The organism is Saccharothrix luteola (genome assembly GCF_020859565.1).
Taxonomy (GTDB): domain Bacteria; phylum Actinomycetota; class Actinomycetes; order Mycobacteriales; family Pseudonocardiaceae; genus Actinosynnema; species Actinosynnema luteola.
Map to the genome: position 1 here is coordinate 1 of NZ_JAJHUO010000034.1, position 115,343 is coordinate 115,343.

Genomic DNA, 115,343 nt, shown 5'->3' on the forward strand with positions numbered 1-115,343 from the left:
CGGTCCGGTGCCGTGGTGGTCGCTACTCCAGCGCGTACGCCCTGGTGATCGTCTGGCGCTGGCTGTTGCCCTCGGTATCGGTGATGCTCGACCGCAGTGACACGAACCCCGCGCCCGCCGGGTGGTCGACGGTCGCCTTCCAGCCGCCGTGATCACGCCGCACCGCCGCCGGTCGCCACGTCGCGCCGTCGTCGTAGGACACCTCGACGACCGGCGTCGAGACCCCGCCGACCGAGCTGCTCCCGTTGCGCTGGACGTACACCGGGATCGTGAACCGCTTCCCGGCCGGTGCGGCGTTGCGGTGGTCGAGGTCGGGCGCGAACCGCACGGCCGACAACGGTAGCGCGACCGCCTCCCCGCCGCCGCGCTCGGAGGTGAACGTCCACTCCGCGCTGATCGCGGTGGACAACCGGTCCGACGGCCGGGTCGTGGTGGTGCGCAGGGTGTAGGTCGCCCGCTCCGGCACGGCGTCGAACCAGCCGAGGCCGTCGTACGGGTGCTCGCCGATCACCCGGCCGTCGCGCAGGAGCGTCGTGGTTCCCGCGACGTCGAGGCTGAAGTTCATCCGGCCCCGGCCCTGGTCGGTGGCCGTCGGCAGCGCGAAGCTGAAGCGGTCGCCGACCCGGGCGGCGAAGTCGGCCGGGCCGTGCAGCCCCCTCGGCAGCGACGGCCCGAACACGCCGGCGTTCCAGCGTTCCGCGGTCGTGCGGCCGAGCGGGAAGCTCCTCGGCTCGACCTGGTACACGCTCGACACCGCCTGACCGGAGTCGGAGAGCTCGGTGAACTCGCCGTCCCACGGCACGCCCGGCGTGTAGTACTCGGTCAGCGTGCCGGGCAGCGGGAGCGGGAGGAACGACTCCCGCAGACCGGTCCTGCCGGACGTGGCCACCGCGTGCTCCGAACGCACCTTCGCGAACTGCCGGTCCCGATAACGCCACCGCAGCGCCTGCGGCACGGTGCCCTTCTCCACGTGCCGGACGTGGTAGAGCGACGAGCCGGTGAACGACTCGCCGTCCCGCTCGGCCAGGCGCTGCTCCACGGTGAACGTGAACGCGTCGCTCCTGGTGGTGGCCGGCTTCACCGCGCCCAACTCGGGGCCGCCGACGCGCATCAGGTACTGCGTCACCTTGATGCCGCCCCACGCGGTCTCGCGCTGGAACACGACCTTGCCGTTGCCGGGCTTCGCGTTCGGGTTGTCGAGGTCGAAGCCGACCGGCTCGGCCTCGCGCGCGTCCAGGACCAGCTCGACGTCCCGGGTCAGGTCCAGCGCGGGCTCCACGAACTCGGCCGTGCGGAAGTCGCGCAGCTCCGGGATCGGCAACGCGATCGTGGCGTCGAAGTAGTACTCGCCCTTCGGCAGCCGCATCCTGGCGGTGCCGGAGGAGTCGTAGAGCGGGATCTCCCTCGGGTTGGCGACGTCGATGAGCCGCGCCGTGTAGAGGTCGGTCGGAGCGCCGTCGAAGCCGACGAACTTCACCGTCACGTCGTAGCTCTCCGCTTCGCGGTTCACCGAGATCGGCGTGCGGACCGACCGCCCGTTGCCGGTGGCGACGATCAGTCCACTGTGGACTTCCTCGTCCGTGCCGCTCCTGGTGTCCGTGGTGACGGTCGCACCGGCTCGACCACCGGCCGGCACGGTCAGCCGAGCGGGCTCGACCGTGAACGGCGCTCCGCTGGTGGTGAGGTCGAGCGTGACCGGCTCGGTCGCGGTGTTGGTGTAGGTCAGGGTGGTCTTGATCGGCTGGTCGTCGTCGTGCGGCCACTGGGCGATGCCGTTGGTGATGCTCGCGGGCGACGCGGACACCGCGGCCGTGGTGGCGGCGGCCACGTCGACCCGGCCGGCGCCCTGTTCGGCGACGGTCGACGCGTCGTTCGGCCTGGCGCTGCCGACCAGTCCGGCCTTGAGCTGCTCCGCCCGCCAGTCGGGGTGCCGGCCCGCGAGGACGGCGGCGGCGCCCGCGACGTGCGGGGTGGCCATCGACGTGCCGGACAGGGCGACGTAACCGTCACCGGCGGGGGCGCCGATGCGGCCGTTCTTCGCCTTGGCCGCGACGATGCCCACGCCCGGCGCGGTGATCTCGGGTTTCACCGCGCCGTCCCGCGGGCGGGGCCCGCGACCGGAGAAGTCGGCGAGCCGGTCGTCCCGGTCGACCGCGCCGACGGTCAGCGCGGCGTCGGCCGCGCCGGGGCTGCCGATCGTCCCGGCGGTGGGGCCGTCGTTGCCGGCGGCGACCACGAACAGCACGCCCGTCTCGGCCGTGATCCGGTCGAGGGCCCGGGACATCGGGTCGGTGCCGTCGCTCGGCGAGTTGCTGCCGAGGCTCAGGTTGACCACGTCGGCGCCGCTGGTCGCGGCCCACTCCATGCCCGCGATGATCCAGGACTCCAGGCCGTTGCCGTAGTCGTCGAGGACCTTGCCGTTGAGCAGCTCGGCGTCCGGCGCCACGCCCCGGTGCCTCGCGCCGTTGCCGGTGATGGTCGAGGCGACGTGCGTGCCGTGGCCGTGCCGGTCGTCGGCGGTGTCGCTGTCGGTGAAGTTCCGCTCACCGACGACCGCGTCCGACAGGTCCGGGTGGGTGGCGTCGATGCCGGTGTCCAGCACGGCGACCGTCGTGCCCCGCCCGGTGTGGCCGGCGGCCCACGCGTCCGGCGCGCCGATCTGCGGCGCCGAGTGCTCGACGCTCGCGCGGACCGGCCCGTCGAGCCAGACCCGCTCGGCCTGCTGCGCGGTGGCCCAGTAGGCGGTCGACCGCTCGACCGAGACGGCGGCGGCGCCCATGGCCGGCAGTTCGCGGCTGACCAGGGCGCCCGCCGCACGAGGGGTGGCGCCCGGGTGGTCCACGATCAGCGGCAGCCGGTCCCGGGACGCGTCGTCGTAGCCGGTGCGGGCCAGTTCGGTGACGTCGAACAACCGCGGGTCGAGCTTCCCGCGCGCCAGCGCCGACGCCGCGTCCTGCGGGATCACATGGGTGTCGCCTTCCACGTCCGTGCGGATGTGGAAGGTGAGGTGCTCGCGGCCCTCGGCCGGACGCACCTTCGCACCGTCCGGGCCACCGAGCGTGACCTCGTCGCCGGTCAGCAGCGTCACGGTCGGCCCCGTCGGCGTGAACGGCGTGCCGGGCGCCGCGACGGCACCCGGCGCGTCCACGGTGGCCGGCGCCACCACGCCGGCGGCGACGGCCGCGGCGAGCAGAGCCCGTCTGTAGATCATCAGCCCTCCAGGGTGAACCGACGACACGTCGCCGGTCGACACTTGCGGTCGATGCCCCAACGCGGCAGGCCCCCGTTCTGCTGCACGCCTGCCCGAACCGGTGCGGCGGCACGTCACCCCGTCGCCCCGGGATCCCACCCGGCGCGCCCGGGTCGTCGGCCTTCACCGGGTACCGGTCCGTTCGTCGAGACCGCCGGATATTCCCGGCGGACCCGGCCACGTGGTTGCTACAGTTCGCCGGCCGGCCGCGGGACTCCGGTGCGACTTCCGGAACCCGCCTGTGAAGCGATGATTCGCTGCTCGCGCCCCCATTCCCCGGCCGGCCCCGACACCACTCCCGGAGCAGACGCATGGACGCCCTCACCGCCGACGACATGATGATGTTCATCAACGCGGCGACGACGTCCACGTCCCAACGCGAGTTCCACGGCGGCGCCGACGACCAGCGGCTGTCGCTGGACTTCCTGCACGACTACGTGATCGGCAACTACCGCGACCTGTACGCCGCGGCGCTCGCGCTGGACATCAACGACCACAACGCCGCGCTGATCGTCCGCAAGCTGCTGGAGACCACCGGCGACGCGACCGACGGCCAGCGGCGGGTCGAGGGCCGGCTGATCGCCCGGCGGCTGCGCGCCCTGCCGCCGCAGCGCGTGTACGACCTGTTCCGCGCGTTGCGCCGGGCGCGGGTGAACAACCGGCGCACCCGCGCGATCATCCGCGAGTGGGTCGCGGCCAGGTCCGACCCGGCGTTCGACGCCGTCAAGTACCGCACCGCCCTGAAGGGGGCCCTGCGGCACGCGCACGTCGCGCCGGACGGCGAACTGGGCCCGTTCCTGTTCACCTCCGGCCACCACCGCCGGTACGACACCCCGTTGCTGGAGACGTGGCGGCGCGCGCACTACGAGCAGGCGTCGGTGTACGAGCTGCCGTACACGGTGGCCGAGGGGTTCGCCGCGAAGCACCGGATCGACCGGGCGACGTTCCTCAAGCGCATCGAGCCCCGGATGACCAGGCTGGAGCGGTTCCGGTTGCAGGAGTCCGCGCGGCGGGGCAAGGCCGCGGTGGCGGTCGACCTCGGGTCGATGCCGTTGACTCGCCTGGCCTCCTACGTCCTGTCCCTGCCGGTGCCGCAGCGGGTCGACCGGCGCGGTGAGCTGACCGGCGCGCTGCGCGCGGCGGCGGTCCGGGCCGCCGGGCGGGCCGCGGGCGGCTGGGGTCGGGTCGCGGCCGTGCTGGACGACAGCTTCTCGGCGTTCGGCTCCGCGCAGAAGCGCCGTCGGCCGTTGGCGGTCGCGCTGGCGTGCCACTACCTGCTGGCGGAGTTGGCGGCGGAGTACGTGCCGCTGTGGACGTCGGGGCGCACCGACGCCCTGCTGGCCCGCCCGCACGGCATGACGCCGCTGGGCGAGCGGGTGCTCGACGCGCTGGAGCACGCGCCGGACCGGCTGCTGATCGTGTCCGACGGCTGGGACAACGCGCCGTACGGGCTCGCGTCGGAGGTGTTGAGGGTGTGGCGGGCGAAGCTCGACCCGGAGCGCCGGGTGGTCGCGGTGCACCTCAACCCGGTGTACGACGCGGACGAGTTCGACGTGAAGCGGCTCGCCCGGTCGGTGCCGACCGTCGGCGTGCGCGACGCGGAGGACGTGCCCGCCCTGGTCGAGTTCGCCCGGTTCACCGAAGGCCGGACCGGGTTCGCCGACCTGCGGGCTCACTTCGACGCCCGGGTGGCCCAGTTCCTGGAGGAGGGGTGACGTGGAGCTCGACCTGACCGGGCTGACCACGCGTGCGGCGCAGGTGTGGGGCGGTGTCCGGCTCGTGCCGCTGACGCGGGACGAGCCGATCACCGGGCTGCGGCTGCACGACCGCGTCTACGGGGACGACCCGGCCCTGGTCGACGTGGGCCCGCGGACGTACTACGCGTCCTACATCCCGCACGGTTTCGTGGCGACGTGGACCGACGACGACACCCCGGTCGCGACGTACGGCACGCAGCTGGAGCGGGGCGCCGAGCCGCCGGCGCACGGCATGCGGCTGCGCTTCCACCGCCGGATGGCGCGCCGGGTCGAGCGCAACCGCTTGCGGTTCCTGCCCCTGCACGTGGCCGTCGAGGGGTACCTGGCGCTGCACTTCGGCGGCCCGGAGGTCGTGTGGGAGGAGTGGTCGCAGCGCGCCGTCCGCCGCGGCCTGTCGCCGCGCGTGGAGGAGGCGTACGCGGGCGCCGAGGTCGAGGGCCTGGCCGACGCGCTGAAGCACTTCGAGATCCACCCGGGCCAGTGCGGCGTGCTGGTGTACGTCGCCGACGCGTTGGCGGCGGCGTTCGTGGTCCCGCACCCGGACGACTACCGTGCGCTGCACACCACCCTCGTGCAGGACATGTACGGCGAGCTGATCCACTACTACGCGACCCTGACGACGCCCGCGCCCCGGTTCGACGTGCGGCTGCCGGACGACGTGGCGTCGTTGGCCGACCTGCGTGCGGCGGCGGTCCGGGAGCAGGCGGAGTGGGCCCGGTTCCACGACCTGACGATGGCCGCCGGGCTGCTGGGCGAGAGCTACGCGACGAGCCGCGTGTACCGGATGGGCGACTACACGCTGTCCCGGTTCCTGCCGAAGTTCGGCCTGAAGGAGGAGAACCACATCGGCGAACTGATCACCGCCCGCGACGGCCGCACGGCGTACCTGAAGACCTTTCGCCTCTCGGAGGCCCAGATCCGCCGTGGCCACCTGCTGACCATCCTGGCGGCCCACGACTGGCACCTCGCGACCGCCGCGACCGCGTTGCGCCTCACCGAGTCGCAACTGGGCCTACGCCTGCAAACAGCCGGTTTCGGCGCGCTGCTCCGCGAGGACGTCCTCGCCCGCTACCGCGCGGGCTGACCGCCGGGGTCAGCGCCAGCCCAGCTCCGGGGCGACGTGGGTGAGGACGTTGTCGAGCAGGTGCGCGTTGTAGTCGACGCCGAGCTGGTTGGGCACGGTCAGCAGCAGCGTGTCGGCCTCGGCGATGGCCTCGTCCCCGGCCAGCTGCTCCACCAGCGCGTCGGGTTCGGCGGCGTAGGTGCGGCCGAAGACGGCCCTGGTGTCGGCGTCGAGGTAGCCGATCTTGTCGGTGCTACCGCCGTCGTCGCCGAAGTAGGCGCGGTCGAGGTCGGTGGTGAGGGCGAAGATGCTGCGCGAGACCGAGACGCGTGGCTCGCGCGACCACCCGGCCTCCGACCAGGCCTTGCGGAACGCCCGGATCTGCTCGGCCTGCTGGACGTGGAACGGCGCGCCGCCCTCGTCGTTCTTCAGGGTCGAGCTCATCAGGTTCATGCCCTGCTCCGCCGCCCAGACCGCGGTGCCGTTGGAGCCGGCGCCCCACCAGATCCGCTCCCGCAGGCCGGGCGAGTGCGGTTCGACGCGCAGCAGCCCCGGCGGGTTGGGGAACATCGGGCGCGGGTTGGGCTGGGCGAAGCCCTCGCCCTCCAGGACGGTCAGCAGCACCTCGGCGTGCTTGCGGGCCATGTCGGCCTCCGTGTCGCCCTCCGCGGGGCGGTAGCCGAAGTAGCGCCACCCGTCGATCACCTGCTCGGGCGACCCCCGGGAGATGCCGAGCTGGAGCCTGCCGCCCGCGAGGAGGTCCGCGGCACCGGCGTCCTCGGCCATGTACATCGGGTTCTCGTAGCGCATGTCGATCACGCCGGTGCCGATCTCGATGCGTTCGGTCCTGGCGCCGATCGCGGCCAGCAGCGGGAACGGCGAGGCCAGCTGCCTGGCGAAGTGGTGCACCCGGAAGTAGGCGCCGTCCGCGCCGAGCTCCTCGGCGGCCACGGCGAGGTCGACGGCCTGCAAGAGCGCGTCCGACGCCGACCGGGTGCGCGAGTGCGGCCCGTCGGACCAGTGCCCGAAGGACAGGAATCCGATTTTCTTCACGCCCGTGGAAACGCGTTGTCGAGCTGGTTGATTCCTCAACTACTCGTGGCGACGGATCCGACACGAGGGGCAGCGGAGCAATCGCTTCACATCGGTGGCGCGCCCGGTCGGTCAAACAGGTCGGGCGGTGGCCAGCTCGGGTACGAGGAAGTCGAGGACGTAGCAGCCGAGCGCGCCGTCCTCGTTGCGGCCGAGCCACACGGGGTTCGCGCCGTCGCTCCAACCCTTCACGACGACCAGGTCGGTGCCCTCGGCGGACAGGGTGGTGAACGGCTCGTCGCCGCTCATGGCCGCCTCGATCTCGGCCTCCTGGTAAGCCGTCACGCCGGTCTGGTCGACCAGCGAGAGGGTGGCCGTGTCGACCGGGTTGCCGAAGAACTCGCCGTCGCCCAGCGCCAGTTCGTGGTCTCCGTCGAGCAGCGCCAGGTGCCACGAGGTGACGGGCGCGTCCGTGATCCGCACCCGGCACGCGACGGTCGTGGCTGTGTGCGCCGCCCCGTCCTCCACCACCTGGAACACGTCCACGGGGTACTCGCCGGGCGGCGCCGTCGTGGCCAGCGGCGTGGCACCGTCGTCGAGCCCGCCGGGGTCCGCGACGACCACCCTGCCGCTGGGCAACCGGATCGCGCCCACCGGGATCCGCCGGACGGTCAGGACACGGCCGTCCTGGGTGTGGAACCGCGCACCGTCGGTGACGGTCTCCGTGACGTGACGCGGCTGAAGCGGTCGCGGCGGTCGCCACGGGAAGTGGGTGGGCACGACCGCGGGCCCGGAGCGGGCGGTCGCGGGGCCGGTCAGCCCGGCGAACCCCGGCCAGCCGTCGACCGCGGGCACGGTGACGTTCTCCGGCGGCTGCGCCGACTCGGGCCAGTCCGACCAGTCGCGCGAGGTCTGGAGCGTGCTGCCGTCGGATTGCACGGCGGTGATCCCGACCGTCCCGATCGTCGCGGTCGCGTCGCGCCGGACCCGGGCCCGGAACGTCGGCTGATCGCCGTCGAACTCCGGTGCGCCCGACCCGGCGTAGTCCCAGCTGCGGACCTCGAACAGCCGCAACCGCCCGTCCGGCCAACGCCGGTACGCGACGCCCCGGTACCGGCGACCGTCGGCGTCGACGTGCCACAGCTCGGCGTGGTGCTCCGCCCAGCACACCTCCACCACCGCCCGCGCCGTCCCACCGACGAGCAGGACCACGGCGTACTGGCCGCCGGCGGCGTCCTGGGCGCGTGCGACCGACTCGGACATGGGCGACACCGGGGCACGCGCGCCGGAGTCCCACCCGGCGCAGTACACGACCTCCACCGGCTCGTCCGTCGGCGCGGGCACGTCCGCCACGGGCAGGTTCTCCAGGTCGGGCCGCGGCCGGGCGGGTGGCCTGCGGACGTTCGACAGCGCCAGGAACCCGCCTGCCGTCAGGGCGACGAGGCCGCCGGCCAGGAGCACCGTTCGCCGCGAGAGGCGCGTGCCCGTCTCGTCCCCGTGCGTCGGCGGGTTCACGGATCGCGACCTTACTGGACACCACCGGCAACGGTGACGCATTCCGGTGCGGGCGCGCGCATTCGGTCAGCATTCCGCGTCCATTCCGCGCCGTCGACCGAGGAGTTCCGAAGTTTGTTGCCGCGCACCAGTACGGGTGCTTATCCTGCGCGGGACACGGGGATTCCTGTTGTCGCAGCCACTGTGACCTGGGGGATGGTTTGCGCACTTTCCGTGGCGCTGGAGCCTGCGCCGCCGCGCTTCTTGTCGCGACGACACTGGTGGCCGGTGCACCCGCCGCCGCGGCCGCGGAGCCGCCCGCCGCGCCGTACACGGCCCTCTCGGTGCACTTCGAGGGCTGGGGTTACATCGACGGGAGCTACTCTTACGAGAGATCCCGGAGCACGGTGAACGTGTTCCAGCAGAACGCCAACGGGTACGCGTTGTCGATGATGGCGTCCGGCAACGGCCACCACCACGACTTCAACCTGTCGCCGCCGAACGGGACGCGGTTCGAGGCGGGCCGGTCGTACCCGGCGAGGACCGGCTTCTACACGTCGGACTCGATCACGGTGTTCAACATCGGCGGCGACGGGCAGGGCTGCGAGGGAGCCGCGGCGACCTCGGGCACGATCAACGTCCACGAAGCCGTCTACGACGAGAGCAACGGTCAGTTCACCGCGTTCGCGGCCGACTACTCGATGAACTGCAACGGCACGAGCCAGACCGCCAGGGGCGAGATCCGGTTCCAGGCCGACGTGGGCTACCGGGCCACCGACAGCCGGGACTACCGCCTGCAGTTCGGGCGGCAGCCGTGGGGTGAGCCGGGCACGTCGATGCAGGTGCCGGTCGAGGTGAACGGCACCCTGCCGACGACCTTCGGCGCGGCGTCGCTGTCGGGCCCGAACCCCACCGCCTTCCAGATCACCGCGAACACCTGCTCGGGCAACACCCTCTCCTACGGCCAGAAGTGCGCGTTGACCGTCACGCCGACGGCCACCGCGGTCGGTGCCCAGACGGCGACGCTGACCCTCCTGGAGAACTCCGTCGGGGGCAACGTCAGGCGCCTGCTGTCGCTGGAGGGCTACGACGCGCGCGGCGACCGGGGCACCTACTACCCGCTCACGCCCTCCCGCGTGCTCGACACCCGCGCCGGCAAGGGTGCGCCGCGGGCCACGGTCGACTCGGGCCAGACGGTGCGCCTGCAGCTGACCGGCCAGGGCGGGGTGCCGGCCGAGGCGTCGACCGTCGTGCTCAACGTGACCGTCACCGAGCCCTCCGGCCCGGGCTACGTCTCCCTGTACCCGACCGGTGTGACCCGCCCGACCGCCTCCTCGCTGAACTACACGGCGGGGTGGACCGGGGCCAACTCGGTCACGGTGAAGGTGGGCGCGGACGGCGCGGTCAACCTCTACAACCACGGCGCGCCCGTCCACCTCATCGCCGACGTCAACGGGTACTACTCCAAGGGCCGCCCCTGTTGCAGCACGGCCGTGGGCGGGCAGTACCACCCGCTGGCCAGTCCGGTGCGCCTGGCCGACACCCGCGAGTGGGGCATCGGCCGGCTCCCGGCGGACCACTACTTCAACGTGTCCGCGTCGTGGGACGCCGAGACCAACCCGAGGATCCGCGCCTTCGCGGTCAACATCACCGCCACCGAGACGCACGCACCCGGCTTCCTCACCGCGTGGAGCGGCTACGGCCCCAGCCTGCCGGACACGTCCACGTTGAACTACGGGGCCAACAGCACCGTGACGAACTTCGCGGTCGTGCTCAGCATCCCGTGCGGCGACTGCGGCAGCGGTAACGGCACGCCGTCCATCGGCGTGTACACCAGCCAGGACACCCACGTCATCGTGGACATCGTCGGCTTCTACGACGACAGCTCGCTGTCGGGCGGGCTGCGCTTCGAGCCCGCCGTGCCCAGCCGGATCGCCGACACCCGCGCGGGTCAGGGCTGGCCGTCCGCCCTCGGCACCGCCACCACCGCGACGATCGTCGCGCCCGACTCCCTGGCGGGTCCGGACGTCTGGGCGCTGGCCACCAACGTCACCGCCGTCCAGCCGACCGCGCCCACCTTCCTGACGGTGTGGCCGGCGGGCTACGACGGGCTGGGCCGACCCAACACGTCCAACCTCAACCCGGCCGTCGGTGCGATCGTGCCCAACGCCGTGCAGACCATGATCGGCCCCGAGTACGGGTTCCACGTCTACAACAACTACGGCTCGACCCACGTCCTGGTGGACGTCGTGGGCACCTTCTACTACGACCCGCCGCCGTCGTCGACCGCTTCGGCGTCGACCCGCGGACAGGCCACGCGTGAGCAGGTGACGGCACCGAAGGCGGTGCCCCTGAACCGCCCGCACCGCGCGTAGGCGGAACCTCCGCCGAAAGCCGACCGTCCGGTGTGGATGATCCTGTCCACACCGGACAGTCGTCTTCTCGGCGGTGCGGCAGGCCCTACTGACGCCCTGTGGCTGACCGGATGGGCGTCGGGCGCGGGGTTGTGAATCCTGGCGTCATGAAGAGAACCCTCGGCACGATGACGTTGGTGGTGGTGGCCGGGCTCGTGACGCCGGTGGCGGCGGCGAGCGAGCCCGCCGTGGCGTGGCAGGCCTGCCCCGCCTCGGTGGGACCGGTGGACGCCCGGCAGGAGTGCGCGACCGTGCGGGTGCCGCTGGACTACCGGCAACCCGGCGGCGAGCGGATCCCGGTCGCCGTGTCGCGCATCCGCACCGCGAGGCCGGAGTTACGCCGCGGGGTGCTGCTGTTGGTCCCGGGCGGCCCCGGCAACGCCGGCCTGGCCCGACCGACCACGCACGGCCTGCGGCTGCCGCGAGAGGTGCTCGACCGGTACGACCTGGTCGGGTTCGACCCGCGCGGGGTCGGGCACAGCGCACCGGTCTCGTGCGGCCTGGAGCCGCGTGACCTCGAGCCGACCGCGTTCCTGCCGTGGCCGGGACCCGGTGGCGACACCTCCGCCGCCACCGGGCGCGCCGAGCGGATCGCGCGGGCGTGCGCCCGCAACGGCGGCGCGGTGCTCCGGAGCATCTCCACCCGCAACGAAGCCAGGGACGTCGACCGGATCCGCCGTGCGCTCGGCGAGTCGCGGCTGTCCGTCTGGGGCACCTCGTACGGGACCTACGTGGGCGCGGTGTACGCGACGATGTTCCCCCGCCGCACCGACCGGGTCGTGCTCGACAGCAACGGCGATCCCGATCCGCGCCGGGTGGCCCGCGGCTGGCTGGCCAACTTCGCCGCCGGGGCGGAGGACCGCTTCCCCGACTTCGCCGCGTGGGCCGCCGCCCGTGACGCGAGCTACGGCCTCGGCTCGACGCCCGCGGCCGTGCGCGCCACCTACCTGCGCCTGGCCGGTGAGCTCGACCGGGACCCGCGGCCCGACGTCACCGGCGCCACGCTGCGCGCCGTCGTGTTCAACTCGCTCTACGCGGACGCCTCGTTCCCGCAGGCGGCCGCGTTCCTGCGGGCGGCGCTGACCGGGGGACCGGTGCCGCCCATCCCGGCGCCGCCGGCCGACCAGTTCCAGAACCTGGTCTCCGCCCAGGTCGCCACCGCGTGCAACGACGTGGCGTGGCCGGGCGCCGAGCACGACTACGCGGGCGACGTCGCGCGTGACCGGGCGGCCCACCCGCTGACCGACGGCATGCCGGCGAACGTCCAGCCCTGCGCCTTCTGGCCCCGCCGGCCGACCGAGCGCCCGACCCTGGTGACCGCCGACGGCCCGGGCGACATCCTGCTGGTCCAGAACCGCCGTGACCCGGCCACGCCGCTCACCGGCGCCCTGCGCATGCGCGAAGCCCTCGGCGACCGCGCGCGGATGGTCGTCGTCGAGTCCGGCGGCCACGGCGCCTACGTGGCCAACGGCAACGCCTGCGGCGATCGGGTCGTCACCGACTTCCTGACCGGCGCCACCAGGCCGGGGCGGGACGTCACCTGTCCCTGATCGGTGCGAGAACCCGGTGTTCACGCCGTGGTCCGGACGAGCACGGGTGTCCCGCCGGCGGGACGGTGTCCCGCCGGCGGAACCGGGCTGAACCCGGTGACCGCGAGCCGGGTGATCGCCCGCGGGTGGGTCCAGGCCCACCGTCGGTCCTGGTGCAGCCTCCATTGCCGCACACCCGGGCCACGCCACAGGCTTGATCCGTGCGAATCAAGCCATGGGGATTCCGCCAAGCCGCGGTGGTCGTCGCCGTGGTCGCGTCGGCGCCGCGTCGTCCGCACCGGCCACCGCCGAGCGTGCTCCGATCACCGATGTCGCGGCCATCAGGGCCCAGCTCGACCTGATGACCGGCGCCGACCGCGTTCCCGGTGCGCCGGCCGAGGTGCGCGACCGGCGTGGCGGGTCGGTCACGGTCACGTCCGGCACGGCCGAGTCGGGCACCGGCCGGCCGATGGTCGACGGCCGCGGCCGGTTCCGGATCGCCGGCGCGACCAAGACGTTCACCGCGGTCGCCGTGCTGCGGTTGGTCGCCCGGCACCAGGTCCGGCTCGACGCGCCGATCGAGACGTACCTGCCCGGAGTGGTTCGCGGCACCGGGCAGGGGAGCGGGATCGACGGCCGCCACATCACGGTGCGCCAACTGCTGCAGAGCACCAGCGGGCTGCCGGATTGCGTTTCCCTCGTGGACCCCGGCGGGTCGGAGGAGCCGGTCGAGGCGGCCGAGCGTCATCGGCATGATGGTGGAGCGGCTGACGCACAGGGACATCGGCACGGCCGTGACCGAGCTGGTGATCCGGCCCGCCCGCCTGTCGGACACGTACTGGCCGCCCGCCGGTGAGCGGCACATCCGCGGCACGCACGCCCACAACTACACCGTGGACGAGGCCGATCCGACCGGGCCGCTCGTCGACGTCACCGCGTTCGAGCCGTCGTGGGCGGGCGCGTCCGGCGCGATGGTGTCCACCCCGTCGGATCTCGACCGGTTCTGGCAGGAGCTGCTCGGTGGCCGGCTGCTGCCGGGCTGGGCACTGGCCGAGATGCGCACTGCCGTCCCGGCTCCGGATCTGGGACCGGACGTGGAGTACGGCCTCGGGCCGGCCCGATTGCCGCTCACGTGCGGGGGCTACGGCTGGGCGCACGGGGGCGACCTGGCCGGCGGCGGCGGTGCGAACGTCAGCGGTCGGGACGGCTCGGGCCGTGCGGCAACGGTTTACATCACCGCGCTGACCGGTGGCGCGGCCATGACGCGTCTGCTGCACGCGTTCGACCTCGCCTTCTGCGCGCAGCCCGGATCAGGCCACGGCCACCGTGATCGCGGCGGTGTGCACGGCGCCGCCGTGGGCGAACTCCAGGAACAGCCGGTACTCGCCGCGGTCGGCGAACGTCGCCTGGAAGGTCAGCTCGCCGTCGACCAGCGGCACGCCCAAGGGCTGGACCGGGTGCAGGTGGGTGGCTGACAGCAGCATCGTGTGGAAGCCGGTCATGTGCCCGTACGAGCCGAGGTGCGGTTCGAGCGTGCGGACCGGGGAGCCGTCGGGGGCGCGGATGGCGAAGCGCAACTCCTGGGGCCGCATCGGAGTGGGCTGGGCCGGCTCGTCCACCCGCGTCACGGTGAACCCGGTGGCGGTCGCCGCGACGGCTGCGGGCGCGGGCACCGGGACCAGGGTGGTGTCACCCGGCACGCTGAACGGGACGCCGAGCACCACCGGGTGCCGGGGGTCCAGGGTGTCGAGCGGGACGAACTCGGCGAACATGCGGTACGCGCCGCCGTCGTCCAGCCGGACGTCGACGTGCCACGTGTCACCGACCAGGGTCGGGTGCAGGTGCTGGAAGACGTGCATGTCGTCGCGGATGACGAAGAAGTGCAGCTGCTTGGTCTGGTCGTCCAGGAAGCGCGTCTGCGCCCGGCCGTCCGGCCCGAGGATCCGGAACGCGACCGGCACGGCCGGGCCGCGCGTCGACGGCACGGTGACCCGCTCGAACCGGTAGCCGCTCTCGGCTTCCGACAGGCCGTCGCTGTGCGCGGCGGGGACCAGGTCCGCTGTTCGCTGGTGCGCCGAGTGCGCGGGGCCGGGCGAGGTCCGGACCAGCGCCAGCGCCCCGGCCACCACGATCGCCGCGGCCAGGACGACGAACACCCAGTCGGTGAGGCGCAGGTTGCGCATCGTCACTCCTCACGTCCGGCGGGACGGCGGCCCCGTGCGCGACCGGCGGCCGCGCACGGGGTAGGGCACGTCGGGACTGGCGGCGTCGAGCCGGTCGCCGTCAGCCGAGGTTGGGCTTGACCACGACCAAGCCCTGCTCGATGCCGTTGACCAGGACGATGCCGCTGGCGAAGTAGGGGTAGTTGCTCCACGCCCCGTTGAACCGCGCCGCGTCGCCGGCCGGGTAGATGTCGAAGTACGCGACCTCGGTCAGCCGGGCCGAGGCGACCTGGCCGACGTCCAGGATGCGCAGGCCCGCCTGGTAGTTGGCCTGGTAGGAGTACCTGCCCTTGATGTACTGGTTGTGGTCGATCGCGGTGGCCGGCGAGCTGTACGTGCCGGTGTGCACGGGCGAGGAAAGCCTTGCCAGGTCCCAGATGTAGGTCTTGGTGCGCTTGTCGGTGCTGCGCGACTCGTCCAGCTCGTCGTCGAGCAGGAAGTACCGCTGGTCCTCGGTCAGCCAGCCCTGGTGCGAGTACTGCGCGCCGGAGTAGGCGGCGCGGGCGAGCTGAACCGGCGCCGACTTCGTGGTCACGTCGACGATGGTCAGCGTGTCCTCGTTGGAGTTGAAGCAGATCTCCCGGCCGCGGTGGGCCTGGTCCGGGCCGCGGTAGACGACGCACTGGGTGTCGTGGGTGTAGCCGTCCTGGGACACGCACCCGGCCTGGGTCGGTGACTTCGGCGTCCGGATGTCGACGATGTGCGGCCCGCCGCGGCACGTGTTGGAACCGATCGCGTAGGCGTAGCCGGTCTCCTCGTTGACGGCGATGTTGTGCGCCGGGCCGAAGCCCTTGTACAACGCGTCCGCGGCGAACGTCTGCGGCGTGGTGACGGCCCGGAGCCTGGTCAGGTCGAAGACCTGCATCCCGTGGCCGCTGATGGCGTCGGCCACGATGAACGCGTGGTCGCGGTACACCTTCATGTCGCGCCAACTGCTGCTGCCGCCGTTGGACGGCAGGTTGCCCAGGTACCTCGGCGAGGTGGGCGTGCTCACGTCGACGAACGCGGTGCCGTTCGTGCGGCCGACGATCGCGTACTCCTTGCCGGAGGACGGGTCGGTCCAGCCCCAGATGTCGTTGCCGTTGCCGCCGCCGATGGAGGCGAGCGGCAGCACGCTGAGCAGGTCCACGTTCTTGCAGGGGTAGATGTCGGCCTTGCCGTTCACGCACGGCACGCCGGCGGCGGCGCCGACCACGGCGTGCCGGTCGGCGGGGAGGTGGTCGGTGAGGAAGGCGCGGACCGCGGCCTGTCCTTCAGGGGTGTCGGGGTCGTGCGCGGAGGCCGCCGTCATGGACATCGCGACCATGGAGGCGATCAGCACCGCCAGCCCCGTCGTGCGCAGGATCTTCATCGGAGTCGCACTCCTCTCGGAAATCCCGGACCGCTGGCACGCGGCCGGGAGCAGGGTTTTCCGATCGCCTCCGACGTTAGGAGGTTCGGCGCACCCGGGAAAACCTCCGATCGTCTGCACTCCGGCCCGGCACGCGGTATCCCATGCCGGCGGGATTGGGAAGCTCTTGCCCGGTGTGACGCTCGTCTTAGCCGTGCGACGTGCAAAGCCTTGCCGACAACGGGGTTTCGAGCAGACACTTCCCCTGCTTCAGCGGCGCGTGTCGGTGGTGACCGCGTTGGTTGCTCATGAGGGGGCCCTCCGTGGTGCGTCGCTTTGCGGCGCGGCGTGCTTTTTTGCGCGCCGCGCCCCTGCTGCTTGCCGGTTTGACGATCGTGTCGTTGACCGTGCCCGTGACCGCCGGGGTCGCCCACGCCGCGCCGGCCGGCCCGCCGCCCGCCGCGCCGGTGACCGAGGCCGCGACCGAAGCCGAGGCCGTCGAGGCGGCGCGCGCCCAGGGCAGCCGGGTCGAGATCACCGGTCAGCGCACCGAGACGAGCACGGTGTTCGTCGAGCCGAACGGGGTGCACACCGCCGAGTTCAGCCCCGGACCCGTCCGGGTGTGGAACGGCGCGGCGTGGGCGCCCGTGGACACCACCCTGGAGGTCCGGTCGGACGGCTCGATCGCCGCCAGGTCGACGACGGCCGGCGTGACGCTGTCCGCCGGCGGGCGGGGGCCGCTGGCCCGGTTGTCCCGCGGCGGCCGGGCGATGGACTGGTCGTGGCCCGGTGAGCTGCCGGAACCGGTGCTCGAAGGCAGCCTGGCGACCTACCGCGAGGTGCTGCCCGGCGTCGACCTGCGGATGCGGGCCACCGCGGACGGCTTCACCCAGCACCTCGTGATCAAGAACCGCGACGCCGCGAAGAACCCCGCGCTGGCGGGGATCCGCATGGACGCCAAGGCGGACGGGCTCGACCTGCGCGTGCACGGTGACGGCGCGGTCGAGCTGGTCGACGGCGCCGGTGCTCCGGTGTTCGCCGCGCAGCGGTCGCTGATGTGGGACAGCCCGCAGGTTCCCCTGCCGCCCAAGGACCGGCCGCAGCCGCGGGCGGCGGACCGCGCCGACCCGGCCAACCACCGCCGCGAGGCCGCCGTCGCCGTGCGGAAGGACGGCTCGGGCCTGGTGCTGGTCCCGGACCAGGCGCTCCTGGCCGATCCGCTGACCAGCTACCCGGTGGTCGTCGACCCGGGCTGGTACACGCCCGGCCCGGCCCGGTGGGCGGTCGGCTACGAGCGGACCGGTCAGGTCTACGTTGGCAACGCCAACGACGAGGAGACGATGTCCGACGGCAGCTGGACCGGCCGTCCGGCGAAGGTCGGGCACACCGACGACGGCAACTGGAACACGCGGTCGTACTTCCAGTTCGACACCGCTCCGCTGGCCGGCGCGGACATCATCAGCGCGACGCTGAAGGCGCCGACGGTGTGGAGCTACGCCGGCTGCGGCGGCGCGACCACCACGCACGAGATGTGGGCGATGGACCAGTCCTTCGACGCCCTGACCTTCGACCCGCCGAAGGGCTACCTGGTGTCGAACGACGGCATCCCCGCCGTGCACCGCGGTTGCACGTACTCCGAGGCGTGGTTCAACACCACCACGGTCAACACCACCGGCCCGTCGCAGTACCTGCTCAAGGCGGCCGACAAGGTGTTGGGCGGCAACGGTTCCTGGCGCAAGTACGACTCGGCAGGCGTGAAGCTCTCGGTGAACTACAACCGCAAACCGGACGCGCCGGCGGAGCTGCGGACCGACCCGCCGCTGCCGGCGCCGTGCCGGTGGTGCGGCGGGATCCCGTACCTGGCCACGGACAGCGTGACCCTCCAGGCGCGGTTGACCGACCGGGACGGCGACTCGCTCAGGCCGGTGTGGCGCGTCAGCGGCGAGGCGAACGACCGCGTGGGCGGCTACCTGGGGTCGAACAACTGGTTCAACGAGGGTGTCAGCCTGGTCGGGCGCGACGGGCAGCAGGTCTCCTGGACGGTGCGCGGCAACGACGGCACGGCCGACGGGCCGACCGCCAACGGGCCGGGCCCGTTCGGCGTGGAACGGGTCAAGCCGCTCACGCCGCTGGTCCGGGGAGCGCTGTACCGCGACGACAACCAGTGGCACGGCGGAGTCGGCGTGCTCGGTGACTTCACCTTCAGCATCCCCTCCGGCGGCATCATCACGCCCGCGACCAAGGCGGTCGACCACTACCTCTACGGCTGGCAGTACCCGCCGACGAAGAAGGTGGACGCGCAGTCGCTCGGCGGCCCGGCGACCGTGCGGTTGGCCCCGGAGCACGACGGTCCGCAGACGCTGTACGTGCAGGCGGTGAACCGCGGTGGCAAGCCGAGCGACACGGAGGAGTACCGGGTCTACGTCCGGGCGGGCAACGGTCCGCGCGCGCACTACTCGTTCGAGGGCAACGCGGAGGACGACGCCTACCTGGGCGACCGCCACGGCACGGCCGTCGGCGAGCCGACCTACGTGCCCGGCGCGGTCGGTTCGGCGATCCAGCTCAACGGCACGACCCGCACCGTGACCGCGGCGTCGTCGGTCGACACCGACAAGAGCTTCTCGGTGTCGGCGTGGGCGAGGCTGGACCAGCTCGGCGCCGACGGGACCGTGGTGGCCGAGGACGGCGCGCACACCAGCGGCTTCCGCCTGGGCGTGCTGGCGGACGGCCGGTGGTCGTTCTCCATGACCACGTCGGACACCGCGACCGCCACTCCGACCGCGGCCCTCTCCGCGCAGCCCGCGCAGGAGGACGCGTGGACGCACCTGGCGGGCGTGTACGACAGCGCCACGCGCCGCGCGTACCTGTACGTCAACGGAGAGCAGGCCGGGACCCACGTCCGCCCACCGGCGTTCAACGCCACGGCGGGGCTGCGGATCGGCAGCGCCAAGGCCGGGGACGAGGTCACCGGGTACTTCCCCGGTGCGATCGACGACGTCGGCCTGTACGACCGGGTGCTCGACCACGCCACGATCCGCAGCCAGGTCTCCCACGCGGACGTGCGGGCGGGGCACTGGACGTTCGACGAGGGCACCGGGTCGACGGCGGGCAACTCGGCGGGCGGCCAGGCGCTGGTGCTCAGCGCCGGCAACGCGTTCACCTCGGACGGCGCGATCGGCGGCGGCGTCCACTTCGACGGCGGCGGCGTGCACGCGTTCAGCAGCGGTCCGGTGGTGCGCACCGACACGGCTCTGTCGGTGGCGGCGTGGGTGAAGATCGACAAGGACGGCAAGGACGCCGTGCGCACGGTCGTCGGCCAGGACGGCTCCGCCACTTCCGGGTTCACCCTGCGGTACCAGCCGGCCGACGGCGGCCGGTGGGAGTTCGCAATGCCCAGGACGGACGCCGCGGCCGAGACCGGCGACCGGGTCCTGTCGACGGTCACCGCGCAGATCGACGAGTGGACGCACGTCGCGGGGGTCTTCGACACCGCGACCGGGCAACTGCGGCTCTACGTCGAAGGTCGGCCCGCCGGCACGGCCACGCACGCGGCCGGGTCGTGGAACGCCGCCGGACCGCTCCAGGTGGGGTGCGCGAAGTGGGCGGGACAGGAGTGCGCGAACGCGTTCCACGGCAACGTCGACGAGCTGCGGGTGTACAGCAGGGCGTTGTCCGAGACCGAGGTGCAGGCCATCGTCGCGCAGTCGAACGTGACCGAGGGCTGGTGGAAGCTGCACGGCAACACGATGGACAGCTCGGGTCGCGGTCGCAACGCGACGCCCTCCGGCACCCCCGGCTACACCGCGGGCGGCTACTCGGCCAACCCCGACCCGAAGAACCTCGCGCTCAGCCTCAACGGCCGGACCGACTTCGTGTCGGCGCCCCGCACGGTGAAGACGGACGAGAGCTTCTCGGTCGCCGCGTGGGTGAAGCTCGACCGGGTGGGTGAGACCAGCACGGCCGTGTCGCAGGACGGCGGCCACGTCTCCGCCTTCTTCCTCCAGACCACGCCCGACGGGCGCTGGTCGTTCGCGGCGATGCCCGCCGACGTGGCCGGCCAACCGACGCCGGACCGGGTCGCCTCGCCGGGGTCCGCGCAGAAGGACCAGTGGACGCACCTGGTCGGCGTCTACGACGCGCGGGCCGGGCAGATCGAGTTGTACGTCAACGGGGTGTCGGCGGGTTCCGCGGCGCACAAGGCGGCGTTCGACGCCGCCGGCGGGCTGCAGATCGGCCGGGGCAGGTGGAACGACGAGTCCGCGCACTACTTCCCCGGCGCGATCGGCGACGTGCGGGTGTACAGCCGGTCGATCTTCGCCGGTGAAGCTGCCCAGCTCGCCGGCCGCGACCTGTCGTTGGTGCACAACTGGCGCTTCGACGACAACGCGGGCGACGCGGTCGGCGGCCGGGCGGGCACACCGGTCGGCGGGACGTCGTTCGGCCCCGGTCGGACGGGCAGCGCCGCGGTGTTCAACGGGGTGTCCGGCGCGGTGTCGACCACCGGCGTCGACCTGCGCGTCGACACCAGCTTCACCGTGTCGTCGTGGGTGTGGCTCAACGACAAGGGGCCGTACGGGTCGATCCGGACCGCGGTCGGCCTGGACGGCGAGCGGAACGGGAAGTTCCAGCTCGGGCACGAGTACGACCCCGACACGCGCACCCACGGCCACTGGTTCTTCAGCATGCCGGAGTCGGAGGCCAGTAGTGGTGTGGTGGCCACGGCCGCCGTGTCGACGCTGCCGACGGAGATCAACGCCTGGGTGCACCTGACCGGCGTGTACGACGCCTCGATCGGCAAGCTGTGGCTCTACGTCAACGGGGCGCGGGTCGGCGACGGCACCCTGAACACGCCGTGGAACTCCGCCGGCGGCCTGCAAGTCGGCCGCGGCGCCGTCGACGGCTCCCACCAGCGGTACTGGCCGGGCAAGGTGGACGACGTCCGGGTCTACACCGGGACGCTGGACCCGGCTCGGGTCACCGCGCTGGTCGCCTCCTACCCCGCGCAGGACCCGCCGGCGGAGGTGCCCGTCCCGGCCGGCCGGTGGGCGTTCGACGAGAACACCGGTTCGGTGGCCGGGGACTCGGTGGGGGACAACCACATGACCCTCACCGGCACCAGGTGGCACGGCGGCCGGGGCACGATCGGCGTGTGGCTGGACAGCGCGACGGCGGCCCACGCCCAGACCGCGCGGCCACCGGTGCACACCGATCAGAGCTTCTCGGTGACCGGGTGGGCCTACCGCAGCGGGGTGGCCGCGCAGCGCCGGACGTTCCTGGCCCAGGACGGTGATCAGGCCAGCGCGTTCCAGCTGTACTTCGACGTCGGCGGCGTGGACCGGTGGGTGGTGGCGGCGCCCGGCGCCGACAGCTCCACCGTCACCACGCTCACCTCGTCGGTGGCGACCCCGCGCGACAGCTGGGCGCACCTGGGCCTGGTCTACGACGCGACGGCGCACCTGCTGAAGCTGTACGTCAACGGCCAGGTGGTCGGCGCCAGGTCCGGTGTCACGCTCAACGCCGCCGACGGGCCGCTGAGCGTCGGCCGGGCCAAGCGCGGCGGGCAGAACGTCGACTTCTTCCACGGCGCGGTGGACGACGTCCGCACGTTCGGCGGGGTGCTGACGGACGCGGAGGTGCGCGCGGTGCACGACGACGTGCCGCCCGCGGGCGTCGGGTACTGGCCGATGGACGACGCGACCGGCACAACCGCCAAGGACGTGTCCTACCGGAAGAACGACTTCAAGCTGACCGGCGGGACGACCTGGGCGAAGGGTCCGATCGGCGGTGCGCTGAAGTTCAACGGCGTGGACGGCGCCGGCGTCGCGGCCGACGGCGCGGGCAACCACCTCGACAGCCGGACGGTGTCGGCGTGGGTCAGGCTGGACGGCAAGACCAAGACCGGCACGGCGTTCGCCCAGGACGGGCAGCGGATGAGCGGTTTCGTGCTCCAGTACCGCGCCGAGCTCGACCGCTGGGTGTTCGCGATCCCCGAACGCGACGACGACGCGGCGGCCCCGGTGTCCGCGGTGTCCGACCAACCACCGGTGGTGGGCGCGTGGACGTACCTGGTCGGCGTGTACGACCACGGTGCACGTCAGCTGCGGCTCTACGTCGACGGCCGGCTCGCGGGGGTCCGCGACGGCGCGGTCGGCTGGCAGGCGGGCGTGCTGACCGTCGGCCGGGGCAAGCGGCAGGGCCAGGCCGCGGACTTCTTCGCGGGCGCCGTCAGCGACGTGCGGGTGGCCCTCGGCGTCACGCCGGCCGACGAGATCCAGCAGCGCTCGTCCTACCCGCTGCCGCTCGGCGGGCAGCTGGGCCGGTTCGTCAACGCCGCGGGCGACCGCTACACCGCCGGCGACGCCGGGAGCCACACCGCTCCCTTCGCGGAGGTCCCGGCGGGCTATCGGTTCCAAACGCCCCTCGGCCTGCAACCGACGGGTTCGGTGTCGGGCACCAGGACGTTGTACGCGTGCCTGTTCCTCGGCGTCGACGAGTTCACGTCGCTCCAGGAGGACTGCGAGGGGCAGGTGAAGCTCGGTGTGGCGGGCACGGTGTACGACCTCACGCCCCCGTCCGGGGTGCCGACGTTGCCGGTGCACCGGTGCCGCGCCGGCCGCGACCACTTCGAGTCCAACGACGCGGCGTGCGACGGCGTGCCGGGCGTGGTGAACGAGGGGTTGATCGGGCACACCATCGCCTACGCGCCGCTGAGGCGGTACTTCGACCCGTACACCGGCCACCACCAGTTGACCGTGCACGGCGGTTATCCGGGTTACCGGGCCGAGAGCACGCGTGGTCTGGTCGCGATGACGCAGCAGCCGGGGACCCAGCCGCTGTTCAGCTGCTTGCGCGGGCGTGACGAGTTCAGTTCGCTCGACGCGGCGTGCGAAGGGGCGCAGTTGGTGGCGCGCCTGGGTTACGTGTGGACCGAGGCGCCGGCCGGCCAGTCCAGCCACGCGCTGTACCGGTGCCTGCTGCCCTACGGCGGCCACATGACCACCCGCAGCGACAACTGCGAAGGCGCGGGCGTCCTGCCGGAGAAGCAGCTCGGCTACGTGCTGTCCAGCCTCTGACCCCGTCGGATCCCGTTCCCGGCGCACGGGAACGGGATCCGCCCCCGCTTCGGACACCCTTGTGGTTCCGCACGTTCTGGAGGACGTCGTGCGACACGGCAGATCGGCTCGTCCCGCCCTGCGACGGACAGCCGTCGCGATTTCCGCTCTGATGCTCGTGACCGCGGCGCAGGCGGTCGTGCCGTCCGCCGCGAACGCCGCCGGCGGCCCGTCGGTGCCGCTGCCGGACACCCCGTCGACGTCGGTGACCAAGGAGACGCAGGAGCCGCGCCCACCGGACCAGGCGACGACCAGCGCCCTGCGGGGCGACCAACCCACCGGGCAGGGCAGCTCGCTGCCGGGTGCGGGCAACACGCAGGCCACGTCGTTGTCGGCGTCGGCGTCGTGGTCGGTGTCCGCCTACACGGGCACCTTCAGCTGGTCCTACCCGTTCCGCGTGCCGCCGGTGCCGGGCGGGCTGGAGCCCAAGCTGGCCCTGTCGTACTCGTCCTCCGCCGTGGACGGGCGCACCAGCAGCACCAACAACCAGGCGTCGTGGGTCGGTGACGGCTGGGACCTCACGCCGGGCTTCGTGGAGCGGACCTACGGCAGCTGCGCGGACGACGCCAACCACAGCGGGAAGAAGACCGGCGACCTGTGCTGGCGCAGCGACAACGCCAACGCCTCCTACAACGGATCGGCCGGGCCGCTGATCCGGGACGACGCGAGCGGGGCGTGGCGGCCCAAGGGCGACGACGGCTCGCGGGTGGAGAAGCTGCCCGGCGCGGACAACGGCGCGCAGGGCGGTGAGCACTGGAAGATCACCACGGTCGACGGCACGCAGTACTTCTTCGGCTCGCAGCAGGACTCGCGGTCCACGTGGACGGTGCCCGTGTTCGGCGCCAACGCCGGCGAGCCGTGCCACGGCGCCGACTTCGACAGCTCCTCGTGCACCCAGGCGTGGCGGTGGAACCTGGACAAGGTCGTCGACCGGCACGGCAACGTGGTCCGCTACTACTACACGCCCGAGACCGACAACTACGGGTTCAACCTGAAGGACACCCCGGTGTCCTACGTCCGCGGCGGCACCCTGGAGCGCATCGACTACGGCCTGCGCGAGGGCGTCGCCGGCGAGGCGGTCGGCCGGGTCGTGTTCGACGTCGCCGACCGCTGCGTCCCCGGCGCCACCGCCTGCGACCGGGCGCACCCGGAGAACTGGCCGGACGTGCCGTGGGACTCCACCTGCGAATCGGCGCCGTGCACTAAGAAGTACTCGCCCTCGTTCTTCTCCACCAAGCGGCTCGACACCGTGCGGACCCAGGTGCGCCGGGCGAGCGGCCTGGCCGACGTCGACTCCTGGAAGCTGGACCACCAGTTCCCCGACCCGGGTGACGGCGGCAAGGCGTCGTTGTGGCTCAAGGGTGTGACGCACACCGGTCTGGTGGGCGGCAGCATCACGCTGCCCCAGGTGACCTTCGAGGGCCGGGCGATGGCCAACCGGGTCAAGGGACCCACGGCCGACGGCTACGCCCCGCTGCTGCGCTACCGGGTCACCGGCATCGTGTCGGAGTCCGGCGGCGTGGTCGACGTGCACTACGCGGACCCGGACTGCGTGTGGGGCTCGTCGATGCCCGACGAGGCGCACCCGGAGCACAACGCCTCGCGCTGCTTCCCGGTGCGCTGGGTGCCCGGCACCGGTTACGACCCGCGGGTCGACTACTTCCACAAGTACGTGGTCGACACCGTCACCCAGCTCGACCGCTACGGCAGTTCGGTCGGCGACGTGACCGCCTACGAGTACCTCGACGGCGCGGCCTGGCACTACGACACCTCGGAGTTCACCCCGCCGGACAAGAAGACCTGGAACGAGTTCCGCGGCTTCGGCCGCGTCCGGGTCCGCCGCGGCGACGGCAAGGACGGCCCGAAGACGTTGTCCGAGCAGCGCTTCCACCGCGGCATGCACGCGGACACCCTGCCCGACAACGGGTCGCGCCCCGTGACGCTGACCGACTCCGAGGGCAACGCCCGCGTGGACGAGGACTGGTTGGCGGGCTACCCGTTCGAGCAGACGTCGTTCGACGGCGACGGCGGCGACCCGATCGGCAAGACCCTGTCGTGGCCCTCCTGGCGCGGTCCGACGGCCACCAGGGCAGGGCTCAAGGCGTACTGGACCGGCACGACCACCACCAAGTCCTACACCGCGCTGGACGGCGGCCGGGGTTGGCGGGTGAGCAAGACCGACAACGAGTTCGACGACGTCGGCCTGCCCACGAAGGTCAACCGGGTCGCCGACCTGGCCAAGCCCGAGGACGCCAAGTGCAGCACCACCACCTACGTCCGCAACACCGGCGCCTGGGTGCTGGCGCTGCCGTCGCGGGTGCAGACCGTCGGCGCCGCCTGCGACAAGACGCCGGTGTTCCCCGACCACGCCATCTCCGACCTGCGGACGTCCTACGACGGCCAGGACTTCGGCGTCGCGCCGACCAAGGGTGACATCACCAGGACCGAGCAGCTCGCCGAGCACCCGGCGTCGGGTCCGGTCTACGTCACCACCAGCACCGCCACCTACGACGGCTACGGCCGCCCCCTGACCGTGACCGATCCGCTGAACCGGACGACGAAGACGGCCTACACGCCGACCACCGGCGGTCCGGTGACCAAGGTGGTCCTGACCAACCCCGCCGGGTTCGAGACGGCCACCGAGTTCGAGCCCGCGTGGGGCGTGCCGACCAAGGCGACCGACGCCAACCTGCGGGTCGACGAGAGCGCCTACGACGCGCTGGGGCGGTTGACCGACAGCTGGCTGCCCAACCGGCCGCGGGCGGGCAACACCCCGAACACCAGCTTCACCTACCTGGTGCGCAACGACGCTCCCACCGCCGTCACGACGAAGACCATCGGCCCCAACGGCAGGTACACCAGCTCGGTCGTGCTCCACGACGGCCTGCTGCGCCCGCGGCAGTCCCAGGCGCCGGCCGTCGGCGGTGGCCGACTGCTGGCCGACACCCGCTACGACTCGCACGGCAGGCCGTGGAAGTCGACGCGGCCGTACTACAACTCGGGTGCGGTGGACACCGACCTCTGGTCGGCCGCCGACAGCGCCGTCCCGGGCATGACCACCACCGAGTACGACGGCGCGGGCCGCACGACCGCGTCGGTGTTCCGCGTGACCGGTGACGAGAAGTGGCGTGCCACCACCGGTTACGGCGGTGACCGGGTGTACCGCACGCCGCCGCCCGGCGGCACCGCGACCACGGTCGTCAACGACGCCCACGGCCGCACCGCGGAGCTGTGGCAGCACAAGGGCGCCACGCCCACCGGCGAGCACGACACGACGAAGTACACCTACACGGTGGGCGGTCAGCTCGCGACGACCGTCGACCCGGCGGGCAACACCTGGTCGTGGACCTACGACCAGCGCGGCCGGATGATCCACGCCAAGGACCCGGACAAGGGCGACGGCTACTCCACCTACGACGCCGCCGGCCAGCTCCTGTCCACAACGGACTCGACGGGCCAGAAGCTGGTGCACGGCTACGACGTGCTCGGCCGCCGGACCACGCTGCACCGCGACAGCACGACCGGCAGGCTGCTGGCCAAGTGGGACTACGACACCGCCTACAAGGGCAAGGGCATGCTCGCGGCGGCCACCCGGTACGACGGCGACGGCAACGCCTACGCCACCAAGGTCCCCAACTACAACCCGCTCTACCAGCCGGGCGCCGTCGACGTGGTCATCCCCGCCTCCGAGGCTGGGCTGGCCGACACCTACACCACCGTGTTCGGCTACAACCCCGACGGCAGCCTCGCCGCGGAGGGCCTGCCCAAGGCGGGCAACCTGGCCGCCGAGACCGTCATGCACACCTACGACGACCTCGGCCTGCCGGAGGAGACCTCCGGCGCCGACGGCAACTCCACGGTGTTCATCGCCTCCGGCACCGACTACACCCGCTACGGCGAGTTCGCGCAGGTCACCCTGGGAACCGCCGGTCGGCGGGCGTGGATCTCCAACTACTACGAGGACGGCAGCCGCAGGCTCAAGACCTCGATCGTGGACGCCGAGGTCCCGGCGCCGATGCAGGCCAAGGTCGACTACACCTACGACGCGGCCGGCAACATCACCGGGATCTCCGACGCACCGACCGGGGCGGTCCCCGACCACCAGTGCTTCGACTACGACCACCTCCTGCGGATGGTCGAGGCGTGGACGCCCGGCAACGGCGACTGCGGCACGGCGCCGAAGAAGGACGCCCTGGGCGGCGCGGCGCCGTACTGGCACACCTACACCTACGACGTCACCGGCAACCGGACCTCCGAGGTCCTGCACGGCGTCGGCACGGCCGCGGACGTGACCCGGACCTACCACTACCCGCGGCCCGGCCAGGCCCAGCCCCACGCGCTGAAGTCGGTCGACACGGTCGGCCTGAACGGCACGACCGAGGACACCTACACCTACGACGCGACGGGCAACACCAAGACCCGCGCCATCGCGGGCGAGCCGGCGGCGCACGAGCTGGACTGGGACGTCGAGGGCCGGCTCAAGTCCGACAAGGCGGGCACAGCGATCACGTCGTTCGTCTACGACGCGGACGGCGGACGGCTGCTCCGCAAGGACCCGACCAGCGTCACGCTGTACCTGGGGTCGCAGGAGATCAGGCTCGACAAGGCCACCAAGGCCAAGACCACCACCCGCTACTACAGCCACGGCGGCCGGGTCGTCGCCCAACGCACCGCGACCGGCGTGGGTGGGCTGACGTGGTTGGCCTCCGACCACCAGGGCACCGCGCAGATCGCCGTCCAGCCGGGCACGATGAAGGTGACCAAGCGCCGCGCGCTGCCGTTCGGCGGGGTGCGCGGCGCGGCCGTGGCGTGGGCCAACGACCGCGGGTTCGTCGGGGGCACGAACGACGCGAACGGCCTGACCCACCTGGGCGCCCGCGAGTACGACCCGTCGACCGGGCGGTTCATCTCGGTGGACCCGTTGCTGGTGCCGAGCGATCCGCAGCGGCTCAACGCCTACGCCTACGCCAACAACAGCCCGGCGACGTTCAGCGACCCGTCCGGCCTGATCTTCAACTGCGGACCGGACAACGTGGGCTGCGGTGGCATCCCGGGCGACCCGCCGCCGTCGGACGCCGCGAAGGACGCGTGGAACAACCGCGGTGGGCCCGGCGCGGGCGACTCGTCCGGCACCACGAGCGTGACGATCGAGAACGTCGTCTGCGGGCCGGTCAGGACCGTCTTCATCAACCCGGACAACAACGCGGACCTGTCGGGCTACCTGCTGACGATGACGACCGTGCAGTACACGGGGATCCTGCACACCCCGCCCTGCACCGCGGTCGGTTCCAACTTCTGCTTCGACAAGGGCGGCGACTCCCTGATCGGGTGGGAGGAGACCGTCGCGGTCACGGCGACCAAGTACCAGTGCAGCGAGCACGACCAGACACCGGGCTGCGGACCGTTCGTCTCCCAGGGTGGGCCGACGGCCGGTGAGGCGTTCGCGGAACTGGGCAAGCTGATCTTCGACCCGACCGCGTGCGTCGGATCGGGCGCCAGCGCCGGCGGCTGCACCGTCGAGATCGCCGGGATCCTGCCGGTGGGCAAGATCCTCAAGGGCGCCAAGATCGCCGGCGAGGCCCTGCAGTCGGCGGTGAAGGCGTGCCACAGCTTCGTCGGCGAGACGTCGGTGCTGATGGCGGACGGCTCCACCAAGCCGATCTCCGAGGTGCGGGTCGGCGACCGGGTGAAGGCCACCGACCCGGAGACGGGCGAGACCACCGACCGCGAGGTCACCGCGACGTTCGTGCACGGCGACGAAGGCGACGCCCTGGTCACCCTGACCGTCACCGCGCAGGACGGCTCGCAGGGCACCGTGGAGGGCACGTCCTGGCACCCGGTGTGGCTCGTCGAGGAACAGCGATTCGTCAACCTGGGCGACCTGAAGCCGGGCCAGCACCTGTCGGCCGCCGACGGCTCCTCACCGACCATCACCGCCGTCCAGTCCCACTCCCGCCAGGCAACCGTCTACGACCTGACCGTCGACACCGTCCACACGTACTATGTGCTGGCCGGCACCGAACCGGTCCTGGTGCACAACTGCTCCAGTGCTCGGTTTGCAGTCGACTCGGCTGGTGTCGCGACCGACTTGAAGCCGCTGGGTCGTGGTTCCACCGGGCGTACTGAGCCGAACAGCCTGAACGAGAAACTTGCCATGGAATCGGCGATGTCCAATCCTGGCGCCGGACAGGTCGTACCGCTGCGGAACGGTATGAACGATCCCCGGTGGCCGGGATCGGACGGGTGGGTTAAGATGACGCAGAATGTGAACGGGAACGAGATTCACTACGTGATGAATCGCATGACCGGTCAAATCGATGATTTCAAGTTCAAGGGTTGACGGATGCGAGTCGTGTGCGCCTTCAACAAAGGATCGGACCTCGCTCGGCAACGGTTCGATGCAGGTTACTCCCCGGCGACGGAGTTCCACCTCACGGTGGGTGGAGAGTACGACGTGCACGCCATGGCGTTGTGGGAGTCCGGTCTGGTCATCATGGTCGTCGATGACACAGGTCTGCCCCGATGGCAACCGGTCGAGTTGTTTTCGATCGTTGACCGACGAATCCCGGCCCAATGGGAGTTCGGCCTCGGGGATCCTGCGGATGTGGTCAAAGCGCTCTGGGGGTATCCGAGCCTCGTTCGAGATCCGGATCATCATGATTCGCTCTCCGAGTTGGTTCCGAACGCCCTGGAGGTGTTTCGGTCGGAGACTGGTCGGCGAACGGACGATTTATCTTGAGGTGGTCGCCCGACGGGGGTTTGTGCGCCGGAATTGAAGCGTTCTCCGGTCGAGATGTGAGAGGTCACGGCCGGCCGGATCGCGCCGGGCATCCGGGGACGCGATTCTGCCTACGTCGGTTCTGGGACCTGGGAGTGGTTCGGCGGGAGCACCCCGCTGACCACCACCTCAGGTCGCCGCCTTGGCGTAGCGGCGGGCCAGGTGGGCGAACGCGTCCTTCAGCTCGGGCGGCCCGACGACCTCGATGTCGGCGTCGAACCGGCCGATGGTGGCGGCCAGGGCGGGCCACGACCAGGAGCCCAGGGTGACGCGGCAGCGGTTCGGGGTGAGGGCCTCGACCACGCCGTCGTGGACGAACGGTGACACGTCGGCGGCGGGCAGGTCGAGGATCACCTCGCCGTGGCAGGGCCGGCCGCCCGAGCCGTCGGAGCCGGAGAACCTGGCGGCGACGAAGGCGGCCACGTTCTCGGCGGGCAGGTCACGCGGGGTGAAGCGGGGGCCGGTCGGGGTGCGCGGGGTGATCCGGTCGGCGCGGAAGGTGCGCCAGTCGTCGCGGTCGAGGTCCCAGGCGACCAGGTACCACCGACCGCCCCTGGTGACGAGGTGGTGCGGCTCGACCCGGCGCGGTGGGGCATCGGAAGTGGGTGCGGTGGTGTAGTCGAAGCGCAGCACCTCGCGGGCGTGGACGGCGCCGCTGATCGCCATCAGCACGTCGCTGTCGACCTGCGGCGCCGCGGCCCGCTCCACCGCCGTGACCTGGAGGGTGTCGATGCGGTGGCGCAGCCGTGCCGGCATGACCTGCCGGACGGTGTTCAGCGCCCGCGCCGCCGCCTCCTCGATGCCGACGCCCGTGGTGGTCGCGATCCGCAGCGCCACGGACAGCGCGACGGCCTGCTCGTCGTCGAACAGCAGTGGCGGCAGTTGCGAGCCGACACCGAGCCGGTAACCACCGTCCGGCCCTTTGGCCGTCACGATGGGGTAGCCGAGCTCGCGCAAGCGGTCGACGTCGCGGCGCACCGTGCGCGGGCTGACCCGCAACCGCTCCGCCAGCAGCGCACCCGGCCAGTCCCGACGCGCCTGCAACAGCGACAGCAGCGAGAGCAGTCGTGCTGAGGTCTTCGGCATGTCCCTCATTCTGCCCGGGAGAAGAGGACACGGCCTGGCCGCTACCCCTGCGACTGTTGCCCCGGATCAGGCATCAAGTCGAAATGGGGAACGACCTTGTCCGTCACGACCACCACCCACCTGAACTTCCGCGGTGACGCCCGTGCCGCCCTGGAGTTCTACCGATCCGTGTTCGGCGGTCAGCTCGCCGCCGTCACGTACGAGGACGCCGGCCACGTCCAAGAGGAGTCCGAGGCCGACCACGTGATGTGGGGCCAGGTGCTCGGCGAGAACGGCTTCCGCGTGATGGCCTACGACGTGCCCTCGCGGATGGGCTACGACCAGGGCGAGAACTCGTTCTTCGTCTCCGTGCGCGGCGAGACCGCCGAAGAGGTCACCGGCTACTGGGAACGGCTCTGCGACGGGGCGACCGTCGTGATCCCGCTGGGTCCGGCGGGCTGGGCCCCGGCCTACGGCATGCTGCGGGACCGGTTCGGCGTCGTCTGGGTCGTCGACGTCGTCAGCGAGCACAACGCCTGACCCGAACTCCGTCCACGGGGTGGGCGGGGGCACGCTCCCGCCCACCCCGTGACCGAACCCGACAGGACACCACCACGATGACGGTGCTGGACACCAAGGCGCTCAACCGCGCGACGCTCGCCCGCCAGCTGCTGCTCGATCGCGTCGATCTGCCGGTGTCCGACGCCGTGGCGCACCTGTGCGGCATGCAAGCTCAGGAACCGCAGGAGCCGTTCGTCGGCTTGTGGTCACGGTTGCGCGCCTTCGACCCCGCCGCGCTCGACGACCTGATGACCGGACGGCGCGTGGTGCGGACCCACCTCATGCGCCGCACCGTCCACCTCGTCACCGCCGACGACGCGCTGGCGTGGCGCGCCCGGCACAGCTCCATGCTGCGCCAACGGGTGCTCGGGGTCTACCGCCGCGAGTTCGAGGGCGTGGACCTGGAGGAGCTCACGACCGCGGCACGGGCCGTGCTGGCGGACGGTGAGCCGCGCACGATGCCCGAACTCGGCCGCGCGCTCGCCGCCCGGTGGCCGGCCGTCGGACCGCGGGCGTTGGGCGAGATGGGGATCGCCGCCCTCCTCCCGACGGTCCAGCTGCCACCGCGCGGCTTGTGGCGCAGGAAGGCGGGCGCGCGCACGGTGTTGCTCGAATCCTGGCTGGGACGCGGGATCGACCCACCCGCACCGGACGGCGCCGACCCGGTCGGTGAGGCGGTGGTGCTGCGCTACCTGGCCGCGTTCGGTCCCGCCGCGGTGGCCGACCTGCGCGCCTGGTCCGGCCTCGCCGGGCTCCCGGGCGCGGTGGCCGCCACCCGCGAGAAGCTGATCGCCTTCCGCGACGCGCACGGCCGGGAACTGCTGGACCTCCCGGACGCACCGCGCCCCGACCCCGGCACGCCCGCCCCGGTGCGGTTCCTGCCCGCGTTCGACAACGCGATCCTCGGCTACCACGACCGCGGCCGGATCGTCGACGACGCCCACCGCGGCCTGTCGGTCGCCGGCGCGCGCGTCGTCCTGGTCGACGGTCGGGTCACCGCCACGTGGGCGGTCGAGGCGGGCGCCGTGGTCGTGACCCCGCTGCGCCGCCTCTCACGGGCCGAGCACGACGCCGTCGTCGAAGAAGGGCGGGAACTGTCGTCGTTCCTCTCCGACTCGGACTCCGACTCCAACGGCGACGGCGACGGCGACGGCGACGGCGAGTGCACCGTCAGCGGCTGATCGAGATGGCGAAGGGCGTGAACCCGCTCGACCGGATCACGTGCGGCACGAACAGGACCGCGGCTTCGGCGGCCCGCGCGGTCTCGATGCCGCCGAGGTCCGTGATCCACTCCTCGTGCCGGCCGAGGTCCGCCAGGAGGCCGCGGGCCACCTGCTTGGCCTGTGGGTCCTGACCGGAGAGGAAGGCGGTCGGCGGCCGAGCCGGGGTGCACCAGCGCGGCGGGCAGCCCGTCCGGTCCGTCGACGGTGGCGTTGGAGACGTCGACGAGGACCTTGCCGCGCAACTGCTCGCGCAGATCGCCGTCCGGGAACAGGTGCACGAACTGCTGCACCAGGTGCGCGGCGTGCTGGCGCCGAGCAGGGAACTGGACCTCTCGACGCTCGACCGCGCCTTCACGCTCCGCCGGCACGATTCGCTCGTCGCCTTCGCGGGCCAGGCATTGCTCGCCGCCGTGCGCGAAAAGGCGCCGGGCGTGCGACTGCGCTTTCTCGCCGAATCCGGCACCGACACCCCCGAGCTGCGCCGTGGTGAGGTCGACCTCGAAGCGAACGCGAGCCGCCCGACCGCGCCGGACGTCCGCGCCGAGAAGGTCACCGTCTCGCGGCGCGGCAGGCTCGGCAACGCCCTCGACCAGGCTCTCGCACGGCTCGGGCTCACCCGGCGCGTGGTGGCGGCCGTGCCGACCGAGGCAGCCGCCTTCGCGTTCGCGCGGCACGGACCTCGTCGTCACGGTCCCCGGATCGACCGCGCGCTCAGCGGACCTGGTCCTGCTCCCACTGCCCCTCGACGTGCCGCCGGCGCCGGTGTTCCTGTCGTGGCACCAGCGTTACGACACCGACCCCGCGCACGTCTGGTTGCGCGATCTCGCCCGCACCGCGCCGGCCGGTCCGGGCGCGCCCTGAGCTACCCGGCTCAGGGCGCGTCGTCACCGAACAGGGCCGCCTCGGGTCAGAACAACGTCGAGCCCTGGCACGGCGAGGTCGTCTGCGGGATGTGCTTGTCCTTGTCCGCCACGCCCTTGAGGTGCTTGTCGAACTCGACCGCCCAGTGGTCGTTGATGAACTCGGTGATCGTCCGGTTCAACTCCTCGCACAGGCGGGGCCGGTCGTTCGGGATGCCGACGCCGTAGCTCTCCTGGCCGATCACGACGGTGCTCACGTCCTGCCACGGCGCCCGGGAGTCCTGCTTCCGGTCCTCGGCGAAGGCTTGGAGGATCGACACGTCCGTCGACACCGCGCGCCCGCTGTCCCGGTTCTCCAGGAACTGCCGCATGCACGCCACCAGCGACCGCTCCGACGTCGGCCGCCAACCCAGCTCGGTCAGCCGGGCGTTGCCGGTGGTGCCGCTCGCGGTGCAGACCTCGCCGGGCGGGATCTCCTCCAGGTTGGAGGCCTTCTGCCAGGTGAAGAAGCCCTGCTGGTCGTAGTAGTAGGGCCCCGCGAAGTCGACCTCCTTCTCACGTTCGGGCGTGATGGAGAAGTTGGCGATCACCAGGTGGACCGGCCCTCCCGGGAAGTCGTCGGTCAGCGCGCGGATCCGGTCGTCGCGCTCGGTCAGCTCGACGTACTCGATCCGCTCGACCCGGTACCGCTTCGCGATGAACTCCGTGAGCGCGACGTCGAACCCCTCGCGGGAGCCGTCGGTCCGCACGTTGTTCCAGCCGGGGTAGCTCTCCTTCAGCACGCCCACCCGCAGCACGCCGGACAGGTAGTCGTGCGGGTCCTCCTCGCGGCTGAACCAGTAGACGAGGCTCACCACCAGCAGCGCGGCGGAGGTGAACGCCAGCGCGATCTTCAGCCGCCGCATCCTGGCCCGGTTGTCGGGGTCGTTCCTGACCTCACGGGCGCCGTAGGTCATCATCAACGGCACCAGCACGGCCGCGACGTTGATCGGGATCACCACGATCGCCGCCACGTCGCCGCCCCACTGCGGGTTCGCCAGCAGCCACACGGTCAGCGACATCGTGGCCAGGGTGATCGGCAGGATCCAGTACAGCTGCCCCCGCAGCGAGAACGGGGCTAAGTGGGCCGTCCGTCCGCGGTCGTCGTCTTCACTCATCTCAGGCACCCCTCGCGTTCATCGCCGCGCCACCCCTGTGCTGATCACATGGTGTCAAATCGTCGCGGCGGGTGAGTGCAGTCCACCGGACCGTGATGTGACGATCCCTCCCGTTGTCGGCGGGCCCGGGTCAGTCGCGGTGTCAGGGTCGTGTCAGGGGTGTGACAGATCGGCTGCCGATAGTCGCCGACATGAGTTCAGCGATCGAAGTTTCGCCGACTGCGGAAGTCGTATGGGACGCGGTCGTCCTCAACGGCATCGATTTCGACGTCCGCGCCGGGACGATCTTCTCCCTGCTCGGGCCCAATGGCGCGGGCAAGACGACCACCGTGAACCTGCTGACCGCGTTGACGAAGGCCGACGGCGGGACGGCGCGGGTGGCCGGCCACGACATCGCGACCGAGGCCAAGGCGGTCCGCGCGAGGATCGGCGTCACCGGCCAGTTCGCGGCCGTGGACGAGCTGCTGACCGGGTACGAGAACCTCCAGCTGATGGTCGACCTGAAGCGCGGGGGAGCGGACCGGCGGGTCGTCGAGGACCTGCTGGAGCGGTTCGACCTGGTCGAGTCGGCGCGCAAGCCCGCGTCGACCTACTCCGGCGGCATGCGCCGCAAGCTCGACCTGGCGATGACGCTCGTCGGCGACCCCCGGATCATCTTCCTGGACGAGCCGACGACGGGCCTGGACCCGCGCAGCCGTCGCACGATGTGGTCGATCATCCGCGACCTGGTGGCCGACGGCGTGACCATCTTCCTCACCACCCAGTACCTCGAGGAAGCCGATCAGCTCGCCGACCGGGTCGCGGTGCTCGACCAGGGCCGCCTGGTCGCCCAGGGCACCCCGACGAGCTCAAGCGCCTGATCCCCGGCACCCACGTCCGGCTCCGGTTCGCCACCGCCGCCGAGCTCGACGCGAGCGCGCGGCTCTTCGCCGGCGCCACGCGGGACGACGAGGCACTGGCCCTGCGCGTGCCGGGCGACGCCGGGACCAGGTCCCTGCGGGCGCTGCTCGACCGGCTCATCGAGAACTCGCTCAGCGCCGAGGAGCTCTCCGTCCACACCCCTGACCTCGACGACGTCTTCCTCGCCCTGACGGGCCACACCGCGGAGGCCGCCAAGTGAGCGCCAAGTCCCGTTCCACCGTCATGCTGCGCCGCAACTTCAAGCACATCGACGTCGGTGAACTCGGACATGACCAAGGGCATCATCAACCGGTTCAAGGTCATGGACGTCTCCCGCGGCGCGGTGCCGACCGGTCACGTCGTCGCCGGCGTGCTGACCAACCTGGTCACCATCGCGGCCCTCGTCGGGGTCGCCTTCCTGCTCGGTTTCGCGGCCGGCTGGTTCACCGTGGCCCTCGGCCTGGCGGCGAAGTCGCCGGAGACGGCGGGGCCGGCGCCGTGCCGCTGATCATGCTGCCGTTCTTCAGCAGCGCGATCGTGCCCGCCGGGATGATGGGTCCGGGCATCCGCCAGTTCGCGCAGTACCAGCCCTTCACCCCGATCACCGAAGCCCTGCGCGGGTTCGTCAACGGCACGCCGGCCACCGGTGACGTGATCGCCGCCGCCGCCTGCTGCGCCGGGATCGCCCTGGTCGGGTACCTGTGGGCGTCCTCCACCTTCAAGAAGCGGGCATGACCCGGCCGGCCGAACGCCCCACCCACCGCGCAACCTGAGGAGAGCCGTCATGCCCACCTTCACCACCCCAGGACCCATCGCCGCCACCGTCGTCGTCGCCGGCGCCCTGGTGCGGGTCACCGCGAGCGACCGGACCGAGACCGCGGTGCTGGTCGCACCCGTCGACTCGGCGAGCAGAGCGGACGTCGAGGTGGCGGACAAGACCAAGGTCGACTTCGCCCGCGGCCGGCTGTCGGTCAAGACGACCGCCTCCGGGCGCGCGAGCGGCTCGGTCGCCATCACGATCGACCTGCCCGCGGGCTCCAGCCTGGTCACGTACCTGGCGCACTCGACCGTCCACGCCGACGGCCCGCTCGGCGAGTGCGAGCTGCACGCGGCGTCGAGCCGGGTCGAACTGGACCGCGTCGAGGCGCTGCGGGCGAACATCTCGGCGGGCGAGGTGGCGGTCGGCCACGTCGCCGGTCGCGTCGACGTCGACGGGAGCGTGGTCGCGGCGCGGATCGACGCGGTCGGGGGCGCGGTCAGGGTGTCGAGCTCGGGCGGCCGGACCTGGATCGGCCACGCCGCGTCCGACCTGGACCTGAGCAGCGGCAGCGGCGGGTTCGACGTCGACCGCGCCGACGGCGGCGTCACCGCGAGGACCGGCGGCGTCATCCGGATCGGCCGGCTGACCCGCGGTCAGGCGGAGCTGTCGAACCGCTCGGGCGACATCGAGGTCGGCATCGGCGAGGGCGCCGCGGCCCGGGTGGACGCCGGGAGCAAGCGCGGGTCGGTGCGCAACTCCCTTGCGCGGCAAGAAGACCCGGCCGCGTTCGACGACAAGGTCACGGTCCGCGCCCGCACGCGGCACGGCGACATCATCGTCCGGCGTGCGGCGGGCTGACCCCGACGCGATCGCCGCCCGGTGCGCCGGCATCGCGTTCGTCGGACAGCCGCGGTCAGACGGCCACGCTCACGAGTCGAGCGTGGCCGTCACCAGTTCCGACCAGCTCGTCCCCGCGCCCTCCCGAGCCGCCTCGGCCAACCTCGCGTCGCCCAGGTGGCTGCGCGCGCTCTGCTCGATCCGGTCCACGTCCGGGTGGGAGCGGTCCGGGAGCCCTCGAACGGCGGCGCTCGCCGCGAGCAGCCGGGCGGCCTGCTCGTGCCGTCCCTGGCGCAGGGCCAGGTCCGCGACACCGACGAGGACCTGCGCGACCATGGTCGGGTGCCCTGCCTCGGACACCGCCTGGCAGGCCGCCGCGCGGTGGGCGCGGGACTCGTCCAGGTCGTCGGCGAGGTAGCCGAGCAGGTCCTCGGTGATCGCGCGGATGTACGGTCGTTCCGCGTTGTCGCCCAACGCGGTCGTCGCGATGTCGAGCTGCCGCCGTGCTTCCCCGGCGTCGCCGGTGCACCGCGCGAGCTCCGCCTTCGCGAGCGCCAGCTCGGCCAGCGCGTCCGGCCAGGTGACCCGTGCCGCGGACCGCGCCGCCTCGGCGATGGCGGCCCCGCTGGAGTCCTTGTCCCCCATCAGCCAGTACAGCTGGGCCTGTCGCGACCGCATCCGGATGACGTCCTCGGTCGCGCCGATCTCGGTGACGACGGCCGCGGCCTGTTCGTAGTACTCGCACGCGGCGGCGAACTCGCCGCGCGTGGCGATGCGGTCCGCCAACGAGGTCAGGGCGAACGAGATCCCGAACCGCTCGCCGAGGGCCCGGAACTCGGCGAGCGCCGTCTCGAGGTACGCGTCCGCCTCGTGCCCGCCGTGGCCGAGGATGACCCGCATCTTGCCCAGGTGCAGCCGGGCCAGCGCGCGCACCCACGGGTCCTCGTTGTCCAGCAACGGTTCCCACGCGGGCAGGAACGAGCCCGGCTCCCGCACCATGCGTTCCAGCGGGACGACCAGGGCCAGGATCGGGTTGCCCCGCTCCAGCCGCCGGCTGACCTCGTACGCCTTGTGGATCCACTCGGCGGCCTGGTGCTCGTCGCCGAGGCCGGAGTTCAGGAACATCGTCATGAGGCTGTACACCATGGCCCGGACGTCGTCGGGCACCTCTCCGGGTGTGCCGGTGGCCGCGAGGATCAGCTCCATGCCCTCGGACTTGTGCCCGGCGAGCCACCAGTACCAGCCGGCGCCCGCCGCGAGCCGCATCGCACCGCGCGCGTCGCCGGCCGCGAGCGCGCCACGCATCGCGGCGCCGATGTTGTCGTGCTCGACCTTGAGCACGGCGAGCCACGTCAACTGCTCGGCGCGGCGGAGCTGCGGTTCCGCGGTCTCGGCGAGCTCGGTGAAGTAGGCGAGGTGCGCGCCGCGCGCCAGGTCCGCTTCCCCCGCCTCCGCGAGGCGTTGGGCGGCGTACTCCTTGATCGTGCCGAGCATCCGGTAGCGCGGCGTGCCGTCGCCCGCGGCGACCAGCAGCGACTTCTCGGCCAGCGTGGTGAGCAGTTCGAGCACCTCGTCCGGCTCGACCGCCTCGTCCACGCAGACGCGCTCGGCCGCCTCCAGGCTCGCGCCGCCCGAGAACACCGAGAGCCGGCGCAGCACGATCCGCTCCGCGTCGGTGAGCAGCTCCCAGCTCCAGTCGACCATCGCGCGCAACGTCCGGTGCCGCGGCAACGCGGTGCGGCTGCCGCCGGTCAGCAGGCGGAACCGGTCGTCGAGCCGGTTGGCGAACTGGTCCAGCGACATGGTGCGCAACCTGGCCGCGGCCAGCTCGATCGCCAGCGGCATGCCGTCCAGCGCCCGGCAGACGCGCGCCATCGTCGCCGACGTGTCGGCGTCGACCACGAGGTCCTTGCGCACCGCGCTCGCCCGGTCGCGCAGCAACCGGACGGCCGGTGACGCCTCGACCTCGTCGCCGTCGGCGCCCTCCTCCGGCAAGCCGAGGGGCTCGACCAGCCACAACGCCTCACCGGTGATGCCGAGCGGTTCCCGGCTCGTGGCCAGGATCCGCAGCCGTCGGCACTCGCCGAGCAGCCGGTGGGCGAACGCCGCCGCCGACTCGATCACGTGCTCGCAGTTGTCCAGGACCAGCAGCGCCTCGCGGTCGCGGAGCGCGGCGACGAGCCGCTCCGTCGGCTCCGCGTTCGAGGTGTCGCCGAGCAGGGCGTCCCGGAGGCCGAGCCCGGCCAGCGCCGCCTGCGCCACGTCGCCGTCGGCGCCGATCGCCGCGAGCTCCACCAGCCAGGCGCCGTCCGGCAGGTCGTCGAGCAGCGTGCGCGCGGTCTCCGTGGCCAACCTGGTCTTGCCCGAGCCGCCCGGCCCGATCAGGGTGGTGAGCCGCTGCTCGGCGATGAACCCGCGGACCACGGCGACGTCGGCCTCCTTGCCGACGAAGCTCGTCAGCTCGGCGCGCAGGTTGGTCTTCCGGTTCTCCTCCTCACGGCGGCCCACCTCGCCGCGCAGCAGCGCGACGTGCAGGGCGGACAGCTCCGGTGAGGGGTCGACGCCGAGCGCGTCGGCCAGGGCCTCCCGCGTGCGCTCGTAGACGAGCAGCGCCTCGGTGTCGCGGCCGGCCGCGACGAGGGCGCGCATCAGCGCGACGGCGAACCGCTCCCGCATCGGGTGCGCGGCGGCCACGTCGGTCAGCTCCGGGACCAGGTCCGCGCCGTGGCCGAGGTCGACGTCGGCGGTGAACCGGTCCTCCATGGCCGTCAGGCGCAGCCCTTCGAGCCGGGTGACGGCCGCGTCGAACGCCTCGCTGTCCGGCAGGCCGACGTCCTGCATGGCCGCGCCGCGCCACAGCGAGAGGGCCTCGCGCAGCAGCCGCACGCGCTGGGCGCCCTCCTCGTCGCGGGCCCGCGTGACGAGGCGTTCGAACCGGACGGCGTCGACGGCGTCGGGCGCCACGACCAACCGGTAGCCGTTCGGCTGCCCCTCCACCGACCCCTCCGGCAACACCTTCCGCAGCCGGGAAACCAGGCGCTGCAAGGCGTTCGCCGCGTCGGCAGGCGGGTTCTCGCCCCAGATCCAGTCGACGAGCGAGGACTTCGGGACCACGTGACCCGGTTCGAGCGCGAGGGCGATCAACAACCCGCGCAACCGCGCGCCCGGCACGTCGGCCAAGACGCCGTCGTCCGTGCGAACCTCGAATGGCCCCAGCGTCCCGATCTGCACGCGGCCGATTGTGTCACGGAGCGCCGGCAGGGCTCTGACGAGCACGAACCCGCCCGACCCGGAGTGCCGTGTCGGTGCGCGCCCGGTTCCGGCGGGGTTGGGTGAGCGGCTCGCCGACGTGGGTCGAGGACGAGCTGGGCCGCGCGGTACTCCGACGGCCGGCGTCCCGAAGCGTCCCTGCTGCGGGTCGGGGACCACCTCGCCCAACTCGCCGTGCACTGCGGCGACTCGTTCGGGTACCAGCAGTGGTACCTGTTCGACACCGCCTGGGCGGCGACCCATCCCGACCTGGCCCGATCCCTGCTGCGCCACGTCGAGCACTGGGACCCGCTCGGCGACTGGGCGTCGGCCGGACGGGGCGCGTCACCGCTCGTGACGCGCCCCGGTCCCGCGCTACTTCAGCCGCACGGGCAGGGAGCGGTGGCCGTTGGAGATGAAGGACTGGCCCGGCTCCAGCTCGTGCGGCGCCACCGCCAGTTCGATCCCCGGGAACCGGGCGAACAGGGCCGGCAGCGCGATCTCCGCCTCCATCCGCGCCAGGGGTGAGCCCAGGCAGTAGTGGACGCCGTGGCCGAACGCCAGGTGGGTCTTGTCGGCCCTGGTGATGTCGAACTGGTCGGCCGTCTCGCCGTGCACCGACCTGTCCCGACCCGCCGCCGCGTAGGCCGCCAGGATCGCCTCGCCCTTGCGGATCACGACACCGCCGCCGACCTCGACGTCCTCCACGGCGTACCGCAGGGGCAGGTTCGCGATCGGGGCCTGCCAGCGCAGGGTCTCCTCGATCACGTCCATCCAGCCGCTCGTGCCCGCGCGGACCGCGGCCAGCTGCTCCGGGTGGGTCAGCAGGGCGGTGATCGCCTGGTCGAGCAGGTTCACGGTGGTCTCGTAGCCCGCCGAGATCACCAGGATCAGGGTGTCGACGAGTTCGGCTTCCTCCAGCTTCGAGCCGTCGTCCTCGCGCACCGCGATCAGGCCGCTGGTCAGGTCGTCGCCGGGGTTCTCCCGCTTCGCCGCGACCAGCTCGTGCATGATCCCGTACAGCTGCACGGCGTTCGCCTGCGCCGCCTCGGCGGTGATCGTGGTGTCGAAGACGCCGTCGACCACCGTCCGCAGCTCCGACCGCGCCTCGGCGGGCACGCCGAACAGCTGGCAGATCACCTCGATCGGGATCGGGTAGGCGTACCGCTCCCGCAGGTCGACCGGCTGCTCCGCCGCGTCGAGCTCGTCCAGCAGCCGGTCGGTGATCTGCTCGATCCACGGCCGCATCGCCGCGACCCGCCGCGCCGTGAACGCCTTGGACACCAGCGAGCGGAGGCGGCGGTGGTCGCCCCCGTACGCGGTGAACATGTTCTGCACCGAGACCCACAGGTGCAGCGGCCAGTCCTCGGAGATCTCACCGGTCCCGAACGCGGGCCAGTGCTGTCGGGCGTCCTTCGACACGCGGGGGTCGCCGAGCAGGTCGCGTAAGGCCTGCTGGCTGGTCACCGACCACGCGCGAACCTGACCAGGGAGCTCCACCAGGGTCGCCGGCCCTCGCGCGGCGATGGCGGCGGACTCGGCGTGGACGTCACGGCCGGTGGGGTCGAGGACGATGGGGTCGGCTGCACGTTCCAACGGGTTTCTCCAGGTGACTCGTCGGGCCGGACGGGCACGGCTACCGGGGTGAAACGCACGGGGAGCGCGCTGAGCGCGCGGTGGAACGGACCCGGCCGCCAGACCAGTTCGTCGACGGGCACGGCCAGGCGCATGTCGGGCAGGGCGTCGAGGATCTTCTCCATCGCCACCGACGCGATCAGGCGGGCCGGCTGCTGCGCCGGGCAGGCGTGCACGCCCGCGCTCCAGGCGAGGTGCGCCCGGTTGCCGGAGCGCTGCTGGCCGGCCAGCGCGGGGTCGTTGTTGGCCGCCGCGAAGCTGATCACCACCGGCTCGGCGGCGGGCAGCCGGACACCCGCGAAGTCGGTGTCCTCGAGCGGGTAGCTCGCCGAGTAGTTCGCCATCGGCGGGTCGGTCCACAGCACCTCGTCGAGCGCCTCCTCGACCGGCAGGCTGCCGCCGGAGAGGTCGCCCGCGAACCGGTCGTCGGTCAGCAGCAGCCGGATGCCGTTGGAGATCAGGTTCTGCTCGGGCTCGGTGCCCGCACCCATGAGCAGCGCGAGCTGGTGGATCAGCTCCTCGTCGGTCAGCCGGGCCGGGTGGGCCATCATCCACGAGGGCATGTCGTGGTCGGGCCGCTGCCGCTTGAGCGCGACCAGTTCCACCAGGCACCGCGTCAGGTCGGCGTTGGCCTGCTCCGGGTCGACCATGTCGAAGATGGAGCTCATGGCGGCGACCAGCCGGTCACCCAGCTCCGGCGGGCAGCCGTAGAGGTGGTTGAACATCATCAGCGGCAGCAGCTTCGCGTACTCGCCGCGCAGGTCGGCCTCGCCCCTGCCGGCGAACCGCGCGATCAGCAGGTCCGCGGTCCGCTCGACCTGGCCGCGCAGCGCGTTCGGGTCGACCCGGCTCAGGCTGTCGGTGACCACGGCGCGCAGCCGCGCGTGCTGGGCGCCGTCGGTGAACAGGGCGTTCGGCCGGTACATCATCATCGGCAGCACGGGGGAGTCCGGCGGCATCTTCGCCTGCCAGCGGCGCGGGTCGCGCGGGAACGCGCTGGGGTTGCGCAGGACGTCCAGGGCCGCGGCGTAGCCGACGACGAGGTTGGCGGGCACACCGGGCGCCAGCTCGACCGGCGCGACGGGCCCGTGCTCGCGCAGGGCGCGGTAGGTGGCGGCCGGGTCGGCGGCGAATTCGGGGCCGTGCAGGGGCATCCGGCCGTGGTGTGCGGGACATGCCTGCCCGGGGGCGGCTTGCGAGGTCACGCGTTCTCCTGGTTGCGGGTTAACAGGTACTCGACGAGGGCGACGAGCGCCTGCGTGGACGAGGTCGCGTCGCGGGCGTCGCAGAACATCAGCGGTGTCCCGGGCAGCAGGTCCAAGGCGTCCCGGAGCTCCTCACCGGGGAACGCGGGCGCGCCGTCGAAGGCGTTGACGGCCACCGCGTACGGGATGCCCAGCTCCTCCAGCAGGCTCATGACCTCGAACGACTGCTCCAGCCGGCGGGTGTCGGTGAGCACGAGCGCACCGAGCGCGCCGTGGGCGATGTCCTTCCAGATCCGGGTGAACCGCTGCTGGCCCGGCGCGCCGAACAGGTAGAGCACCAACTCGTCGGTGAGCGTGAGCCGGCCGAAGTCCAGCGCGACCGTGGTGGTGCCCTTGCCGTCCACCCCGGCGAGGTCGTCGACGAGGGCGCCTGCCTGCGTCATCGTCTCCTCGGTGCGCAGCGGGCGGATCTCCGAGAGGGTGCCCACGAAGGTGGTCTTGCCGACCGCGAACGGGCCGACGACCAGCAGTTTCACCGCCGTGCGCACGGTGTCGCGCAGGTAGACGCCGTCAGCGGCCGGTCCGTCAGAGGCGAGCGCGGAGGCCATCGAGCACCTCCTTCAGCAGCTCCATGTCCGGTCGGGCGGCGTGCGAGACCGCGGCGTGCGTCGCGATGTGACCGCTGTCGACCAGGTCGGACAGCAGCACCTTGGTCACGCTCATCGGCAGCGAGAGGTGCGCGGCGATCTCGGCGACCGACAGCGCGCCGCCGCGGCAGAGCTCCATCAGCCGCTTCTTCTCCGGCGACAGCCCGGAGACCTGCTCGCGGGTGGCGATCACGACCGTGACCGCGTCGAGGGTGTTGCGGCTGGCGTGCGCCCGGCCGCCGGTCACGACGTACGGTCGCACCAGCCCCCGCAGGCGCTTTCCGCCGCTCTCGCCGCTCACGCCGGGCTGCCCTGCCGCGGCGGGCTCGTGGGTTCGGCCTGCCGCGGCGGGCTGGTGAGCTCCTTGCCCAGCCGTTGGACCAGCTCCTGGATCCGGAACGAGACCGCCTCCATGTCCACCCGCTCGCTCGCCGACACGGCCAGGTACGCGCCCGGACCGGCGGCGGCCAGGAACACGTAACCGCCGACGAACTCGCTGACCGTCTGCTGCCACTGCTCGCCGGTCTGGCCGCAGAACTCGGCGGTGGCGCGGGCCAGCGCCTGCAACGCGGACATCGCGGCGGCGTGCCGTTCCGCGTCGTCCCGGTCGATGCCGGCGGAGTGCGCCATCAGCAGCCCGTCGGCCGAGAGCAGGACGGCGTGCCGCGTCTCCGGCATCTTCAGGGCGTCGTCGAGCATCCAACCCAATGCGTTGTTCATGACTGGGTGTTCCCTTCAGCGACAGGCGGCGTGGTGGCCCGGCCGGAGTCGGTACCGCGCTTCCAGGCGGCCAGCCCGGTCGCGATCCGCTGCTCGGCCGGCGTCGTGACGGCGGGCGCCGACGGCGGCGCGGCCTGGTCGGCGGTCTGCGTCCGCCGCCGTCTGGGCAGGCCACCGGGGGTGCGTTCCGGCTCGGCGCGGTCGACGGTCGCGACCGGTTGCCGCTCGGGCGGCAGCGCGACGGCGTTGTCGGGCATGGCCGGCTTGCTGACCCGGGTGAGCAGCTCGGTCGGCAGGAACACGACCGCGCGGACACCGCCGTACGGCGAGCGCGTGTCCACCGAGACGCGGAAGCCGTAGCGCTTGGCCAGCACGCCGACGACCGCGAAGCCGACCTGCGGCGGGTCGCCGAGCCGGTTGATGTCGTTGCCGCCGTCGCCGGCCAGCAGCCGAGCCGCGCGCTGCAACTCCTCGACGGTCATGCCGACGCCGCCGTCGTCGATCATCACGGCCATGCCGTTGTGCGCCTGCTGGAAGTTGACCTCGACGCTGGTGTTGGGCGGCGAGTGCCGGGCGGCGTTGTCGAGCAGCTCGGCGACGGCCAGCACGACCGGCTCGACCGCGCGGCTGACCACCGCGACGTCGGACTCGGCCGGCACGTTGACCCGGAGGTAGTCGCGGATCCGCGAGGTGGCGCCGCGCGTCACGTCGGTCAGCGACGACGCCGACCGCTGCTGACCGGGCCACGAGCCGCAGAGCACCGCGGTGGCCTGCGCCCGGCGGTTCAGCTGGGAGTTCATGTGGTCGATCCGCATCAGGCCGGCCAGCACGTCCGGGTCGTCGTGCCGGTCCTGCATCGCGGAGATCGCGACCTGCTGCTCGTTGGACAGGCTCTGCACCGCGCGCATCATGGCCTTGAGCGTGGCGCGGGCCGACTGCTCGCCACGGGCGCTCGCCTGCCGGACCGAGTCCGTGAACAGCGCGAACACCGGCTCGTGCGCCTCGGCCACCCGCGGGTGCCTCGGGGCGGGCACCTCGACGGGCCGGTGGTTCAGCGACTCCGCCAGGGCGGGCAGCCGCGCGTCGACCAGGTGCCGCTCCTCCTCGGCGCGGATCCGCTCCCGGGCCTCGACCTCCTCGGCCCGGAGTCGTAACGCGCGGGTCGTCCGCCGTTGGCGTGCCAGCAGGAACACGACGATCAGCACGATGGCGAGCAGGAACCAGAACGCCACCGCGAGTGTTTGTTGGTCCATCAATTCCTCTGGTGCGGGCGAGCTGCCGGATACCAGTGCGTCAGCAGGGCCTGGAATCTTTATCACGGGACTTCATCGGACGCCAAGTGGTAGCCGCACTATCCCTCCGATGGGAGCAACTCGCGCGGAATACCGATAGCATATGTCCACTGTGGACGGTGAATGAGGTGGGCCGTCGAGTGCGGCGGGCGAGCCGCATAGTATTGCCCGGTGACCGAGGTCGCGATCTTGATCGGACTTCAGGCGTCGGGGAAGACGACCTTCTACCGCACCGTGCTCGCGAGCACGCACGTGCACGTCAGCAAGGACGCATTCCCGAATGCGCGGCGACGGCAGGCGCGGCAGTTGCGGCTGATCGGCGAGGCGCTCGACGCCGGGCTCGACGTCGCGGTCGACAACACCAATCCGTCGGCCGAGGAATGGGCGCCGCTCATCGCGGCCGGTCGGGCGCGCGGCGCGCGGATCGCCGGATACTGGTTCCCGCCGGACCTCACCGCTTCGACGGTCCGCAACGCCGCGCGTGACGACAAAACCAGGGTGCCCGACGTGGGGCTTTATGCCACGGTTAAGCGACTGCGGCGGCCACGGCCCGCGGACGGGTTCGACGAGTTGTCGATCGTCCGGTTCGACGGCCGCGGCGGGTTCGACGTTCAACCCCTGGAGGACTGACGATGCGGTGGGCCGACCTCGAATCCGGGCAGCGCGCCAGGGAGTGGTTCCACGGGTTGACGGCGCCGGCCGGGATGTGGATGGTCGTGCGGGTGGACGGGCGCGGGTTCTCCCGGTTCACCGAGGAGCGGTTCGACAAGCCGTTCGACGTGCGGTTCTCCCGGCTCATGGTGGAGGCGGCGCAGGCGCTGCTGACCGAGCTCGGCGCGCGCTACGCCTACACCGAGAGCGACGAGATCTCGGTCGTGCTCGACCCGCGCCACGACATGTTCGGGCGCAGCGTGGAGAAGATCGTGTCGATCTCCGCGGGGGTGGCCTCCGCCGCGTTCACGCACGCCGCCGGCGAGCCCGCGCACTTCGACAGCCGCATCTGGATCGGCGCGGGCACGGGTGACGTGGTCGACTACGCGTCCTGGCGGCAGGCCGACGCCACCCGCTGCGCGCTGAACGGCTGGTGCTACTGGACCCTGCGCAAGGCGGGCGCCTCCCGCCGGGAGGCCACCCGGCGCCTGGAGGGGACGAGCACCTCGGGGAAGAACGAGCTGCTGTTCGAGCACGGGATCAACTTCGACGGCCTGCCGGCGTGGCAGCGCCGCGGCATCGGCCTGTGGTGGGAGGACCACACCCGCCTCGGGCGCGACCCGGTGCGCGGGGTCGACGTCACCACCACCCGCCGCCGCGTCCACGTCGAACACGAGCTGCCGATGAAGGACGCCTACCGCGCCCTCGTCACCCGGCTGATCTCGCCCGGGGCCACACCTCAGGACGGCACCCCTCAGGACGGTGCTCCGTAGCGGGTCGCGATCGCGACGGCGCGGTCGCGCAGGGCGGTGCGCAACCACTGCGGCGTCAGGGCTTCCGCGTTCGTGGCGAGCCGCCACAACGCCCACTCGGCGTGCCAGGAGTCCTGGAAGGTCACCTCCATCCGCAGCCGGCCGTCCGCGTCCACGTCCTCGGCGAGGACGGCCAGCGCCGTGCCCACCAGCTCCTCCCGCCGCGCCGGGTTCAGCAGCACCTGCACGGTGACCTGGTCGCCGCCCGCCCGGAACCGCGTGCCGCGCTCCTGCCAGGCCCGGTCGAGGTCGACCCGGTCGGGCCGCTGCGCGGGTTCGGCGAGTTCCTCGGCGGCCTGGATCCGCGACAGCCGGTAGGTGCGGTCCTCGCCGGACCTCGTGGCCAGCAGGTAGCCCTGCTCGCGGACGGTGACCAGGCCGATCGGGTCCACCGTGCGCCACTTCGCGTCCTGGTTCACGGCCGCGTAGCGGATGCGCAGCTTGTGCCCCGCGAACACCGCGCGCCGGACCTCGGCGACCACCGCGTCGGGCACCTCCTCGGCGACCACCCGACGTGACAGCAGGTCGGTACCAGGGTCGATGAGCAACCGCTCGGCCGCCCCGGCCGCGGTGGCCCGGTAGCTCTCGGGCAGCGCGTCGACGACCTTGCGCATGGCCGACGCGAGCGCCGAGCCGAGGCCGAACGCCTGCGCGCCGCGCCGCGACCCGGCGACCAGCAGGGCGAGCGCCTCGTCGTGGTTGAGCCCGGTGAGCTCGGTCTGGAAACCGGGCAGCAGCGTGAAACCGCCGTGCCGGCCGCGTTCGGCGTAGACCGGGACGCCTGCGGCCGACAACGCCTCGACGTCCCGCAGCACGGTGCGGGTGGACACCTCCAGCTCGCGGGCCAGCGCCGTCGCGGACAGCCGACCGTGCCGGCGCAGCAGCAGCACCAGCGAAACCAACCGGTCGGCGCGCACGCGGGAACTTTACCGGAATACATGACACAGGTTGTCGTGTATTGGTTGGAGGCTTATCCCCATGACAAGCAAGAACGCGGCCGCCGAGCCGAACGACCTGGGCAAGCACTTCATCGAGCGGGGCAACGCGGGCGACGTCGACGGACTGGTGGCGCTGTACGAGCCGGACGCCGTGCTGGCGTTCCCGCCGGGCAACCTCGCGACCGGGCACGCGGAGATCCGCAAGGTGTACGAGCAGTTCGTCGCCGCCGCGCCGGTGCTCACGCCGGGGCGGCAGCACCCGGCGCTGGTGAGCGGCGACCTGGCGCTCACGATGTCCACGCTGACCACCGGTGAGATGACCGTCGAGGTCGCCCGTCGCCAGCCGGACGGGTCGTGGCTGTGGGTCCTCGACCAGCCGATGCTGGTGCCGTAGCAGGGGGGCGGCGGTGGGCCGGCGCGGCCGAGCCCACCGCCGTGCGGCGGCGGCCGAACGCGCAACTATGGTGGCCCCATGACGTCGGTCAAGCAGTTCCAGGTCACCTTCGACTGCGCGCGGCCGGAGCGCGTCGCCCGGTTCTGGTGCGAGGTGCTGGGGTACGTGGTGCCGCCGGCGCCGGCGGGTTTCGCCACTTGGGACGACTACGACCGTTCGCTGCCCACCGAGAGCCAGGGCGCCGCGTTCGCCTGCGTCGACCCCACGGGTGTCGGCCCACGACTGTTCTTCCAACGCGTTCCCGAGGGCAAGGTCGTCAAGAACCGGGTGCACCTCTGCGTGCGTGCGGGCACCGGGCTCGTGGGTGCGGAGCGCCTCGCCGCGCTGGAGGCCGAGTGCGCGCGGCTGACCGAGCTGGGCGCGTCACACGTGCGGACGATGCTCGCCGACGGTGTCGAGGAGTCGTGCATCGTGATGCAGGACGTCGAGGGCAACGAGTTCTGCCTCGACTGACGTCGTGCCGGCCTGGTCCCGGGCCACGTCTGACACGCGGGTGGCCGGCCGGCGCTGCGTTCGGGCACGCTGGCGGCATGGGGATCAAGCGTGCAGGGGTCGTGGTCGGGGTGGTGGCGGCGCTCGTCGCCGGGTCGGTGTCCGGCGCCAGGGCGAGCCGGGACTCGCCGGTGGGGGACGCGTTGGCGCAGGTGGTGGCGGCGGGCGTGCCCGGCTCGTACGCGGCCGTCGTGGACGGCGCGGTGGCCTGGCGCGGTTCGGCCGGCGTCGGCGACCTGCGGACGGGCCGGGCGCCCGACCCGCGCGGCCGGTTCCGGGTCGCGAGCGTGACCAAGTCGTTCGTGGCCGCGGTGGTGCTGCAGCTCGTCGGCGAGGGGCGGCTCGGGCTGGACGACCCGATCGCCGACCACCTGCCCGGCCTGCTGCCGTACGCCGAGCCGATCACCGTCCGCCAGCTGCTCGGGCACACCAGCGGCGTGCCGCGCGACATCGTGCACTGGCAGACGGCCGAGGAGATCGACACGAAGCGGTGGGAGAGCTTCGAGCCGAGGGAGCTGGTGCGGCTCGCGACCGACGGCGTGCCGCTGCTGTTCCCGCCCGGCACCGGCTTCTCGTACTCCAACACCGGCTACACGGTGCTCGGCCTGCTCGTCGAGCGGATCACGGGCCGTTCGCTGGCCGGTGAGCTGGAGCGGCGCGTCTTCCGGCCGCTGCACCTGCGGGACACGTCGTTCCCGAGCTACCAGCCGTTCCTGCCCTACCCGGCGGCGCACGGCTACGAGCGGCTCTACGGCGAGCAGGCGCCGCTGACCGACGTGACGACGTACGTGTGGTCGCGGCTGTGGGCGTCCGGGAACCTGGTCAGCTCCGCGGACGACCTGAACCGGTTCTTCGGCGCGCTGCTCGGCGGTCGCCTGCTGCCGGCCGACCTGCTGGCGCAGATGCGGGACGTGCGGCCGGAGGCGCTCGGGCCGTTCGGCTACGGCCTCGGCCTGATGCACCTGTCCAGCCCGTGCGGCGGTGTGGACTGGTGGGGCCACGGCGGTGACGTGCCGGGCTACCACACGTGGAGCCTGCACACCGCCGACCTGGTCGGCCAGGCGTCGGTCGGCATGAACCAGGACCTCAGCGCCCCGGTCGAGGCACGGCAGAACGTGCTGCTCACGGTGGCGACGGCGCTGTGCGACGAGGTGCCGGTGGCGGTGGCGTCCAGCACGGAGATCCCCTACCTGGGACCGACGTTGCCGTAGCGGCGAGCCCGCGGCGTGGGCGGAACGGCACGAACGGTTGAAGGTCGCGGCCGGCGATTGCCGCTCCGGCCGGGCCGGCCGAAGAATGCGGCACGACTCGCGCGCACTCCTGGGTCGCCCGGCTGGAGACGGCCGCCTCGCCGATCACGATCGGGTCGGTGCTGCTCGCGGCGTTCAGCTTGTTCGCCTGGGTCAGGTACGACGCGCACGTGCTGCCCGCGGTGCTCAGGGGCGTGGACTTCGCGGCCGTCGCGTTCAGCGTCCTGGTGGTCGTCGTCATCGCCCTCCCGCTCTACGTCGGCGTCGGCGTGGTCGTCCTGTGGACCGTCTACGTCGTGGGCCGGGTGGCCGGGGCCGTGCTGTGACGCGTTGTCCCTCCACGGTTGAAAACTGGTCGACGACGTGCCCGACATCCGGCACGGACGGCCGGACTGCTACGCGGGAGCGGCGTCGGGTGCGCACGTCACGCCGGCAGGCGCTCCCGCATCGCGCGGGCGCGGTCGATCAGCCGGCGGGCCTCGGTTCCCCGGTCCAGGCGGCCCAGGGCCAGGCCCAGCCTGGTCAACCTCGTGACCACGTCGTGGTGGTCGCCCTGGTGCCACGACTCGGTGATCTTCAGCGCCCGCTCCAGCAGCGGGATGGCCTCGTCGGGGTGGCCTTGGTCCTGCCAGGCGCCGGCGAGCCCGTCCAGGTGCTTGGCCACGTCGGGGTGGTCGGAGCCGTGGGCCGCCTCGGCGATCGCCAGCGCGCGTTCGTGCCGCGACTTCGCCTCGTCCGCCCGGCCGAGGTCGCTCAGGACCAGGCCCAGGTTGCCGAGGCGGACCGCGATGACCGGGTGGTCGCCGCCGAACACCGCTTCGCTGATCGCCAGCGAGCGCTCCAGCAGGGTCTCCGCCCTCACCAGCAGGGTGTCGTCGACCGGGCTGTGCAGCCGGCGCAGCACCATGGCCAGATCGCTCAACGTGCTCGCGACCTCGGGGTGGTCGAGGCCGTAGGCCGCCTCCTTGACGGCCAGCGCGCGTTCGAACAGCCGTCGCGCGTCGAGCGGGTGACCGCGGTCGACCAGCGCCGCGCCCAGGTTGTGCAGGGCCCGCGCCACGTCGGGGTGGTCGGGCCCGTACGCGGCTTCGGTGATGGCGAGGGCACGCCGGTGCAGGGCTTCGGCCTCCTGGCCGCGTTCGGGCGCCAGGTCGCGCAGGACCAGCCCCAGGTTGTCCAGCCTGAGGGCGACGATCGGCCGGTCCGGACCGTAGGCCGCCTCCGTGATCGCCAGGGCCCGCTGCATCAGCGGCAACGCCTCGCCGGGCCTGCGGAGGTCGTGCAGGGCGAGGCCGAGGTTGTTCAGCCGCACGGCCACGGCGGGGTGGTGCGGCCCGTAAGCGGCCTCGGTGAGGGCCAGCGCCCGGCGCAGGAACGGCTGCGCCTGCTCCGGCCGCCCCAGTTCGCTCAGCACGACGCCCAGGTTGCTGAGGTGGACGGCCGCACCGGGGTGGTCCGGCCCGAAAGCCGCCTCACCACCCTCCAACGCCCTGGTGAACAACACCCGCGCGTCGTTCAGCTGCCCCGTCTCGAACAGGTACGCCCCGGCGCGGCCGAGCAACCGGCCGCCCACCTTCGGGTCGACGTCGAAGCCGACGCAGGCCAGCACGTGGGGCAGCACCAAGCGCCAGCGCGGCCACGCCGACGGGGACCGGGGGTGCCGGTCGCGCAGGTCCGCCACGAGCAGGTTCGCGGCGACGGCCCGCGGGTGCTGATCGGCGGGACGCGATCGATCGCCGGCCACCCGGGCGCGTACGGCGAGCTGCACCATGCGGTGCACCAACAGGCCGTCGTCGACGCGGCGCAGCAGCGAGTAGTCGACGAGCACGCCGACGGTGTCCGCGAAGTCGCCCGACCGGTCCGCGACCGCCGATCCGAGCTCCGCCGGCAGCGCGGGGGCGTTGTGGGTGAACAGGTCCAGGGGGATCGCCTCGGACGAGAGGTAGGAGCAGATCTCCAGCAGCCGTGCGGACGCCGGGAACGACTCCTCGATCAGTCGCAGCGGCAGTTCCCACAGCGAGGCCAGCGTGTCGTGCTCCGGCGTGCGGTGCGCGTCGCGTCCCCGATCGGCGGTGGTGTCGGGACGGCGGCGTAATCGGTCGAGGTAGTCGGGCACCGGCGTCGACGTCTGCTGGAGGTAGGCGGCGGCCTGCTCCAGGGCGAGCGGCAGGTCCCCGAGCAGTTCCGCCAGCTCGTCGGCCTGCTCGGCGGACATCACCGGCACGCGACGCCTCAGCAGCGACACGGAGTCCGGTCGGCGGAACGTGTCGAGGTGCAGGACCGAGGCGATCGCCTCGAACCCCGCCCGACGGGTCGTCACCAGCACGTGCCCCGCGCCGGACGGGAGGTACCGGCGCACGGCGGCCACGGTCTCGGCGTTGTCGAAGACCAGCAGCCAGTCGCGTCGCCGGCGCAGTTCCGCGAGCACCACGCCGACGGACTCCTCGACGTTGGTGGGCAGCGCGAGCCCGAGCGCCCGGCCGAGCAGCGTCAACTGGCCCGGCACGAGGGCCGCGTCCTCGGCGGTGATCCACCACACCGCCCGGTACCGGCCGGCCCACCGGTGGCAGAACTCGATCACGACCTGGGTCTTGCCGACGCCGCCCATGCCGCGCATCGCGTGCACGGCGACGTTCCGGTCGCGCTTGAGCCGGTCCCGCAGCCACCGCCGCTCTTCCACGCGGCCGGTGAAGTTCGGGTTGCGCGGCGGAACGCTCCACACCGGCGGCAGACCCGGTTCGGCCTGCCGGCGCCGGAACGTGACCGCCAGCGTCACGCCGAGCACGACGACCAGCACCGGCCACACGACCCAGGAGACGGTCATCCACTTCGGCAGGTGCTCGCTCGCCGCGTTGATCACCAGTCCGGTCAGGAAGACCAGCGCCACCTCCGCGGTGACCAGCGCACCACCTCGACGTCCCATGCACGCTCCTGACCGCCGGGCAGCACCGCGCTCAACGGTATCCACCCACGCGGTCGCGTGGCGCCGGAACGGGCAGAGCCGTGATCGCGCCGGCGACGCGCCCGCTCCCGCCAGGCGTTGGCACGCCGGTGGGGCCGGGCGCACACCCGGCCCCACCAGCACACCTCCATCCCCGCGCTGATCCCGATCCCGTCGGCGCGCACCCGGCCCCCGCCAGGCGCGAAGCCTCCTAGACCGCGTCCCGCTTCCACTCCTGCGCCTGCCAGGCCGGGTCCAGCGGCGTGTGCGCGATGTGGTTGGTGTAGTTGGACAACGTCTTCATCCCGACGCCGAGGATCACGTCCAGCACCTGGCGCCGGGTGTGGCCCGCGGCCAGGAACTCCTCGATCTCCCGGTCGCCCACCCAGCCCCGGTCGGTGACCACCCGCTCGGTGAGCCCGCGGACGGCCTCCAGGGCGTTGTCCGACACCGGCTTGCCGGCGCGCAGGGCCTGCACGGTCTCCTCGTCCACACCGGACTTGAGCGCGATCGTCGAGTGCGCCGCCACGCAGTACTCGCAGCCGTTCAGGACGCTCGTGGTGATCCACACGACGTGCTTCGCGGGCCCGGACAGCGAGGACTTGCCGAACTGCTCGGCCAGCGCGTTGTAGCCGGCCAGGAGTTCCGGCGACTCCGCCATCACGCCGTTGAGCGTGCTCACGAAACCCAGGCGGCGCTTGCCCGCCTCCAAGGCGGGGCGGGCCTCCTCGGGCGCGGTGGTCTCGTCGTGAACGGTGAACTGCACCATGTCAGCGGTTCTCCTCGGGTCGGTTCGCCAGTGAGTCGAGCACGGCCGTGACGGTGTCGCCGAGCGCTTCCGGGGTCGCGCCCGCGCGGGAGCGGACGTTCACCCCGTAGGCCAGCAGCGCGAGCACGTCGGCCGACGTTTCGGGCACCACGCCGGGCCGCAGCGCGCCGGCGGCCCGCGCGCGTTCCAGCGCCGCGCACATCGCCGCCCGCAACCGGTCGTGGTGGTCGTGCAGGACCGCCTGGACGTCCGGGTCGTCCTGCTCCGCGCCGGCGTGCGCGTTGGTGACCATGCAGCCCCACCGGGCGTGCTCGCCGGAACAGCGGACCCCGATCAACCCGCGGAAGAAGTCCGCGATCGCCGGCAGCCCGCGCTCGTCCTCGGCGAGCCGCCGGAAGACCGGTCCCGAACGCCGGTCGGCGTAGCGGCGCAGCGCGGCGACGTAGAGCTCCCGCTTGCCGCCGAACGTCGCGTACAGGCTGGACCGGTTGACGCCGGTCGCCGACACGATGTCCTGCACGCCGGTCGTCGACACGCCCCGTCGCCAGAAGAGCTCCTCCACCGAGTCGAGCACCGACTCGGGGTCGAAGTGCTTCACGTCCGGCATGTCCGCCTCGCTATCTTGGAATGATCATTCCAAGATAGCTCCGGCCGGCGCGGGCCGCAACGGCTCGCTTCGGCATCACGACGGTGCCCGGCCCTTGTGGCGTCGGTAGTAGCGGGCAACGCGGGCGCGGTTGCCGCAGCGCGTCGGCGAGCACCAGCGCCGGCGGGGGTGCGCGGGCAGGAAGACCGCCACGCAGTCGTCGGCCTCGCACTTCCTGAGGGAGCCGATCGCCGGGTCGGTGAGCAGGTCGGCGGCGGCCTCGGCCAGGCGGGCGGCCAATCGGACGCCGAGTCGGCCGGTGCGCTTCGGCGTCGCGGTGACGGCGGCGCCGTCCCAGTCGAGTTCGCGCACGGCCGGCGCCGCGCGTTCCGCCTCGGTCAGGCCGCGCAGGGCGGCCTTCGGCGGCCGGTTCCCGTGCAGCAGCGCTTGGAGGGCGGCGTCGACGTGCTCCCGCACCGCGTGCACCGGGGCCAGGTCGGCCGCTGTCGGCGTCGCGTCTCCCGCTTCCGCCTGGAGCGCGGGTTCCAGGGCCAGCCACGCGGCCAGCCGCTGCGGGGTGTCGAGCAGGTCGGCGCGGCCGTCCTCGGTCGCCGGGCGGGTGTTGACGAGGTCGATGGCCAGGTGCTCGCCGGTGAGCGGGCCGGTGTCACTCATGTCGCTAATGCTACCAACCGCCCTTGACCCATTAGGTCAACCCCGGCTATACCTAACGCATCATCACGCCAAGGAGGCATGTGACATGCTCGCTCGGGTCGCTCATCGCCACGTCGACGTGAACGGGGTGGAGGTCTTCTACCGGGAGTCGCTGCCCGACCGCGCCGACGCGCCGGTCCTCTTGCTGCTGCACGGTTTCCCGTCCGCTTCCCACCAGTTCCGCCGGCTCATCGACGCCCTCGGCACGCGTTACCGGCTCATCGCGCCCGACTACCCCGGCTTCGGGCACACGCGGGCGCCCGACGGGTTCACCTACTCCTTCGACAGCCTCGCCGAAGTCGTCGAGGGCTTCGTCGACCGCCTGGGGCTGACCCGCTTCGCGCTGTACCTGTTCGACTTCGGCGCGCCGGTCGGCTTCCGGCTCGCGGTGCGCCGGCCGGACCGGATCGCCGGGCTGGTCGTGCAGAACGCCAACGCCTACGCCGAGGGTTTGTCGGGGCCGGCGCGCGACTTCATCGCCGTCACACCGGACTCGCCCGACGGCGAGCGGACGATCATGGACCTGCTCACGCTCGACGCGACCCGCGGCCAGTACGAGGGCGGCACGGCCGATCCCGCCCTGGTCGCGCCGGAGGGGTGGTTGCTCGACCAGCTGTTCCTGGACGTGCCCGGTCGCAAGCAGGCGCAGCTCGCGCTGGCCTACGACTACCACCGCAACGTCGCGGCCTACCCGGACTGGCAGGCGTGGCTGCGCGAGCACCGCCCGCCGACGTTGGTCGTGTGGGGCGTCAACGACCCGTTCTTCACCGAGGCGGGCGCGCGGGCGTACCTGCGCGACGTGCCGGACGCCGCGCTCCACCTGCTCGACACGGGCCACTTCGCCCTGGAGGACCGGCTGCCCGAGATCGCCCCGCTGATCACCGACTTCCTCGATCGCACGATGGCGTGAAACTCGCCGGATTCTCCGGGCGAGGGCGTCGAGACGGGGGCCTGCCCGTTCGTCGCAGGGGTATGACGAACACCATGACCGAGCCGACCTCGACCCACAACCTCGACCGCTACGGGTCCGCGGAGCTGCCGTGGAGCCGTCCGCGCGACGTCCTGGCCGCCGACACGCCGACGGCCGACCTGACGTTCTTCGTCGCCACCGTGCGGCCCGACGGACGCCCGCACACGGCGGGTGTCGGAGCCATCTGGGTGGACGACGCGCTGTACTTCGTCAGCGGACCGGGCACGCGCAAGTCGCGCAACCTGGCCGTGAACCCGGCGTGCAGCATCTCGGTGCGCCTGCGCGGCATCGACCTGGTGCTGGAGGGCGAGGCACATCGGGTCACGGACACCGAAGTGCTGGACCGGATCGCGGCCGTCTACCGCACAGGCGGCTGGCCGGCCACCGTGGCGGACGACGCGCTCACCGCTCCGTACAGCGCGCCGAGCGCCGGCCCCGCACCCTGGCACGTCTACCGCCTCACCCTGCACAGCGCCGTCGGCGTGGCCGGTGCGGAACCGCACGGCGCCACCCGCTGGACCTTCGCGCACTGAGCGTTCGCCGGCGTCGCCCGTTCGGGTGTAGCCACGCCGAACGCGCACGGCCGCGGTGAGGGGCACTCCAGACTGCGGGGCGTGAGCGGCAACGAGGTCTCCGGCACCGTGCACGGCCCGGTCGTCCAGGCCGGTGTCGTGCAGGGCGGCGTGCACCTGCACGGGAACGCCGGCCCGCGGCTGGAGCCGATCGCGCTGTACTACCCGTACATCCACATCCGCGACGACAGGTGGCTCAAGTACGCGGCGCTGTACTGGTGGAAGATGGCCAGGCTGAAGCCGATCGGGTACCCGGCCGGGGACTCGCCGGAGGCCGCGCCCCTGCTCGACGAGTGGCTGATCGACGTGGCGCCGGACCGGGCGGCGTCACCGGTGAGCGAGTCGTTCCTGCGACTGACGGTGGCCAACGCCGCGAGGCTGCGGCAGCGCTACGGGTTGACCGACGGCGATCGACGGTGGTTCTTCGCCCGGCCCGGCGCGCCGCGGAGGTTCCGCATGGACCCGCGGCTCGGCTACGTGCACGTCAGCAAGATGTCCTACCGCTTGGTGGACGCCATCGTCGACGCCGGCCTGGGGGACGTGGCGCACGACGTCGACGGCGAGTGGCTCGGTGTGCACGCCGAACTGGCGAGCGTCTACATGTGCGCGATGGCGGAGGAGGTCGCGGCCAAGGAGCACCTGCACCCCGTCACGGATCAGGTGCTCCCGTACGCGGCCTCGGCGGGGTGGTCCGTCGACCGGCTCGCCGAGGTGTTGCTGGGGGAGCGGCACACCGCGCCGCCCCGTGACCCCGTCGGCCGGTTCGTGATCGCGGCGTTCGAGGCGGTCGTGCCGGCGAACCTGGACGCGGTGCCGTTCGAGAAGATCATGGAGGTGCGGGAGCGGTACCGGCGTGAGCTCAACGCCTTCCGCCAGTACGTCACCGAGCAGGTCGAGGGGCTCACGCGGCTCGGGGACATCCGTGACGTCGACGTCTACCGCGCCCACCTCGAGCACGAGGTGGAGCGGACGGTGCGCGACCGGCTGGACGACCTGCGCGACCGGTTGCTGGAGCTGGGGTTGGAGCCCTCGACCGCGCTGGTGGCGGTGAAGGCGCCGATCGACGCAGTGGGTCCGACGTCTCGGTCGCACCCGACGGGGGCGCTCTCCGCACACGTGGTGGAGGCGCCGCGACAACGGCGGGACAGGGTGATCCGCGAGTCGCCCGTGGGCTACCTGTTCCACGTCGGCGAGGAGTTGTCCACGTCCGAGCTCGCCCACAGGGTGTACCGGGCGATGTCCTGACCCTGCCGGATCCGGGTCGTGAGGTTCGACGGCCCGACGCCGATCCCCCAGCGGGGCGGTTGACCGTCGCGCTGACGGGTTGCCCGCCGTCGCCGAACGGTGACGTAACCTGTGTCACTTTGACCACCGCGAGGTCGGACCGGCATCCTGGTGGCAGAGGGGAGTACCCACTCTGCCCGTGATCGTCATTACGGCCGCTCCGCAGCGGTCCGGTCACGGCGCCGCCGCGGTCGGCGGTCGGGGAGACCTCTGGTTCGGGATCTGAGCCGGAGGAGAACGCCATGCGCGCCACTGCCCGTCTAGCCGCCGCCGTCACCACGATCGCCGCCGTCACCGCGCTGACCGCCTGCGGCACGCTCCAGGAAGCCTCGCAGGCAGCCGGGGCCGTCGCCGACACCGCGTCCACGGTCCAGGTGTGCACGGAGGCGTTGGCGCAGGCCACCACCGCCTTCGACACCACCAGCCCGGAGCAGGCCGTCGAGCAGGCGCACTCCGCGGCGGACAACCTGAGCGCGTTGGCCGCGAACGCCGCCGACACGACGGTCAACGAGGCCATCACCGCCATGGCCACGACGCTGCGCGCGGTGACGCTGGACGACCTGATCCTCCAGCCGGCCGCGTGGCTGGAGGACAAGGCCACCAAGGTCGCCGACCTCACCGCCGCGTGCACGTGACCGCGCGGGAGCACGGGGGCGGGTCCGGGGGCCGGCAGTGGTGAGCTGCCGGTTCCGCGTCCTGGGTGACTCGCTGGCCGCCGGCGTCGGGTGCAGCCGGCCCGAGGAGACGTTGGGCGAGCGGTTGGCGGCGGTGCTCCGCTCGGCGGGGCACCGCGTCGACCTCGGCGTGCACGCGGTGTCCGGCGCGCGGTCCTCCGGGCTGGACGCGCAGGTGCGCGCGGCGGTGCGGACCGGGGTCGACGTCGCGCTGGTCGTGATCGGGGCGAACGACCTCACGTCGTTCACGCCCCCGGCGGTGGGCGCGGGGTTGCTGCACGACGCCGTGCTCGGCCTGCGCCGCGCGGGCGGGCAGGTGGTGGTGGCGACGGCGCCGGACCTCGGTGTCGTCTCGCACGTGCCGCCCGCCTACCGGGCTTTCGTGTCGCAGGCCAGCAGTCTGTACGCACGCGTGCAGGCCGACGCGGTGGTCCGCGCCGGCGGTGTGGTGGCGGCGGCCGGGCCCGACCTCTTCGACCGGTTCGCCACCGACCCGACCCTGTTCTCCGCGGACCGCTTCCACCCCTCGCCCGCCGGTTACGCGCTCATCGCCGACGCGCTCGCGCCGTCCGTGCTGGCGGCGGCGGGCAAGAAGTGAGGGAGATGTGAAGGATCCGATCCGATCGTTGACACTTCTTCGGGGGCGTGGATAGCGTCGTTTTCGCTGCCGAGGGGGCGGTGCGATGGGGCCGGTGACGTGATTCCGATTTGGTGCTCCTGCTGATTCCCTCAGTGTTCGGTGTGGTGCTGTCCGATATTTCGGGCAACCGATTTTCGAATGCTTTCCGGGGTCGGAAAAGGTGAAGTCGATCGGGTTGCCGGCGTCCGTCGTCCCGCCGGCGGGAGCGAAGTCGTGCCCGGACAGCGGGTGGCGGACCGAACGATCCCGGGGGAGACGGACGATGGCTGATCCGAAGGTGCTCGAAGCCCAACGCTGGGTGAACTCCACCTACGGCTCGGTGCCCGGCTACGAGCGCTGCGCGGAAACCGGCGTGACCGGCTGGGCGGTCATGTTCTCCCTGACCCGCGCGCTCCAGCACGAACTCGGCATCACGGCCCTTTCCGACGCGTTCGGCCCGACCACGTTGGCCAAACTCGCCGAGCGGGGCAACGTCGGCCCCGATTATCCCTATGCGAACATCGTGCGAATCGCGAAGTACGGTCTGTTCTGCAAGGGCTATTCGGCGGGCGACACGTCGAACGGCGTCTTCGACAACGACCTGTACGAGGCGGTGCGCGACCTCAAGAGCAACATCGGGTTCACCTCCGACGGCCACATCTCGCCGAAGATCTTCAAGGCGATCCTCAACATGGACGCCTACGTGCTGCTGTCCGGTGGTCGGGTCGCGGTGCGGGAGGTCCAGCGCTGGCTCAACGCCACCTACCTCACCAAGTCGACGTTCTTCGTCATCCCGTGCGACGGCCACTACACGCGGGACGTGCAGGTCGCCCTGATGCGGGCCATCCAGTACCAGATCGGCATCCCGGAGGACCAGGCCACCGGCCACTTCGGACCGGGCACCCAGAACGGCCTGCGCAACAACACCGCGCGGCCCGGTTCACCGGCGGCCTGGGTGCGGCTGTTCAGCGCCGCCTGCGTGTTCAACGGCGGTGTGGGCGGTGTGTTCGCCGCGTTCACCTCCGCCTGGGACGCGGCGCTGAGCGACTTCGTGACCAGGTTCCAGGACTTCTCCGTCCTCACCCGCACCGGTATCGGCGACTACGCCACGTGGGCGCAGCTGCTGGTGTCGACCGGCGACCCGGACCGGCCCGCCGCCGCGAGCGACACCCGGTTCCACATCAGCGTCGCCCGCGCGCGGGCGCTGAAGGCGGCGGGCTACGAGGTGGTCGGCCGCTACCTTGACGAAGACCCGTGGAGCACGCTGGACAAGGAGATCCAGCCCGGCGAGCTCGACGCCATCTTCGCCGGCGGCCTGCGCGTGTTCCCCATCTCGCAGTACGCCGCCGACACGGTCGACGACTTCACCTGGTCCAACGGCTACGACCACGCGCTGCGCGCGCACGACCGGGCCGTCGGCTACGGCTTCAACCGGGGCACGGTGATCTACTTCGCGGTCGACTACGACGCCACGGGCGAGCAGATCGCGAGCCACGTCATCCCCTACTTCCAGGGCATCCAGGCCGGTCTGGGCACGCGCGGCAAGCGGTACGTCGCCGGTGTCTACGGTTCGCGCAACGTGTGCGCGCAGGTCAGCGACCAGGCGTTCGCGCGGTACTCGTTCGTCTCCGGCATGTCGTGGGGCTTCTCCGGCAACCTGGGCTTCCCGCTGCCCGCGAACTGGTCGTTCAACCAGATCAAGGAGTTCGACTTCGACGCGGGCGGCGACGTCTTCGCGCTCGACCGCGACGTCCGCCGGGGCAACGACCCGGGCGTCGGCCGGGAGAACGTCGGCGGCAGCGATTCACCCGTGGACGCCTACCTGCGGTACATCGACGGCCTCTACGCGACCGCGGTGGCCTACGGCGGCGACGCGAACCGGCGCGTCATGGAGTACCTGCGCCACCCCACGTACAACGGCGCCTGGTCCGGCTGGCAGACCTTGATCGGCGACGTCGACCAGGCGTGGATCGACCACGCGCGGACGCACGCCCCGGCCCGGGTCGAGTCCTATGTAGACCCATCGCTCGGCATCACGGTCGATGTCGACCACTTCGGCGCCACCGCCAACGCGGTGTACCTCAAGGGGAACGGCGGGCGCGGCGACTTCGGCGGCTGGGCGGGCGACCTGGCCACGTTCTACGGCGAGTGGCGCTCGCACGGCGAGGAGTACGCCTCGGGGTACGCGTTCTGCGCCGACCGCCTCGCCAAGATCAACGTGCTGTCGTCGTTCCCGCTCAACGACCTCGTCGAGGACGTCGACGGCTACCTGATCGGCAGCGCGCTGCGCAACGGCGCCCGGATCGACCAGGCGATCCGGGCCCACCTGACCGACGGTCACCGGACCAGGTTCCGGCAGTTCTACGCCAACCGCCACGGGGGCACGGTGGCGGGCGTCCGCGACGCCGCCTGGAACGCGCTGGGCGGCAGCACGGCCGACGCGCAGCTCGCCGCGCTCACCGAAGCGGCGATCCGCCGGACCGGCGGCGTCTGCCTGCTGCCCGCGCAGCTGCCCGCGGCCAAGCTGGAGCCGTTCCTGCAAGGCTATGCGGAGGCGATCGAGAGGTTGTCGCGCAGCTGACGGCACGCCCCGCGCGGCGTGCGGGGAGGGATCCGTGGGAGTACCGGGAACGGCGCGGCGCTGGGCGGTCGCCGCGTCGTGCGCGCCGCTCGCGGCGTTCCTGGTGTACGCCTGGGGTGCGATCCACCTGTACACGCCGGACGTCCGGGAGACGTGCGACCTGGAGCACGGCGGGTGGGACCCGGCCCACGGGCAGGTGACCTACTTCCCGCTGTCCCGCAGGTGCAACGCCTACCAGGACCTGGTGCCCGCCTACGTCAACCCGACGGTGGTCGTGCTGCTCGTCGCGGCTGCGCTGTTCGCGTGCCTGGCCGTCGCCGCCCGCCGAAACCCCCGATCCCGCAGATTCCCCGAGGAGCAGTGAGCCACCATGAACGAACCCGACGTGAACCGGCTCGGGCGTCGCCGGTTCCTCGCCGTCACCGGCAGCCTCGCGGTCGCCGCTTCGGTCGGCCTGGCCGTGCCGCCCGCGGCCTCCGCCGCCCCGCCCGCCAACCCCTTTGCCCGCCCGGACGACCTCGCCACGTACCCGGTCGAGGGCTCCAACGCGTCCGTGACGCTGCTGTCCGGGCCGTCCGCCGTCGTGCTGCTGCACGTCGCCCGGCGGTTCCACTACGAGGTGGGCACGCTGGGGGCCGACGACATCACCGGCTACGCCGAACCGCCGGCCGGCACGCCGTTCGCCGCGGACTACCGCTCCGGGACCGCCATCGCCATCCGGCCCGCGAGCTACCCGGCAGGTGCGACCGGCGGCTTGTTCCCGCACGAGGTGGCGATCGTCCGGGACGTCCTCGCCGAGTGCGAGGGCGTGGTCCGCTGGGGCGGTGATTCGCGGAAGACCCCGAAGGAGGGCCACTTCCGGGTCGACGTGAAGCCCGACGACCCGGCGCTGGCCCGGGTCGCGGGGAAGATCGGCGGCTGGACGGCCGCACCCGACCGCGGCGCGCCCGCCGACCCCTTCACGCCGGGACGTCGTCAGGCGGCGGAGCGGTTGGCGGAACGGCAGATCGCCACGGGCTGACGGACCACCCACCCCGCGGACTCACCTCGACGCGACTGGTCGGCCGAGGCTGGGGCGTGACCAACCGTTCAGGCGGACGGGGGTTCCGGGATGGCCCCGGAACCCCCGTCGCGTCGGCTCAGAGCCGCGGGTGGGCGTTGGCGATCAGTTGGCGGAACTGGGCGGAGAACCAGTGGCCCGACAGCGGGGCGTTGGCGAGCGCGCCGGACATGTTGTTGCCGTTGCGGGCGTTGCCGGTGTACGTGGGGTCGCACATCCGGTCGAAGCCCTTGCCCTCGTTGTTCGGGATCTCCCGGCTCGCGCCGTCGGACTCGCCCGGCGGCTTGGCCCACACGTAGGCGTCGATGCCGGCGGCCGGGCTCGCCTTCGGCCGCTCGCCGATGCCCGCGCCGGACTGGTTGCACCAGTTGCCGAGGTGGATGCGCCGGTCGTACCGACCGCCGTTGACGTACGCGTCCACGCTCGTCGTCGGACCCTTCGCGGTCGGGCGCTGGGAACCGCCCCAGCCGTTGCGCGAGGTGTCGATCAGCATGCCGATGTTCGACGGGAATCCGGCGCTGATCAATTGCGTGCGGAACGCCTGGGCGAACGACAGTTCATCCACGTAGCGGTTCCAGTCCACCCACTTCGACTGGCGCACGGAAGTGCCGTTCACGGTGTCGTTGATCGTGAAGTGGTCTTCTTTCAGCACGCCGTAGTTGGCCGTGTTCGCGATGAAACCGGTCACGTTGTTCACCGTGCTGCCCGACGCGCGGGCGGCTTGGGCGAACAGCGTCGCGGAGGTGCCGAAGTTGTCGTCCCACCCGATCCAGCCGTGGTGGGCGGCGTCGATGTAGTTGTAGACGTTGCCGATCGCGCCGAGCTTCGCCAGCGCGTACCCGACGCCGTTGACGTAGTTGCCGTTCTGCAGCATCCGGTCGCACATGGCGGTGGCGGTCGGGCGGCTGCCGACGTTCGTCACCAGGTTGGGCAGCGAGTCGATCTCGATGATCGTCACGATGCGCAGGTTCGCGTACTTCGACTCGCCCATGATCGCGGCGATCGGGTCGATGTACTCGGACTTGTAGCGCGGCAGGTCGTCCGGACCCAGCTCGCCGTTGGACGCGAGCGCGGCGCAGTCGCGGCCGGGCAGGTTGTAGATGACGAACTGCACCACCATCGTGCGCCCGGCCGCCTGGCTCAGGGCGTTGTCCAGGTGGGCGCGCAGGCCGCGGGCGCCGGTGGTGCCGTTGATCGCGGCGATCCGGTCCATCCAGACGAACGTCGGCTGGTTGGCGATGGCCGACCCGCCGTCGGCCCGCGCCTTCGCGGACCAGTCCGGGTTCACGTACACCGACGCGCCGGCGTACGGGTTGTCCACGCGCGCCGCGGCGGTCACGTCGGCGGACGCCGGGCCCGTCCCGAGCGCCATGGCCGCGGCGAACGCGAACGCCGCCGCCGCCGCGAACCCGCGACGTGCCCGCCGCCTGCCGGTCAGGCCTGGTGATGACTTCAGTGGCATCTTCGGCTCCCTGGTCGGATGATCGCAAACAGGTGGCGGCGGGATTTATGGGAACGCTTCCAGAAATCGGACGCTAGCAGGGAAGTGACGTGCGGTGAAGAGCTTTAACGTTCAATGGATTTGTTTTCGGTTATTCCAGATCGCTCGGAAGTGTGAGCGGTGTGTGCGCCTTCTCCGCTATTCGACCGCATTCGACTTCGAATGGTTTCGAATGACGGGATCGTCGTGTTCCGGCGCAGTCGGTCGCGACCCGGCCCGGTCGCGCGCAGGACGCGCGAGCGACTGTGAGGTTGCCTCGACTTCCGGTCAACATTTCGCCGCGCCACCGGCGTTCAAGGGGTGTGGACAGAGCGCAGGGCGGGTTGGTGGCGTTGTGCGTCGGTGCGGTGGCGGCGATGGTCGTCACCGGTCTGGCCCAGGGCGAGGACGTCTCGCCGCGGGCCGGAGCCGAGGTGTTGTCGGTGGCGGTCACGGTCGGCGTGCCGGGCACGACCGTGACCTCGCCCGAGGTGACGGCGTGGGTCGAGCCGACCCCCGAGCCCACGCCGATCCCGGAGCCAGAGCCCATGCCGGAGCCGGAGCCGGAGCCGGTGAGCTTGGCCGAGCTCACGCCGTCGGTGCGTCGCGGTGTCCTGGTGCACGACCTGCGCACGGGCGCGGAGCTGTTCGCCGAACGCCCCGACCAGCCGTTCCCGACGGCGTCCGTGGTGAAGCTGCTGATCGCGCTCGACGCGCTGGACCGCGGCGCGGCGCCGGCCCGTGACGTGGCCCGGATGATCGCCACCAGCGACGACGACATCGCCAACCGCCTGTGGCGCACGTCGATCCCGCGCCGCTGGGCGGAGGAGATCGGGCTGCCGGGCCTGTCGCCGCCGGCCGACCCGAACCAGTGGGGCGACACCCGGATGACCGCGCGCGACGTCGTCGCCGTCTACCGGTACGTGCTGCGATCGCGGCACGCCGGGGTGATCGTGCCCGCGCTGGAGGGCGCGACGCCGACCGGTGCGGACGGTTTCGACCAGACCTTCGGCATCCCCGACGCGGTCGGCGCGCACCAGTGGGGCGTGAAGCAGGGCTGGGCGTGCTGCTACGACGGCCTGCGGGTGCTCAACACCACCGGTGTGGTCGACCGCCGTTACGTCGTCGCCGTGCTGACCGGGCACGACAGCGCCACCGGGTACCCGAGGGCCGCCGCGCTGGTCACCGACCTGGTCGCCGCCCTCACCCCGCTGTTCGCCACGTCCTGACCGCGCACGCGGGTCCCGCTACCGAGTCGGACCCGGCGCAGGCGTCGCGACCGTGGACAGGGCCACCGCGGTGACCCAGGGCAGGGCCAGCAGGAGGCTGCCGAGCACGTCGGTGGGGTAGTGGACGCCCGTGTAGAGGCGTTGCGCGGCGACCACCACCGGTATCGCCAGGGCCACCGCCACCACCGCCCACCGCCACCACTTCCGCGTGCCGCGCAGGACCAGGACGGCCACCGTCGTGCCGAGGACCAACGACGCGGCGACGTGACCGGACGGGAAGCTCGACGTGGGCGGCAGGTCGTCGGGGAGCTTGGCCGCCGGCCGGGCGCGGTCGACGATCGCGGTGGTGATCAGGAACAGCGTGACCTCGCCCAGCATCCCCAGCGAGACCAGCAGCACGGGCCGCCAGGAGCGCGTCCTGGCCAACGCGAGCACGCAGACGACCACCGCGGCCCCGATCACCGGCCACGTGCCGCTGAAGGTCTCGACGTCGTCCATCACCGCGTTCCAGCCGGGGACGCGGCGCTCGGCGATCCACTCGACGACGGCCCGGTCCCACGCGGTCGGCACGTCCGGCCCGGCGGCGGTCAGCCACGAGCCGAGGGCGGACAACGCGCCGAGCAGCAGGCCCCACGCGACCAGCAGCCGGGCCGCCACGAGCCGGACGTCGGGCGGCACCCGGACCCGGCGTCCGGAGACGGGCCGGAGGTCGTCCGCCGCTTCCGGCGCCAAACCACGGGCCAGCGGCACGTCCGGCAACCCTTCGTCACGCCGCCACCGGCGGAACACCTCGGTGGTCAGGGCCAGCCACACCAGGCCGAGCAGCCACCCGCCGAGCACGTCGGTGGCGAAGTGCACGCCGAGCGCGACCCTCGTGAAGCCGACCACCAGCACGACCGCGACCACCAGCGGGGCCAGCACGCGACGGGCCCGCCCGACGGACGCGAACACCAGCAGCAGCACGCCGTACGTCACGGTGGCGCCCAGCGTGTGACCGCTGGGGAAGCTCCAGCCCGGAGCGGTGGCCAGTTCGACGTCCACCAGCGGGCGCAGCCGCTCGACCAGGTCCTTCACCACCACCCCCAGCAACCCGCCACCGAGCGCCGTGACGACCACGTGCGCCGCCACCCACGGCCGTCGGCGCAGGAGCAGCCAAGCCGCCGCCAGCGCGGTGACCCCGGTGAGCGTCGCCGTGTCACCGAGCCGCGTGAGCCCGGCCATCGCCGCGACGAGACCTCCCGACCCGCCGACCCACCGCGTGAGCCCGTCCGAGATCGCCTGGTCGACCTCGCGCACGGGCGCCCACTCCGCCCACACGGACACCATGACCACCGCGAACGCGACACCGGCCGCGGCAGCCGCCACCCACGACGCCGCGCTCCGCACCGCGAACCGCTCGACGACCACCACCTGCCGCGCCTCACGTGTCGTCATCACCGAAGTGGTGTGCCCAAATGGATCAACGGGCAATCCTCGGAGCAAGGTGCCGGCCGCACGGGATCGTTCACGCAGAGAGGTGACGCCCGTTGCGGTCCACCCGTGCGTTCGATAGGGCTGAGGGGTTGCCCACCGCCGAAGGAGCGCCGAGTGAACCCGGACCTGCTGCGCAACTACCTCGCCGAGCACCGCTTCGGACGCCGTGACGTGCTCAAGCTGGCCGGTGCGGCCGGTGCCGCCGGCCTGGTGGGCGCTCCCGCCGCAGCCACTCCCGCCGAGACCGGCCGGCTCGACGACACGCCGTTCGACTACGCCGACCCGGCGAACCTGGCCGACTGGGCGCCGAGCCGGTACGGGCCCGACGACCAGCGCGGCACGTTCAACGAGGTCACCCCGGCCAAGACCGCCGCCGCGCTCGGCCTGCTGCGCGCGCACCGCGAGGTCACCACCTACAACCTCGGCGAGCTGCTGTGGAACGGCTTCCCGGCCTTCAGCACCGACCCGCGCCGCACGTACGAGCAGCGGCTCACGATCCGGGGTTACCCGCCGCCACCGGGTTTCGCCGAGCAGGGCGGTGTCCTCGTCCAGCTGGAACCGTTGGGCGGCAACAGGTTGAGCCTGCACGAGGAGCGGTTCGAGGCGGAGTTCTCGCCCCGGCACCCCAAACCGCTCGCCGCGACGTACCAGATCGGCAGCCAGCTCGACAACCTCAACCACATCGGCGCGTCCGACCTGTTCTACAACGGCCTGCGCGGGTCCGACATCGCCCGCGGCCACGGCACCGTGCGGCTCGGCGCCGAGCACATGGGCCCGGTGGTCACCCGGGGCGTGCTGCTGGACGTGCTCGGGGTGAAGCTCGCCCGCGACCGCGTCGAGGACCTGGCCGAACCCGCGAGCAACGGCCGGCCGCTGCTGCGCGAGAACTACCGGATCACCTTGGAGGACATCCGCGACGCCATGGAGTTCGGCGGCGTGCGCCACCTGGAGCCCGGTGACGTCGTGCTCTTCCGCACCGGCTGGAACCAGCTGCTGGCCCGCCGCGACCCGGCCGACATCGCGCGCTGGGAGGGCGCACGCGGGCTGCCCGGCATCTACCTGCGCGAGGCGCGTTGGCTGGCCCGCTCCCGGCCCGCGATCGTCGGCAGCGACACGTGGGCCCTGGAAGTGCTGGGCAACCCGGTCAACGACGACGGCACGGCGTTCCCCGTGCACCAGGAACTGCTGATGCGCCACGGCATCCGCATCGGCGAGTCCTACGTCCTGGACCGGCTCGCCGCCGACCGCGTGCACGAGTTCGTCTTCATCGTGACACCGCAGTACGCCGAGGGCGCCACGGCGGGCAACACACCACCCGCCGCGCTGGGGCACCCCCGGCGTCGGCTGTGATCGTCACCGGCCCGACGATCCGTGACGGCGTGCTGACTCAACGTGATTCGATAGGTACCGATTGACATTCGATAGGTAGCGCGCGAAACTCGATGCATGGTTACGACGCATCGAGCGGTAGTCGCGCTCCGGGTGTTCCTCGTGTTGATGTTCGGCGTCCTGGTGCTGTTCCAGGTCATGTCGCTGCCGGGCCAGTTCCGGAGCATGGCCGAGGAGTCGCCGGACCTGGCGTACCTGAGGTGGCCGCTGACCGCCGTGTCGGTGTTCTGGGTGCTGTGCGCCCAGGTGGTCATCGCGTCCATCTGGAAGTTGCTCACCCTGGTCCGGAAGGACCGCATCTTCAGCGAGGCGTCGTTGAAGTGGGTGGACGCGATCGTCTGGGCGATCGCCGCCGCGTGGGTCGTGTTCCAGTGCTTCTTCCTCTACGTCGGCTTCAACGCGGACGACCCCGGTGTGGTGATCCTGTTGTTCCTGGTGTCGATCGGCATCACCGTTATCGGGCTGCTGGTGGTGGTGATGCGCGCGTTGCTGCGGCAGGCCACCACGCTGCGGTCCGACATGGAACAGGTGATCTGATGGCGATCATCGTGCGCATCGACGTCGAGCTGGCCAAGCGCAAGATGAGCGTCGGGGAGTTCGCCGAGCGGATCGGGCTCACGCCGTCGAACGTGGCGGTGCTGAAGAACGGCCGGGCGAAGGCGGTGCGGTTCAGCACGCTGGAGGCCATGTGCCGGGTGCTGGAGTGCCAGCCGGGCGACCTGCTCGAGTGGGTCGACGACGACGAGGACGGCGTCATCGTCGCGCGGGCCGGGGACGAGGGCGACCGGTGATCGAGGTGCACGGCCGGCTCGGCTGAGCCGCGTCCGCGCGGGTGGAAAACCGGTCGGGAACCGCCGCCCGCCGCTGTTACGATCCGCCGCCCACCACCGTCGGAAGGTGAGTTCTCCATGCACGGCGACAAGACCAAGGCAAGCCTCCTGCGCGACCTGCACGCGGACGGCGTGCTGGTGCTCCCGAACGCCTGGGACGCGGGCAGCGCCGCCCTGATCGCGCGCGCGGGGGCAAAGGCGGTCGCCACCTCCAGCGGCGGGGTGTCGTGGGCGGCCGGCCGGCCCGACGGGCAAGGACTGTCCCGGGACGAGATGGTCGAGCGGGTGCGCCTGATCGCCGCCGCCGTGGACGTGCCCGTCACCGCGGACGTCGAGGGCGGCTACGGCCACGCGCCCGAGGACGTCGCGGCGACCGTGGAGGCGATCGTCGGCGCGGGCGCGGTCGGGGTGAACATCGAGGACTCCCGGGGTCGCGGCGTGCCGCTGTTCACCGCCGAGGAGCAGGCCGCCCGGTTGCGCGCGGCGCGGGAGGCGGCGGCCCGGGCCGGGTTGCCCGAGCTGGTGGTCAACGTCCGCACCGACGTGTACCTGTTCCAGGTCGGCGAGCCCGAGGGCAGGCTGGACGACGTGCTGGCCCGTGCGGCGGTGTACGCCGAGGCCGGCGCCGACTGCCTGTTCGTGCCCGGACTGGTCGACCTCGACGTGGTGGCGGCGGTGGTCGCGGCGTCGCCGTTGCCGGTCAACGTGATGGCGGGCCCCGGCGCGCCGACCGTGGCCGAGTTCGAGTCGGTCGGCGTGCGGCGCGTCAGCCTCGGCACGGCGGTCGCGCAGGCCGCGTACTCCCTCGCGCACCGCGCCACCGAGGAGGCGCTGACCAAGGGCACCTACACCGAACTCGACGGCGCGCTCGACTTCGGCGCGGTCGACGGTGTGTTCACGCGCTGACCGCGAGCGGCCTCCGGTTCGGCTGTCGGACAATGAGCCCCATGCCAACGCCAGTCACCGTGCACGCGGTGGTCGACAGCCCGGTCGGTGAGCTCACGCTGGTGGCGCGCGACGGCGTGCTCGCGGGCCTCTACCTGCCCGAACACCGCCACCGCCCGGCGCTGGAGACCTTCGGCGCACGTGACGCGTCGCCGTTCGGCGAGGTGGTCGCCCAGCTGGAGGAGTACTTCGCGGGCCGGCGGACGCGGTTCGACCTGCCGCTGTCGATGGCGGGCACCCCGTTCCAGCGGACCGTGTGGGATGCGCTGAAGGACATCCCGCACGGTGAGACGACGTCGTACGGCGAGCTGGCGGCCCGGATCGGCCGGCCGACCGCGTTCCGCGCGGTCGGGCTGGCCAACGGCAAGAACCCCGTCAGCATCATCGTGCCGTGCCACCGGGTGGTCGGCTCGACCGGCGGCCTGACCGGCTACGGCGGCGGCATCGAGCGCAAGCGCCTGCTGCTGGGCTTCGAACGCGGCGACGTCGTCTGGTGAAAGCGGGGAAACCCGCGGCGCCACTCGACTAGCATCCTCGAGTGCAGATCTCCGTCCACGTCCCGTACGACGAGCAGCGCCTGCGTCGCTCGCTCAAGTTCGTGGTGCGCCCGCAGACCAAGAAGTTGCGCGTCCTGGGCATGATCATGGTGCCGGCCGGTGGACTGATGTGGCTCACCGGCGGCGACTGGCCGTTCCCGGTGCTGTTGATCGTCCTGGGCCTGGCGTACGCCTTCTGGTTGGAGCCGTTCATGGTGCGGCAGAGCCTGCGCGCCCTGAACCCCTCCGCCCGGCAGGACTACGAGCTGACCCTGGACGAAGGCGGCTTCGCCATGAAGGCGGAGTCCTACGAGCAGCGGCTGGCGTGGTCGACGATCCAGCGCGTCGACGAACAGCCCGACGCGTGGTTCCTCGTGATCACCAAGCTCCAGGCCCTGCCGGTCTACAAGGACCTGATGACCGAGGAGCAGCGCGTGCTGTTCGCCGACATCCTCGCCCGACGCGTGGTCGCCTGAAGTCGAGCCGGGCCCCGTCGGGGTGGCCCGCCGCCGGCTGCGGCGGCCCACCCCGACCGGTGTCAGGACGTGGCGTTCTCCGACGTCAGGTAATCGGTGTCCGTGCGTGCGCCCGTCAGCAGGGCGTACGCGTGCGCCACCGACACCATCGTCATGTGGTGGTGCCAGCCCTGGTAGCTGCGGCCCTCGAAGTCGTGCAGGCCGTACGGGTCGCGCGCCGCGTTGGCGTCCGCCCGGTCCTTCCGGGCGATCAGGTCGAACAGCTCCGGCACCGGCCGCTCCACCAGGTTGGTGATCCAGTACCTCGTCGGCGCCGTGCTGCCGATCGGGCGCTCGGCGACCAGCCTCACCGGCGACCCCTGACGCCTCTCGGTGTCGGCCAGCCGCGCCGACGTCGCGCGGACCTGGACGCGGCCCGCGCCGTGCCCGGCCAACTGCGGCCAGACCCGGTGGGACGACGGGTGGTCCCGCCAGCCCCGCAGGAACTCCGACGGGCTCAGCGCCCGCCGGCCGACCCGCTGGTCCGCCTGCCTGGTCCCCGGCACCGCGCGCAGGTGCGGTTCGGCCAGCAGGCGCTCGTCGCCCTTGACGCCGATCACGTACCCCAGTCCGCGATCGGTCAGGTCGTCCAGCAATCGTGCCGCCGCGGGCATGTCCGCGGCGTCGAACACCACCGGCGCGGCGGGCACGCGCAAGGCGATCATCTCGTCGATCATCCCCAGCATGTGCCCGCGCGCGCAGATGCCGGCCTCGTGCTCCGGGATCCTCGTGCGACGACGCCGCTCCGCGTCCTCGGTCCACCGCCTCGACAGCAGCAACCGCCAGTTGACCGGCACGGCGGTCTCCTCGACGTCCAGTTGCAGGCTCAACCCCAGTTGGCAGTTGACCAGGCGACCCGCGTCACGCACGAACCGGCGCTCGACCCCCACCGAGTGGTCGCCGCGTTTGTGGATGACCGCGTACCCGATCAACCAAGCCCGCACCGGCAACCGCTCCACGAGGTACAGCGCCAGCGCCTCGCGCACCGGCTGCCAGTCCCACGGGCTCTGGTTGACGAACTGCTGCAGCGACTGGACGGCCGATCCGCCGCCCGCCAGCTCGGCGATCTTGCTGATGGACTTGCGCCCGACCGCGTTGACGAGGCCGGACAGGTAGATCTCAGCCCAACGGCGCTGGTCAGCACGCGGCATGGACTGGAACATCCGGTGCGCGAACGCACGCGCACCGCCAGCTAAATGCGTCTGCAACTCCACCAGAAACTCCCCCAAGTGGTTCTGTCTTGACCCTTCGTCGCACCGGCGCCGTGCTGCCACGGCGCTCCGGGCGATGACTAGCTCGCCAGAGTCGCGGTACCTCCCAACCCGCCCAGCGCCAACGCGGCCATCACCGGCGGACGCGCGCCGACGACGATGACCTCGGCGCCCGCCGGCAGCCGTTGCTGGGCGTAGACCAGGGCGCGGACGGCGCCCGGCGTCAGGCCGGTCACCTCGCGCATCTCGATCACGAGGCGGCGCACCTGCCCGCCGCCGAGTTCGTCGAGCAGGTCCCGCAGACGGGGCAGCGCCTCGTCGTCCACTTCGCCTGCCAGGTGGATCGTGGTGGACCGGCCGTTCGACCCCGAGTAGACCGACGTGCTCATCAGTAACCCTCCTCGTTGGACGGTGCGTGCGCCCACAGCACGGCCGTGGACCGCGCGGGCAGGCGCAGGACGTGGCCGTCGCGCAGCGTCGTCGCGGCGTCGAGCGGCCGGACGAATCCGGTGTTGGCGAAGACGCGCCACGTGCTGTCGACGGGTGGCTGGGGGAGAGCCACTTCCTTGTCCTCTGTACCGGCGTTCGCGGCCACGACCACAGTATCCAAGCGCCCCGACAATCCGGCGCCCCCCGGATTCGGATCGTGGATCATGGCGATCACCAGGTGCGAGTCAGCCGACCAATCGGGTTGCCAAGCGCGCTCGCCGTGCCAACTGACCGGCGGGTAGCCGCCGTCCGGTGTGGAGTCGCCGTGCGGGTGCTCGGCCCGTCGCAGCACCGGGTGCGCCCGCCGGAACTCCAGGCAGGCCCTGGTGAACTCGACCAGGTCCCGGTTCCGGTCGACCAGCGACCAGTCGACCCAGGTCGACGGACCGTCGTGCGGGTAGGCGTTGTTGTTGCCGCCCTGCGTGCGGCCGAACTCGTCGCCGGCCAGCAGCATCGGCACACCCCGGCTGGTGAGCAGCAACAACAGCGCGTTGCGCACCTGCCGCGCCCTGGTGCCGAGCACCTCCGGGTCGTCGGTAGGCCCCTCGACTCCGCCGTTCCAGCTGGTGTTGTGGTTCTCGCCGTCGCGGCCGTCCTCGCCGTTGAGGTGGTTGTGCTTGTGGTCGTAGGACGCCCAGTCGGCGAGCGTGAACCCGTCGTGGCAGGTCACGAAGTTGACCGACGCGGTGGCGCCGCGCCCGCTGTAGAGGTCGGGCGATCCGACGAGTCGGGTGGCGACGTGACCGGCGGTTCCCCCGCGTCCCACCAGGAACGCCCGCAGCGCGTCGCGGTACCGCCCGTTCCACTCCATCCATCGGCCGTAGTGCGGGAAGGCCCCGACCTGGTAGAGGCCGCCCGCGTCCCACGCCTCCGCGATCAGCCGCGTGCCCGCCAGCACGGGGTCCGCGGCCAGCGCCGCCACGAGCGGCGGGTCGGCCAGCGGCGCGCCGTCGCGCCCGCGCGTGAGCACCGAGGCGAGGTCGAAGCGGAAGCCGTCCACGTGGTACTCGTGCACCCAGTGGCGCAGGCTGCGCACGACCCACTCCCGCACGAGCGGGTGGTTGGCGTTGAGGGTGTTGCCCGCGCCGCTGAAGTTGCGGTGCCTGCCCGCCTCGTCGAGCAGGTAGTAGGACGACTCGTCCAGGCCGCGCAGCGACAGCGTGGGTCCGCGGTGGTCCCCTTCGGACGTGTGGTTGAAGACCACGTCCAGGATCACCTCGATGCCCGCCGCGTGCAGCCGCTTCACCAGGTCCTTCAGCTCCACGTCCGGGCGTTCGCCGGAGGCGTAGTTCGCCTTGGGCGCGAACACGCCGACCGGGCTGTAACCCCACGTGTTGAGCAGCGGCACGCCCGTCTCCGGGTGCACGTGGACGTTGTCGGTCTCGTCGAACTCGAAGACCGGCATCAGCTCCACGCAGTTCACCCCGAGCCACCGCAGGTACGGGATCTTCTCGGCCAGGCCCGCGAACGTGCCGGGAGCGGCCACACCGGACGTTTCGGACCGGGTGAAGCCGCGCACGTGCAGCTCGTAGACCACCAGGTCCTCGGTGGGCACGCGCGGCGGCCGGTCGTCGCCCCAGTCGAAGTCCGGGGTGGCGATGCGCGACCGGTAGGCCGGCCGCCGTCCCCACTCGCCGGAACCGGCCAGCAGCCGGGCGTCCGGGTCGAGCAGCACGGGACCGCGCTCGCCGTCGCGCTCGACCCGGAACCCGTAGTCCGCGTCCCCCGGCGCCAAACCGACCACGTGCGCGGTGAACACCTCGCCGACCCGGTGCTCCGGCGGGAGCTCCAGCTCGGTGAGGACCGAGCCGTCGTCGCGGTCCATCAGCACCAGCCACATGCGGTCCGCGCGCGCCGCGGCGACCGCGAAGTTCACGCCGTCCGCCGTCGGGGTCGCCCCGAACGGGGTGGGGCTGCCCGGTGCGAGCCGCAGCCCGGCCAGGCGGCCCGTCGCCGTCACGGTCACCGTTCGTCCTCCCCCAGGGGCCGCAGGCGCACCTGGACCGTCCGCCTGGCCGTGCCCTCCGGCAGCTTCACCGTCATCCGCTCCGCGTCGAAGTCCCGGTACGGGCTGCCGTCCACGAGCACCCGGTCCAGCACCACCCGGCCGCGCGGCAGCGCGTCCGGGGCCACCCGCAGCAGGCCGCCCGGGTACGTCGCGTCGGCGTCCGGCGAGAACCACAGGTCGAGCGGCTCGCCGTGCCACAGCAGTCTGTTGTAGACGGTCGCGAGGTAGCACAGCTCCGCGGAGTGGTACATGCTCATGGAGTGGTTGCCCTTGAGGCGCTCCAGGCCCGCGAGGTACGGCGCGCCGGCGGCCTGCACCGAGAAGTACACCGCGCCGTCGTCGTGGTCGAGGAAGAACGCGTTGTAGAACGCCTCCGCCTCGGCCGCGTGCTTGAGGTACTCCGCGTCGCCGGTCGAGCCCGCCAGGACCAGGTAGGCCAGGATCGCCTGCTCCTGCTGCCACCACGCCTTGCGGTCGTGCCAGACGAACGCGTGCCGCCCGTCGCGGGCCTGCCGCTCCAGCACGTCGTACCAGCCGCCGCGCCGCGGGTCGCGGCCGACGCCCGGCATGGTGGCGGCCAGCCGCGCGGCGGTGCGCGTGTACTCGTTCTTGGGCCGCAACGCGTTCATCCGGGTGAGGTTCCACGCGATCTTCAGGTTGTGGCCCACCACCGCGCGGTCCTGCTGCCAGCCCCACGTCTTGTCCGGCGTCCAGTCCGCGTGGAACCGCTCGCGCACGAACGGGCTCGCGTCCGGGCCCCGGTCGGGGAAGTGGGTCACGATCATGTCGAACGTGTGCTCCAGCATCCGCAGGTAGCGCTGCTCGCCGGTGGCCAGGTACAGGTTGAACAGGTAGGCCGGGGCGTGGTCGCCGACGGAGTTCCAGTTCTTGCGGGACCTGTTGCGCCCCAACGACTCCGCGTGCGGGCTGAGCGTCAACGGGTCGACGTGCGAGAAGTAGCCGCCCAGGCGCGGGTCGGCGTAGTGCCGCTCGAACAGCCGGATCGTCGCCTCGATGTCGTCGCGCAGCCAGGGCGTGCCGGTGAGCCGGTAGGTCTGCACGAGGCCTGCCAGCGCGTAGATCTGCTCGTAGGCCGGGATGGTCAGCTCGTCGTCGCTGAACTCGGAGGCGAACAGCTTGCGCTGCCTGCCGCCGTCGACCTCCAGGCCGTGGTACCAGTACACCAGGCGGCCGACGTCGGTCTCGTCGACGAAGCGCAGGTTGTCCCGCAGGTACTCCGAACCGCGCTCGGCGACCTCCAGGTGCGCCTCGTCGCCGGTCAGCATGTACGCGGTGGCCATGCCGTAGACCAGGCGGGAGATCGTGTCGGTCTCCTGCACGTGCGAGTCGGTCTTGTCGCCGCCCAGCCGTAGCACCGTGCGGTAGTCGGCGAAGTCGACCGGGCCGGTGCCGAACTGCGCGCGGCGGTAGAACCGCGCCAGCGAGCGGAGCTGGTCGACCCACCAGTCGGGCCGGTCGAACACCGGGCGGCCGGCGTCGTCGGCGACGAGCCAGATCCGCTCCGCCTGCTGGCGGCGCGGGCCGGGGTAGACGGGGCCGAAGCTGAACACCATCGCGCCCGGCTTCAGCATCTCGTCCAGCCGGCCGTTGACGTCCTGGTAGGGCTCGCCGAGGTTGCGCACCAGCTGGGCCGCGGTCTCCGACGTGCGGTGCACGACCTCGCGGTCGCCGCCGAACGTGTCCAGCACCAGCCGGTCGCCCGAGGACTCGACGACGTAGCCGCCGTAGAGGTCGGAGTAGGTGCGTTCGGGTGCCGCGGTCACGCCGCCACCAGCCTGGCGGACAGCTGCTCGATGACGGTGCGGGCCAGCAGGTGGCAGTGCTCGACGGTGCGCGTGCTGATCAGGTCGCGGTCGACGGCCACGTCGGTGTCGGAGTACACCGCGCCCATGTTGCGCACGTCGCTGACCAGGTTGTTGTGGCAGGTGACCGTGCGGCCGGCCATGACCTCCGGCGCGGCGGACATCAGCCACAGGCCGTGGCAGGAGAACACCTTCAGCAGCCGGGGGATGCGGAACGCGCGGCGCATCACCTGCACCGCGGGCGCCACGCCGCCGGGCCGTTCGCTGTAGCGGAGCCGGTCCGACACCATGCCGGACGGGACGATCAGCGCGTGCAGGGCGTTCAGCTCGTGGTAGTCGAGGGCTTCGAGGTCGCCGTCCACCGCGACCTCGCCGCCGAGCTCGCGGCCGGTGAAGGTCAGCGACTCGTTGCCCCACAGGCGGGTGTAGAGCTTCACCTCGGCGCCCGCCTCGGCGAACCGCAGGCGGTAGTAGTCGATCTCCGTCTCGACGAAGTCGCTCTCCATGAGGATGCCGATGCGCAGCCCGGAGAGCGGACCGGGTAGGACGGGAGCGTTCAGGTCCATGGGATTCTCCATCTGGGTGGTCCGAAGTGGACTGCCGCCTCGTCGCGGCACGGTGGGTGGGGGGGGGGGCGGGGCCCCCCCCCCCCCCCGGTGCCCCGGGGCGCGCGGACGGGGCGCCCCGGGCCCCCCCCCCCCCCGGCCCCCCGGGGGGGGGGGGGCGGGGGGGCCCCCCCCCCCCACCGCGTGACACCGGGCGCGCGCGGAAGTGCCGCGGCGCCGCCGGTGGTGGGGAGTGGATCAGGTCGCGATCAGCTCGCGACGAGCTCGCCGCGCGACTCGCGGGTGTCGCCGTCGCCGGGACGCCCCGCGGCTGCCGGCTGGGCGGTGATGCGCGCCGGCGGCGGTGCCGCCGCCACGACCGGTTGCGGCTGGTCGGCTCCGGTGGCCGGGTCGAGCGGCGGTGCCGGTTCGGTGATCTCCGCGACCGGTCGCGGTCGGCTGGTCGGAGAGGTCGCGGCGTCCCCGAGCGGAGGTGGTGAACCCGGCAGCGGTTGGGCGGCTCGCGTCACCAGGGTGCGGATGCGCGGCTCGCCGTCCTGGAGCACCACCAGCCACTGCTCGGTCAGCAGGCAGCCCGTCCACCGGCTGCGCGGCGCGGGCCGCTGCCACCGCCGCGACTCCCACCTCAGCGTCACGGTCACCTCGGCGTGCAGCGGCGACACCAGGTCGACCTCCACCGACAGCACGTCCCGCCGCTGGTCGAAGCACGAGTCGCTCAGCTCCCGGTACCACGACTCGAACTGCTCGCCGTCCCGCACCGTTGCGCCGGGCAGCCGCAGCAGCAACCCCGACCGCACGAGCCTGCCCCGCAGCTCCGCCACGTCGACGTGCCGCTCCAACGCGCCGTGCCACTCGCGCACCAGCGCCACGACCTCGGCCCGCTCCAACCGGCCGCGGTCGGCCGCCCCGCTCACTCGATCACCAGGTCGATCAGGAACGGCCCCCGGTGGCTGAGCATCTCGGCCACCGCGCCGTCCACCTCCCGCAGCCGGCTCACCCGGCGCCCGGGCACGCCGAGCGACGCGGCCAGCTGCGTGAACCCGATGGCGGGCTTGGTCAGGTCGAACGCGCCGGGCCGCTCGTGCGGCTCGATGCCCTGCTCCCGCCAGTACTGGTCGATGTTGTGGTCCAGCAACCGGTAGCGGCCGTTGTTGCAGATCACGAACTTGGCGTCGATGTCGTGCCGCGCGGCCGTCCACAGCGCCTGGATCGTGTACATGCTGCCGCCGTCGCCGGTGAACGCGATCACCGGCTGGTCGGGCCGCGCCAGCTTCGCGCCGAGCGCGCCGGGGATGCCGATCCCGAGCGAACCACCGCGGGTCTGGAAGAACCGGCCCGGCTCACGCGCCGGCAGGTGCCGTCCCAGCGGCTCGCCCGCGGTGAGCGCCTCGTCGAACAGGATGAGGTCGTTCGGCGCCTGCTGCGCCAACCGCTCGGTGAACAGCTCCAGCACGCTCGGTGGACCCGAGGGCGCCGCGGCACGCGTGGCCGGACGCGCGGGCGGCGAGGAGATCTCCCCGCCCTGGTGCCCCAGCTCCACGGCCAGCGCCGCGAGCGTGAGCTTCGGGTCGGCCACCACACCGATCTCCACCGGGTGGTTCTTCGCGATCTCGTAGGCGTCCAGGTCGATGTGGACGATCCGGGCGTCCCGCGAGAACGGGTTGCTCAACGAGGGGAACACCTCGGGGAACACGTACGTGCCCACGATGAGCACGCGGTCCGCGTCACCGACGATCCGCGCGCTGTCCGCGCCGAACATGTGGCCGACGTTGCCCGCGTACGACGGGTCGGCCGCGTCGATGTTGACCTCCGACGAGTTCACCCCGTACACCCGCGCGCCCAGCAGCTGCGCCACGGTGGCCAGCTCGCGCTGCGCGCCGCTCGTCGCGACACCGTCGCCCATCAGCACCAGCGGACGCCTGCCGCCCGACAGCACCGACGCCATCCGCGCCACCAGCGCGGGCTCCGGCAGCACGCGCGTGGACGGCACCACGGTCGGCAGCGCGGGTTCCTCGGTGACGGCGTCGAGCACGTCGGCGGGCAGCGCCACGAACACCGGACCGCGCGGCGGCGTCATGGCGATCTTCACCGCCCGGCGCAGCACCCGCAGCACGGAGTCCGGGTCGGTGACCCGGGTCGCGTACTTCGTCACCGGCTCGGCCATGGCCACCAGGTCGACGGCCATCTGCGCGTCCATCGCGTCGTAGCGCACGCCGGCGTCGCCCGCGATCACGACCAGCGGCGAGCCTCCCCGCTTCGCCTGGTACAGCATGCCGACGGCGTTGCCGAGGCCGACGCCCGTGTGCAGCTGCACCAGGCCCGGCCGCTGCGAGGCGCGGGCGTACCCGTCGGCCATCGCCACGGCCACGCTCTCCTGCAACGCCAGCACGTAGGACATCTCGGTCTGCCCCATGGCGTCGAGCAGACCCTGCTCGACGGTGCCCGGGTTGCCGAACATGTGCGTGATACCGTCGGCCGCGAACTGCTCGAAGATCGCGACCCGTCCCGGTCGTTTGGTCATGTGCTTCGATCCACCTTCCCCAGTGTGGTGGCGGACGCGGCGCGGACCGGCGCCGCGCCCGCCCGTGACGCCTTACCAGCCGTAGCGGCGCAGGCCGTTCTCCAGCGTGCGCACCAGCAGCTCGCCGGACAGCGCGGAGTCCGGAGTGGACCGCGCGGTGACGAACGGGTAGTCCACGATCACCGACAGCTCCTTGCCGACGTTGCCGTGGAAGCCGCCGAAGGCGCCGGTCGCGTCGCGCAGGATGTACTCCAGCGGGAACGGGGGCGGGCCCATGTTGAAGTCGACGCCGAGGAAGCCGGTGCCGTCCTTGTAGTCGTACTCCTTGGGGTGGCCCGTGACGTGCTTGCCGTAGATGATGCTCTGGCGGGACTCCCAGTCGCGGGCGAAGGCCAGCACGGTGACGCCGTAGCACTCGGCCAGGATCGGCTTGTCCGCGGCGAAGAAGCCGAGGGTCACCTCGTGCAGGCGCTCGTTGTTGACCATGTCGACCAGCGGGCCGGAGCCGCCGACGAGCACCAGCGCGTCGTAGGCCGCGACCAGGTCGTCCACCGCGGGCTGCAGGTTGCGGTGGTAGGCCTCCAGCTCGCGCAGGAAGTTGATCGAGCTGTGGTAGGGCCGCTCGGGGATGAGGTCGGCCAGGCTGAGCGGGTTGTCCAGCCGGTCGGACTCGTCCAGCGCGCGGACCGCGCGGGCCATCTCCGGCGTGGTCACCGTGCGGCCGAGCGGCGGGTCGATGTAGTCGGGGTCCATGCTCGGCGGCAGCGCGTGGGCGCGCTTGCCGGTGGGGGTGACGAAGGTGACCTGGTAGCCGCGGGCGTCGAACGCCTCCAGCGGACCGACCAGCTCCTCCCCCCAGTAGCCGTACTCGGACAGCACCACGAGAACTCGTCGGGTCACTTCTCTACTCCCTGGGTGTGAGGGTTGCTCAGAGCTCGGCGGAGCCGGGCATCGGGTGCAGGGCGTCCACGACGTACGAGCGGATGCGCAGGCGCCCCGCGTCGTCGCGCACGACCTGCCACGTCTGGTCGGCGTCGAAACCCAGCCACTGGCTGGTCGCCGCCGGCGGGTTCCAGATTCGTGCCTGCCAATTCACGCGCACCTTCACGTCGGCCACGTCGCCGCGAATGGACGACGTCACCGAGGTGACTTCGTGCACTTCGTCAAAAAAGCGGTTGACGACCGTCCGGTACCAACCCAGGAATTCCTCGGTGGTCCTGAGCGTGCCTTCCGGGAAGGTCATCTCGAGGTTGGTGTCGACGAGATATCCGAGTACCTCGTCCTCGGTGCCGTGCTCGTCGAGCGCGCGGTACCAATCGCCGACGAACCGGCTGATCAGATCATTGTCGAGGGTTGCTGGCACTGATTTCTCCCCTGTGACCGTGTCGGTGGCGAACGGACCGTGGCGACCGTCACCCGCTGTGACATCTTTGGTGTCGTGATTGACGACATGAGTCAATCCTCGCGAGTGGTCCGGGGCAAGGCAGCCGGTGCAACTGGGTGGACTTGACGGAATTGCGGAAGGGGCCTTGTTTTACAGCCCTGTTACGCCGGCTTTTGCGCTCGGCGTCAATGTGCTGGTGATGAGCCCGCGGCGGTCCGGGGCGCCTCGCGCGAACCGCCGCCGCGCGCTGCCTGGTAGTCCTGCTACTAGGAAAGACCCTGGTCTGGCTACCCGGCTGCGGAATGAGCAGGGTGGGCGCATCGGCGTAACGCCGGCGATATCAAGGAGCCGACTTTGTCTCACATTGCCGACCAGACGGCTGCAGGGCCGCCCACGGGCACCGCCGCGTCGGATGCGGCGACCACCACCAGCACGAACAGGACCGAGGCGACCGCGTCGGGCCGGCGTCCGAATGCCGGTGCCGTCCTGCTGTTGTTGTGCCTGGCCGAGTTCATGATCGCCCTGGACTTCTCCATCACCAACGTGGCGCTGCCGGTCATCCAGGCCGAGCTGGGCTTCACCACCTCCGGCCTGCAATGGGTCATCAGCGCGTACGCCATCACCTTCGGCGGATTCCTGATGCTCGGCGGCCGGATCTCCGACCTCTACGGTCGACGCCGCCTGTTCATCATCGGCCTCGTCGCCTTCGCGCTCGTCTCGCTGGTCGCGGGCATCGCGCAGGACGACGTGCAGCTGGTGTTGTTGCGCGGTGCGCAAGGTTTGGCGGCGGCGGTGGTCGCACCGGCGGCGCTGTCACTGCTGACCACGTCGTTCCCGGAAGGTCCGGAACGCAACCGCGCGCTGGGCGTCTACGGCGCGGTGCTGTCGTTCGGCTTCGTGTCGGGCGTGGTGCTCGGAGGCATCCTCACCGACGTGCTGAACTGGCGGTGGGTGTTCTTCGTGAACGTGCCGATCGGCCTGGGCGCGGCGCTGCTGGCGCCCAAGCTCATCCGGGAGAGCCACGGCCAGGAGAGCAACCGCAAGCTCGACGTGCCGGGCGCGGTCACCATCACCGGTTCGGTGATCAGCATGGTGTACGCGCTGTCCACGATCACCCAGGGCGGCCTCGGCTGGCTGGTCTCGCTCGTGGTGTCGATCGTGCTGTTCGCCGCGTTCCTGGTGATCGAACAGCGCAGCCCGCACCCGTTGATCCCGCTCAAGGTCGTCGCGCAGCGCGTGCTGCTGATCGCCAACCTGATCAACGTGCTGCTGATCGGCTCGTTCGTGGGCATCGCCTACATCCTCACCCTCTACCTGCAGGGCGTGGAGGGCTTCACGCCGTTGCAGACGGGGTTGACGTTCGCCGTGCTCGGCGCGACCGCGGTGGTCGCGGGCATGGCGGCGGGCAAGGTGTCCGGGAAGCTGGGCAGCACGGCCACGCTCGTCGGAGGTCTGCTGATGCAGGCGGTCGGCACCGTGGCCCTGGCGATCCTGCCCGCCACGGGCGCGATCTGGTGGATCCTCGTCGGCATGGCGGTGATCGGGTTCGGCCACGTGTCCGCGGTCGTGATCGTCAGCATCTCGGCGACGTCCGGTGTGCCGGACCACCAGCAGGGCCTCGCCGGCGGCCTGCTCAACACCTCGCAGCAGCTGGGCGCGGCGCTCGGCGCGGCGGCGTTCGCCGCGATCGCGGTCGGCGTCACCGGCGGGCTGCTCGCCGAGGGCACGCCGCTGGAGCAGGCGGACCCGGCGTCGCTGGTGGCGGGCTTCCGCTACGCGCTGATCGTGGCCGTGGTGGTGTCGGTGGTCGCGTCGGTGATCGGCGTGACGCTGACCCGCAAGCGCACGGCCGCCTGACCGGGCCGCGATGACGTCCTGGCCGCGCCGCATCCCCCCGGGACGGGCGCCCACCGCCCCGCGTCCGCCGGGGGGCGCGTCAGTCGAAGCGGTCGAGCAGCGTCGCGATGCGCGCCGAGTCGACCGGGCCGACCGGGGTCTGCAGCACGACCGTCAGGGTCGGGTGCTCGACCAGGCGCAGGTGCAGCAGGTCGAGGTCGATGCGGCCGACCTTCGGGTGGTCGAGCCGGTTGACCTCGACGTCGAACTCCGCCACGGGGTAGGAGTCCCAGCGCTTGCCGAACTCCGGACTCGCCTCGCGCAACCGGCCCGCGATCTCGGCGTACCGGTGGTCGCCGCTGTTGCGCCCGGCCGCCGCGCGGAACTGGCCGAGCACGCTGCCCGCCGCGGACTCCCAGTCCACCAGCAGCGATCGCACGAGCGGGTCGGTGAAGATCAGCCACAGCAGGTTCCGCTCGGGCGGCTCGACCGTCGCGGGGTCGACCCACAGCATCGCCTGCGCCGCGTTCCACGCCAGGATGTCCAGCCGCTGGTCGAACACGTACGCGGGGTTGGGCATCAGGTTGTCCAGCACCCGCTGCACGAGCGCGGGCAGCTCGCCGTCCGGCGAACGCGGCTCGGCGGCGCGCAGCCCGGCCAGCTCGAAGATGTGGTCGCGGTCGTCGTCCTCCAGCCGCAACGCCGTCGCCAGCGCCTCGATCACCTGCCGGGACGACGGGATGTCGCGGCCCTGCTCGAGCCACGTGTACCAGGTCAGGCCGACGCCGGACAGCTGCGCGACCTCTTCCCGGCGCAGGCCGGGCGTGCGCCGGCGGCCGGCGGACGCCAGGCCGACGTCCTGGGGCTTGAGCCGTTCCCGGCGTGCGCGCAGGAACGCGCCCAGCTCACGTTTGCGGTGGTCGGTCATCGGGTTTTCTCCGCGGTCGGGCCGAGCCGGGTGCAACGCCGACATCGTAGGTCGCACACGGCGGTCGCACGGCCCGCTCAACGTTCCCTTCCCACCATGGGAGACCGTCGTGACGTCGTCGTCGCGCCGCCGCGGGGTGGCCTTCGCCACGTCGAGCGCTGGGCCGACGGCCGGCCCCGTCTGGACCGCGCCGCCGGTGGTGGCCCGGCCCTCGTCGAGCACTGCGCCGACCACCGGCCCCAACGGGATCGCGCAGCCGGCCCGGAAACCGGGCGGTGAATCGCCTTGGGCGGGGGAACACCCGGCGTCGCCCGACCCGGCCGCCCGTGCCGATCGGTCCCCGCCGGACCCGGAACCCGTCGACCCGATCGCCGACCTCGCCCGCCTCACCGGTGCCACCCGCCGGGCCGGACCGGCCGCCGGCGTTGTGATCCTGCCCCTACGTGATCCCGTAGCCGGGGCCGAGCAGTTCGCCCCGGAGGGTCGGAGGGTGTCCGGGCACGGCATCGGCCGCGTCGAGCCCTCGTTCCGCACGGTCGACGTGGCGGCTCCCACCACGTCTGAGCGCAGTTGCCACAGTGGACCCGGGCTGATTGTCCGGCCCGGCCGCGCTCGGCAGGCTGGGTGGCGCACAGTCCACTCGGCACCGGAGGAAACCCAGTGACCACAACAGATCCGCTGCGGGTCGAGGAGCAGCACGTCCTCGCCATCCGCACGCTCAACGACGTCGTCAACGAGCGCCGCTACGACGACATGGACGCGCTGTTCGCGCCCGGCTTCGTCGACAACAACCCGGCGTGGAGCGTCCGCGACGTCGCCGAGCTCAAGGTGCTGCTCGCCGAGGCGCACGAGGCGATGGCGTTCACCTCGCACCACGACCTGATCTACCCGGCCGGCGACGACAAGGTCGTCATCCACATCACCTTCACCGGGCGGTTCGTCAAGGACTTCCTCGGTCAGCGCGCCACCGGTGAGCCGATCACCTGGACCAGCATCGAGGTCTTCCGGTTCGAGCACGGCCGGATCGCCGAGCGCTGGGTCCAGGCCGACACCGCGGGCCTGCTGCGCCAGCTCGGGGTGCCGCTGCCGTGACCACGACCGTGAAGGGGATCACCATGCCCACGTTCCTGCTGCACATCACCGTCAAGCCCGAGCACCGCCGCGTGGCGGTCGAGACGCTCGCCGAGATCCAGCGCCTGTCCCTGTTGGACGACGGCTGCGTGGACTTCGTCTGGCTCAGCCACGAGGAGGACGGGAACAAGTTCACCCTCTTCGAGCGCTGGGAGAGTCAGCAGCACCTCGACGACCACCTCGCCAAGATCATCCCGGTCTGGGAGGACTTCGCGCCGTGCCTGGAGGGCGACCCCGTCTCCCAGCGCGTGCGCGCGGTCACCGAGCTCGGCTGACCGGCGGCCGGTCGCGAGTCGATCCGAAGGAGAACACCGTTGAAGGACCGCACTTTCCTGGTCACCGGAGCCACCGACGGCCTCGGGCTCGACCTGGCCCGCAGGCTCGTCGCGACCGGGGCGACCGTGCTGATCCACGGCCGCGACGAGCAACGCCTCGCGAACGCGGCGCGTGACCTCGGCGGCGACGTGCGGACCTACCTGGCGGACTTCGCCGACTTCGACCAGGTCCGCGACTTCGCCGCACGCCTCGCGGACGACGGCGCGCGGCCGGACGTGCTGATCAACAACGCCGGGATGGGCGCGGGACGCCGCGACGACCAGCGCCTGGAAGGCAAAGCGGGACACGAACTGCGGTTCACCGTGAACCACCTCGCCCCGTTCCTCCTCACCAGGCTGCTGCTGCCGCTGCTGCGACCCGCCGCGCGGATCGTCACCGTCGCGTCGGCCGGGCAGTCCCCGATCGACTTCGACGACGTGATGCTGCACCGGGGCTACGAGCCGTTGCGCGCCTATCGGCAGAGCAAACTGGCCCAGATCGCGACCTGCTTCGAGCTGGCCGAGCGGCTCGACCCGGCGCAGGCCACCGTGAACAGCCTGCACCCGGCGTCCTTGATGGGCACCAAGATGGTCCACGAGACCTTCGGCTACACCATGAGCACCGTGGCGGAGGGCTCCGAGGCGACGTTGCGCCTCGCGCTCTCCGACGACCTCGCCGGGATCACCGGGCGCTACTACGACGGCGTCCGCGAAGCCCGTGCCAACGCGCAGTGCTACGACCCGTCCGCGCGACAGCGGCTGTGGCGGCTCAGCAGCGAGCTGGTCGGCCTCCCTCCGACCTGACGCCACCCGGACTGACCCCCGCGCCGACCGACGTCACGCGGGAACGGGTCGCCGACTGCCCTCACCGAAAGGCGATCCCATGAAGTGGTCCCACGTCGCGCTCAACTGCCGCGACCTGGCCGCGACCGAAGAGTTCTACACGCGCTGGTTCGGTTTCAAGCGCGCCCGCTATTTCGACCTCGGGGAGACTTCCATCGTCTTCCTGAAGTCGGGTGAGGCGTACCTGGAGCTGTTCGGCGGCGCCGCGGTGGACGCGGCCGGCGCGCCCACGCTGGTGGAGCGCGACGGCCCGGACCACGTCGGCACCGTGCGCCACCTGGCGTTCCAGGTCGACGACGTGGACGCCCTGCTCGCGCAGATGGGCGAGGACGCGCAGGTCAACCTGGGTCCGATCGATTTCGACGGCTTCATCCCGGGCTGGCGCAGCGCGTGGCTGACCGATCCCGACGGCGTCGTGGTCGAGGTCAGCCAGGGCTACCGCGACGACCTGTAGGACACCACCGCACGTGACCCGGCCTCGATCTCGTCGAGGCCGGGTCACGTGCTTTTCCGGGCTACTACGTCGAATTTTCCGAGTGGTTCCGCGATGGTGGTTCCACGCGTAATACCCGGTCATTCTCGGAAGACGTGGGCGAAGAGTTCCGAAAGCCCGCGGAAATCCGAGAGGTGGACCTGATGAAGGATGACGCGACGGTGGGGAGACTCGTCGTGGACGACGTCTCCCCGGCGGTGTCGTCGGGTGCGCGGCCGGCCAAGGCCGTGGTCGGGCAGCACGTGCCGGTGCGGGCCGCGGTGTGGCGCGAGGGCCACGACGCGGTCGCTGCCACGGTCTGCTGGCGCGGCCCGGACGGCGCCTGGCAGAGCACCCGGATGCGCGTGGACGACGCGGGCGCGGACCGCTGGGCCGCGGTGATCGTGCCGGACGCGGTGGGGGAGTGGGAGTTCCGGGTCGACGCGTGGTCGGACCCGTGGTCGACCTGGCTGCACGCGATCCGGGCCAAGACCGGCGCCGGGCAGGGCGCGACCGAACTGGCCAACGACCTGGAGCTCGGCGCACGGCTGCTGGAACGCGCGGCGCTGGACGAGGACGCGAACGGCGTGCTGCTGCGCGCCGCCGCGGCCCGGCTGCGCTCCGGCGCGTTGCCGCTGGCGGACCGGCTGGCCGCCGCGCTGGACGAGCCCGTGCTCGCCGAGCTGCACGAGCACCCGGTGCGCGACCTGGTCACGGAGGGCGTGCCGCACCGGCTCTGGGTGGACCGGCCGAAGGCCGCGTTCGGCTCCTGGTACGAGTTCTTCCCCCGATCCACCGGTGGCGTGGACGCGCAGGGACGGCCTGTGCACGGCACGTTCCGCACGGCGGCCGAGGAGCTGGACCGGGTCACCGCGATGGGCTTCGACGTGGTGTACCTGCCTCCGATCCACCCGATCGGCGAGATCAACCGCAAGGGCAAGGACAACACGCTCGTCGCGCTGGAGGGCGACGTCGGCTCGCCGTGGGCGATCGGCTCCGTCCACGGTGGACACGACGCCATCCACCCGGAGCTGGGCACGTTCGCCGACTTCGACGCGTTCGTGGCGCGGGCCGCCGAACTGGGCATCGAGGTGGCGCTCGACCTGGCGCTGCAGTGCGCACCGGACCACCCGTGGGTCGGGCAGCACCCCGACTGGTTCACCCGCCTGCCCGACGGCAGCGTGGCGTTCGCGGAGAACCCGCCCAAGAAGTACCAGGACATCTACCCGCTGAACTTCGACGACGACCCCAAGGGCCTGTACGCGGAGATCCTGCGCGTGGTGCACCTCTGGATCGACCACGGTGTGCGGATCTTCCGGGTCGACAACCCGCACACCAAGCCGCCGGACTTCTGGGCGTGGCTGATCGAGGAGGTGCACCGGGACCGGCCGGACGTGCTGTTCCTGGCCGAGGCGTTCACCCGGCCCGCGCGCCTGTACGGCTTGGCCCGCCTCGGTTTCACGCAGTCCTACACGTACTTCACCTGGCGCGAGGACAAGGCGGAGCTGGAGGGCTTCGGCAAGGAGCTGGCCGCGCACGCGCACGAGGCCAGGCCGAACCTGTTCGTGAACACGCCCGACATCCTGCCGAGGCACCTGCAGGAGGGCGGGCCGGCGATGTTCGCCATCCGCGCCGCCCTGGCCGCGCTGCTGTCGCCGACGTGGGGCGTGTACTCCGGTTTCGAGCTGTACGAGAACGAGGCGGCCACGCCCGGCGGCGAGGAGTACCGGCACTCCGAGAAGTACGAGCTGCGCCCGCGCGACTACGCCGCCGCTCGGGCCAGGGGCGACTCCCTGGAGCCGTGGCTGACCCTGCTCAACCGCGTCCGCCGCGCGCACCCCGCGTTGTGGTCGCTGGACGGCCTGGCGTTCCACGCCGTCGACAACCCCGCGCTGCTGGCGTTCTCCAAGCGCGACCCCGCGACCGGCGACACCGTGCTGGCCGTGGTGACCCTCGACCCCGACCGACCGCAGGAGGGCACGTTGACCCCGGACCTCGCCGCCTTGGGCGTACCGCCCGCGTTCACCGCGCACGACGAGGTGACCGGCCGGACTTGGGAGTGGGGCGCGAGCAACTACGTGCGCCTCGACCCCGCCCGCGCCGTCGCGCACATCGTGGCGGTGAGGGCCTGATGCCGCGCCGCCTGCTGCCCAGCGGCGAGGCGCCGCCCGCCGCCACGCCCATCGGCGTCGAGCCGGAGTGGTACAAGTCCGCGATCTTCTACGAGGTGCTCGTCCGCGCGTTCCACGACGCCGACGGCAACGGCTCGGGCGACCTGCGCGGGCTGGCCGACCACCTGGACTACCTCGCGTGGCTCGGCGTGGACTGCCTGTGGCTGCCTCCGTTCTACGACTCGCCGTTGCGCGACGGTGGCTACGACATCCGGGACTTCCGCGCGCTGCTGGCCGAGTTCGGCACGATCGAGGACTTCGTGCACCTGCTGGACGAGGCGCACAAGCGGGGCATCCGGGTCATCACGGACCTGGTGCTCAACCACACGTCCGACTCGCACCACTGGTTCCAGGAGTCGCGGCGCGACCCCGACGGGCCGTACGGCGACTTCTACGTGTGGAGCGACGACGACTCCAAGTACGCCGACGCGCGCATCATCTTCGTGGACACCGAGACGTCGAACTGGACCTACGACCCGGTGCGCGGCCAGTTCTACTGGCACCGGTTCTTCAGCCACCAGCCCGACCTGAACTACGACAACCCGGCCGTCCAGGAGGCGATGCTCGACGTCCTGCGGTTCTGGCTCGACCTCGGCATCGACGGGTTCCGGCTGGACGCGGTGCCGTACCTGTTCGAGCGCGAGGGCACCAACTGCGAGAACCTGCCGGAGACGCACGAGTTCCTGCGGCTGTGCCGCAAGGTCGTCGACGACGAGTACCCCGGACGCGTGCTGCTGGCCGAGGCGAACCAGTGGCCCTCGGACGTGGTGCACTACTTCGGCGACCAGAGCGTCGGCGGCGACGAGTGCCACATGGCGTTCCACTTCCCGTTGATGCCGCGCATCTTCATGGCCGTGCGGCAGGAGTCGCGGGTGCCGATCTCGGAGGTCCTCGCGGCCACGCCGGAGATCCCGGCCGGCGCCCAGTGGGGCATCTTCCTGCGCAACCACGACGAGCTGACGCTGGAGATGGTCACGGACGAGGAACGTGACTACATGTACGCCGAGTACGCCAAGGACCCCCGGATGAAGGCCAACATCGGCATCCGGCGGCGCCTGGCCCCGTTGCTGGACAACGACCGCAACCAGCTGGAGCTGTTCACCGCGCTGCTGTTGTCGCTGCCCGGGTCGCCGGTGCTGTACTACGGCGACGAGATCGGGATGGGCGACAACATCTGGCTCGGCGACCGGGACGGCGTGCGCACGCCGATGCAGTGGACGCCCGACCGCAACGGCGGGTTCAGCGCCGGCGACCCGGGCCGGCTGTACCTGCCCGTCATCTCCGACCCGGTCTACGGCTACCAGAGCCTGAACGTGGAAGCCCAGATCGACAGCCCCGGCTCGCTGCTGCGCTGGACCAAGCGGATGATCGACGTCCGCCGCCGGCACCGCGCGTTCGGCCTCGGCGGGTTCCGCGAGCTGCCCTCGGGCAACGCCGCCGTGATGACCTACCTGCGCGAGCACGTCTCCGAGGACGGCCGCCAGGACATCGTGCTGTGCGTGAACAACCTGTCCCGCCACCCGCAGGCCGTCGAGCTGGACCTGCGCGAGTTCCAGGGGCACGAGCTGACCGAGCTGACCGGCGGCGTGGAGTTCCCGGTGATCGGCGCGGCCCCGTACCAGATCACCCTGCCCGGTCACGGTTTCTACTGGTTCGCCGTCCACATGGAGGTGCCGTCGCGATGACCACTGCCATCACGGGATTACCCGGCTTGGCCGAATGGCTGCCGCGGCAGCGGTGGTTCCCCGCCGAGGACGCGGGCGAGGTGACCGTCGAGCGGGTGGAGCCCTTCGCGGACGGGCCGGTGCGCGGGGTGCTCGCCGTCGTCGGCACCGCGCACGGTCGCTTCCACGTGCCCGTCGGCATCCGCACGGACCTGCCCGCGGGCCTGGCGGACGCGGTGATCGGGGCCGTCGACGGCGAGGTGCACTACGACGCGCTCGCCGACCCGGAGCTGGTGACGCGGCTGTACGAGCTGGTGGCGCGGGCCGGTGCGGCGGGCGCGGTGGCGTTCCGGCCCGAGCCCGGCGTCGACCTGCCGGAGCCCGCGGGCGACGTGCGGCCGATGGGCGTGGAGCAGTCCAACACCTCGCTGGTGGTCGGCGGGCACAGCGTGCTCAAGGCGTTCCGCCGGGTGTGGCCGGGTGAGAACCCCGACCTCACGCTGCACCGGGTGCTGCGCGACAGCCTGTACGTGCCGCGCCTGCTCGGCTCCATCACGTTGGACGGGACGGACACGCTGGGGCTCGTCGAGGCCTTCGTGGACGACGGCGTCGAGGGGTGGGAGGCCGCGCGCGCCGACCTGGGGCACACGCTCACCGGCACGCCCCGCGAGCTGGACCTGGTCGGCGAGCTGGGACGGCTCGGTGTCGCGGTCGCGGCCGTGCACGCCGACCTGGGCCGCGCGCTCGGCGCCGCGCCCGCCGACCACGAGGCGCTGGCCGACCGGTTCCTGATCCGGCTGGCCGAGACGCTGGAGGTCGCGCCGACGTTGCGGCCCTACGCGGCGGCGCTGCGGGTGGCGTTGGGCGACCGCGTCCGCGCCGCGGAACCGGGTGAGGTGCAGCGCGTCCACGGCGACCTGCACCTGGGCCAGGTGCTGCGCGGCAACGGCCGCTGGGTGCTGCTGGACTTCGAGGGCGAGCCGGCCGCGCCACCCGCCGAGCGGGCCCGGCCCGACTCGCCGTTGCGCGACGTGGCCGGGATGCTGCGGTCGCTGGACTACGTGGCCGGGCACCACCGGCTGACCGCGACGTACTGGTCGGTGGAGGACGAGCGCCGCAGCCGGCACTGGGTGCACGACACGCAGCGCGCGTTCCTCGCCGGGTACGCCAGCGAGTCGGGCCTCGACCTGCGGGCCGCGTCCACCGTGCTGCGGGCCTACCAGCTCGACAAGGCGCTGTACGAGGTGCGGTACGAGGCGGCGAACCGGCCGGGCTGGCTGCCGGTGCCGTTGCGGGCCGTGCGCGCGCTGGTCGCGGGGTCGTCGTGACCGCCGTCGTCACGCCCGCGCTCGCCGACCTGGACCGCCACCTGATCGCCGAGGGGCGGCACGAGCGGCTGTGGGAGGTGCTGGGCGCGCACGTCGTGGAGGACGGCGTGCGCTTCGCCCTCTGGGCGCCCGGCGCCCGTGCGGTGCGGGTGAGCGGCGAGTGGGGCTCGGCGGAGCTGGCGTGCGACCCGCTGATCCCCGTCTGGCAGGCCGTGGTGCCGGACGCGCGCGAGGGACACCGCTACCGGTTCCGCATCCTGGGTGAGGACGGCGTGTGGCGGGACAAGGCCGACCCCCTGGCGTTCCGCACCACGCCGCCGCCCGCCACCGAGTCGGTGGTGACCCGGTCGCGGCACGTGTGGGCGGACGGCGCGTGGCGGCACCGGCCGGACCGGATCAGCGTGTACGAGGTGCACCTGGGGTCGTGGATGACCGAGAAGAACGGGCACAGGCTCGGCTACCGGGGGCTGGCGGCCGAGCTCGCCGACTACGTGGCAGGGCTCGGCTTCACGCACGTGGAGCTGCTGCCCGTGGCAGAGCACCCGTACGGCGGTTCGTGGGGCTACCAGGTGACGTCGTACTACGCGCCGACCGCGCGTCACGGCAGCCCGGACGACCTGCGGCACCTGGTGGACGTGCTGCACCAGCGCGGCATCGGGGTGATCCTGGACTGGGTGCCCGCGCACTTCCCCAAGGACGACTGGGCGTTGGGGCGGTTGACCGGCGTGCCGGTGTACGAGCACCCCGACCCGCGCCGGGGCGAGCACCCCGACTGGGGCACGTACGTGTTCGACTTCGGCCGGCCCGAGGTGCGCAACTTCCTGGTGGCCAACGCGTTGTACTGGCTCGAGGAGTTCCACGTGGACGGCCTGCGGGTGGACGCGGTGTCGTCGATGCTCTACCGCGACTACTCGCGCGGGCCGGGGGAGTGGGAGCCGAACGAGCGCGGTGGCAACGAGAACCTGGAGGCGGTGGCGTTCCTGCGGGAGCTGACCGCGACCGTGCAGCGGCTGCACCCGGACGCGTTGCTGATCGCCGAGGAGTCCACCACCTGGCCGGGCGTCACGGCGCCGTCCGGTCTGGGGTTCGACCGCAAGTGGAACCTGGGCTGGATGCACGACACGCTGCGGTACTTCCGCGACGGCGACTACGAGCGGCTGAAGCTGCCCGCCGCCTACGCCTGGGGCGAGCGCTACCTGCTGCCCCTGTCGCACGACGAGGTCGTGCACGGCAAGGGTTCGCTGATCGCCAAGACCGGTGGCGCGGCGGGGTTGCGGGTGCTGCTCGCGCACATGTGGGCGCACCCCGGCGGCCAGGTGCTGTTCATGGGCGGTGAACTGGGCCAGCCGCACGAGTGGGCGGATCACCGCGAGCTGGCGTGGGACCTGCTGGACGACCCCGTGCACGCGGGCGTGTCGCGGCTGGTGTCGGCGCTGAACCGGGTGCAGGCCGCGCACCCGGCGCTGTACCGGGGTGACGACCGGCCGGACGGCTTCGAGTGGCTGGTCGACGACGACCCCGCACGCGCCGTGGTGGCGTACGCGCGGCGCGCGGCCGGCGTGCCCGACGTGGTGTGCGTGGCGAACTTCGGCGAGCCCAGGCCGGGCTTCCGTCTGCCGTTGCCGTCGTCCGGGGTGTGGCGGGTGCTGCTGCACACGGAGGCCGTCGAGTTCGGCGGCGCCGGTGCGCCCGAGGCGGTCGTGGCCGTGCCCGAGGACGGGCGCGCGGTGGCGGAACTGGCGCTGCCCGCCCGTGCCGCGGTCTGGTTCACCCGCATCTGAGCACGCGAGAAGGCTCGTAGGACCGGCACGTCCTACGAGCCTTTTCGCGTGCGGAGGATCAGGTCGCCCGGCGACGGTCGGCGAGGGCGGCGAACAACCCGGCCGCGACGGCGAGCAGACCGCACAGCAGCAACGAGAACCGGTAGCCCGACAGCAGGGCCGCCGCCGGCGCTTCGGCCACGGACGCGCCCGCCGGCAGTTCACCGGCCGTGCGGCTCACCGCGATGGCCGCGAACAGCGCGACGCCGAGCGCGGAGCCGAGCTGCTGGGACGTGTTGAACAGACCGCCGGCCAGCCCCTGCCGGTCGTCGGGCACGCCCGCCGTCGCCGAGATGATGATCATCACGACGGCCGTGATGTTGCCGAACCCGACCAGGGCCGTGCCGACGAGCACCGCGACCAACCCCGCCGTGCCGGAGGGCAGCGCGGCCATCGCCAGCGACCCGACCGCCTGCGCGGCGACGCCGAGGACCATCGTGGCCCGTGAGCCGATCCGCGCCGCGATCCGGCCCGCGACGAACCCGGCGAGCATGGCGGTGAGGCCGAGCACCGAGAACGTCAACCCCGTGCGCAACGGCGTGTACCGCTCGATCACCTGCAGGTAGAGCGTGACGATGTAGGTCGAGCCGACGAACGCCCCGATCAGCGCCAGGTTCGTCACGTTGGCCACGACCAGGGCCCGCAGCCGGAAGATGCTCATCGGGACCAGGGGGTGCGGCGCCTTGTTCTCGATGAGCACGAACGCCACCAGCAGCACGGCCGACAACGCGAACGCGGTCAACGTCGTCGCGCCGAGCCAGCCGTGCGTGTGCGCCACCGACAACCCGTAGACCAGGCTGATCAACGCCACCGTGACGGTGACCGCGCCGGGCAGGTCGAGCTTCGTGCGGTTGGCGGGCCGGGCGGCCTCGGTGAGGAACAGGACCGCCGCGACACCGGTGACGACGCCGATGGGCACGTTGATGAAGAACACCCACCGCCAGTTGAGCAGGTCGGTCAGCACACCGCCCGCGATGACGCCGCACACGAACCCCAACGACAGCACCGCGCCCCACACGCCCAGCGCACGGTTGCGAGCCGGGCCCTCGGGGAACGACGTCGTCAACAACGCCAGGGCCGCCGGCGCCACGAACGCCGCCGCCAAACCCTGGACACCGCGCAACACGACCAGCTGCACGGCGTCCTGCGCGAGCCCGGCCAACAGCGAGGCGAGCCCGAACACCAACAACCCGACGATGAACAGCCGCCGCTGCCCGTGCAGGTCGGCGACCCGTCCGCCGAGCAGCAGGCACCCGCCGAAGGTCAGGGCGTAGGCGCTGACCACCCACTGCAGGTCGTTGGCGGAGAAGCCGAGGTCGGTCTGGATCGTCGGCAGCGCGACGTTGGTGATGGAGAAGTCGAGGACGATCATGAACTGCGCGGCGCACAACAACAGCAGGACGAGCCCACCGCGCGCCCCACCGGCGGCCGGCCGCCCGGCCCGCGTTTCAGCTGTACTGGACAACGTCGAACTCCCTAGGACGATGGGAAAGCGGATTGCGCCTCCACTGTCCTCATCGGAGGGAAACCGATCCAGGGCGACGGCCGTTCAACGCCGAATTCCGCGCGGCTATGGGTAGTTGACGTAAACGTGGGGGGGGGGGGCGGGGGCCGCGCGCCCCCCGGGGGGGGGGGGGCGGGGGGGGGGCGGCGGGGCGCGCCCCGGTGGGGTTGTTTCACTTAACGGGGGCGCGCCGCCTGGCGCCCGCCCCGCCACGTGTGGTCGGTGGTTCGGGGCGGGGTCAGCCGGCCGCGCAGGAGACGGACGGCCAGGTCCAGTTGCCGTTCGCCTGTATCGTCACGCCCCAGTTGTTGCCGCTGCCGTTGGGCCTCGCGGTCAGCGTCTGGGCGTTCGGGTAGCTCGCGCTGACGTTCCAGGTCGACAGGACCTTCGCGGGCGACGGCACGTTCATCGTCACCGTCCAGTTGGACGAGCCGCTGACCGAGACGTTGAGGTTGTAGCGGTCGCTCCACTTGTCACCCGCGGACAGGGAGGCGGTGCAGCCGCCGGTGCCCGGGTTGCCGGTGCCGGGGTTGCCGCCCGACACGCCGTCGACGGTGATGTTGGAGCTGCCGCTGCTCTGGTAGCCCTCGGTCGCCATGATCATGTAGTAGTGGCTGCCGAGGTTCATCCCGTTGCGCGCCCACGCGTCGAAGTGGTTGCCGGACGTGATGCTGCCGCCGGTCTTCTTCGACTGCCGGACGCTCCAGTACTGGTCGAAGGTCCGGGTACCGTCGATCGACGGCGCATTCGTCCGCGTCGTCTTGTAGATGTCGTAGGTGCCGCCGTCGGTGGTGACCGTGCCCTTGTACTGCCCGGTGGGCCGGTACGTGCCCCAGTTGTCGACGATGTAGTACTCGACGAGCGGGTTCCGGGTCCACCCGTAAAGGGTCAGGTAGGCGTTCCCGGAAGGGTTGAAGCTGCCCGAGTAGTTGACCGTCCGCCGCCCGCCGGTGGCCCAGCCCTTGCCCGCCACGAAATTGCCGGTGTTGCGCCACGACGTGCTGTAGTTGCCGCCGGAACCGAGCTCCATCGAGACGGTGCCCTGGCTGTCGGTCCAGAACGAGTAGAAGTAGCCGTTGTTGGTGCCCTCTTGGTTGGTGGTCACCGCCGCCTGGGCGTTCGACGTCACGATCGCCATGAGCAGAAAAGTGATCGCCGTCAGCGGGAGCAACCTCCCGCCTTTGATCTTGACGGACATCGTGGGAATTCCTTTCAGCAGCATTGCTGATCGACGTCGAATAGCATCGAGTCGGCCCTCGGGTGCGGTCAACAGTTTGCGAAACTTTCCGGTCGGGTACGCCGATCGGATTCACGTGACAGGGCCGGAAAGGCATTCGCACGACCGCGTGCCCGACACCGGGGGTGGTGTCGGGCACGCGTCGGGTCGTCAGCTACCGGTGCACGTGAGCATCGGCGTGCCGGGCGACCCCGTGGACGTCCCGAGGAACCCGAACGTGGTGCCGGCACCCGCGCCGACCGAACCGTTGTGCGCGGCGTTGCGGGCGGTGACCGTCGATCCCTGGCTGGTCACGGTCGCGTTCCACGACTGGCTGACCGTTTCACCGCCGGTGTAGGTCCACGACACGGTCCAGTTGCTGATCGCCGAGGTGCCCGCCGTCACGCGGACCTCGCCCTGGAACCCGCCCTGCCACTGGTTGACCACCGTGTACGTCGCCGAGCACCGCGCACCGCCGGGCTGCGTGGTCGTGGTCGTCGTAGTTGTGGTGGTGGTCGTGGTCGACGTCGTGGTCGTGGTCGACGTGGGTGTGGTCGAACCGCCCCAGCCCTGCGCCGAGTCCAGCCACGTGATCCGGCGCTGCATCCAGTCCCGCATCGCCTGCACCTGACCCTGCCACGTGGGTGCGGTCGGGGTGCGGAAGAAGCCGACGGTCGGCGAGCTGAGGTTCGGCCAGCGCTGGAAGTTGCGCTGGGCGCCGTTGGTCAGCGGCCGGGCGAGGGCGTCGACCCGCGCCGCCAACGAGGAGTCGGAGAGCAGGCCGCGCCGCAACGCCTGCCAGCGCGACTTGACCTGGTTCACGAACGCCGGGTCGCGCAGCAGTTGCGCGTACCAGTCGTTGGCGATCGGTTGCCGGGTCTGCAGGTGCTGCCAACCGGCGACCTGGTCGTTCTGGAAGAACCCGCCGACGCCGAACGTGAGGTCGAAGTCCCACAGCGGCCCGGCGAAGATCTTGCTGTCCCGGTCCTTGTAGAAGTGGGCGCTGCGGAGGTAGGCGTCCATGCCGCGACTGAGCTCGTTGACGATCATGTGGTCGATGAACGACGGCACGTCGATGTACTTCTGGTACCCGGTGACGGGATCGGCGAAGTTCGACGCCCGCAGGACGTTGTGGAACTCCTGGATGTGACCGCGCAACCAGTCCCGCTGCTGGGTGTTCAACGGGTCGGGGTCGGCCACCTCGAGGTAGTTCCAGCACGTGTTCGTCGGCCCGGTGCACGCCAGCGTCGGCTCCTCGGCCGCCATCCACTCGAACTTGAAGATGTACCCGCCCTGGATCGTGGGCAGGGTCGTGTCGTCCTCGTCCAGACCCTTGAGGTCCAACCGGTTCTTCGAGTTCTTGATGGTCTCCACCATCATGTAGACGCCCATGTAGTCGCTTGCGCCCACGGGAGTGGTGTCGGTGTTGAGGTAGAACTCGACGAACTTGTACCGGGGCGCCTTGAGCCCCATCTCGCGGCCGAGGTCGTAGATGAACGCCTCGCGGATCAGGGACTTGTCGGTGAACGGTCCGCGCAGCACCCAGTCGGAGTCGGCGGGCATGCCGAGCACCGGGTAGTCGGCGTCGTCGCCCGCGTTGTCCCAGAACTCCAGCCGGTACGGCGTCTTCTCGAACGAGGCCGACGACTGCCCGCGCAGCTTGAACCCGCCGCGCGTGGCGACGGTCGGGGTCGCGGCCAACGACGTCGTGCCGCCCGCCTGCGGTTCGAAGATCATGGTGGCGCCGTCGAAGTACTCGCGCTGCGGCTTGCCCGCGCCGTAGGAGTCGATCGCGACCACCGGCAGGTCGTGCGCGGTGGCGGTGGCCTCGCGGGCGACGTACATCGCCGTGCCGGGACGCCCGGAGGCCGCGTTGTTGACGAACGCCTGTGCGCGCAGCTGTGTCGTCCTGGTGAGCTGCACCGAGCCCTGGTAGGGGGTCGACTGCGCGGTGGGCAGCTGGCCGTTGGTGGTGTAGCGGATCTGGGCGCCGGCGATCGTGGTGCTCAACGACACCGACACCTGTCCCTGGAACGTGCCGCTCGGCACGGAGAACGTGATGTCGCCGACCAGGTCGTCGGCCGCCGCCGCGGCGGCGATGGCGTCGGCGGCGGCCGTGCCGCCGGTGGATCCCGTGGGGGAGCCGGGTTCGGCGCCCGCGGACAACGGGATGAGCAGACCGGTGAGGAGCACCGCGGCGACCGCGAGCCCCTTGGCCTGGTGTGTCGTCGCCGCGGCGCCGTTGCTGCGGAGGGTCAGACGCACGATGCCTCCTGTTCGGTTCGGTGGGACGGGGTGGTCGGTACCGGGCCGACCGACGACGTGGCGCCCCGGAAGTGGCGGCGCAGCGTCCGTCGCCACGGCGCGTCGGGCAGGTCGAGGCGGAGCGCGGCCAGACCGGTGGCGTACTTGGAGATCCGGGCGGGCCGCACCCCCCGCTGCCACAACATGCGGTCGACCGGCGAGGCGGCCGAGGCGGTCTTGGTCTCGATCACGGCCAGGCCGGACAACCGCAGCGCGGCGTCGTCGTGCCGCCACGACAGCGCGGTGTCGATGGTGACCCGGCTCGCGGACTCCGGCAGCAGCAACGTGGTGCGGTGGTAGCCCGTGACCAGGACCGGGTCGAGCGAGCCGTCGGCGTCGGGCGCGATCGACTCGCGGGCGAGCGCCTCGTCGACGAAGTCGCGTCCCGGGCGGACGGTGTCGCAGTCGTCCGGGTGGTACGGCAGCCGGTGCTTGGTGATGCTGCCCCGGGCGCCGCTGATCTTGACCTCCAGCCAGCACTCGCCGGAGTCGAGGTACGTGCGGGTGCGCACCTTGAACCGACGGCGCCTGCGGTAGGCCGCGGAGTGGTAGCTCGACAGGCGCGGCGTGTCGAAGTAGACCGACTCGTAGCGGAACGTCCGCTCACCGCCGATGTCGAGCACCCGCGCGTGCGGCGCGAGCTGCTCCAGCAGGTGCGGCAGCGCCGCGGCCGGCACGACGTACTTGCGGTCGACCCTGGTCTGCAACGCGGCCCGCTCGACCAGCTCGGCCAGCCCGACCGGGGCCATCCGCGCGAGGGCGGGCGTGGAGGTCGTCGTGGTCATCGGCGCGCTCCCGAAGGTGCGGACGCGGTGTGCGCTGTGGTCAGGGCGTGCGGGGTCAGCGCGTACCGGACGTCGACGATCGTGGTCTCGTTCACCAGGTCCAGCCGCTGCACGGTGACGGTGTGCACCCTGGCGTTGAGCAGCTGCTCCAGGTGCGCGACGAGCGTGACGTGGTCGGTGATGGCCGAGTCCAGGACCAGGATCTGGTGCCGGTAGTGGCGGAACAGCTTCCGGTTGTCGCCGAGGAACATCACCACGACGATGAGCCCCATGAGGCCGCCGTTGAGCCACATCGACGACGTGCTCAACGCGCCGAGCAGGCCGAGGGCGAGGGCGGAGAAGTAGTACGCCACCTCGTGCTGGTCGAGTTCCGTCGAGCGCAGGCGGATGATCGACAGCACGCCGAACAGCGCCATGCCGAGCCCGATGCCCGCACCGGTGTTGCTGGTGCTCAGCGCGCTCGCGACGGCGAGGACGCCGATGTTGACCCCCAGGTAGGCGACGACGAGGTCGCGTCGGCGGTGCCGCGGGAAGTAGAGCCCGAAGACGAGCAGCACCACCGCACAGATGTCGATCGCGAACAGGACGAGTTGTGACATCTCGTTCGTTCCTCCTACAGCCGCGTGCCGAGGTCGGCTGGGCACCGCCCGCTTCTTGGCGGGGGTCTGCAGGACGGTCGCCGAAACTTTCGAATATTCAGGTAAACTTTCGGGAACTCGATCGAAACGATAGGGGCCACTGTGGTGTCGCGTCAATGAACTGCCGGTGTACTGACGTGTCTCAAAACGTGGATGCTTCGCTGGTGAGGGCCATTCGGCCGTGAATCGTGCCGCCTTTTGGCAGGCCCGCCGAGCCGTACGCGCGGTAATCGACCCATGTCAAACGGTACCGAAACTTTCGGATCGGGTGGAGCTAAGTTGACCAAGGAGGGGCGCGCCACGGGCACGGGGTCTTCCCAACGGTGACGTCCGCAGGACCATGGACCCGGTCACGTCGAGGGTGAGGGGGACGGTCATCGAGACGGCGAAGGTCCTCGTGGTCGACCCGATCGACGGCACGGCGGTCGACCGCCTGCGCCGCGTGGCGGACGTGCTCGTGCGCCCGCGGCCGTCCGCCGCCGAGCTGCCCGACCTCGTGGCCGACGCCGACGTGATCGTCCTGCGCAGCGGCGTGCACCTCACCGCGTCCGTCCTGGGCCGCGCCTCGAAGCTCAAGGTCGTCGTGCGGGCGGGCACCGGCGTGGACAACATCGACCTGGAGGCCGCCTGGCGTGCCGGGGTGCGCGTGTTCACCGTCCCCGGCGCCTCCGCCACCGCGGTCGCTGAACTCGCGATCGGGCTGACGCTCGCGGTGTCGCGCCGGATCGCCCTCGCCGACCGGCACGTGCGCGCCGGTCGGTGGCCGAAGGCGGAGCTGGTGGGCCACGAGTTGAGCGGCAAGGACTTCGGGCTCGTGGGGTTCGGCGAGATCGGCGCCCGCGTCGCGCGGATGCTGGCCGGGTTCTCCCCGCGCCTGCGCACGGCGATCCGGCTGCCGACGCCGTCGCGGCGGGCGGCGATCGCCCGGCAGGGCGTCGAGGTGGTGGACCTGCCGACGCTGCTGCGCGAGTCCGACGTCGTCTGCCTCGCCGTGCCGTTGACCGACCTCACCCGGCGCCTGATCGGCGCGGCCGAGCTGCGTGCCATGAGGCGCCACGCCGTCCTGGTCAACGTGTCGCGCGGCGGTGTGGTGGACGAGGACGCCCTGGCGGCGGCCCTGCGCGACGGCACGATCGCGGGCGCCGGCCTCGACGTGCACGAGTCGGAGGGCGGCGTCAGCCCGTTCGCCGGGCTGGACAACGTCGTCCTCACCCCGCACATCGGCGCGATGTCGGTGGACGCGCAACGCCGCATCGGGGACGTCGTGGTCGACACGGTCATCGGCGCCCTCGGTGGTGGGTCGCCGATCCCCGCGGCGGCCCGGGAGCAACGGCCTGACCGCTGATCACCGCAGCACGCACGGCCGGTGCGACGAACTTCCGCCGAGCCCGCCGCGCGGGCCGCTAGCCTCGGGTCCGAGCACCGCACTCCTGGCCCGGCCGAGGGGGGACGCCCGTGCGCACAGCCACGTCCGCGGGTCGGCGACCGGTCGGCGGCTTGACCGCCGGGGTCGTCGGCGCGAGCGGGCACGCGGGCGGCGAGCTGTGCCGACTGCTGCTCGGCCACCCCGAGGTGGCGACGATCCTGCCCACCTCGCGCGGCGACCGCGCGTTCGACGCCGTGCACCCCAACCTCCTCGGCGCCGGGCTGGCGTTCCTCGACGAGGGTGGGCTCCGGGACCGGGCGGAGTCGCTGGACGTGGTCTTCTTCTGCACGCCGACCGGTGAGGCCATGCGCCAGGCGCGGCACTACCTCGAGCGGGACGTGCTGGTCGTCGACCTGAGCGCCGACTTCCGCTTCCGCGACCCCGCCGCGTTCCAGCAGGCGCACGGACGCGCGCACACCGATCCCGAGCTGCTCTCCGAAGCCGTCTACGGCCTGACCGAGCTGCGCCGGGAGGAGATCGCGAACGCCCGCCTGATCGCCAACCCCGGCTGCTACGCGATCACCGCGGTCCTCGCGCTCACGCCGTTGCTGCGCACCGGGTGGTGGCGGCGGGACGCGCCGGTGTCGGTCCACGCGGTCAACGGCAGCACCGGCGCGGGCAGCGAGCCCAAGACCGCCGTGATGCACGCCGAGATGACCGCGTCCATGCTCTCGTACCAGCTGTCGGGCCACCGGCACGCCCCCGAGCTGGAGGAGTTCTTCGCGGCGGAGACCGGCGAGCCGGTCGTGGTCGACCTGAACACCGCGCACGGCGACTTCGCCCGGGGGATCCACTTGCAGGCCAACGTCCACCTCGCCGAGGGGGTGTCCCGGGAGGACCTGCTCGCCCGGTACGTCGACGCCTACGGCGCGGGCCACGACGGCGAGCACTTCGTCCTGGTGAACACCCGGCCGAAGGTCGGCGCGCGTGACGAGAAGCAGTACGACCTGTACCCGCGGCTCGGGAGCGTGGTCGGGTCGAACTTCTGCCACCTCGGCGTCGACGTCGACCCGGAGCGGCGGATCGCGAAGGTCGTCGCGGTGACCGACAACCTGGTCAAGGGCGCCGCCGGGTCGGCCGTGCAGAACATGAACGCCGCCCTCGGGCTGCCCGAGACGACCGGGCTGCGGGCCTATGCGCTGTGACGGCGTGCCGCTGCTGTCCGATGTGGACATCCGGCCGGGTGACCGGTGGATCTACTCGGCGGGCTTCAACGTGCGCCCGGACCTGGCCGCCACGGCCAGGATCGACGAGGAACTGCCGGACCTCCGCCGGATCCTGGGCGCCGGCGGGCGGATCGCGATCCTGTCGCACCAGGGATCGCACCGCGACCGCTCCGCAGCCTCCCTCGACTTCGTGGCGGAGTACCTGTCCGACCGGCTCGGCACGGTGGTGGAGCACCACCCGGACAACGACACCGCGGACGCCGTCGACCGGGCACGGCGACTGCGGCCGGGCGAGGCGGTGCTGTTCGGCAACACCCGCGAGCACGCGGGGGAGGAGGGCAACGACCCCGGGCTGGCGCGGCGGTTCGCGGCGCTCGGCGACGCGGTGGCCGTCGGCGGCTTCTCGAAGGCGCACCGGGCGCACGCGTCCAACGTCGGCCTGCTCGACCACCTGCCCGGCTACCTGGCCGACAGCGTGGTGGCGCAGCTCGCGCTGCTCGCGCCGTGGTCCGGCGCCTCGACGCGGTACTCGGTCGCCGTGCTCGGCGGTGTCAAGCGCGAGAAGACGACGCCGGGGCTGGACGCGCTGGCCCAGTGCTACGACCTGGTGGTGCCCGGCGGCGCGGTGCTCAACGGCCTGCTGCGCGCGACGGGGCACCGGATCGGCGCGTCGGCGCCCGGTGACGCCGGCGCGGCGGAACGGGTGCTGGCCCGGGACAACCGCGCCGAGATCCACCTGCCGCGCGAGGTCGTGGTGGCCGACCGCGACCTGACCCGCTTCGCCGTCGTGCCGGTGCGCGACGGCGTGCCGCCGGGGTGGTCGATCGTGGACTTCGTGCCGCGACCGTGGCTGCACGACCGGCTCGACCGCCTGGCCGCGGGTGGTCGTGCGCTGCTCGCGGGCACACCGTGCCTCTACGCGCACGGCTTTCGCCGAAGCGCCGACGTGCTGCTCGCCGCGTTCCGCGCCCCGTCGGTGGACGCGTTGCTGCTCGGCGGCGACACGGTCGCCGAACTGCCGTGGTACGGCCCGGCGTCCACCGGTGGCGGCGCCGCCTTGCACTTCCTCGGCCACGGCACGCTGCCCGTCCTCGACGCGCTCCGCCGGACCGGGGGTGTGACGCGGTGATCTTCGACGTGTCCCTGCCGACCGCGGTGGTGTTCGGCGCCGGGCGGTTCGCCGAGCTGGGGGCCAGGACCAGGGCGCTGGGCGGTCGCGCGCTGCTGGTGTGCGGCCGGTCGGCGGCGCGTGAGCACGGGCTGCTCGCCGCCGCGACGACCTCGTTGGCGGGTGCTGGTGTCGCGGTGACGGTCTTCGACCAGGTGTCCGAGGGGCCGCTGGACACCGAGGTCGACGCCGCCGTCGGGGCGGGCTTGGCGGCTTCCTGCGACGTGGTCGTCGGGTTGGGCGGTGGCAGCGCGATCGACGCGGCGAAGGCCGCCGCCGTCGGGCTGCGCGCCGGGCCCGTCGGACCGCTGGTCGGCGCACCCGCGCTCGACCGCGACCCGCGTGCCGTGCCGGTGGTGGCGGTGCCGACGGTCGCGGGCAGCGGCGCCGAGGTGACCAAGGGCGCGATCATCACCGACACGTCCCGCCGGCTGCGGGCGGGTATCCGGGGCGACGACCTGTTCCCGCGCGTGGCCCTGGTCGACCCGGACCTGCTGGTGACGGTGCCCGCGCACGTCGCGGTGGCGGCCGGGTTCGACGCGTTCACCCACCTGGTCGAGGGTTGCGTGGCCCGCCGGTCGGACGACGCGGTGCGGTGGGCCGCCGAACGGGCCCTGCCCCTCCTCGTGCGCCGGCTGCCCGAGATCGCGGCCGGGGCGCTCGGGGCGGAGCAGCGCGCGGACCTCGCGCTGGCGTCGCTGCTGGGCGGCTTCGCCGTGGCCAACGCCGGCACCTGCCTGCCCCACCGGCTCCAGCAGGCGATGGGCTCGGTGCCGGGAGTTCGGGTGTCGCACGGCCGCGGCCTGGCGCTGCTCTACCCCGCGTGGCTGGCGCACGCGACCGTCCACGCGGGGGAGCGGTTCGCCGCCGTCGCGCGCCTGATGGGCGTCAACGACGTTGCCGACGGGGTGGACCGGTTGACGACCGCGATCGGCGTCGGCGCGCCGCCGGACTCGTTCGGCTTCTCGTCGGACGACCTACCGGCGTTGGTGGGCGGCGTCACCGGGAATGTCGACAACGATCCGATCCCGAACGTGGGGGAAACGGTCATCCGCGACATCTACCTGGCCGCATTTCGGCGGTGATCGCACAAAAGGGCTCCTTGCCGCCCTCGACGGTCGCGCACTACCATCAGCCATTCGCTATTCGTCACGGCGCCCAACGAGGAGCGGGATGTCCGCCGACAGCACGCCCGACCTGTCCGTCACCCACCCGGTGCTGAGAATTCTTCACGAACGTCGGGTGGGTAACAGCAAACCCGGTCAGCGCACGGATCCGCACAAGGTCGGCCTGGCCGTCGAGGGTGGCGGTATGCGCGGTGTGGTGTCCGCCGCCATGCTGGCCGCCTTGGAGGAATTCGGCTTCGCGGATTGTTTCGACGCGGTGTACGGCGCATCGGCCGGTGCGATCAGCGGCGCCTATTTCCTCGCGGGCGAGACGTGGAAATCGCTGCCCCTGTACTACCGGGACCTGCCCGCCCGGGGGCTCATCGACCTCAAGCGGGTGCTGCGCGGCAGGTCGATCCTCGACCTCGACCTGCTCTTCGACGACGTGATGGAGCACGTCCGCCCGCTCGACTACGAGAAGGTGCTGAGCGGTCCCGTGCCGCTCGGGGTGGCCGTCACCCTGGTCGATCGGATGGAACCCCTGCTGGTCACCTCCTTCGAGTCGAAGGCCGACCTCAAGGAGGCGCTGCGCGCGGGCTCGTGGCGTCCGGTGCTGGTCAGGGGCACGGCCGAGTACCGGGGGCAGCGGGCGGTCGACGGGTCGATGCTGGCCGCGCTGCCGTACACCCTCGCGGTCGACGACGGCTGCACGCACGTGCTGTCGCTGAGCACGTTCCCCACCGGCGGCTACTCGACCAAGCCGTCGCTGCTCGGCAAGCTCACCGCGCGGCAGCTCGACCGGGCGCGGAGAGGACTGGGCGCGCTGTACCTCGACCACGCGCGGAAGAAGTACGACGGCCTGCTCTGGCTGGCCTCCCAACGGGACGCGCCGAACGCCGATCCGCCGTTCGTGCTCGACCTCGCGCCGGCCAGTGGTGAGGACACCATCAGCCGGTGGGAAACCCGGCTGGGTCCGCTGGTCCACGCGGTCGAGCGGTCTTACGAAATGGTGTACACGACATTCCGGATGGGCGCGGGCGGTGAACGCGCTTCGGTTCGCGCGGTGCCGCGCTGGACCGTCGTTCCTGCGGAGTGACGGTCGACCTCACGGATTGACGGCCGACTCGGAACGGTGCTCGCGGGCCAGCAATTGCCCGATCTCGTCGTGCCGGAATCGGTAGGCCGCGCCGTCCTGCCGCAGGATCTCCAGGTTCTTCGCCCGTTCGAGGCAGGCGATCAACCGCAAAGGGCTCCGCTTCGCCGCCCACAGCAATGCGGAGGCGATGACGTACGAGCACCAAGGCGAGAAGCACAGGGCGAACACCAGTCCGATGCAGCCGCCCAGGGCAGCGCCGGACTGCCACGAGACGTTCGCCGCGTACTCGGCCAGCAGGCCGCTCACCCCGAGGCGCGCCGCGGCCAGGTGGAAGGCCCACATCACGATCGCCGAGGCGACGGTGGGCAGCACGAGGTAGGTCATCGCGACCGTGCGTGCCGAGCGGAGCGTGCTGACCGGGGTCGAGGCGACCGGTTTCGGCGTCGGCTCGCTCATCCACCTCACGTACCCGCCCGCGAGGCCGACCGCAAGCCCCGCGGTGAGGCCGTAGACCGACCCGACCACGGCTCCGTACTCCAGGCCGCTCCGGAAACCGCCCACGGCCCCGTAGCGCAGGGCGCCGATGAGCGTGCCGGCCAGGCCGATGCCCAACCCACTCACCACGCCCAGCGCCAGGTACGGCAGCAGGCGGCGTTCCCGCCGCGCGGTGGCGGGGTCCAGCGGCACGGGTTGGCGGGTCGGCCGGGCCACCTCGAGCCGGCGCAGCAGGACGCCCGCGATGAACACGCTGAAGCAGATGCCGAGCGCGGTCGTCAGCCCGCGCACCAGCGCGGCTTGGGCGTCCTTCTCCGTCCACTCGTGGGCGGCGGTGACGAACGCGGTGATCACCCCCGTGACGATGCTGCTCTTCAGCACCGCCTTGGTGGAGCGCTCGATGCTGCGCGCGGCGGCAACGGCCACGCCCATCGCGACCCCCAGCTCGGCGGCGACGAAGAGGGCGTCCACGGGGTGCAACATGGTCAGCGCGCCCGCGAGCACGGCGAGCCCGGTGGTCACGCCCGCCAGCGCGCCGCACCGCACCCCGCCGAGCGCGCCGCGGGTCAGGCCGATCGTCATGGCCAGGACCAGGCCGATCGTGATGCCTCGGGTGAGTCCTTCGGGGAAACCGCTGGTCAACAGGTAGACGAAGCCCGCCAGGACACCCGCGACGACCGACCACCAGGTGGCGGGCACGAACTCGTAGACCCGCCACCACTCGAACCTCGGCTTGCCGTCCGCCGCGACCAGGCGCAGCCAGCGCCGTGTGGGGTCCGCTCGCGACCCGGAGTCGCGCGGCGCCGGGTCCGCGTCGAGCTTGGCCAGCAGGTCCTCGATCAGGAGTGCCTTGATCCCCGCCTCGTCGAGGTGGTCGACGCGGCGCACGAAATCGGCCGGCCGCGCGTCGTCGTCGCCGTACTTGCTCCGCACGAGGGATGCGTAAAGGGGCACGGTCATGACCTCTTTGACCGGTGACGGGCCGGGCTGTTCGAGCAACCGGAACAGCGATCGCCACTTCTCCGGGCGGGTGGACAGGAGCCGTGAACCGGGTTCGACGGCATCCACGTCGTCACGCACGTCCGGGGAGACCCGATAAATGCGGAAAAGTCTGGTCCATCCCCTCTCGGGGTGGGACTCGGCCACGCCCGGCGCGGCCTCGTAACCGTCGTCGGCCTCGCTCAGGAAGTCGATCGCGTCCTCGACCGCCAACGGCCGCAAAACGACCTCGGTCGCGTTCAGGGCGCGCAAGCGCTTCTTCAAGGCGGGCCCGTAGTCCTCCGTGCGGCACGTGAGGACGAGCGAGGTCGCCTTCGGCAGGAAATCGTTGATCTGGTCCACGACGGCGCCGCGGTCGTGCTCGTCCACCTCGTCGAGACCGTCCAGGACGAAGGCCAGTCGCTTGGTCCGGATGAGTCGCGCGATGACGTTCGCGCCGTAGATCGGCGTGTTCTTCAAGAACGTGTAGTGGTCGCCCAGGGTGCGCACGACCCACGATCCGAAGCTTTCCGAAGCCGGGCTCCAACCGGACAGGCGCAACACGACCGGAACCGCGTCGGAACGCGCCCGCGAACGCAACAGCGCGAGCGCCAGGAACAACCCGAGAACCGATTTCCCGGACGCGGGCGCGCCGACGACGACGAACCGGCGGCGACCGGCCGGCGAGGACGAGTAGAGGTCGAGGATCGCCCGCTCGTACTCGCTGAGCGGTTCGGCGACCTCCTCGTCGGGCGGCCGTCGAGCGGCGGGAACGGCCGGTCCGCGGCGCCCGCGCCCGGCCACCTCCCACCTGATCTTCGCCGGCACGGTGTCGCGCAGGCCCTGCAGCCGGACCTCGTCCTCCAGTTGCTCGACGACGGCCTCGGCCAGCTCGCGCACCGCCAGGTCGAGCTGGTCGACCCGCGCCGTCTTCGCCATGCCGGGCAGGCTGTTCTGCAGCACCCAGAACAACGCGGAGAGCAGGGCCACAATCGCCGCGACGATGCTCGACACCTCGTCGGTCTTGCTGGTTCCGGCGAACACCCAACTGCCGATCAGAACCGCCAGGGCGCAACCGAGCACCGCCGCGGCGATCCGGTTGCGCACCATGGAACGAGACTAGCCGTGGAGCGCCTCCGGTTCGATCCGCCGATCGAACGAGAGGAGCTGCGCACGATGGTCCGGTGGCGCGGAAAGTTTTCGTGTTCCACCGCGTTCCGGAAAGCGGACGCGAATGCACGAAGTGATCTTGTAAAATTTCTTCGGGTGCGCTTATGGTGACTGGGTAAGAATTTTCCAAGTAGGCGTAGTATCGGTTTAATCTTGTCGTCGCGGCCAACTTTCGGCCCAACATCCTTGACGGTCCGGTCGGGGGTGTGCTGACACTGGTGCCACTTTGACGGCATGGCGCAGAACCGACCGAAGCGATGGCGACGCCCGACTTCCGATGTCGTCCCTCATTCGGCCCCAACGCGACAGCCAAGGCTTCCGGCTCGAATGCAGGTTGGTGCGCAAAACGGACATGAGGAGGGTCGACCACGTCATGGGCGCAGATCTCAACACGCAAGTGGGAAACCGGATCAAGCAACGCCGTGCTGTGGTGAAAATGGACCAGGCGGCCTTGGCGACCAAGTTGGACGTGCCCGTCTCAGTCGTGCGGGGCTGGGAGTCCGGCTCCCCCGAGGAGCCCCTCGACCTCACCGGCCTGGCCGGTGTCGCCGCCGCGCTGAGCACGAGCATCGCCGACCTGGTGCCCGCACCCGAGGACGACCTGACCGACGGGGTCCGGCTCCAGTTGCCCGAGGAGGACTCCAGCGTCGTCGGCAGGCGCGGCGGCATGGACTACTACGTCTACCGCTCCCTGGTGCGGAGCCCGTCGGTGCCCATGCTCGTCCCGCTCGTGGTGGACGTCCTGGTCGACGACCCGGAGCGGGCGGAGTTCAACGGCGGGCACGCCGCGCACGAGTTCATCTACGTCATGGAGGGCTCGGTCCACATGCAGTGGGGCGACGAGACCGCGCCGAAGACGGCGGACCTGCCCACTGGGGCGAGCATCTACATCAGCCCGCACGTCTCGCACACGTTCACGGCGCTGGGCGGGCGCAACGCCCGCCTGCTGTCCGTCAACTTCTGAGCACGCGACCAGGCGGGCCGCCGACACCGTTCGGCGGCCCGCCGGCGTCGCGCCACACCGGTTCCGGCCCGCACGACGAGGAGCACCGAGTGATCCGAGGGTTGCACCCGTCCTTCCGCGACGTCCTGGCGCGCGGCGGACTCGTGAAGGTCGCCGGCGCGCACAACGCGCTCGGCGCGGTGCTGGCCGAGAGGGCCGGTTTCCACGCGGTGTGGTCGTCCAGCTTCGAGGTCTCGGCGGCCCGGTGCCTGCCGGACGCGAGCCTGCTGACGATGACCGACTACCTGGAGGCCGCCGTGCACATGCAGCGGGCCGTGGGTGTCCCTGTCGTGGCCGACTGCGACTCGGGCTTCGGCAACGAGCTGAACTTCGCGCACCTCGTGCACGAGTACGAGGCGTCCGGGATCACCGCGGTGTGCGTCGAGGACAAGTTGTTCCCCAAGATGAACAGCTTCGTCGGCGAGGATCAGCGCCTGGTCGACGCCGAGGTCTTCGCGCGGCGGATCGCGGTGGCGAAGCAGGCGCAGCGCGGCGAGGACTTCCTGGTGATCGCCAGGACGGAGGCGTTCATCGCGGGCCTCGGGCTGGAGGAGGCGCTGCGGCGCTGCCACACCTACGCCGACGCGGGCGCCGACGCCGTGCTCGTGCACTCCAAGCAGAGCACCGAGGTCGAGGTCGCGGCGTTCCTCGCGCGCTGGGTGCGCGACGTCCCCGTGGCGGTGGTGCCGACGACGTACCCGGCGTGGCACGCCGAGGACGCGCACCGCGCCGGCGCCGCGATCGTCATCTACGCCAACCAAGGGCTGAGGGCGCAGGTCCTCGCCCTGCGCCACACCTTCGGCGAGATCGTCCGCGCCGGCCACACCGCCGGGGTCGAGTCGGGCATCGCCACCCTGGACGACATCTTCACCCTGCAAGGGCTGGAGGCCTGGCGGAAGCTGGCGCGCTGACACCCGGGCCCGTCCGTCCACATGGGACGAGGCGGGTGGCGTTCGAACCGCGCGTCAGGACGGCCAGTTGCCGAGGAGGGCGTGGAGCGCGTCGAGGGTCTTCGACCAGGACGCCTCGGTGTCGCGCGGGTGGTGCCGGAAGCCGCCCGCCGCTTCGAGGGCCGTGTAGCCGTGCACCGTGCTGTGGAGCAGGCGCACGGCGTCGGTCTCGGCCGGCTCGGGCAGGTGGTAGCCGCGCAGGATGGCGCGGGTCATCTCCGAGTGCCGGTCGGCCCGGCTCGTGGCCGCGATCTCCGGCGTCAGGTCGACCTGCATGGCGGCGTACCGGCCGGGGTGCTCCTTGGCGTAGTCGCGGTAGGCGTTGGCGAAGGCGACCAGGGCGTCCTTGCCCGCGCGCCCGGCCAGGGCGGAGGCAGCGCGGTCGGCGAGCTCGGCCAGCGCCAGCACCGCCACCCGTTCCCGCAGGTCCTGGGCGTTCTTGAGGTGCGAGTACAGGCTCGCGTCCTTGACGCCGAACCGGCGTGCGAGCGCCGACACGGTCAGGTTGTCGAAACCGACCTCGTCCGCCAACTCCGCCGCCGCCCGGACCAGGCGTTCGACGGTCAGCCCCGCGCGTGCCATGTCGTCCTCCCGGAACCTAGAGGCTCTAGGCTAGCACTTATACATTTGTCCCTGTCACCTAGCTGACGTAGCTTGGGTGCATGGAACCCGTAACCGAGCGCGAGATCCGCGCGTCGTTCGTCAACTGCACCAAGGGCGAGGCGAAGCGCCTGTCCGTGCCGGGTGACCTGTCCGAGCGGCCGTGGGACGAACTGGACTTCCTCGGCTGGCGCGATCCCGCGTCACCGCAACGCGCCTACCTGGTCGCCGCCTCCGGTGACGGGTTGGTCGGCGTGGCGCTGCGCCTGGCGTCCCCGCACGCCGGCCAGCCGCGGCGCACGATGTGCTCGCTGTGCCTGACCACACACCCGGGCGGCGGCGTCGCCCTGATGACGGCGCGCAAGGCGGGCCGCGAGGGTCAGCAGGGCAACTCCGTGGGCGCCTACCTCTGCGCCGACCTGGCGTGCTCGCTCTACCTGCGGGGCAAGAAGGACGCGGGCCCCGGCTCCCGGCTGCACGAGTCGCTCACGGTCGCGGAACTGGCCGACCGGACCGCCGTGAAGCTCAACAGCTTCCTCGCGCGCGTGACCGGCTGAGCATCGCTCGACGTTCCGATCCCGGCGTGCCGCAATCGAATTCTCGGTACCACCGCTCCGCCGGCATCGGCGATAGCCGATAGGTGGTCCCGGAGGGGGACGCGTGGCGGTGACCAAGCTGATGGTGTGCTTGGTCAATTCCCGCAAACACCAGGGGCGGTGTGTCGCGGGCATCGCGATCGGCCGTGGTGGTCCACAATGGACCTGTCCGGTCAGCGGTCGGCCAGGTCATGAGGTGTCGCCACTGGAGCGGCAATACCGCGGCGGAGCGGAACCCGGTCCTCGACGTCATCTCCGTGCCGCGGCGGAATCGCGTGGGACGAGTTATGCGGTTTCGAGGAGCGCCCCGACAACTTGAGGTGCGTCGCGCCCATCCGCTCTCCGGCAAGCTGTCGGAGGTCCAGGCCCGGTTTCGCCACAGTGCCTCGGCGTACGCGCTGAAAGTGACCGTTCCGGTGTACGAAGAGAGATTTCGGGCCAAATGGCTCGGAAAACACCGGCTGGATGAGGCATTGCTGACGGTGAGCCTCGCCGAGGCGTGCAACGGCTACTTCTACGAGCTGGTGGCGGCGGTCGTCGAGCGGTCCGGCGTCGGGTCCGGTGGCCGGTGACGATTCCGGGCGCGGTGTTCACGATCGGCCATTCCGTGCACGATCTCGCGAACCTGGTGCGGCTGCTCCGCCGTCACGACGCCGGCATCGAGTACGCCTTCCTCGGCAAGGAACTCGGAGCGCGCACCGAAGACCTGAGCTGCTACGTCGACGGACGGGTCCAGCACGACGTCCTGGCCAAGACACCGGACTTCGTCAGCGGGCTCGAACGGCTCCAGAAGGGGTCCCGGACCGAGCGGCTCGACGAGGCGCTGAGTCGTCAGGAGTCACGGATCGCGTACGTCAACGAAGAGCTTCGCGACGACGGGGTGACAGAGGTATGAACATCTACACCATCGGCTTCACCAAGAAGTCGCGGAGAGGTTCTTCGGCCTGCTGCGCGACTCGGGTGCGGTGGCCCTCGTCGACGTGCGGCTGAACGACGTGTCGCAATTGGCCGGTTTCGCCCAGCGTGACGACTTGAAGTACTTCCTCCGCAAGCTCTGCGGCATGTCCTGCACCCACCGGCCCGACCTGGCGCCGACGCAGGTCATGCCGTCCTGCTCTGCAGCGAGGACAAGCCCCGCCACTGCCACCGCCGGCTGGTCGCGGAGTACCTGGCGGAGCGCTGGGGCGGCGTCGCGGTCGAGCACCTGGTCCGAGCGGGCGCAGCCCCGGCGAGGTTCGCTGACGGAAAAAGTGAGTTGTCGTCGGCATCCCCGGAGGTAGGGTTGGCGTGTTCGGGGCGCCGTTGCCTCTTTGTCGCGCCCGTCTTTTCCTCTGGGGGATCCACGCATGACTTCCGCAGGTGTGTCCGACGCCGTGACGTCGCCGCCCGCGCTCACCCGCGCCGACCGCGCCGTGATCGGCGTGCTGCTGGTGGCCACGTTCGTGGTCATCCTGAACGAGACCATCATGGGCGTCGCACTGCCCGTGCTGCTCACCGAGCTCAACGTGACCGCCGCCGTGGGCCAGTGGCTCACCGCCGGCTTCCTGCTGACCATGTCGGTGGTCATCCCGATCACCGGCTACCTCATCCAACGCGTGACCACCCGCACGCTCTACGGCGTGGCGATGGGCCTGTTCAGCGCGGGCACGTTGCTCGCCGCGCTGGCTCCCGGCTTCGAAGTGCTCCTCGCGGCACGCGTCGTGCAGGCCTGTGGCACGGCGATCATGCTGCCGTTGCTGATGACGACCGTCATGACGCTCGTGCCGCCGGCCCGCCGCGGCGCGGTGATGGGCAACATCTCCATCGTCATCTCCGTCGCGCCGGCCATCGGGCCGACGGTGTCCGGCGTGGTGCTGGACCTGTTCAGCTGGCGCGCCATGTTCTGGGTCGTGCTGCCGATCTCGGTGACCGCGCTGGTGCTCGGCCTGCGCTGGGTCACCCGCATCGGCGAGGCGAGCAGCGCGCCGATCGACATCCTGTCGGTCGTGCTGTCGGTGTTCGGTTTCGGCGGCCTGGTCTACGGCCTGTCGAGCATCGGGCACACCGGCGGCGGGGCGTCCGCCACGCTGTGGGCGTCGCTCGCGGTCGGCGTGGTCGGCATCACGGCGTTCGTGCTGCGGCAGGTGCGACTGCAGCGGGACGAACGGGCGCTGCTGGACCTGCGGACGTTCGCCTTCCGCACGTTCACGCTGGCCAGCGCGCTGATGATGGTGATGATGGGCCTGCTGCTGGGCGTCGTCACGATCCTGCCGATCTACACCCAGAACGTGCTGGCGCTCGACCCGCTCGCCACCGGCCTGCTGCTGCTGCCGGGCGGTCTGCTGATGGGGCTGCTGTCGCCGTTCGTCGGCCGGCTCTACGACCGGGTGGGTCCGCGCGTCCTGCTCATCGTCGGCACGGTCGCCACCAGCGGCTCGCTGTGGTTCGCCACGACGTTCGACGAGGGCACGCCGACGCCGCTCGTGCTGGTGTTCCACCTCGTGCTGAGCCTGGGCCTGGCGTTCTCGTTCACGCCGCTGTTCTCCTCCGGCCTCGGCGCCCTGCCCGCCCGGCTCTACTCGCACGGCAGCGCGATCTTCAGCACGACCCAGCAGCTCGCCGCCGCGGCGGGCGTGGCGTTGCTGGTCAGCGTGATGAGCGCGCGTGCCGCCGAGCTGGCCACGGCCGGTGAGGCGAAGGTCGGCGCGGAGATGGGCGGCATGCACGCCGCGATCCTGCTGGCGGCGATCCTGTCGCTGGTCGCGGTGGTCGGTTCGTTCATGATCAAGGCGGGCAAG

The 115,343-nt window shown here is 71.9% G+C and carries 92 protein-coding genes and 4 pseudogenes (1 of these 96 running past the window's edge); 57 read left to right on the plus strand and 39 right to left on the minus strand.

Annotation, left to right across the window (positions count from 1 at the left end; all coding sequences use genetic code 11):
- Positions 1–22: 22 nt before the first annotated feature.
- Positions 23–3,211 (minus strand): S8 family serine peptidase, encoded by a 3,189-nt coding sequence (locus tag LNK82_RS37710; protein WP_230571640.1) that lies wholly within the window; start codon positions 3,209–3,211, stop codon positions 23–25.
- A 350-nt stretch (positions 3,212–3,561) separates the two neighbouring features.
- Here LNK82_RS37710 and LNK82_RS37715 point away from each other — a divergent pair, with 350 nt between their 5' ends.
- Together LNK82_RS37715 and LNK82_RS37720 are read left to right on the plus strand one after the other, a co-directional pair.
- Positions 3,562–4,965, plus strand: coding sequence for a hypothetical protein (locus LNK82_RS37715; protein ID WP_230571641.1), 1,404 nt, complete (start codon positions 3,562–3,564; stop codon positions 4,963–4,965).
- A gap of 1 nt (position 4,966) precedes the next feature.
- Entirely contained in the window at positions 4,967–6,091 is a 1,125-nt protein-coding gene (locus tag LNK82_RS37720) for an ARPP-2 domain-containing protein (RefSeq protein ID WP_230571642.1), read from the plus strand.
- 9 nt (positions 6,092–6,100) lie between these two features.
- On the opposite strand, the gene LNK82_RS37725 is transcribed toward LNK82_RS37720, so the two are convergent.
- Positions 6,101–7,123, minus strand: a complete 1,023-nt coding sequence (locus LNK82_RS37725; RefSeq protein ID WP_230571643.1) for an LLM class flavin-dependent oxidoreductase — start codon at positions 7,121–7,123, stop codon at positions 6,101–6,103.
- A 111-nt stretch (positions 7,124–7,234) separates the two neighbouring features.
- On the minus strand, positions 7,235–8,617 hold the full coding sequence (locus LNK82_RS37730) for a DUF4241 domain-containing protein (RefSeq protein WP_230571644.1): 1,383 nt from the start codon (positions 8,615–8,617) through the stop codon (positions 7,235–7,237).
- A gap of 260 nt (positions 8,618–8,877) precedes the next feature.
- On the opposite strand from LNK82_RS37730, the gene LNK82_RS37735 reads away from it, so the two are divergent.
- The 4 genes and pseudogenes from LNK82_RS37735 to LNK82_RS47260 form a co-directional block, all read left to right on the plus strand.
- Positions 8,878–10,971, plus strand: coding sequence for a hypothetical protein (locus LNK82_RS37735; RefSeq protein ID WP_230571645.1), 2,094 nt, complete (start codon positions 8,878–8,880; stop codon positions 10,969–10,971).
- 146 nt (positions 10,972–11,117) lie between these two features.
- Positions 11,118–12,560: an alpha/beta hydrolase gene (locus LNK82_RS37740; protein ID WP_230571646.1), complete on the plus strand. Its 1,443-nt coding sequence runs from the start codon at positions 11,118–11,120 to the stop codon at positions 12,558–12,560.
- Positions 12,561–12,774: 214 nt separating this feature from the next.
- Positions 12,775–13,395: a serine hydrolase domain-containing protein gene (locus LNK82_RS47255; RefSeq protein WP_268997741.1), complete on the plus strand. Its 621-nt coding sequence runs from the start codon at positions 12,775–12,777 to the stop codon at positions 13,393–13,395.
- Positions 13,295–13,729 (plus strand): annotated as a pseudogene (locus LNK82_RS47260) (serine hydrolase); the annotation flags it as partial. The gene LNK82_RS47255 and the pseudogene LNK82_RS47260, both read left to right, overlap by 101 nt.
- A gap of 120 nt (positions 13,730–13,849) precedes the next feature.
- Here the strand turns inward: LNK82_RS47260 and LNK82_RS37750 are convergent.
- Both LNK82_RS37750 and LNK82_RS37755 read right to left on the minus strand, forming a co-directional pair.
- Positions 13,850–14,722 carry a DUF8832 domain-containing protein gene (locus LNK82_RS37750; RefSeq protein WP_230571647.1) on the minus strand — a complete coding sequence of 291 codons (873 nt, stop codon included), beginning with the start codon at positions 14,720–14,722 and terminating at the stop codon, positions 13,850–13,852.
- 100 nt (positions 14,723–14,822) lie between these two features.
- Positions 14,823–16,112: a choice-of-anchor B family protein gene (locus LNK82_RS37755; protein ID WP_230571648.1), complete on the minus strand. Its 1,290-nt coding sequence runs from the start codon at positions 16,110–16,112 to the stop codon at positions 14,823–14,825.
- A gap of 386 nt (positions 16,113–16,498) precedes the next feature.
- Between LNK82_RS37755 and LNK82_RS37760 the strand changes: the two genes are divergently transcribed.
- From LNK82_RS37760 to LNK82_RS37770, 3 genes are all read left to right on the plus strand, one after another.
- Positions 16,499–23,164, plus strand: coding sequence for a LamG-like jellyroll fold domain-containing protein (locus tag LNK82_RS37760; RefSeq protein WP_230571725.1), 6,666 nt, complete (start codon positions 16,499–16,501; stop codon positions 23,162–23,164).
- Between the two features lie 151 nt (positions 23,165–23,315).
- Positions 23,316–29,543: a polymorphic toxin-type HINT domain-containing protein gene (locus LNK82_RS37765; RefSeq protein ID WP_230571649.1), complete on the plus strand. Its 6,228-nt coding sequence runs from the start codon at positions 23,316–23,318 to the stop codon at positions 29,541–29,543.
- A 3-nt stretch (positions 29,544–29,546) separates the two neighbouring features.
- Positions 29,547–29,942 (plus strand): hypothetical protein, encoded by a 396-nt coding sequence (locus LNK82_RS37770; RefSeq protein ID WP_230571650.1) that lies wholly within the window; start codon positions 29,547–29,549, stop codon positions 29,940–29,942.
- 168 nt (positions 29,943–30,110) lie between these two features.
- Here the strand turns inward: LNK82_RS37770 and LNK82_RS37775 are convergent, their stop codons facing one another.
- Positions 30,111–31,067 carry a helix-turn-helix transcriptional regulator gene (locus LNK82_RS37775; RefSeq protein WP_230571651.1) on the minus strand — a complete coding sequence of 319 codons (957 nt, stop codon included), beginning with the start codon at positions 31,065–31,067 and terminating at the stop codon, positions 30,111–30,113.
- Positions 31,068–31,163: 96 nt separating this feature from the next.
- On the opposite strand from LNK82_RS37775, the gene LNK82_RS37780 reads away from it, so the two are divergent.
- Positions 31,164–31,586: a VOC family protein gene (locus LNK82_RS37780; protein WP_230571652.1), complete on the plus strand. Its 423-nt coding sequence runs from the start codon at positions 31,164–31,166 to the stop codon at positions 31,584–31,586.
- Positions 31,587–31,663: 77 nt separating this feature from the next.
- Entirely contained in the window at positions 31,664–32,788 is a 1,125-nt protein-coding gene (locus LNK82_RS37785; protein ID WP_230571653.1) for a winged helix DNA-binding domain-containing protein, read from the plus strand.
- On the opposite strand, the gene LNK82_RS37790 is transcribed toward LNK82_RS37785, so the two are convergent.
- Positions 32,778–32,939: a hypothetical protein gene (locus LNK82_RS37790; protein WP_230571654.1), complete on the minus strand. Its 162-nt coding sequence runs from the start codon at positions 32,937–32,939 to the stop codon at positions 32,778–32,780. The genes LNK82_RS37785 and LNK82_RS37790 overlap by 11 nt on opposite strands.
- 798 nt (positions 32,940–33,737) lie before the next feature.
- Positions 33,738–34,847, minus strand: a complete 1,110-nt coding sequence (locus LNK82_RS37795; protein WP_230571655.1) for a transporter substrate-binding domain-containing protein — start codon at positions 34,845–34,847, stop codon at positions 33,738–33,740.
- A 191-nt stretch (positions 34,848–35,038) separates the two neighbouring features.
- Between LNK82_RS37795 and LNK82_RS37800 the strand changes: the two are divergent.
- The 3 genes and pseudogenes from LNK82_RS37800 (at position 35,039) to LNK82_RS37810 (ending at position 37,365) form a co-directional block, all read left to right on the plus strand.
- Positions 35,039–35,967: pseudogene (locus tag LNK82_RS37800) on the plus strand (ATP-binding cassette domain-containing protein).
- 27 nt (positions 35,968–35,994) lie between these two features.
- A pseudogene (locus tag LNK82_RS37805) lies at positions 35,995–36,482 on the plus strand (ABC transporter permease); the annotation flags it as partial.
- Positions 36,483–36,531: 49 nt separating this feature from the next.
- Positions 36,532–37,365 (plus strand): DUF4097 family beta strand repeat-containing protein, encoded by an 834-nt coding sequence (locus tag LNK82_RS37810; RefSeq protein ID WP_230571656.1) that lies wholly within the window; start codon positions 36,532–36,534, stop codon positions 37,363–37,365.
- Positions 37,366–37,434: 69 nt separating this feature from the next.
- Here the strand turns inward: LNK82_RS37810 and LNK82_RS37815 are convergent, their stop codons facing one another.
- The 7 genes from LNK82_RS37815 to LNK82_RS37845 form a co-directional block, all read right to left on the minus strand.
- On the minus strand, positions 37,435–40,575 hold the full coding sequence (locus tag LNK82_RS37815) for an ATP-binding protein (protein ID WP_230571657.1): 3,141 nt from the start codon (positions 40,573–40,575) through the stop codon (positions 37,435–37,437).
- Between the two features lie 393 nt (positions 40,576–40,968).
- A complete protein-coding gene (locus LNK82_RS37820; RefSeq protein ID WP_230571726.1) occupies positions 40,969–42,120 on the minus strand; it encodes a cytochrome P450 family protein in 1,152 nt (383 codons plus the stop codon).
- The gene (locus LNK82_RS37825) at positions 42,057–43,382 is read right to left on the minus strand and encodes a cytochrome P450 (protein WP_230571658.1); all 1,326 of its coding nucleotides are present in this window, start codon (positions 43,380–43,382) and stop codon (positions 42,057–42,059) included. Before LNK82_RS37825 ends, LNK82_RS37820 begins: the two co-directional genes overlap by 64 nt.
- A 47-nt stretch (positions 43,383–43,429) precedes the next feature.
- On the minus strand, positions 43,430–44,041 hold the full coding sequence (locus tag LNK82_RS37830) for a GTP-binding protein (RefSeq protein ID WP_230571659.1): 612 nt from the start codon (positions 44,039–44,041) through the stop codon (positions 43,430–43,432).
- Complete coding sequence (locus tag LNK82_RS37835; RefSeq protein ID WP_230571660.1) at positions 44,019–44,381, minus strand: DUF742 domain-containing protein; 363 nt, start codon at positions 44,379–44,381, stop codon at positions 44,019–44,021. The genes LNK82_RS37830 and LNK82_RS37835 overlap by 23 nt, the downstream gene beginning before the upstream one ends.
- Complete coding sequence (locus tag LNK82_RS37840) at positions 44,378–44,800, minus strand: roadblock/LC7 domain-containing protein (protein WP_230571661.1); 423 nt, start codon at positions 44,798–44,800, stop codon at positions 44,378–44,380. The genes LNK82_RS37835 and LNK82_RS37840 overlap by 4 nt, the downstream gene beginning before the upstream one ends.
- Entirely contained in the window at positions 44,797–46,053 is a 1,257-nt protein-coding gene (locus tag LNK82_RS37845) for an ATP-binding protein (protein ID WP_230571662.1), read from the minus strand. Before LNK82_RS37845 ends, LNK82_RS37840 begins: the two co-directional genes overlap by 4 nt.
- Positions 46,054–46,263: 210 nt before the next feature.
- Between LNK82_RS37845 and LNK82_RS37850 the strand changes: the two genes are divergently transcribed.
- A complete protein-coding gene (locus LNK82_RS37850) occupies positions 46,264–46,722 on the plus strand; it encodes an AAA family ATPase (RefSeq protein ID WP_230571663.1) in 459 nt (152 codons plus the stop codon).
- 2 nt (positions 46,723–46,724) lie between these two features.
- Positions 46,725–47,516, plus strand: coding sequence for a tRNA(His) guanylyltransferase Thg1 family protein (locus LNK82_RS37855; RefSeq protein WP_230571664.1), 792 nt, complete (start codon positions 46,725–46,727; stop codon positions 47,514–47,516).
- Here the strand turns inward: LNK82_RS37855 and LNK82_RS37860 are convergent.
- Positions 47,498–48,472 carry a helix-turn-helix transcriptional regulator gene (locus tag LNK82_RS37860; RefSeq protein ID WP_230571665.1) on the minus strand — a complete coding sequence of 325 codons (975 nt, stop codon included), beginning with the start codon at positions 48,470–48,472 and terminating at the stop codon, positions 47,498–47,500. The genes LNK82_RS37855 and LNK82_RS37860 overlap by 19 nt on opposite strands.
- A 61-nt stretch (positions 48,473–48,533) precedes the next feature.
- Here LNK82_RS37860 and LNK82_RS37865 point away from each other — a divergent pair, with 61 nt between their 5' ends.
- The 4 genes from LNK82_RS37865 to LNK82_RS37880 all read left to right on the plus strand — a co-directional run bounded on the left by LNK82_RS37865 (position 48,534) and on the right by LNK82_RS37880 (position 51,015).
- Entirely contained in the window at positions 48,534–48,887 is a 354-nt protein-coding gene (locus LNK82_RS37865) for a YybH family protein (RefSeq protein WP_230571666.1), read from the plus strand.
- Positions 48,888–48,965: 78 nt separating this feature from the next.
- On the plus strand, positions 48,966–49,400 hold the full coding sequence (locus LNK82_RS37870) for a VOC family protein (protein ID WP_230571667.1): 435 nt from the start codon (positions 48,966–48,968) through the stop codon (positions 49,398–49,400).
- Between the two features lie 77 nt (positions 49,401–49,477).
- Positions 49,478–50,650 carry a serine hydrolase domain-containing protein gene (locus tag LNK82_RS37875; RefSeq protein WP_230571668.1) on the plus strand — a complete coding sequence of 391 codons (1,173 nt, stop codon included), beginning with the start codon at positions 49,478–49,480 and terminating at the stop codon, positions 50,648–50,650.
- Positions 50,651–50,808: 158 nt separating this feature from the next.
- Complete coding sequence (locus LNK82_RS37880) at positions 50,809–51,015, plus strand: hypothetical protein (RefSeq protein WP_230571669.1); 207 nt, start codon at positions 50,809–50,811, stop codon at positions 51,013–51,015.
- Between the two features lie 98 nt (positions 51,016–51,113).
- On the opposite strand, the gene fxsT is transcribed toward LNK82_RS37880, so the two are convergent.
- The 4 genes from fxsT to LNK82_RS37900 all read right to left on the minus strand — a co-directional run bounded on the left by fxsT (position 51,114) and on the right by LNK82_RS37900 (position 55,660).
- The gene (gene fxsT, locus LNK82_RS37885) at positions 51,114–53,612 is read right to left on the minus strand and encodes an FxSxx-COOH system tetratricopeptide repeat protein (protein ID WP_230571670.1); all 2,499 of its coding nucleotides are present in this window, start codon (positions 53,610–53,612) and stop codon (positions 51,114–51,116) included.
- A 229-nt stretch (positions 53,613–53,841) separates the two neighbouring features.
- The gene (locus LNK82_RS37890) at positions 53,842–54,399 is read right to left on the minus strand and encodes a carboxymuconolactone decarboxylase family protein (protein WP_230571671.1); all 558 of its coding nucleotides are present in this window, start codon (positions 54,397–54,399) and stop codon (positions 53,842–53,844) included.
- A gap of 1 nt (position 54,400) precedes the next feature.
- Positions 54,401–55,006, minus strand: a complete 606-nt coding sequence (locus tag LNK82_RS37895) for a TetR/AcrR family transcriptional regulator (RefSeq protein WP_230571672.1) — start codon at positions 55,004–55,006, stop codon at positions 54,401–54,403.
- A gap of 75 nt (positions 55,007–55,081) precedes the next feature.
- Complete coding sequence (locus tag LNK82_RS37900; RefSeq protein ID WP_230571673.1) at positions 55,082–55,660, minus strand: CGNR zinc finger domain-containing protein; 579 nt, start codon at positions 55,658–55,660, stop codon at positions 55,082–55,084.
- Between the two features lie 85 nt (positions 55,661–55,745).
- Between LNK82_RS37900 and LNK82_RS37905 the strand changes: the two genes are divergently transcribed.
- The 8 genes from LNK82_RS37905 (at position 55,746) to LNK82_RS37940 (ending at position 63,420) form a co-directional block, all read left to right on the plus strand.
- The gene (locus tag LNK82_RS37905; protein ID WP_230571674.1) at positions 55,746–56,609 is read left to right on the plus strand and encodes an alpha/beta fold hydrolase; all 864 of its coding nucleotides are present in this window, start codon (positions 55,746–55,748) and stop codon (positions 56,607–56,609) included.
- A gap of 74 nt (positions 56,610–56,683) precedes the next feature.
- A complete protein-coding gene (locus tag LNK82_RS37910; RefSeq protein ID WP_230571675.1) occupies positions 56,684–57,202 on the plus strand; it encodes a pyridoxamine 5'-phosphate oxidase family protein in 519 nt (172 codons plus the stop codon).
- Positions 57,203–57,283: 81 nt separating this feature from the next.
- Complete coding sequence (locus tag LNK82_RS37915; protein WP_230571676.1) at positions 57,284–58,486, plus strand: DUF6236 family protein; 1,203 nt, start codon at positions 57,284–57,286, stop codon at positions 58,484–58,486.
- Between the two features lie 281 nt (positions 58,487–58,767).
- Positions 58,768–59,160, plus strand: a complete 393-nt coding sequence (locus LNK82_RS37920) for a bacteriophage spanin2 family protein (protein ID WP_230571677.1) — start codon at positions 58,768–58,770, stop codon at positions 59,158–59,160.
- Positions 59,161–59,200: 40 nt separating this feature from the next.
- Positions 59,201–59,797, plus strand: a complete 597-nt coding sequence (locus LNK82_RS37925) for an SGNH/GDSL hydrolase family protein (protein WP_230571678.1) — start codon at positions 59,201–59,203, stop codon at positions 59,795–59,797.
- A 304-nt stretch (positions 59,798–60,101) separates the two neighbouring features.
- Positions 60,102–62,399 (plus strand): glycoside hydrolase domain-containing protein, encoded by a 2,298-nt coding sequence (locus tag LNK82_RS37930; RefSeq protein ID WP_230571679.1) that lies wholly within the window; start codon positions 60,102–60,104, stop codon positions 62,397–62,399.
- 34 nt (positions 62,400–62,433) lie between these two features.
- Positions 62,434–62,763, plus strand: coding sequence for a hypothetical protein (locus LNK82_RS37935; RefSeq protein ID WP_230571680.1), 330 nt, complete (start codon positions 62,434–62,436; stop codon positions 62,761–62,763).
- Between the two features lie 6 nt (positions 62,764–62,769).
- Positions 62,770–63,420 carry a hypothetical protein gene (locus LNK82_RS37940; protein ID WP_230571681.1) on the plus strand — a complete coding sequence of 217 codons (651 nt, stop codon included), beginning with the start codon at positions 62,770–62,772 and terminating at the stop codon, positions 63,418–63,420.
- Between the two features lie 118 nt (positions 63,421–63,538).
- On the opposite strand, the gene LNK82_RS37945 is transcribed toward LNK82_RS37940, so the two are convergent.
- Positions 63,539–64,921, minus strand: a complete 1,383-nt coding sequence (locus LNK82_RS37945; protein WP_308257431.1) for a glycoside hydrolase family 6 protein — start codon at positions 64,919–64,921, stop codon at positions 63,539–63,541.
- A gap of 341 nt (positions 64,922–65,262) precedes the next feature.
- On the opposite strand from LNK82_RS37945, the gene LNK82_RS37950 reads away from it, so the two are divergent.
- A complete protein-coding gene (locus tag LNK82_RS37950; protein WP_230571682.1) occupies positions 65,263–66,168 on the plus strand; it encodes a serine hydrolase in 906 nt (301 codons plus the stop codon).
- A gap of 18 nt (positions 66,169–66,186) precedes the next feature.
- Here the strand turns inward: LNK82_RS37950 and LNK82_RS37955 are convergent, their stop codons facing one another.
- Positions 66,187–67,602 (minus strand): phosphatase PAP2 family protein, encoded by a 1,416-nt coding sequence (locus LNK82_RS37955; RefSeq protein WP_230571683.1) that lies wholly within the window; start codon positions 67,600–67,602, stop codon positions 66,187–66,189.
- Between the two features lie 153 nt (positions 67,603–67,755).
- Between LNK82_RS37955 and LNK82_RS37960 the strand changes: the two genes are divergently transcribed.
- The 6 genes from LNK82_RS37960 (at position 67,756) to LNK82_RS48010 (ending at position 71,817) form a co-directional block, all read left to right on the plus strand.
- Positions 67,756–68,991: a cyclase family protein gene (locus LNK82_RS37960; protein ID WP_230571684.1), complete on the plus strand. Its 1,236-nt coding sequence runs from the start codon at positions 67,756–67,758 to the stop codon at positions 68,989–68,991.
- Between the two features lie 96 nt (positions 68,992–69,087).
- The gene (locus tag LNK82_RS37965) at positions 69,088–69,567 is read left to right on the plus strand and encodes a DUF2975 domain-containing protein (RefSeq protein ID WP_230571685.1); all 480 of its coding nucleotides are present in this window, start codon (positions 69,088–69,090) and stop codon (positions 69,565–69,567) included.
- Positions 69,567–69,821 carry a helix-turn-helix domain-containing protein gene (locus LNK82_RS37970; RefSeq protein WP_230571686.1) on the plus strand — a complete coding sequence of 85 codons (255 nt, stop codon included), beginning with the start codon at positions 69,567–69,569 and terminating at the stop codon, positions 69,819–69,821. The genes LNK82_RS37965 and LNK82_RS37970 overlap by 1 nt, the downstream gene beginning before the upstream one ends.
- A 117-nt stretch (positions 69,822–69,938) precedes the next feature.
- Positions 69,939–70,766, plus strand: a complete 828-nt coding sequence (locus tag LNK82_RS37975; RefSeq protein ID WP_230571687.1) for an isocitrate lyase/PEP mutase family protein — start codon at positions 69,939–69,941, stop codon at positions 70,764–70,766.
- A gap of 32 nt (positions 70,767–70,798) precedes the next feature.
- Positions 70,799–71,302: a methylated-DNA--[protein]-cysteine S-methyltransferase gene (locus LNK82_RS37980; protein ID WP_372470752.1), complete on the plus strand. Its 504-nt coding sequence runs from the start codon at positions 70,799–70,801 to the stop codon at positions 71,300–71,302.
- A 41-nt stretch (positions 71,303–71,343) separates the two neighbouring features.
- Positions 71,344–71,817 (plus strand): YcxB family protein, encoded by a 474-nt coding sequence (locus LNK82_RS48010; protein WP_230571689.1) that lies wholly within the window; start codon positions 71,344–71,346, stop codon positions 71,815–71,817.
- 62 nt (positions 71,818–71,879) lie between these two features.
- Here the strand turns inward: LNK82_RS48010 and LNK82_RS37990 are convergent, their stop codons facing one another.
- The 9 genes from LNK82_RS37990 to LNK82_RS38030 form a co-directional block, all read right to left on the minus strand.
- Positions 71,880–73,070: an IS701 family transposase gene (locus tag LNK82_RS37990; RefSeq protein WP_230571690.1), complete on the minus strand. Its 1,191-nt coding sequence runs from the start codon at positions 73,068–73,070 to the stop codon at positions 71,880–71,882.
- Positions 73,071–73,147: 77 nt separating this feature from the next.
- On the minus strand, positions 73,148–73,456 hold the full coding sequence (locus tag LNK82_RS37995; protein WP_230571691.1) for an STAS domain-containing protein: 309 nt from the start codon (positions 73,454–73,456) through the stop codon (positions 73,148–73,150).
- Complete coding sequence (locus LNK82_RS38000) at positions 73,456–75,522, minus strand: glycogen debranching protein (protein ID WP_230571692.1); 2,067 nt, start codon at positions 75,520–75,522, stop codon at positions 73,456–73,458. The genes LNK82_RS37995 and LNK82_RS38000 overlap by 1 nt, the downstream gene beginning before the upstream one ends.
- Positions 75,519–77,348, minus strand: coding sequence for an AGE family epimerase/isomerase (locus LNK82_RS38005; protein ID WP_230571693.1), 1,830 nt, complete (start codon positions 77,346–77,348; stop codon positions 75,519–75,521). The genes LNK82_RS38000 and LNK82_RS38005 overlap by 4 nt, the downstream gene beginning before the upstream one ends.
- Entirely contained in the window at positions 77,345–77,953 is a 609-nt protein-coding gene (locus LNK82_RS38010; RefSeq protein WP_230571694.1) for a DJ-1/PfpI family protein, read from the minus strand. The genes LNK82_RS38005 and LNK82_RS38010 overlap by 4 nt, the downstream gene beginning before the upstream one ends.
- A gap of 248 nt (positions 77,954–78,201) precedes the next feature.
- Positions 78,202–78,867: a hypothetical protein gene (locus LNK82_RS38015; RefSeq protein WP_230571695.1), complete on the minus strand. Its 666-nt coding sequence runs from the start codon at positions 78,865–78,867 to the stop codon at positions 78,202–78,204.
- Positions 78,864–80,474, minus strand: a complete 1,611-nt coding sequence (locus LNK82_RS38020) for a thiamine pyrophosphate-binding protein (protein ID WP_230571696.1) — start codon at positions 80,472–80,474, stop codon at positions 78,864–78,866. The genes LNK82_RS38015 and LNK82_RS38020 overlap by 4 nt, the downstream gene beginning before the upstream one ends.
- 72 nt (positions 80,475–80,546) lie before the next feature.
- On the minus strand, positions 80,547–81,374 hold the full coding sequence (locus LNK82_RS38025; protein ID WP_230571697.1) for a type 1 glutamine amidotransferase domain-containing protein: 828 nt from the start codon (positions 81,372–81,374) through the stop codon (positions 80,547–80,549).
- 28 nt (positions 81,375–81,402) lie between these two features.
- Positions 81,403–81,837: a nuclear transport factor 2 family protein gene (locus tag LNK82_RS38030; RefSeq protein ID WP_230571698.1), complete on the minus strand. Its 435-nt coding sequence runs from the start codon at positions 81,835–81,837 to the stop codon at positions 81,403–81,405.
- Positions 81,838–82,212: 375 nt separating this feature from the next.
- Here LNK82_RS38030 and LNK82_RS38035 point away from each other — a divergent pair, with 375 nt between their 5' ends.
- Positions 82,213–83,715, plus strand: a complete 1,503-nt coding sequence (locus tag LNK82_RS38035; RefSeq protein ID WP_230571699.1) for an MFS transporter — start codon at positions 82,213–82,215, stop codon at positions 83,713–83,715.
- 79 nt (positions 83,716–83,794) lie between these two features.
- Here LNK82_RS38035 and LNK82_RS38040 read toward each other — a convergent pair whose 3' ends face one another.
- Positions 83,795–84,622 (minus strand): helix-turn-helix transcriptional regulator, encoded by an 828-nt coding sequence (locus tag LNK82_RS38040; protein ID WP_230571700.1) that lies wholly within the window; start codon positions 84,620–84,622, stop codon positions 83,795–83,797.
- Positions 84,623–85,282: 660 nt separating this feature from the next.
- On the opposite strand from LNK82_RS38040, the gene LNK82_RS38045 reads away from it, so the two are divergent.
- The 8 genes from LNK82_RS38045 (at position 85,283) to glgB (ending at position 94,326) form a co-directional block, all read left to right on the plus strand.
- The gene (locus tag LNK82_RS38045) at positions 85,283–85,714 is read left to right on the plus strand and encodes an ester cyclase (protein WP_230571701.1); all 432 of its coding nucleotides are present in this window, start codon (positions 85,283–85,285) and stop codon (positions 85,712–85,714) included.
- The gene (locus LNK82_RS38050) at positions 85,711–86,028 is read left to right on the plus strand and encodes a putative quinol monooxygenase (protein ID WP_230571702.1); all 318 of its coding nucleotides are present in this window, start codon (positions 85,711–85,713) and stop codon (positions 86,026–86,028) included. Before LNK82_RS38045 ends, LNK82_RS38050 begins: the two co-directional genes overlap by 4 nt.
- 39 nt (positions 86,029–86,067) lie before the next feature.
- Entirely contained in the window at positions 86,068–86,871 is an 804-nt protein-coding gene (locus LNK82_RS38055; RefSeq protein WP_230571703.1) for an SDR family NAD(P)-dependent oxidoreductase, read from the plus strand.
- A gap of 79 nt (positions 86,872–86,950) precedes the next feature.
- The gene (locus LNK82_RS38060; RefSeq protein ID WP_230571704.1) at positions 86,951–87,364 is read left to right on the plus strand and encodes a VOC family protein; all 414 of its coding nucleotides are present in this window, start codon (positions 86,951–86,953) and stop codon (positions 87,362–87,364) included.
- A gap of 182 nt (positions 87,365–87,546) precedes the next feature.
- Entirely contained in the window at positions 87,547–89,514 is a 1,968-nt protein-coding gene (locus LNK82_RS38065; protein WP_230571705.1) for a maltotransferase domain-containing protein, read from the plus strand.
- The gene (treS, locus tag LNK82_RS38070) at positions 89,514–91,238 is read left to right on the plus strand and encodes a maltose alpha-D-glucosyltransferase (RefSeq protein WP_230571706.1); all 1,725 of its coding nucleotides are present in this window, start codon (positions 89,514–89,516) and stop codon (positions 91,236–91,238) included. Before LNK82_RS38065 ends, treS begins: the two co-directional genes overlap by 1 nt.
- A complete protein-coding gene (locus LNK82_RS38075) occupies positions 91,235–92,545 on the plus strand; it encodes a maltokinase N-terminal cap-like domain-containing protein (RefSeq protein WP_230571707.1) in 1,311 nt (436 codons plus the stop codon). The genes treS and LNK82_RS38075 overlap by 4 nt, the downstream gene beginning before the upstream one ends.
- Positions 92,542–94,326: a 1,4-alpha-glucan branching protein GlgB gene (glgB, locus tag LNK82_RS38080; RefSeq protein ID WP_230571708.1), complete on the plus strand. Its 1,785-nt coding sequence runs from the start codon at positions 92,542–92,544 to the stop codon at positions 94,324–94,326. Before LNK82_RS38075 ends, glgB begins: the two co-directional genes overlap by 4 nt.
- Before the next feature lie 58 nt (positions 94,327–94,384).
- On the opposite strand, the gene LNK82_RS38085 is transcribed toward glgB, so the two are convergent.
- From LNK82_RS38085 to LNK82_RS38105, 5 genes are all read right to left on the minus strand, one after another.
- Positions 94,385–95,830 carry an MFS transporter gene (locus tag LNK82_RS38085; protein WP_230571709.1) on the minus strand — a complete coding sequence of 482 codons (1,446 nt, stop codon included), beginning with the start codon at positions 95,828–95,830 and terminating at the stop codon, positions 94,385–94,387.
- Positions 95,831–96,107: 277 nt separating this feature from the next.
- The gene (gene xynA / locus LNK82_RS48015; protein WP_308257434.1) at positions 96,108–97,067 is read right to left on the minus strand and encodes an endo-1,4-beta-xylanase XynA; all 960 of its coding nucleotides are present in this window, start codon (positions 97,065–97,067) and stop codon (positions 96,108–96,110) included.
- Between the two features lie 189 nt (positions 97,068–97,256).
- Positions 97,257–99,350 (minus strand): CotH kinase family protein, encoded by a 2,094-nt coding sequence (locus LNK82_RS38095; RefSeq protein ID WP_230571710.1) that lies wholly within the window; start codon positions 99,348–99,350, stop codon positions 97,257–97,259.
- The gene (locus LNK82_RS38100) at positions 99,341–100,174 is read right to left on the minus strand and encodes a polyphosphate polymerase domain-containing protein (RefSeq protein WP_230571711.1); all 834 of its coding nucleotides are present in this window, start codon (positions 100,172–100,174) and stop codon (positions 99,341–99,343) included. The genes LNK82_RS38095 and LNK82_RS38100 overlap by 10 nt, the downstream gene beginning before the upstream one ends.
- Positions 100,171–100,773, minus strand: a complete 603-nt coding sequence (locus LNK82_RS38105) for a DUF4956 domain-containing protein (protein WP_230571712.1) — start codon at positions 100,771–100,773, stop codon at positions 100,171–100,173. Before LNK82_RS38105 ends, LNK82_RS38100 begins: the two co-directional genes overlap by 4 nt.
- Before the next feature lie 400 nt (positions 100,774–101,173).
- On the opposite strand from LNK82_RS38105, the gene LNK82_RS38110 reads away from it, so the two are divergent.
- The 5 genes from LNK82_RS38110 (at position 101,174) to LNK82_RS38130 (ending at position 106,774) form a co-directional block, all read left to right on the plus strand.
- Positions 101,174–102,157 carry a hydroxyacid dehydrogenase gene (locus LNK82_RS38110; RefSeq protein WP_230571713.1) on the plus strand — a complete coding sequence of 328 codons (984 nt, stop codon included), beginning with the start codon at positions 101,174–101,176 and terminating at the stop codon, positions 102,155–102,157.
- Between the two features lie 110 nt (positions 102,158–102,267).
- Positions 102,268–103,383: an N-acetyl-gamma-glutamyl-phosphate reductase gene (gene argC / locus LNK82_RS38115; RefSeq protein ID WP_230571714.1), complete on the plus strand. Its 1,116-nt coding sequence runs from the start codon at positions 102,268–102,270 to the stop codon at positions 103,381–103,383.
- Positions 103,373–104,533, plus strand: coding sequence for a phosphoglycerate kinase (gene pgk, locus LNK82_RS38120; protein WP_230571715.1), 1,161 nt, complete (start codon positions 103,373–103,375; stop codon positions 104,531–104,533). The genes argC and pgk overlap by 11 nt, the downstream gene beginning before the upstream one ends.
- Positions 104,530–105,657 carry an iron-containing alcohol dehydrogenase gene (locus LNK82_RS38125; RefSeq protein ID WP_230571716.1) on the plus strand — a complete coding sequence of 376 codons (1,128 nt, stop codon included), beginning with the start codon at positions 104,530–104,532 and terminating at the stop codon, positions 105,655–105,657. The genes pgk and LNK82_RS38125 overlap by 4 nt, the downstream gene beginning before the upstream one ends.
- A gap of 88 nt (positions 105,658–105,745) precedes the next feature.
- The gene (locus tag LNK82_RS38130) at positions 105,746–106,774 is read left to right on the plus strand and encodes a patatin-like phospholipase family protein (protein WP_230571717.1); all 1,029 of its coding nucleotides are present in this window, start codon (positions 105,746–105,748) and stop codon (positions 106,772–106,774) included.
- 9 nt (positions 106,775–106,783) lie between these two features.
- Here the strand turns inward: LNK82_RS38130 and LNK82_RS38135 are convergent, their stop codons facing one another.
- Positions 106,784–109,357 (minus strand): NACHT domain-containing protein, encoded by a 2,574-nt coding sequence (locus LNK82_RS38135; protein WP_230571718.1) that lies wholly within the window; start codon positions 109,355–109,357, stop codon positions 106,784–106,786.
- Positions 109,358–109,853: 496 nt separating this feature from the next.
- Here LNK82_RS38135 and LNK82_RS38140 point away from each other — a divergent pair, with 496 nt between their 5' ends.
- Both LNK82_RS38140 and LNK82_RS38145 read left to right on the plus strand, forming a co-directional pair.
- Positions 109,854–110,381: a cupin domain-containing protein gene (locus tag LNK82_RS38140; protein ID WP_230571719.1), complete on the plus strand. Its 528-nt coding sequence runs from the start codon at positions 109,854–109,856 to the stop codon at positions 110,379–110,381.
- A gap of 89 nt (positions 110,382–110,470) precedes the next feature.
- The gene (locus LNK82_RS38145) at positions 110,471–111,331 is read left to right on the plus strand and encodes an isocitrate lyase/phosphoenolpyruvate mutase family protein (protein ID WP_230571720.1); all 861 of its coding nucleotides are present in this window, start codon (positions 110,471–110,473) and stop codon (positions 111,329–111,331) included.
- Positions 111,332–111,385: 54 nt separating this feature from the next.
- Here the strand turns inward: LNK82_RS38145 and LNK82_RS38150 are convergent, their stop codons facing one another.
- Positions 111,386–111,952, minus strand: coding sequence for a TetR/AcrR family transcriptional regulator (locus tag LNK82_RS38150; protein ID WP_230571721.1), 567 nt, complete (start codon positions 111,950–111,952; stop codon positions 111,386–111,388).
- Between the two features lie 80 nt (positions 111,953–112,032).
- On the opposite strand from LNK82_RS38150, the gene LNK82_RS38155 reads away from it, so the two are divergent.
- From LNK82_RS38155 to LNK82_RS38170, 6 genes and pseudogenes are all read left to right on the plus strand, one after another.
- Positions 112,033–112,527: an FBP domain-containing protein gene (locus LNK82_RS38155; protein ID WP_230571722.1), complete on the plus strand. Its 495-nt coding sequence runs from the start codon at positions 112,033–112,035 to the stop codon at positions 112,525–112,527.
- 121 nt (positions 112,528–112,648) lie between these two features.
- Positions 112,649–112,885 (plus strand): dual OB domain-containing protein, encoded by a 237-nt coding sequence (locus LNK82_RS48465; RefSeq protein WP_372470755.1) that lies wholly within the window; start codon positions 112,649–112,651, stop codon positions 112,883–112,885.
- Positions 112,854–113,138 (plus strand): dual OB domain-containing protein, encoded by a 285-nt coding sequence (locus LNK82_RS48470; protein WP_372470754.1) that lies wholly within the window; start codon positions 112,854–112,856, stop codon positions 113,136–113,138. The genes LNK82_RS48465 and LNK82_RS48470 overlap by 32 nt, the downstream gene beginning before the upstream one ends.
- 14 nt (positions 113,139–113,152) lie before the next feature.
- Positions 113,153–113,461 (plus strand): hypothetical protein, encoded by a 309-nt coding sequence (locus LNK82_RS38160; protein WP_230571723.1) that lies wholly within the window; start codon positions 113,153–113,155, stop codon positions 113,459–113,461.
- A gap of 85 nt (positions 113,462–113,546) precedes the next feature.
- A pseudogene (locus LNK82_RS38165) lies at positions 113,547–113,677 on the plus strand (hypothetical protein); the annotation flags it as partial.
- A gap of 235 nt (positions 113,678–113,912) precedes the next feature.
- Positions 113,913–115,343, plus strand: the 5' portion of a protein-coding gene (locus tag LNK82_RS38170) for a DHA2 family efflux MFS transporter permease subunit (protein WP_230571724.1). It continues 21 nt past the right edge of the window; the window shows 1,431 of its 1,452 coding nt (coding positions 1–1,431); its start codon is at positions 113,913–113,915; the stop codon falls past the right edge of the window.

Excerpts from the sequence above, each read along its gene's own strand:
- LNK82_RS37710 (WP_230571640.1), bottom strand. The coding sequence starts at position 3,211 with ATGATCTACAGACGGGCTCTGCTCGCCGCGGCCGTCGCCGCCGGCGTG.
- LNK82_RS37715 (WP_230571641.1), top strand. The coding sequence starts at position 3,562 with ATGGACGCCCTCACCGCCGACGACATGATGATGTTCATCAACGCGGCG.
- LNK82_RS37740 (WP_230571646.1), top strand. The coding sequence starts at position 11,118 with ATGAAGAGAACCCTCGGCACGATGACGTTGGTGGTGGTGGCCGGGCTC.
- LNK82_RS47255 (WP_268997741.1), top strand. The coding sequence starts at position 12,775 with ATGGGGATTCCGCCAAGCCGCGGTGGTCGTCGCCGTGGTCGCGTCGGC.
- LNK82_RS37750 (WP_230571647.1), bottom strand. The coding sequence starts at position 14,722 with ATGCGCAACCTGCGCCTCACCGACTGGGTGTTCGTCGTCCTGGCCGCG.
- LNK82_RS37755 (WP_230571648.1), bottom strand. The coding sequence starts at position 16,112 with ATGAAGATCCTGCGCACGACGGGGCTGGCGGTGCTGATCGCCTCCATG.
- LNK82_RS37765 (WP_230571649.1), top strand. The coding sequence starts at position 23,316 with ATGCTCGTGACCGCGGCGCAGGCGGTCGTGCCGTCCGCCGCGAACGCC.
- LNK82_RS37770 (WP_230571650.1), top strand. The coding sequence starts at position 29,547 with ATGCGAGTCGTGTGCGCCTTCAACAAAGGATCGGACCTCGCTCGGCAA.
- LNK82_RS37775 (WP_230571651.1), bottom strand. The coding sequence starts at position 31,067 with ATGCCGAAGACCTCAGCACGACTGCTCTCGCTGCTGTCGCTGTTGCAG.
- LNK82_RS37785 (WP_230571653.1), top strand. The coding sequence starts at position 31,664 with ATGACGGTGCTGGACACCAAGGCGCTCAACCGCGCGACGCTCGCCCGC.
- LNK82_RS37795 (WP_230571655.1), bottom strand. The coding sequence starts at position 34,847 with ATGAGTGAAGACGACGACCGCGGACGGACGGCCCACTTAGCCCCGTTC.
- LNK82_RS37810 (WP_230571656.1), top strand. The coding sequence starts at position 36,532 with ATGCCCACCTTCACCACCCCAGGACCCATCGCCGCCACCGTCGTCGTC.
- LNK82_RS37825 (WP_230571658.1), bottom strand. The coding sequence starts at position 43,382 with ATGCCCCTGCACGGCCCCGAATTCGCCGCCGACCCGGCCGCCACCTAC.
- LNK82_RS37830 (WP_230571659.1), bottom strand. The coding sequence starts at position 44,041 with ATGGCCTCCGCGCTCGCCTCTGACGGACCGGCCGCTGACGGCGTCTAC.
- LNK82_RS37840 (WP_230571661.1), bottom strand. The coding sequence starts at position 44,800 with ATGAACAACGCATTGGGTTGGATGCTCGACGACGCCCTGAAGATGCCG.
- LNK82_RS37845 (WP_230571662.1), bottom strand. The coding sequence starts at position 46,053 with ATGGACCAACAAACACTCGCGGTGGCGTTCTGGTTCCTGCTCGCCATC.
- LNK82_RS37855 (WP_230571664.1), top strand. The coding sequence starts at position 46,725 with ATGCGGTGGGCCGACCTCGAATCCGGGCAGCGCGCCAGGGAGTGGTTC.
- LNK82_RS37865 (WP_230571666.1), top strand. The coding sequence starts at position 48,534 with ATGACAAGCAAGAACGCGGCCGCCGAGCCGAACGACCTGGGCAAGCAC.
- LNK82_RS37870 (WP_230571667.1), top strand. The coding sequence starts at position 48,966 with ATGACGTCGGTCAAGCAGTTCCAGGTCACCTTCGACTGCGCGCGGCCG.
- LNK82_RS37875 (WP_230571668.1), top strand. The coding sequence starts at position 49,478 with ATGGGGATCAAGCGTGCAGGGGTCGTGGTCGGGGTGGTGGCGGCGCTC.
- fxsT (WP_230571670.1), bottom strand. The coding sequence starts at position 53,612 with ATGGGACGTCGAGGTGGTGCGCTGGTCACCGCGGAGGTGGCGCTGGTC.
- LNK82_RS37890 (WP_230571671.1), bottom strand. The coding sequence starts at position 54,399 with ATGGTGCAGTTCACCGTTCACGACGAGACCACCGCGCCCGAGGAGGCC.
- LNK82_RS37895 (WP_230571672.1), bottom strand. The coding sequence starts at position 55,006 with ATGCCGGACGTGAAGCACTTCGACCCCGAGTCGGTGCTCGACTCGGTG.
- LNK82_RS37900 (WP_230571673.1), bottom strand. The coding sequence starts at position 55,660 with ATGAGTGACACCGGCCCGCTCACCGGCGAGCACCTGGCCATCGACCTC.
- LNK82_RS37905 (WP_230571674.1), top strand. The coding sequence starts at position 55,746 with ATGCTCGCTCGGGTCGCTCATCGCCACGTCGACGTGAACGGGGTGGAG.
- LNK82_RS37910 (WP_230571675.1), top strand. The coding sequence starts at position 56,684 with ATGACCGAGCCGACCTCGACCCACAACCTCGACCGCTACGGGTCCGCG.
- LNK82_RS37920 (WP_230571677.1), top strand. The coding sequence starts at position 58,768 with ATGCGCGCCACTGCCCGTCTAGCCGCCGCCGTCACCACGATCGCCGCC.
- LNK82_RS37930 (WP_230571679.1), top strand. The coding sequence starts at position 60,102 with ATGGCTGATCCGAAGGTGCTCGAAGCCCAACGCTGGGTGAACTCCACC.
- LNK82_RS37940 (WP_230571681.1), top strand. The coding sequence starts at position 62,770 with ATGAACGAACCCGACGTGAACCGGCTCGGGCGTCGCCGGTTCCTCGCC.
- LNK82_RS37945 (WP_308257431.1), bottom strand. The coding sequence starts at position 64,921 with ATGCCACTGAAGTCATCACCAGGCCTGACCGGCAGGCGGCGGGCACGT.
- LNK82_RS37955 (WP_230571683.1), bottom strand. The coding sequence starts at position 67,602 with ATGACGACACGTGAGGCGCGGCAGGTGGTGGTCGTCGAGCGGTTCGCG.
- LNK82_RS37965 (WP_230571685.1), top strand. The coding sequence starts at position 69,088 with ATGGTTACGACGCATCGAGCGGTAGTCGCGCTCCGGGTGTTCCTCGTG.
- LNK82_RS37970 (WP_230571686.1), top strand. The coding sequence starts at position 69,567 with ATGGCGATCATCGTGCGCATCGACGTCGAGCTGGCCAAGCGCAAGATG.
- LNK82_RS37975 (WP_230571687.1), top strand. The coding sequence starts at position 69,939 with ATGCACGGCGACAAGACCAAGGCAAGCCTCCTGCGCGACCTGCACGCG.
- LNK82_RS37980 (WP_372470752.1), top strand. The coding sequence starts at position 70,799 with ATGAGCCCCATGCCAACGCCAGTCACCGTGCACGCGGTGGTCGACAGC.
- LNK82_RS37995 (WP_230571691.1), bottom strand. The coding sequence starts at position 73,456 with ATGAGCACGTCGGTCTACTCGGGGTCGAACGGCCGGTCCACCACGATC.
- LNK82_RS38010 (WP_230571694.1), bottom strand. The coding sequence starts at position 77,953 with ATGGACCTGAACGCTCCCGTCCTACCCGGTCCGCTCTCCGGGCTGCGC.
- LNK82_RS38020 (WP_230571696.1), bottom strand. The coding sequence starts at position 80,474 with ATGACCAAACGACCGGGACGGGTCGCGATCTTCGAGCAGTTCGCGGCC.
- LNK82_RS38040 (WP_230571700.1), bottom strand. The coding sequence starts at position 84,622 with ATGACCGACCACCGCAAACGTGAGCTGGGCGCGTTCCTGCGCGCACGC.
- LNK82_RS38060 (WP_230571704.1), top strand. The coding sequence starts at position 86,951 with ATGAAGTGGTCCCACGTCGCGCTCAACTGCCGCGACCTGGCCGCGACC.
- LNK82_RS38065 (WP_230571705.1), top strand. The coding sequence starts at position 87,547 with ATGAAGGATGACGCGACGGTGGGGAGACTCGTCGTGGACGACGTCTCC.
- treS (WP_230571706.1), top strand. The coding sequence starts at position 89,514 with ATGCCGCGCCGCCTGCTGCCCAGCGGCGAGGCGCCGCCCGCCGCCACG.
- LNK82_RS38075 (WP_230571707.1), top strand. The coding sequence starts at position 91,235 with ATGACCACTGCCATCACGGGATTACCCGGCTTGGCCGAATGGCTGCCG.
- xynA (WP_308257434.1), bottom strand. The coding sequence starts at position 97,067 with ATGTCCGTCAAGATCAAAGGCGGGAGGTTGCTCCCGCTGACGGCGATC.
- LNK82_RS38100 (WP_230571711.1), bottom strand. The coding sequence starts at position 100,174 with ATGACCACGACGACCTCCACGCCCGCCCTCGCGCGGATGGCCCCGGTC.
- LNK82_RS38105 (WP_230571712.1), bottom strand. The coding sequence starts at position 100,773 with ATGTCACAACTCGTCCTGTTCGCGATCGACATCTGTGCGGTGGTGCTG.
- pgk (WP_230571715.1), top strand. The coding sequence starts at position 103,373 with ATGCGCTGTGACGGCGTGCCGCTGCTGTCCGATGTGGACATCCGGCCG.
- LNK82_RS38130 (WP_230571717.1), top strand. The coding sequence starts at position 105,746 with ATGTCCGCCGACAGCACGCCCGACCTGTCCGTCACCCACCCGGTGCTG.
- LNK82_RS38135 (WP_230571718.1), bottom strand. The coding sequence starts at position 109,357 with ATGGTGCGCAACCGGATCGCCGCGGCGGTGCTCGGTTGCGCCCTGGCG.
- LNK82_RS38140 (WP_230571719.1), top strand. The coding sequence starts at position 109,854 with ATGGACCAGGCGGCCTTGGCGACCAAGTTGGACGTGCCCGTCTCAGTC.
- LNK82_RS38150 (WP_230571721.1), bottom strand. The coding sequence starts at position 111,952 with ATGGCACGCGCGGGGCTGACCGTCGAACGCCTGGTCCGGGCGGCGGCG.
- LNK82_RS38155 (WP_230571722.1), top strand. The coding sequence starts at position 112,033 with ATGGAACCCGTAACCGAGCGCGAGATCCGCGCGTCGTTCGTCAACTGC.
- LNK82_RS48465 (WP_372470755.1), top strand. The coding sequence starts at position 112,649 with ATGGTGTGCTTGGTCAATTCCCGCAAACACCAGGGGCGGTGTGTCGCG.
- LNK82_RS48470 (WP_372470754.1), top strand. The coding sequence starts at position 112,854 with ATGCGGTTTCGAGGAGCGCCCCGACAACTTGAGGTGCGTCGCGCCCAT.